Annotated in this window: 97 protein-coding genes, 2 tRNA genes and 1 pseudogene; 64 read left to right on the top strand and 36 right to left on the bottom strand. The window is 65.5% G+C overall.

Translation table 11 applies throughout. From position 1 onward, the window contains the following. The 21 genes and pseudogenes from tuf to BLQ85_RS21775 form a co-directional block, all read left to right on the top strand. Positions 1 to 390 (top strand): annotated as a pseudogene (tuf, locus tag BLQ85_RS21875) (elongation factor Tu); the annotation flags it as partial. A 17-nt stretch (positions 391 to 407) separates the two neighbouring features. Continuing rightward, positions 408 to 483 (top strand) — tRNA-Trp (locus BLQ85_RS21870). A 134-nt stretch (positions 484 to 617) separates the two neighbouring features. After that, entirely contained in the window at positions 618 to 1,001 is a 384-nt protein-coding gene (gene secE, locus BLQ85_RS21865; protein ID WP_074580069.1) for a preprotein translocase subunit SecE, read from the top strand. A gap of 68 nt (positions 1,002 to 1,069) precedes the next feature. After that, positions 1,070 to 1,597, top strand: a complete 528-nt coding sequence (gene nusG / locus BLQ85_RS21860; protein ID WP_369751959.1) for a transcription termination/antitermination protein NusG — start codon at positions 1,070 to 1,072, stop codon at positions 1,595 to 1,597. 143 nt (positions 1,598 to 1,740) lie between these two features. Further along, complete coding sequence (rplK, locus tag BLQ85_RS21855) at positions 1,741 to 2,175, top strand: 50S ribosomal protein L11 (protein WP_007871338.1); 435 nt, start codon at positions 1,741 to 1,743, stop codon at positions 2,173 to 2,175. Then, positions 2,172 to 2,867 (top strand): 50S ribosomal protein L1, encoded by a 696-nt coding sequence (gene rplA / locus BLQ85_RS21850; RefSeq protein WP_074580068.1) that lies wholly within the window; start codon positions 2,172 to 2,174, stop codon positions 2,865 to 2,867. The genes rplK and rplA overlap by 4 nt, the downstream gene beginning before the upstream one ends. A gap of 268 nt (positions 2,868 to 3,135) precedes the next feature. Then, the gene (gene rplJ / locus BLQ85_RS21845) at positions 3,136 to 3,651 is read left to right on the top strand and encodes a 50S ribosomal protein L10 (protein WP_074580067.1); all 516 of its coding nucleotides are present in this window, start codon (positions 3,136 to 3,138) and stop codon (positions 3,649 to 3,651) included. Positions 3,652 to 3,692: 41 nt separating this feature from the next. Continuing rightward, positions 3,693 to 4,073 carry a 50S ribosomal protein L7/L12 gene (gene rplL / locus BLQ85_RS21840; RefSeq protein WP_074580066.1) on the top strand — a complete coding sequence of 127 codons (381 nt, stop codon included), beginning with the start codon at positions 3,693 to 3,695 and terminating at the stop codon, positions 4,071 to 4,073. Positions 4,074 to 4,450: 377 nt separating this feature from the next. Further along, a complete protein-coding gene (gene rpoB, locus BLQ85_RS21835; RefSeq protein WP_074580065.1) occupies positions 4,451 to 8,563 on the top strand; it encodes a DNA-directed RNA polymerase subunit beta in 4,113 nt (1,370 codons plus the stop codon). Between the two features lie 28 nt (positions 8,564 to 8,591). Further along, positions 8,592 to 12,812: a DNA-directed RNA polymerase subunit beta' gene (gene rpoC, locus BLQ85_RS21830; RefSeq protein ID WP_074580064.1), complete on the top strand. Its 4,221-nt coding sequence runs from the start codon at positions 8,592 to 8,594 to the stop codon at positions 12,810 to 12,812. A 221-nt stretch (positions 12,813 to 13,033) separates the two neighbouring features. Further along, entirely contained in the window at positions 13,034 to 13,627 is a 594-nt protein-coding gene (locus BLQ85_RS21825; protein WP_074580063.1) for a LemA family protein, read from the top strand. Positions 13,628 to 13,666: 39 nt separating this feature from the next. Further along, entirely contained in the window at positions 13,667 to 14,668 is a 1,002-nt protein-coding gene (locus tag BLQ85_RS21820) for a M48 family metalloprotease (protein WP_074580062.1), read from the top strand. Between the two features lie 443 nt (positions 14,669 to 15,111). Then, on the top strand, positions 15,112 to 15,426 hold the full coding sequence (locus tag BLQ85_RS21815; RefSeq protein ID WP_074580061.1) for a c-type cytochrome: 315 nt from the start codon (positions 15,112 to 15,114) through the stop codon (positions 15,424 to 15,426). A 10-nt stretch (positions 15,427 to 15,436) separates the two neighbouring features. Continuing rightward, a complete protein-coding gene (locus BLQ85_RS21810; RefSeq protein WP_074580060.1) occupies positions 15,437 to 16,729 on the top strand; it encodes an NAD(P)/FAD-dependent oxidoreductase in 1,293 nt (430 codons plus the stop codon). Positions 16,730 to 16,844: 115 nt separating this feature from the next. Continuing rightward, complete coding sequence (gene rsmB, locus BLQ85_RS21805; RefSeq protein ID WP_074580059.1) at positions 16,845 to 18,182, top strand: 16S rRNA (cytosine(967)-C(5))-methyltransferase RsmB; 1,338 nt, start codon at positions 16,845 to 16,847, stop codon at positions 18,180 to 18,182. After that, the gene (locus BLQ85_RS21800) at positions 18,133 to 18,840 is read left to right on the top strand and encodes a DUF4390 domain-containing protein (RefSeq protein WP_083336951.1); all 708 of its coding nucleotides are present in this window, start codon (positions 18,133 to 18,135) and stop codon (positions 18,838 to 18,840) included. Before rsmB ends, BLQ85_RS21800 begins: the two co-directional genes overlap by 50 nt. Continuing rightward, positions 18,837 to 21,161, top strand: a complete 2,325-nt coding sequence (locus BLQ85_RS21795; RefSeq protein WP_074580058.1) for a sensor histidine kinase — start codon at positions 18,837 to 18,839, stop codon at positions 21,159 to 21,161. Before BLQ85_RS21800 ends, BLQ85_RS21795 begins: the two co-directional genes overlap by 4 nt. Before the next feature lie 72 nt (positions 21,162 to 21,233). After that, a complete protein-coding gene (locus tag BLQ85_RS21790; protein ID WP_074580057.1) occupies positions 21,234 to 21,914 on the top strand; it encodes a response regulator in 681 nt (226 codons plus the stop codon). Between the two features lie 57 nt (positions 21,915 to 21,971). Continuing rightward, positions 21,972 to 22,047, top strand: a tRNA-Phe gene (locus BLQ85_RS21785). Positions 22,048 to 22,373: 326 nt separating this feature from the next. Beyond that, complete coding sequence (locus tag BLQ85_RS21780; protein ID WP_074580056.1) at positions 22,374 to 23,210, top strand: hypothetical protein; 837 nt, start codon at positions 22,374 to 22,376, stop codon at positions 23,208 to 23,210. A 291-nt stretch (positions 23,211 to 23,501) separates the two neighbouring features. Continuing rightward, the gene (locus tag BLQ85_RS21775; RefSeq protein ID WP_074580055.1) at positions 23,502 to 24,374 is read left to right on the top strand and encodes a 2OG-Fe(II) oxygenase; all 873 of its coding nucleotides are present in this window, start codon (positions 23,502 to 23,504) and stop codon (positions 24,372 to 24,374) included. Between the two features lie 241 nt (positions 24,375 to 24,615). Here BLQ85_RS21775 and BLQ85_RS21770 read toward each other — a convergent pair whose 3' ends face one another. Continuing rightward, positions 24,616 to 25,839, bottom strand: coding sequence for a XylR family transcriptional regulator (locus tag BLQ85_RS21770; RefSeq protein ID WP_074580054.1), 1,224 nt, complete (start codon positions 25,837 to 25,839; stop codon positions 24,616 to 24,618). Between the two features lie 255 nt (positions 25,840 to 26,094). Between BLQ85_RS21770 and BLQ85_RS21765 the strand changes: the two genes are divergently transcribed. The 15 genes from BLQ85_RS21765 (at position 26,095) to xylB (ending at position 43,337) form a co-directional block, all read left to right on the top strand. Next, on the top strand, positions 26,095 to 26,862 hold the full coding sequence (locus tag BLQ85_RS21765) for an SDR family NAD(P)-dependent oxidoreductase (protein WP_074580053.1): 768 nt from the start codon (positions 26,095 to 26,097) through the stop codon (positions 26,860 to 26,862). Then, the gene (locus tag BLQ85_RS21760) at positions 26,859 to 27,860 is read left to right on the top strand and encodes an NAD-dependent epimerase/dehydratase family protein (RefSeq protein ID WP_074580052.1); all 1,002 of its coding nucleotides are present in this window, start codon (positions 26,859 to 26,861) and stop codon (positions 27,858 to 27,860) included. Before BLQ85_RS21765 ends, BLQ85_RS21760 begins: the two co-directional genes overlap by 4 nt. An 88-nt stretch (positions 27,861 to 27,948) precedes the next feature. Further along, positions 27,949 to 28,926: an ABC transporter substrate-binding protein gene (locus tag BLQ85_RS21755; RefSeq protein ID WP_074580051.1), complete on the top strand. Its 978-nt coding sequence runs from the start codon at positions 27,949 to 27,951 to the stop codon at positions 28,924 to 28,926. 144 nt (positions 28,927 to 29,070) lie between these two features. Beyond that, entirely contained in the window at positions 29,071 to 30,174 is a 1,104-nt protein-coding gene (locus tag BLQ85_RS21750) for a sugar ABC transporter substrate-binding protein (protein WP_074580050.1), read from the top strand. Between the two features lie 11 nt (positions 30,175 to 30,185). Further along, positions 30,186 to 31,715 carry a sugar ABC transporter ATP-binding protein gene (locus BLQ85_RS21745; RefSeq protein WP_083336950.1) on the top strand — a complete coding sequence of 510 codons (1,530 nt, stop codon included), beginning with the start codon at positions 30,186 to 30,188 and terminating at the stop codon, positions 31,713 to 31,715. Further along, positions 31,712 to 32,698, top strand: a complete 987-nt coding sequence (locus BLQ85_RS21740; protein ID WP_074580049.1) for an ABC transporter permease — start codon at positions 31,712 to 31,714, stop codon at positions 32,696 to 32,698. Before BLQ85_RS21745 ends, BLQ85_RS21740 begins: the two co-directional genes overlap by 4 nt. Before the next feature lie 62 nt (positions 32,699 to 32,760). Further along, on the top strand, positions 32,761 to 33,693 hold the full coding sequence (locus BLQ85_RS21735) for an ABC transporter permease (protein WP_254806498.1): 933 nt from the start codon (positions 32,761 to 32,763) through the stop codon (positions 33,691 to 33,693). A gap of 12 nt (positions 33,694 to 33,705) precedes the next feature. Further along, a complete protein-coding gene (locus BLQ85_RS21730; RefSeq protein WP_074580047.1) occupies positions 33,706 to 34,656 on the top strand; it encodes an SMP-30/gluconolactonase/LRE family protein in 951 nt (316 codons plus the stop codon). A gap of 146 nt (positions 34,657 to 34,802) precedes the next feature. Then, positions 34,803 to 36,119, top strand: a complete 1,317-nt coding sequence (gene xylA, locus BLQ85_RS21725) for a xylose isomerase (protein ID WP_074580046.1) — start codon at positions 34,803 to 34,805, stop codon at positions 36,117 to 36,119. Positions 36,120 to 36,141: 22 nt separating this feature from the next. Then, on the top strand, positions 36,142 to 37,626 hold the full coding sequence (locus BLQ85_RS21720) for a sugar ABC transporter ATP-binding protein (RefSeq protein ID WP_074580045.1): 1,485 nt from the start codon (positions 36,142 to 36,144) through the stop codon (positions 37,624 to 37,626). Continuing rightward, on the top strand, positions 37,607 to 38,620 hold the full coding sequence (locus BLQ85_RS21715) for an ABC transporter permease (RefSeq protein ID WP_139201085.1): 1,014 nt from the start codon (positions 37,607 to 37,609) through the stop codon (positions 38,618 to 38,620). The genes BLQ85_RS21720 and BLQ85_RS21715 overlap by 20 nt, the downstream gene beginning before the upstream one ends. A 67-nt stretch (positions 38,621 to 38,687) precedes the next feature. Further along, positions 38,688 to 39,650 carry an ABC transporter substrate-binding protein gene (locus BLQ85_RS21710; protein ID WP_074580043.1) on the top strand — a complete coding sequence of 321 codons (963 nt, stop codon included), beginning with the start codon at positions 38,688 to 38,690 and terminating at the stop codon, positions 39,648 to 39,650. A gap of 7 nt (positions 39,651 to 39,657) precedes the next feature. Then, positions 39,658 to 40,683, top strand: coding sequence for a sugar phosphate isomerase/epimerase family protein (locus BLQ85_RS21705; protein ID WP_074580042.1), 1,026 nt, complete (start codon positions 39,658 to 39,660; stop codon positions 40,681 to 40,683). Next, on the top strand, positions 40,680 to 41,834 hold the full coding sequence (locus BLQ85_RS21700; RefSeq protein ID WP_074580041.1) for a Gfo/Idh/MocA family protein: 1,155 nt from the start codon (positions 40,680 to 40,682) through the stop codon (positions 41,832 to 41,834). Before BLQ85_RS21705 ends, BLQ85_RS21700 begins: the two co-directional genes overlap by 4 nt. A 3-nt stretch (positions 41,835 to 41,837) precedes the next feature. Continuing rightward, positions 41,838 to 43,337 carry a xylulokinase gene (gene xylB, locus BLQ85_RS21695; RefSeq protein ID WP_074580040.1) on the top strand — a complete coding sequence of 500 codons (1,500 nt, stop codon included), beginning with the start codon at positions 41,838 to 41,840 and terminating at the stop codon, positions 43,335 to 43,337. Positions 43,338 to 43,473: 136 nt separating this feature from the next. Here the strand turns inward: xylB and BLQ85_RS21690 are convergent, their stop codons facing one another. After that, entirely contained in the window at positions 43,474 to 43,791 is a 318-nt protein-coding gene (locus BLQ85_RS21690) for a DUF4148 domain-containing protein (RefSeq protein WP_074580039.1), read from the bottom strand. 380 nt (positions 43,792 to 44,171) lie between these two features. Further along, on the bottom strand, positions 44,172 to 45,098 hold the full coding sequence (locus BLQ85_RS21685) for a LysR family transcriptional regulator (RefSeq protein WP_074580038.1): 927 nt from the start codon (positions 45,096 to 45,098) through the stop codon (positions 44,172 to 44,174). Between the two features lie 207 nt (positions 45,099 to 45,305). Between BLQ85_RS21685 and BLQ85_RS21680 the strand changes: the two genes are divergently transcribed. Both BLQ85_RS21680 and BLQ85_RS21675 read left to right on the top strand, forming a co-directional pair. Then, the gene (locus BLQ85_RS21680; protein ID WP_074580037.1) at positions 45,306 to 45,590 is read left to right on the top strand and encodes a DUF4148 domain-containing protein; all 285 of its coding nucleotides are present in this window, start codon (positions 45,306 to 45,308) and stop codon (positions 45,588 to 45,590) included. Between the two features lie 173 nt (positions 45,591 to 45,763). Beyond that, positions 45,764 to 46,162, top strand: coding sequence for a hypothetical protein (locus tag BLQ85_RS21675; protein WP_074580036.1), 399 nt, complete (start codon positions 45,764 to 45,766; stop codon positions 46,160 to 46,162). 84 nt (positions 46,163 to 46,246) lie between these two features. On the opposite strand, the gene BLQ85_RS21670 is transcribed toward BLQ85_RS21675, so the two are convergent. The 7 genes from BLQ85_RS21670 to BLQ85_RS21640 all read right to left on the bottom strand — a co-directional run bounded on the left by BLQ85_RS21670 (position 46,247) and on the right by BLQ85_RS21640 (position 54,411). Then, positions 46,247 to 47,404, bottom strand: coding sequence for a DUF1513 domain-containing protein (locus tag BLQ85_RS21670; protein WP_074580035.1), 1,158 nt, complete (start codon positions 47,402 to 47,404; stop codon positions 46,247 to 46,249). 9 nt (positions 47,405 to 47,413) lie between these two features. Further along, a complete protein-coding gene (locus tag BLQ85_RS21665; RefSeq protein ID WP_074580034.1) occupies positions 47,414 to 48,493 on the bottom strand; it encodes an imelysin family protein in 1,080 nt (359 codons plus the stop codon). A 5-nt stretch (positions 48,494 to 48,498) separates the two neighbouring features. Beyond that, positions 48,499 to 49,941 (bottom strand): di-heme oxidoreductase family protein, encoded by a 1,443-nt coding sequence (locus BLQ85_RS21660; RefSeq protein ID WP_074580080.1) that lies wholly within the window; start codon positions 49,939 to 49,941, stop codon positions 48,499 to 48,501. Positions 49,942 to 49,965: 24 nt separating this feature from the next. Then, positions 49,966 to 51,162, bottom strand: a complete 1,197-nt coding sequence (locus tag BLQ85_RS21655) for an imelysin family protein (protein WP_074580033.1) — start codon at positions 51,160 to 51,162, stop codon at positions 49,966 to 49,968. 130 nt (positions 51,163 to 51,292) lie between these two features. Beyond that, positions 51,293 to 52,609: a cation:proton antiporter gene (locus BLQ85_RS21650; protein ID WP_074580032.1), complete on the bottom strand. Its 1,317-nt coding sequence runs from the start codon at positions 52,607 to 52,609 to the stop codon at positions 51,293 to 51,295. Between the two features lie 99 nt (positions 52,610 to 52,708). Further along, the gene (locus tag BLQ85_RS21645; RefSeq protein ID WP_074580031.1) at positions 52,709 to 53,902 is read right to left on the bottom strand and encodes a phospholipase A; all 1,194 of its coding nucleotides are present in this window, start codon (positions 53,900 to 53,902) and stop codon (positions 52,709 to 52,711) included. Between the two features lie 41 nt (positions 53,903 to 53,943). After that, positions 53,944 to 54,411 carry a hypothetical protein gene (locus BLQ85_RS21640; protein ID WP_217631839.1) on the bottom strand — a complete coding sequence of 156 codons (468 nt, stop codon included), beginning with the start codon at positions 54,409 to 54,411 and terminating at the stop codon, positions 53,944 to 53,946. A gap of 301 nt (positions 54,412 to 54,712) precedes the next feature. Between BLQ85_RS21640 and BLQ85_RS21635 the strand changes: the two genes are divergently transcribed. Further along, positions 54,713 to 55,531, top strand: a complete 819-nt coding sequence (locus BLQ85_RS21635; RefSeq protein ID WP_074580030.1) for a phosphate/phosphite/phosphonate ABC transporter substrate-binding protein — start codon at positions 54,713 to 54,715, stop codon at positions 55,529 to 55,531. Positions 55,532 to 55,538: 7 nt separating this feature from the next. Here BLQ85_RS21635 and BLQ85_RS21630 read toward each other — a convergent pair whose 3' ends face one another. Continuing rightward, a complete protein-coding gene (locus tag BLQ85_RS21630) occupies positions 55,539 to 57,629 on the bottom strand; it encodes an ATP-dependent helicase (RefSeq protein WP_074580029.1) in 2,091 nt (696 codons plus the stop codon). Positions 57,630 to 57,810: 181 nt separating this feature from the next. Continuing rightward, a complete protein-coding gene (locus BLQ85_RS21625) occupies positions 57,811 to 58,671 on the bottom strand; it encodes an IclR family transcriptional regulator (RefSeq protein ID WP_139201084.1) in 861 nt (286 codons plus the stop codon). Between the two features lie 310 nt (positions 58,672 to 58,981). Between BLQ85_RS21625 and BLQ85_RS24655 the strand changes: the two genes are divergently transcribed. From BLQ85_RS24655 to BLQ85_RS21560, 13 genes are all read left to right on the top strand, one after another. Then, positions 58,982 to 59,146, top strand: coding sequence for a hypothetical protein (locus tag BLQ85_RS24655; protein ID WP_175456171.1), 165 nt, complete (start codon positions 58,982 to 58,984; stop codon positions 59,144 to 59,146). Between the two features lie 26 nt (positions 59,147 to 59,172). Further along, positions 59,173 to 60,711: a sugar ABC transporter ATP-binding protein gene (locus BLQ85_RS21615; protein WP_074580027.1), complete on the top strand. Its 1,539-nt coding sequence runs from the start codon at positions 59,173 to 59,175 to the stop codon at positions 60,709 to 60,711. Between the two features lie 23 nt (positions 60,712 to 60,734). Beyond that, positions 60,735 to 61,733 (top strand): ABC transporter permease, encoded by a 999-nt coding sequence (locus tag BLQ85_RS21610; RefSeq protein ID WP_074580026.1) that lies wholly within the window; start codon positions 60,735 to 60,737, stop codon positions 61,731 to 61,733. 81 nt (positions 61,734 to 61,814) lie between these two features. Beyond that, on the top strand, positions 61,815 to 62,762 hold the full coding sequence (locus BLQ85_RS21605; protein WP_175456170.1) for an ABC transporter substrate-binding protein: 948 nt from the start codon (positions 61,815 to 61,817) through the stop codon (positions 62,760 to 62,762). 69 nt (positions 62,763 to 62,831) lie between these two features. Further along, positions 62,832 to 64,112: an L-fuconate dehydratase gene (locus tag BLQ85_RS21600; RefSeq protein ID WP_074580025.1), complete on the top strand. Its 1,281-nt coding sequence runs from the start codon at positions 62,832 to 62,834 to the stop codon at positions 64,110 to 64,112. A 63-nt stretch (positions 64,113 to 64,175) separates the two neighbouring features. Further along, on the top strand, positions 64,176 to 64,958 hold the full coding sequence (locus BLQ85_RS21595) for an L-fucose dehydrogenase (RefSeq protein WP_074580024.1): 783 nt from the start codon (positions 64,176 to 64,178) through the stop codon (positions 64,956 to 64,958). Between the two features lie 118 nt (positions 64,959 to 65,076). Beyond that, the gene (locus BLQ85_RS21590) at positions 65,077 to 66,135 is read left to right on the top strand and encodes a porin (protein ID WP_074580023.1); all 1,059 of its coding nucleotides are present in this window, start codon (positions 65,077 to 65,079) and stop codon (positions 66,133 to 66,135) included. A 207-nt stretch (positions 66,136 to 66,342) separates the two neighbouring features. Further along, positions 66,343 to 67,296, top strand: a complete 954-nt coding sequence (locus BLQ85_RS21585; RefSeq protein ID WP_074580076.1) for an AEC family transporter — start codon at positions 66,343 to 66,345, stop codon at positions 67,294 to 67,296. A gap of 156 nt (positions 67,297 to 67,452) precedes the next feature. After that, positions 67,453 to 67,878 (top strand): YciI family protein, encoded by a 426-nt coding sequence (locus tag BLQ85_RS21580; RefSeq protein ID WP_074580022.1) that lies wholly within the window; start codon positions 67,453 to 67,455, stop codon positions 67,876 to 67,878. A 77-nt stretch (positions 67,879 to 67,955) separates the two neighbouring features. Next, positions 67,956 to 68,729, top strand: a complete 774-nt coding sequence (locus tag BLQ85_RS21575; protein ID WP_074580021.1) for a YciI family protein — start codon at positions 67,956 to 67,958, stop codon at positions 68,727 to 68,729. A gap of 172 nt (positions 68,730 to 68,901) precedes the next feature. Further along, positions 68,902 to 69,447 carry an SRPBCC family protein gene (locus BLQ85_RS21570; RefSeq protein WP_074580020.1) on the top strand — a complete coding sequence of 182 codons (546 nt, stop codon included), beginning with the start codon at positions 68,902 to 68,904 and terminating at the stop codon, positions 69,445 to 69,447. A 31-nt stretch (positions 69,448 to 69,478) separates the two neighbouring features. Then, positions 69,479 to 69,910 (top strand): YciI family protein, encoded by a 432-nt coding sequence (locus BLQ85_RS21565; protein ID WP_074580019.1) that lies wholly within the window; start codon positions 69,479 to 69,481, stop codon positions 69,908 to 69,910. A gap of 6 nt (positions 69,911 to 69,916) precedes the next feature. After that, positions 69,917 to 71,215 carry an RNA polymerase sigma factor gene (locus tag BLQ85_RS21560; protein WP_074580018.1) on the top strand — a complete coding sequence of 433 codons (1,299 nt, stop codon included), beginning with the start codon at positions 69,917 to 69,919 and terminating at the stop codon, positions 71,213 to 71,215. Positions 71,216 to 71,221: 6 nt separating this feature from the next. On the opposite strand, the gene BLQ85_RS21555 is transcribed toward BLQ85_RS21560, so the two are convergent. Next, positions 71,222 to 72,508 carry an MFS transporter gene (locus tag BLQ85_RS21555; RefSeq protein WP_074580075.1) on the bottom strand — a complete coding sequence of 429 codons (1,287 nt, stop codon included), beginning with the start codon at positions 72,506 to 72,508 and terminating at the stop codon, positions 71,222 to 71,224. A 104-nt stretch (positions 72,509 to 72,612) separates the two neighbouring features. Here BLQ85_RS21555 and BLQ85_RS21550 point away from each other — a divergent pair, with 104 nt between their 5' ends. The 3 genes from BLQ85_RS21550 to BLQ85_RS21535 all read left to right on the top strand — a co-directional run bounded on the left by BLQ85_RS21550 (position 72,613) and on the right by BLQ85_RS21535 (position 75,174). Beyond that, positions 72,613 to 73,377, top strand: coding sequence for an ArsR/SmtB family transcription factor (locus BLQ85_RS21550; RefSeq protein ID WP_074580017.1), 765 nt, complete (start codon positions 72,613 to 72,615; stop codon positions 73,375 to 73,377). Between the two features lie 648 nt (positions 73,378 to 74,025). Beyond that, entirely contained in the window at positions 74,026 to 74,469 is a 444-nt protein-coding gene (locus tag BLQ85_RS21540) for a hypothetical protein (RefSeq protein ID WP_074580015.1), read from the top strand. Positions 74,470 to 74,538: 69 nt separating this feature from the next. Further along, positions 74,539 to 75,174 (top strand): nuclease-related domain-containing protein, encoded by a 636-nt coding sequence (locus BLQ85_RS21535; protein ID WP_217631838.1) that lies wholly within the window; start codon positions 74,539 to 74,541, stop codon positions 75,172 to 75,174. Between the two features lie 35 nt (positions 75,175 to 75,209). On the opposite strand, the gene priA is transcribed toward BLQ85_RS21535, so the two are convergent. Next, the gene (gene priA / locus BLQ85_RS21530; RefSeq protein ID WP_074580013.1) at positions 75,210 to 77,417 is read right to left on the bottom strand and encodes a replication restart helicase PriA; all 2,208 of its coding nucleotides are present in this window, start codon (positions 77,415 to 77,417) and stop codon (positions 75,210 to 75,212) included. A gap of 376 nt (positions 77,418 to 77,793) precedes the next feature. Beyond that, positions 77,794 to 78,903 carry a uroporphyrinogen decarboxylase gene (gene hemE, locus BLQ85_RS21525; RefSeq protein WP_074580012.1) on the bottom strand — a complete coding sequence of 370 codons (1,110 nt, stop codon included), beginning with the start codon at positions 78,901 to 78,903 and terminating at the stop codon, positions 77,794 to 77,796. 91 nt (positions 78,904 to 78,994) lie between these two features. Here hemE and BLQ85_RS21520 point away from each other — a divergent pair, with 91 nt between their 5' ends. Next, on the top strand, positions 78,995 to 79,351 hold the full coding sequence (locus tag BLQ85_RS21520; protein WP_074580011.1) for an aminoacyl-tRNA synthetase: 357 nt from the start codon (positions 78,995 to 78,997) through the stop codon (positions 79,349 to 79,351). Here BLQ85_RS21520 and BLQ85_RS21515 read toward each other — a convergent pair. Continuing rightward, entirely contained in the window at positions 79,332 to 81,836 is a 2,505-nt protein-coding gene (locus BLQ85_RS21515; protein ID WP_074580010.1) for a GGDEF and EAL domain-containing protein, read from the bottom strand. The genes BLQ85_RS21520 and BLQ85_RS21515 overlap by 20 nt on opposite strands. A 528-nt stretch (positions 81,837 to 82,364) precedes the next feature. On the opposite strand from BLQ85_RS21515, the gene BLQ85_RS21510 reads away from it, so the two are divergent. Next, the gene (locus tag BLQ85_RS21510) at positions 82,365 to 82,664 is read left to right on the top strand and encodes an RNA recognition motif domain-containing protein (protein ID WP_074580009.1); all 300 of its coding nucleotides are present in this window, start codon (positions 82,365 to 82,367) and stop codon (positions 82,662 to 82,664) included. A gap of 9 nt (positions 82,665 to 82,673) precedes the next feature. On the opposite strand, the gene BLQ85_RS21505 is transcribed toward BLQ85_RS21510, so the two are convergent. The 5 genes from BLQ85_RS21505 to BLQ85_RS21485 all read right to left on the bottom strand — a co-directional run bounded on the left by BLQ85_RS21505 (position 82,674) and on the right by BLQ85_RS21485 (position 88,308). After that, positions 82,674 to 84,005 carry a class I SAM-dependent methyltransferase gene (locus tag BLQ85_RS21505; RefSeq protein WP_074580008.1) on the bottom strand — a complete coding sequence of 444 codons (1,332 nt, stop codon included), beginning with the start codon at positions 84,003 to 84,005 and terminating at the stop codon, positions 82,674 to 82,676. A 72-nt stretch (positions 84,006 to 84,077) separates the two neighbouring features. Further along, positions 84,078 to 84,860: a hypothetical protein gene (locus BLQ85_RS21500; RefSeq protein WP_083336948.1), complete on the bottom strand. Its 783-nt coding sequence runs from the start codon at positions 84,858 to 84,860 to the stop codon at positions 84,078 to 84,080. Between the two features lie 74 nt (positions 84,861 to 84,934). Then, positions 84,935 to 85,399 carry a CoA-binding protein gene (locus BLQ85_RS21495; RefSeq protein WP_074580007.1) on the bottom strand — a complete coding sequence of 155 codons (465 nt, stop codon included), beginning with the start codon at positions 85,397 to 85,399 and terminating at the stop codon, positions 84,935 to 84,937. Between the two features lie 19 nt (positions 85,400 to 85,418). Then, complete coding sequence (locus BLQ85_RS21490; RefSeq protein ID WP_175456169.1) at positions 85,419 to 86,075, bottom strand: thioredoxin family protein; 657 nt, start codon at positions 86,073 to 86,075, stop codon at positions 85,419 to 85,421. Positions 86,076 to 86,121: 46 nt separating this feature from the next. Beyond that, positions 86,122 to 88,308: a protein-disulfide reductase DsbD family protein gene (locus BLQ85_RS21485; RefSeq protein WP_074580006.1), complete on the bottom strand. Its 2,187-nt coding sequence runs from the start codon at positions 88,306 to 88,308 to the stop codon at positions 86,122 to 86,124. Between the two features lie 103 nt (positions 88,309 to 88,411). Between BLQ85_RS21485 and BLQ85_RS21480 the strand changes: the two genes are divergently transcribed. Together BLQ85_RS21480 and BLQ85_RS21475 are read left to right on the top strand one after the other, a co-directional pair. Further along, positions 88,412 to 89,998: a B12-binding domain-containing radical SAM protein gene (locus BLQ85_RS21480; RefSeq protein WP_074580005.1), complete on the top strand. Its 1,587-nt coding sequence runs from the start codon at positions 88,412 to 88,414 to the stop codon at positions 89,996 to 89,998. A 28-nt stretch (positions 89,999 to 90,026) separates the two neighbouring features. Further along, positions 90,027 to 90,863, top strand: a complete 837-nt coding sequence (locus tag BLQ85_RS21475) for a creatininase family protein (RefSeq protein ID WP_074580004.1) — start codon at positions 90,027 to 90,029, stop codon at positions 90,861 to 90,863. On the opposite strand, the gene BLQ85_RS21470 is transcribed toward BLQ85_RS21475, so the two are convergent. Both BLQ85_RS21470 and BLQ85_RS21465 read right to left on the bottom strand, forming a co-directional pair. Continuing rightward, positions 90,860 to 92,281, bottom strand: a complete 1,422-nt coding sequence (locus tag BLQ85_RS21470) for a hypothetical protein (protein ID WP_074580003.1) — start codon at positions 92,279 to 92,281, stop codon at positions 90,860 to 90,862. The genes BLQ85_RS21475 and BLQ85_RS21470 overlap by 4 nt on opposite strands. Then, entirely contained in the window at positions 92,281 to 93,564 is a 1,284-nt protein-coding gene (locus tag BLQ85_RS21465) for an SPFH domain-containing protein (RefSeq protein WP_074580002.1), read from the bottom strand. Before BLQ85_RS21465 ends, BLQ85_RS21470 begins: the two co-directional genes overlap by 1 nt. 210 nt (positions 93,565 to 93,774) lie before the next feature. On the opposite strand from BLQ85_RS21465, the gene BLQ85_RS21460 reads away from it, so the two are divergent. The 4 genes from BLQ85_RS21460 (at position 93,775) to BLQ85_RS21445 (ending at position 98,735) form a co-directional block, all read left to right on the top strand. Next, positions 93,775 to 94,500 carry a response regulator transcription factor gene (locus tag BLQ85_RS21460; protein WP_074580001.1) on the top strand — a complete coding sequence of 242 codons (726 nt, stop codon included), beginning with the start codon at positions 93,775 to 93,777 and terminating at the stop codon, positions 94,498 to 94,500. Further along, positions 94,497 to 96,638: a sensor histidine kinase gene (locus tag BLQ85_RS21455; RefSeq protein WP_074580000.1), complete on the top strand. Its 2,142-nt coding sequence runs from the start codon at positions 94,497 to 94,499 to the stop codon at positions 96,636 to 96,638. The genes BLQ85_RS21460 and BLQ85_RS21455 overlap by 4 nt, the downstream gene beginning before the upstream one ends. Positions 96,639 to 96,825: 187 nt before the next feature. Beyond that, positions 96,826 to 97,284: an Lrp/AsnC family transcriptional regulator gene (locus tag BLQ85_RS21450; protein WP_007862953.1), complete on the top strand. Its 459-nt coding sequence runs from the start codon at positions 96,826 to 96,828 to the stop codon at positions 97,282 to 97,284. A gap of 113 nt (positions 97,285 to 97,397) precedes the next feature. Continuing rightward, on the top strand, positions 97,398 to 98,735 hold the full coding sequence (locus tag BLQ85_RS21445) for a PQQ-dependent sugar dehydrogenase (RefSeq protein ID WP_074579999.1): 1,338 nt from the start codon (positions 97,398 to 97,400) through the stop codon (positions 98,733 to 98,735). A gap of 7 nt (positions 98,736 to 98,742) precedes the next feature. On the opposite strand, the gene BLQ85_RS21440 is transcribed toward BLQ85_RS21445, so the two are convergent. The 13 genes from BLQ85_RS21440 to BLQ85_RS21380 form a co-directional block, all read right to left on the bottom strand. Further along, positions 98,743 to 99,900 carry a hypothetical protein gene (locus BLQ85_RS21440; RefSeq protein ID WP_074579998.1) on the bottom strand — a complete coding sequence of 386 codons (1,158 nt, stop codon included), beginning with the start codon at positions 99,898 to 99,900 and terminating at the stop codon, positions 98,743 to 98,745. Between the two features lie 101 nt (positions 99,901 to 100,001). Then, positions 100,002 to 100,670, bottom strand: a complete 669-nt coding sequence (locus BLQ85_RS21435; protein WP_074580072.1) for a histidine phosphatase family protein — start codon at positions 100,668 to 100,670, stop codon at positions 100,002 to 100,004. A gap of 51 nt (positions 100,671 to 100,721) precedes the next feature. Beyond that, on the bottom strand, positions 100,722 to 101,723 hold the full coding sequence (locus tag BLQ85_RS21430) for a threonine dehydratase (RefSeq protein WP_074579997.1): 1,002 nt from the start codon (positions 101,721 to 101,723) through the stop codon (positions 100,722 to 100,724). Then, complete coding sequence (locus tag BLQ85_RS21425) at positions 101,720 to 102,358, bottom strand: LysE family translocator (protein WP_074579996.1); 639 nt, start codon at positions 102,356 to 102,358, stop codon at positions 101,720 to 101,722. Before BLQ85_RS21425 ends, BLQ85_RS21430 begins: the two co-directional genes overlap by 4 nt. Then, positions 102,359 to 103,072 (bottom strand): VOC family protein, encoded by a 714-nt coding sequence (locus BLQ85_RS21420; RefSeq protein ID WP_175456168.1) that lies wholly within the window; start codon positions 103,070 to 103,072, stop codon positions 102,359 to 102,361. 3 nt (positions 103,073 to 103,075) lie between these two features. After that, complete coding sequence (locus BLQ85_RS21415) at positions 103,076 to 103,990, bottom strand: PhzF family phenazine biosynthesis protein (protein WP_074579995.1); 915 nt, start codon at positions 103,988 to 103,990, stop codon at positions 103,076 to 103,078. 34 nt (positions 103,991 to 104,024) lie between these two features. Continuing rightward, entirely contained in the window at positions 104,025 to 104,645 is a 621-nt protein-coding gene (locus BLQ85_RS21410) for a glutathione S-transferase (RefSeq protein WP_074579994.1), read from the bottom strand. 1 nt (position 104,646) lies between these two features. Next, positions 104,647 to 105,288 carry a LysE family translocator gene (locus BLQ85_RS21405; protein ID WP_074579993.1) on the bottom strand — a complete coding sequence of 214 codons (642 nt, stop codon included), beginning with the start codon at positions 105,286 to 105,288 and terminating at the stop codon, positions 104,647 to 104,649. Further along, complete coding sequence (locus BLQ85_RS21400) at positions 105,285 to 106,478, bottom strand: aminotransferase-like domain-containing protein (RefSeq protein ID WP_074580070.1); 1,194 nt, start codon at positions 106,476 to 106,478, stop codon at positions 105,285 to 105,287. Before BLQ85_RS21400 ends, BLQ85_RS21405 begins: the two co-directional genes overlap by 4 nt. A 152-nt stretch (positions 106,479 to 106,630) precedes the next feature. Then, positions 106,631 to 106,960, bottom strand: coding sequence for a DHCW motif cupin fold protein (locus BLQ85_RS21395; RefSeq protein ID WP_074579992.1), 330 nt, complete (start codon positions 106,958 to 106,960; stop codon positions 106,631 to 106,633). After that, positions 106,957 to 107,304, bottom strand: a complete 348-nt coding sequence (locus BLQ85_RS21390; protein ID WP_074579991.1) for an antibiotic biosynthesis monooxygenase family protein — start codon at positions 107,302 to 107,304, stop codon at positions 106,957 to 106,959. The genes BLQ85_RS21395 and BLQ85_RS21390 overlap by 4 nt, the downstream gene beginning before the upstream one ends. Continuing rightward, a complete protein-coding gene (locus BLQ85_RS21385) occupies positions 107,304 to 108,242 on the bottom strand; it encodes a DMT family transporter (RefSeq protein ID WP_074579990.1) in 939 nt (312 codons plus the stop codon). Before BLQ85_RS21385 ends, BLQ85_RS21390 begins: the two co-directional genes overlap by 1 nt. Continuing rightward, the gene (locus tag BLQ85_RS21380; protein WP_074579989.1) at positions 108,239 to 108,850 is read right to left on the bottom strand and encodes a LysE family translocator; all 612 of its coding nucleotides are present in this window, start codon (positions 108,848 to 108,850) and stop codon (positions 108,239 to 108,241) included. Before BLQ85_RS21380 ends, BLQ85_RS21385 begins: the two co-directional genes overlap by 4 nt. A 130-nt stretch (positions 108,851 to 108,980) precedes the next feature. On the opposite strand from BLQ85_RS21380, the gene BLQ85_RS21375 reads away from it, so the two are divergent. After that, positions 108,981 to 110,468, top strand: a complete 1,488-nt coding sequence (locus tag BLQ85_RS21375) for an aminotransferase-like domain-containing protein (protein WP_074579988.1) — start codon at positions 108,981 to 108,983, stop codon at positions 110,466 to 110,468. Positions 110,469 to 111,076 lie beyond the last annotated feature (608 nt).

Raw genomic sequence — 111,076 nt, 5'->3', positions numbered from 1 at the left:
CTGGACCAGGGTCAGGCCGGCGACAACGTCGGTATCCTGCTGCGCGGCACCAAGCGTGAAGACGTCGAGCGCGGCCAGGTGCTGTGCAAGCCCGGCTCCATCAAGCCGCACACGCACTTCACCGGCGAGATCTACGTTCTGAGCAAGGACGAGGGTGGCCGCCACACGCCTTTCTTCAACAACTACCGTCCCCAGTTCTACTTCCGCACGACGGACGTGACCGGCGCGATCGAGTTGCCAGAAGGCAAGGAAATGGTCATGCCAGGCGACAACGTGTCGATCACCGTCAAGCTGATCAACCCGATCGCCATGGAAGAAGGCCTGCGCTTCGCCATCCGTGAAGGCGGCAAGACCGTCGGCGCCGGCGTCGTGGCCAAGATCATTGCCTGATTTGTGAGGTTTGATGGAGGGGTATAGCTCAATTGGCAGAGCGTCGGTCTCCAAAACCGAAGGTTGTAGGTTCGATTCCTACTGCCCCTGCCACCTGATGGTTGATGTGTATCAGCGCTGAGGGTGGTTTGAAAAGTTAAAAAAGCAAGCCCGCCGGGAGTCAAAACTCCAGGTGGGCTTAAGCGTCTGAAAAGGCGCCCGAAGATTGAACAGGAAATCCGCCGACCATGGCCACTTCTCAAGTTGAAACCGTCAGTACCAGCGCCGACAAGGCCAAGCTGGGTGCGGCCGTTGCCCTGGTGCTGGTTTCGTTGGCGGGCTTTTACCTGCTGGCCAAGCAAGGCCCGGTGGTTCAGTGGGGTGCCCTGATCCTTGGGCTGGTGGCGGCCGTGGCGGTGTTCATGCTGTCCGAGCCGGGTAAGCAATTCGTGGCTTTCGGCCGCGATTCCTGGCGTGAAGTCAGGAAAGTCGTCTGGCCTGCCCGCAGGGAGGCCATTCAAATGACGGCCTATGTGTTCGGTTTTGTGGTGATCATGGCGCTCTTTTTGTGGTTTACGGACAAGACGCTCGAGTGGGTGTTTTACGACCTGATCCTGGGATGGAAACGATAATGAGCGATCTGAATGGCACGGTAGTCAGCGAAGTGGCGGCGGGTACGTCCCTCACGCCGACGCCAGGCATGCAGTGGTATGTCGTCCATGCCTACTCCGGCATGGAAAAAGCGGTCGAACGCAATATCGTCGAACGCATCAACCGCGCGGGCATGCAGTCCAAGTTCGGCCGTTTCCTGGTGCCCACCGAAGAAGTGGTCGAAATCAAGAACGGCCAGAAAAAGACGACGGAACGCCGCTTTTTCCCGGGTTACGTCCTGGTCGAAATGGTTATGGACGATGAAACCTGGCACCTGGTGAAACACACCAACAAGGTGACCGGTTTTGTCGGCGGCGCCAAGAACCGCCCGGCGCCCATTTCTGAAGAAGACGTCCAGAAGATCGTCAGCCAGATGCAGGTCGGCACCGAGAAGCCTCGCCACAAGGTGGAGTTCGAGGCCGGCGAATATGTGCGCGTCAAGGACGGCCCGTTCACCGACTTCAACGGCACGGTGGAAGAGGTCAACTACGACAAGAACAAGGTGCGTGTGTCGGTCACGATTTTCGGCCGCGCCACACCCGTGGAACTGGAATTCAGCCAGATCGAAAAAACGTAATTTCGGTCGGGCAAGTCATTTCGCGCCTTGCAACTCGGCGCGAAACGGTCCTCAGGGGCTGTTTTTGAGTTGTGTAACCCCCGGGGAGCCCGGGCCTGCCTTCACGGCGGCGCTCAGGCGTTATGACCCGCAAGGAGAAAAGTATGGCGAAAAAAATCGTCGGCTTCATCAAGCTGCAAGTGCCAGCTGGTAAGGCCAACCCGTCCCCCCCGATCGGCCCCGCGCTCGGTCAGCGCGGCCTGAACATCATGGAGTTCTGCAAGGCATTCAATGCGCAGACCCAGGGTGTCGAGCCAGGTCTGCCACTGCCCGTGGTGATCACGGCATTTGCCGACAAGAGCTTCACCTTTGTGATCAAGACGCCTCCTGCAGGCGTGCTGATCAAAAAGGCCATCAAGCTCGACAAGGGTTCGTCCACGCCGCACACGGTGAAGGTTGGCAAGATTTCCCGTGCACAGCTCGAAGAAATCGCCAAGACCAAAATGAAAGACATGACGGCTGCTGACCTCGACGCCGCTGTCCGCACGATTGCTGGAACGGCTCGCTCCATGGGCGTGTCGGTGGAGGGTGTTGTATGAGCAAGCTGACCAAACGTCAAAAAACCATTGGCGACAAAATCGACAGCAATAAGCTGTACGCGCTGCCCGAGGCCCTGGGCCTTGTGAAAGAGTTCGCCGTCGCCAAGTTCGATGAGTCCATCGACGTGGCCGTGCAGCTCGGTATCGACGCCAAGAAATCCGACCAGGTCGTTCGCGGCGCGGTCGTTCTGCCCAACGGCACCGGCAAGACCAAGCGTGTGGCTGTGTTCGCACAAGGCGCCAAGGCTGAAGAAGCCAAGGCTGCCGGCGCCGACATCGTCGGCATGGACGATCTGGCTGCCGAAATCAAGGCCGGCAAGATGGACTTCGACGTGGTGATCGCTTCCCCAGATGCGATGCGCATCGTGGGTACCCTGGGCCAGGTGCTCGGCCCCCGCGGCCTGATGCCCAACCCCAAGGTCGGCACCGTGACGCCTGACGTCGCCACCGCCGTGAAGAACGCGAAAGCCGGCCAGGTCCAGTTCCGCGTCGACAAGGCCGGTATCGTGCACGGCACCATCGGCCGCCGCTCGTTCGACACGGCCAAGCTGCAGGGCAACCTGGCCGCGCTGATCGATGCGCTGCAAAAAGCCAAGCCGGCTTCGAGCAAGGGCGTGTATTTGAAGAAGGTTGCGGTTTCGTCGACGATGGGTGTGGGCGTTCGCGTCGACACGCAAACCATCGCAGCGTAATCGCGAAGATTTGGGCGGCCCCGCAAGGGTTGCCCGATGTGGTGGGCTGCCGGGGTTCGTTCCGGCAGGTCATCCAAGACCGTTGGCGCGGCAGGCTTTTGGGCTCGCCGCTTAATCGAAAGACAGCCAACGCAGATGGCGGTCCCGCTGCTTGAATGGTTTTGCAAAGAATCTGAAAACAGTTGGTCGCTGAACATGAGCGTGTTGAAGGGCTGAAGGCCGGCGCAAGCTGGCCGGAACCCGACGGCACATTTTTAAGGAGTAGACCTTGAGTCTCAACCGCAGTGAGAAACAAGCCGTCATTGATGAAGTGACCGGCCTCGCCGCTAAAGCTCAAACGCTCGTGATGGCGGAATACCGTGGTATCACGGTCGCCGACATGACCCGTCTGCGCAGCCAAGCCCGCGACAAAGGCGTGACCCTGAGTGTTCTGAAGAACACCCTGGCTCGCCGCGCCGTGGCCGGTAGCGCATTCGAAGTCGTGTCCGACCAGATGACCGGTCCGCTGATCTACGGCTTTTCCACAGATGCAGTAGCTGCCGCGAAAGTGGTATCTGACTTCGCCAAGACCAACGACAAGCTGGTCATTCGCGGTGGTGCATTCGGTGGCAAGACCCTGGACGTGAACGGCGTGAAGCAACTGGCCAACATCCCTTCCAAGGAAGTGCTGCTGGCCCAGGTGTGTGGCTTGCTGATGTCGCCCATGTCGCGTACGGCCGTTGTGCTGGGCGCCCTGGCGGCGAAAAAGGGTGGCGGCGCATCCGAAGCCCCCGCAGCAGCCTAAGCACTGGCAGCGTAATTACCCAACTTTTTTAGGAAATCAAAATGGCATTCGATAAAGACGCATTTCTGACCGCGCTGGATAGCATGACGGTCCTCGAACTCAACGACCTGGTGAAAGCCATCGAAGAGAAATTTGGCGTGAGCGCAGCCGCCATGGCTGCTCCCGCTGCCGGCGGTGGCGGTGGCGGCGGTGCAGCTGCTGCTGAAGAGAAGACCGACTTCAACGTCGTGCTGGTTGAAGCAGGCGCGAACAAGGTGTCGGTCATCAAGGCCGTGCGCGAAATCACCGGTCTGGGCCTGAAAGAAGCCAAGGACCTGGTGGACGGCGCTCCGAAGAACGTCAAGGAAGGCGCTCCCAAGGCCGACGCAGAAGCCGCCAAGAAGAAGCTCGAAGAAGCCGGCGCGAAAGTCGAACTCAAGTAATTCTTGGTGTTCGAGAAGGCTGGAAGACCGTAGTCGGGCTTCCAGCCTTTCGTGCTTCAAGGAGCACACTGAAAAGGGGATTCAAACCGTCCCTTTTTCAGTTTTCTTCGAAAACTGGCAGGCCTGCAGCCTGTCAGGATTCTCCGAATCCTGGCAAGCCTACCGCCTGACCAGTGTTTTGTAGAAACACTGGAAAGCAGACTTAAACCGTCTGCTTTCCAGTGTTTTCTGACCCCGACTGCAGAAAACGCCTTGGTTCGGGTGACGTGCAATGCGTCGCCGTCCGCCATGGTTGGTAGTGGCCAACCACCAAGCTGCCTGGATACGTGGTGTATCCGGGCACGAGAGTCGCCAGAGCCCATCAACGCGGAGAACTCATGGCCTATTCCTACACCGAACGTAAACGCATCCGCAAAAGCTTCGGCAACCGCGAAAGCGTGTTGACTGTTCCCTATTTGCTGCAAATGCAGAAAGACGCGTACACAGCGTTCCTGCAAGCCGACCGTGCGCCCCAGAAGCGCACCATCGAAGGCCTGCAGGCAGCGTTTGACAACGCATTCCCCATCGTCTCGCACAATGGTTTTGTCGAGATGAAATTCATCGAGTACAACCTGGCCAAGCCCGCCTTCGACGTGCGCGAGTGCCAGACCCGTGGACTCACCTTCGCCTCGGCCGTGCGTGCCAAGGTGCAGCTGATCATTTACGACCGCGAATCTTCCACGTCGCAGTCCAAGGTGGTCAAGGAAGTGAAAGAGCAGGAAGTCTACATGGGCGAAGTGCCCCTGATGACCGACAAGGGCTCCTTCGTGATCAACGGGACCGAACGCGTGATCGTGTCCCAGTTGCATCGCTCGCCCGGCGTGTTCTTCGAGCATGACAAGGGTAAAACCCACAGCTCGGGCAAACTGCTGTTTTCAGCCCGCATCATCCCTTACCGCGGCTCCTGGCTCGACTTCGAGTTCGACCCGAAGGACGTGCTGTATTTCCGCGTCGACCGCCGCCGCAAGATGCCGGTCACCATCCTGCTCAAGGCCATCGGTCTGAACCCGGAATCCATCCTCGCGAACTTCTTCGTGTTCGACAACTTCCGTCTGATGGACAGCGGCGCGCAGATGGAATTCGTCGCCGAGCGCATGCGCGGCGAAGTGGCGCGTTTCGACATCACCGACAAGAACGGCAAGGTCGTGGTCGCGAAAGACAAGCGCATCACGGTTCGCCACACGCGTGAACTCGAGCAGAGCAACACCACCACCATCAGCGTGCCGGAAGACTTTCTGGTCGGCCGCGTGGTCGCCAAGAATATCGTTGACGCCGAAACCGGTGAAATCATCGCCAAGGCCAACGACGAATTGACCGAAGTGCTGCTCAAGAAGCTGCGCGCGGCCGGCGTGCAGGACCTGCAGGTGCTGTACACCAATGAACTCGACCAGGGCGCGTACATCTCGCAAACCCTGCGCGCCGATGAAACGGCCGACGAATTCGCCGCCCGCGTTGCCATCTACCGCATGATGCGCCCCGGCGAGCCGCCGACGGAAGACGCGGTACAGGCCCTGTTCCAGCGCCTGTTCTACAACCCGGACACTTACGACCTGTCGCGCGTGGGCCGCATGAAGTTCAACGCCCGCGTCGGCCGCGATTCTTCCACCGGCCCCATGGTCATGACCAACGAGGACATCCTCGCCGTGGTCAAGATCCTGGTCGACCTGCGCAACGGCAACGGCGAAGTCGATGACATCGACCACCTCGGCAACCGCCGCGTGCGCTGCGTCGGCGAACTGGCCGAGAACCAGTACCGCACCGGCCTGGCACGTATCGAAAAAGCCGTGAAGGAGCGTCTGGGCCAGGCCGAGCAAGAGCCCTTGATGCCGCACGACCTGATCAACAGCAAGCCGATCTCCGCCGCCCTGAAGGAATTCTTCGGCGCGTCGCAGCTGTCGCAGTTCATGGATCAGACCAACCCTTTGTCCGAGATCACCCACAAGCGCCGTGTTTCGGCCCTTGGCCCGGGCGGTTTGACCCGCGAACGCGCAGGCTTCGAAGTGCGTGACGTGCACGTGACCCATTACGGCCGCGTCTGCCCGATTGAAACGCCCGAAGGCCCGAACATCGGCCTGATCAACTCGCTGGCCCTGTACGCCCGCCTCAACGAGTACGGTTTCATCGAAACCCCGTACCGCCGTGTGGTGGACAGCAAGATCACCGACCAGATCGACTACCTGTCGGCCATCGAAGAAGGCAAGTACGTGATTGCCCAGGCCAATGCCGCGCTGGACGAGTCCGGCAAGCTGACCGGCGACCTGGTGTCGGCCCGTGAAAACGGCGAATCCGTGCTGGTCGGCGCCGAGCGCATCCAGTACATGGACGTGTCGCCCGCGCAGATCGTCTCGGTCGCTGCGTCGCTGGTGCCCTTCCTGGAGCACGATGACGCCAACCGCGCGCTGATGGGCGCCAACATGCAGCGCCAGGCCGTGCCCGTTCTGCGTCCCGAGAAGGCCTTCGTCGGCACCGGCATCGAGCGCGTTTCCGCGGTCGACTCCGGCACCGTGGTGACGGCCAACCGCGGCGGCGTGGTCGACTATGTCGATGCCACCCGCATCGTGGTGCGCGTCAACGATGCGGAAGCCCTGGCCGGCGAAGTCGGCGTGGACATCTACAACCTGATCAAGTACCAGCGTTCCAACCAGAACACCAACATCCACCAGCGCCCCATCGTCAAGATGGGCGATAAGCTGGCCAAGGGTGACGTGATCGCCGACGGCGCATCGACGGACATCGGCGAGCTGGCCCTGGGCCAGAACATGCTGGTGGCTTTCATGCCCTGGAACGGCTACAACTTCGAGGATTCGATCCTGATCTCCGAGCGTGTGGTGGCCGAAGACCGCTACACCTCGATCCACATCGAAGAACTCGTCGTGATGGCCCGCGACACCAAGCTGGGCTCCGAAGAAATCACGCGCGACATTCCGAACCTGTCCGAGCAGCAGCTCAACCGCCTCGACGAGTCCGGCATTATTTATGTCGGCGCCGAAGTCCAGCCGGGCGACACGCTGGTCGGCAAGGTCACGCCCAAGGGCGAGACCACGCTGACGCCGGAAGAAAAACTGCTGCGCGCTATCTTCGGCGAAAAAGCCAGCGACGTGAAAGACACCTCGCTGCGCGTGAGCCAGGGCTCGCAGGGCACCGTGATCGACGTGCAAGTCTTCACCCGTGAAGGCATTGTTCGCGACAAGCGCGCCCAGCAGATCATCGACGACGAACTCAAGCGCTTCCGCCTGGACCTGAACGACCAGCTGCGCATCGTCGAGGCCGACGCGTTCGACCGTATCGAAAAGCTGCTCATCGGCAAGGTCGCCAACGGCGGCCCGAAAAAGCTCGCCAAGGGCAGCAAGATCGACAAGGCCTACCTGGCCGACGTCGAGAAGTACCACTGGTTCGACATCCGCCCGGCGGACGACGAAGTGGCTTCGCAGCTCGAAAGCGTCAAGAACGCCATGGAGCAGACGCGCCACAGCTTCGACCTGGCTTTTGAAGAAAAGCGCAAGAAGCTCACGCAGGGCGACGAACTGCCGGCCGGCGTGCTCAAGATGGTCAAGGTCTACCTGGCCGTCAAGCGCCGCCTGCAACCCGGCGACAAGATGGCCGGCCGCCACGGCAACAAGGGTGTGGTGTCCAAGATCGTTCCGGTTGAAGACATGCCCTACATGGCCGACGGCACGCCGTGCGACATCGTGCTGAACCCGCTGGGCGTGCCTTCGCGCATGAACGTGGGCCAGGTGCTTGAAGTCCACCTGGGCTGGGCCGCCAAGGGCCTGGGCCAGCGTATCGGCGACATGCTGCAGGCCGAAGCCAAAGTGGCCGAGCTGCGCAAGTTCATGGAAACGCTGTACAACAAATCGGGCCGCGGTGAAGACCTGGCCAAACTGTCGGATACCGACGTGCTCGAGATGGCCGGCAACCTGGCCAGCGGCGTGCCTTTCGCGACGCCGGTGTTCGACGGCGCTTCGGAAGAAGACATCATGACCATGCTCAAGCTGGCCTACCCGGACGAGATCGCCAAGGCCAAGGGCCTGACGGCGACGCGCACGCAGGCCCAGCTGTACGACGGCCGCACGGGCGACCAGTTCGAGCGCACCACGACGGTCGGCTACATGCACGTCCTGAAGCTGCACCACCTGGTGGACGACAAGATGCACGCCCGCTCGACCGGCCCCTACAGCCTGGTCACGCAGCAGCCGCTGGGCGGCAAGGCGCAGTTCGGTGGACAGCGTTTCGGCGAGATGGAGGTCTGGGCGCTGGAAGCCTACGGCGCCTCCTACACGCTGCAGGAAATGCTCACCGTCAAGTCCGACGACGTGCAGGGCCGTACCAAGGTGTACGAGAGCATCGTCAAGGGCGAGCACGCGATCACGGCGGGCATGCCCGAGTCGTTCAACGTGCTGGTCAAGGAAATCCGTTCGCTCGGTATCGACATCGAGCTGGAACGCAGCTAATTCAACAGGAAAGAAAAGGATTTAACTCATGAAATCGTTACTCGACCTGTTCAAGCAATTCACGCCGGATGAGCATTTCGATGCCATCAAGATCGGCATGGCCTCGCCCGAGAAGATCCGTTCGTGGTCTTTCGGCGAAGTCAAGAAGCCTGAAACCATCAACTACCGCACCTTCAAGCCCGAGCGCGACGGTCTTTTTTGCGCCAAGATCTTTGGCCCCATCAAGGACTACGAGTGCCTGTGCGGCAAGTACAAGCGCCTGAAGCACCGCGGTGTCATCTGCGAGAAGTGCGGCGTTGAAGTCACGCAGACCAAGGTCCGCCGCGAGCGCATGGGTCACATCGACCTGGCCGCGCCGTGCGCGCACATCTGGTTCCTGAAGTCGCTGCCGTCGCGCCTGGGCCTGGTGCTCGACATGACGCTGCGCGACATCGAACGCGTGCTGTACTTTGAAGCATACGTGGTGACCGACCCCGGCATGACCCCGCTGAAGAAGTTCAGCATCATGTCGGAAGACGACTACGACGCCAAGCGCAAGGAATACGGCGACGAGTACACCGCCAAGATGGGCGCCGAAGGCATCAAGGACCTGCTCGAAGGGCTGGACCTGGACGTCGAAATCGAGAAGCTGCGCAACGACCTGACCGGCTCCGAAATCAAGATCAAGAAAAACGCCAAGCGCTTGAAATTGATGGAAGCGTTCAAGAAGTCCGGCATCAAGCCGGGCTGGATGGTGCTGGACGTGCTGCCCGTGCTGCCGCCGGACCTGCGTCCGCTGGTGCCGCTGGACGGCGGCCGCTTCGCGACCTCCGACCTGAACGACCTGTACCGCCGCGTCATCAACCGCAACAGCCGCCTGCGCCGCCTGCTGGAGTTGAAGGCCCCTGAAATCATCGCGCGCAACGAAAAGCGCATGTTGCAGGAAGCCGTCGACTCGCTGCTGGACAACGGCCGCCGCGGCAAGGCCATGACGGGCGCCAACAAGCGCGCGCTGAAGTCGCTGGCCGACATGATCAAGGGCAAGTCGGGCCGTTTCCGCCAGAACTTGCTGGGCAAACGCGTCGACTACTCCGGCCGTTCCGTGATCACCGTGGGCCCGACGCTCAAGCTGCACCAGTGCGGCCTGCCCAAGCTGATGGCGCTGGAGCTGTTCAAGCCTTTCATCTTCGCGCAGCTCGAGTCGCGCGGCATCGCCACGACCATCAAGGCGGCGAAGAAGGAAGTTGAATCCGGCACGCCGGTGGTGTGGGACATCCTGGAAGAGGTCATCAAGGAACACCCCGTGATGCTCAACCGCGCGCCCACGCTGCACCGCCTCGGCATCCAGGCTTTTGAGCCCATCCTGATCGAAGGCAAGGCCATCCAGCTGCACCCGCTCGTCTGCTCGGCCTTCAACGCCGACTTCGACGGCGACCAGATGGCCGTCCACGTGCCGCTGTCGGTGGAAGCGCAGATGGAAGCCCGCACCCTGATGCTGGCTTCGAACAACATCCTGTTCCCCGCCAACGGCGAGCCTTCCATCGTTCCTTCGCAGGACGTTGTGCTGGGCCTGTACTACACGACCCGCGACCGCACCAACGGCAAGGGCGAAGGCCTGGTGTTCTCGGACACCGGTGAAGTCCGCCGCGCGTTCGACGCGGGCGAGCTCGACCTGAACGCCCGCATCAGCGTGCGCCTGACCGAGTACACCAAGGACAAGGCCACCGGCGAGTTCGTGCCGTCGACCAAGCTGTGGGAAACCACCGGCGGGCGCGCGCTGCTCTCCGAGATCCTGCCCAAGGGCCTGCCCTTCTCCAACATCAACAAGGCGTTGAAGAAGAAGGAAATCTCCAAGCTCATCAACGTGTCTTTCCGCAAGTGCGGCCTGAAAGAGACCGTGGTGTTCGCCGACAAGCTGCTGCAGTCGGGCTTCCGCCTGGCGACCAAGGCCGGCATCTCGATCTGCATCGACGACATGCTGATCCCCAAGGAAAAGCCCGCCATCATTGCGCGCGCCCAGAAGGAAGTCAAAGAGATCGAGCAGCAGTATGTCTCGGGCCTGGTGACCTCCGGCGAGCGTTACAACAAGGTGGTGGACATCTGGGGCAAGTCCGGCGACGAAGTGTCCAAGGTGATGATGTCCCAGCTCTCGAAAGAGAAGGTCATCGACCGCAACGGCAAGGAAGTCGAGCAGGAATCCTTCAACTCCATCTACATGATGGCCGACTCGGGCGCCCGCGGCTCCGCCGCGCAGATTCGCCAGGTGGCCGGTATGCGCGGCCTGATGGCCAAGCCTGACGGCTCCATCATCGAAACGCCGATCACCGCCAACTTCCGCGAAGGCCTGAACGTGCTGGAGTACTTCATCTCCACCCACGGCGCCCGTAAGGGCTTGGCCGACACGGCGCTGAAAACCGCCAACTCCGGCTACCTCACGCGCCGCCTGTGCGACGTGGTGCAGGACCTGGTCGTGACCGAAGAGGACTGCGGCACCCAGGAAGGCTCGCTCATGCGCGCCATCGTCGAAGGCGGTGAAGTCATCGAATCGCTGCGCGACCGTATCCTCGGCCGCACCTCGGTTGAAGACGTGCTGCACCCCGAGAACCGCTCGGTGCTGGTCAAGGCTGGCGTCATGCTGGACGAAGACCTGATCGAGGAGCTCGAAGCGGCCGGCGTGGACGAAGTCAAGGTGCGCACCGCGCTGACCTGCGAAACCCGCTTCGGCCTGTGCGCCAAGTGCTATGGCCGCGATCTGGGCCGCGGCGGCCTGATCAACATCGGCGAGGCGGTCGGTATCATCGCCGCCCAGTCGATCGGCGAGCCCGGCACCCAGCTGACGATGCGGACCTTCCACATCGGCGGCGCCGCGTCGCGCGCGGCCATCGCTTCCAGCGTCGAGGCCAAGTCCAATGGCGTGATCGGTTTCAACGCGCCCATGCGCTATGTGACCAACAGCAAGGGCGAGCTGGTGGTGATCGCCCGCTCCGGCGAGATCGTCATCCACGACGAGCACGGCCGCGAGCGCGAGCGCCACAAGGTGCCTTACGGCGCCACGCTGACCGTCAAGGCCGACCAGACCATCAAGGCCGGCGCCATCCTGGCCAACTGGGATCCGCTGACGCGCCCCATCATTACCGAGTTCGCCGGCAAGGTGGCCTTCGAGAATGTGGAAGAAGGCGTGACGGTTGCCAAGCAGGTTGACGATGTGACGGGCCTGTCCACCCTGGTGGTGATCGACCCGAAACGCCGCGGCGCCACCAAGGTGATCCGTCCGCAGGTCAAGCTGATCGACGCCGCCGGCCACGAAGTGAAGATCCCCGGCACCGACCACTCGGTGACCATCGGCTTCCAGGTGGGCGCGCTGGTCCAGGTGCGCGACGGCCAGGACGTGGGTCCCGGCGAAGTGCTGGCCCGTATCCCTATCGAAGGCCAGAAGACCCGCGACATTACCGGCGGTCTGCCGCGTGTGGCCGAGTTGTTCGAAGCCCGTACGCCGAAAGACAAGGGTACGCTGGCCGAGATGACCGGCACCGTGTCCTTCGGCAAGGAGACCAAGGGTAAGGTTCGCCTGCAGATCACCGATCCCGACGGCAAGGTCTGGGAAGACCTGGTCCCCAAGGAAAAGAATATCCTGGTGCACGAAGGCCAGGTGGTCAACAAGGGCGAATCGATTGTGGACGGCCCGGCCGACCCGCAAGACATCCTGCGCCTGCTGGGCATGGAAGAGCTGGCCCGCTACATCGTCGACGAAGTGCAGGACGTTTACCGCCTGCAGGGCGTGAAGATCAACGACAAGCACATCGAAGTGATTGTTCGCCAGATGCTGCGCCGCGTGGTCGTTGAAAACGTCGGCGATTCCAGCTACATCGCCGGCGAGCAGGTCGAGCGTTCCGCCATGCTGGACACCAATGACGCCCTGCGCGCCGAAGGCAAGGTCCCGGCCACCTACAGCAACCTGCTGCTCGGTATCACCAAGGCTTCGCTGTCGACCGATTCGTTCATCTCCGCGGCTTCCTTCCAGGAAACCACCCGCGTGCTCACCGAGGCTGCCATCATGGGCAAGCGCGACGAGCTGCGCGGCCTCAAGGAGAACGTGATCGTCGGCCGCCTGATCCCTGCCGGCACCGGCATGGCTTACCACGAGGCACGCAAGGCCAAGGACCAGATGGACGACGCCGAGCGCCGCGCCATCGCCGAAGCCGAAGCCGCCGAACTGGAAGCCATGCCCGCCGCAGCTGAAACCGGTGGCGATAGCGCCGCTTCCGAGTAAGCCGGCTGGCAAGAAGCTCCCGGCGCCCTGAAAGGCGCCCGGCCCCACACCCTGCAAAGGTGTGGGGCTTTTTTTTGGGCGCCTGCCGTGCGGCCGCCACACCGGGGGGATGGCCGGCTTGCCGATCCGGCCCAAAAGCAGTTAACCTCGCGGCAGCCTTACGGCCTGTTCGCCTATCCGCCTGTTTCCCGTTTTACGGGATCCCCGCACCAAGGAGCCCCATGTCCCTCAGTACGCTTGTCGCCATCGCCGTGTTTGCCCTGCTGGTTTTCTGGGCCGTGGGCGCCTACAACCGGCTGGTGCGGCACAAAAACATCATTGCCAATGCCTTCGGCCAGATTGACGTGCGGCTCAAGCGGCGTTACGACCTGATTCCCAATCTGGTGGAAGCCGCCAAGAAATACCTGCAGCACGAGCAAAGCACGCTGGAGGCCGTGATGCTGGCGCGCAACCAGGCGCGCAGCGCCAGCGATGCCGTGCGCAGCCGGCCCGCCAACGCCGGCGCCGTCACCGCGCTGGCCGCCGCCGAGCAGTCTCTCGATGGCAGCCTGGGACGCCTCTTCGCGGTGGCCGAGGCTTATCCCGAACTCAAGGCCGACCAGACGATTCGTGAACTCAGCGAAGAACTCACGAGCACCGAAAACAAGGTCGGCTTCGCGCGCCAGGCCTATAACGACGCCGTGCTCGACTACAACAATGCGCAGGGGCAGTTCCCGGCCGTGCTGATTGCGCGCACTTTCGGCTTCGCGCCCTCGGCCATGCTGCGCGCCACCGAGAATGCCGCCGAGCGGCAGGCTGTACGCATTCAGATGTGACGGCCGCCAGGTGGTCCGCTCTTTTCCTGTCCGCCGCTGATGCGTTTTTTTGAACGGCAGGAAACCGCCCGCGCCCAGACCCTGCGGCTGCTGCTGCTCTTTGCCCTGACCCTGGTGGCGCTGCTGCTGGGTGTCAATGGCGCGCTGGCCCTGGCCTGGCGGCTGGTGACGCCGGGCTTTAGCGGCTACCCGGCCTATTTCTTTAGCGTCAACACCTCTGTCACCTTGCTGTTTGTGCTGGGCGGCTGGTGGCTGGAGACTTCCGCGCTCAGCAGCGGCGGCGAAGCGCTGGCGCGCCGCGTGGGCGCGCGTGAGGCCTGGCCCGCCAGCCGGGAGCCCGAACACAAGCTCTGCAACATCGTGGACGAATTGGCCATTGCCGCCAGCATGAAGCCGCCCCTGGCCATGGTGCTGCCGCGCATTGATGCGATCAATGCCTTCGCCGCAGGCTGGGGCGAAGACGACGCCGTCATCGCCGTCACGCAGGGTGCGCTCGACAAGCTCACGCGCGACGAGCTGCAAGGCCTGGTGGCCCACGAACTGAGCCACCTGCGCGAAGGCGACACGCGCCTGAACATGCGGCTGGCGGGCATGGTGTTCGGGCTGGAGATGATTTTCAACCTGGGCCGCAGCATGTGCAGCGCCGACGCGAACGGCCAGCGCTCTTTTCTCGCCTTGCCCGGTTTTCCCATCTTGGTCAGCGGTTCGCTGGGCTGGCTGGCGGGGCGCGCGCTCAAGGCGGCGATTTCGCGCCAGCGCGAGTTTCTGGCCGACGCGCGCGCCGTGCAATTCACGCGCAGCCGCGAAGGCCTGGGCGGTGTGCTGCGCAAGGTGGCCGGCGAGGAAGCGCAGGGCATGGCGCCCGCGCGCAGCCTGCACCCTGCCGTGCAGCACATGCTGCTGGTCGATGCCAGCGACAGGGGGCGCTGGTTTGCCAGCCACCCGCCGCTTGCGGAGCGCATCTTCGAGATCTACGGCAAGCCCATGGCGGCACTGTCCACGCAGGACGGGCCGGCTACGCGGCCCGATGCGATTTTCTGACTGCAAGGCCACTTAGCAATGAACGGGTTCTAAGCACATGAGCAATGCTTGGAACGCCGGCATGGCGGCATGCGGCAAAGTACTGGATACTCCCTATAGGGTGCCGGGGGCGCCGCGTTAAATTGTTAGGGCCTGTTAACGCTATTTATGCAAATGCGAATGGGGTGAAAACGGCGCCAATCAAGGCGCGCGACGACGCCCAGACCGGGCGTCTGGGCTAGGAGCGCAACGCCGAGTGGCGCCGTTTTCACCCCATTCCCTCCGGGTTGCGATCAAAAAGGCCTTGCGCGGCGTTGCAAAGCCTTGACGGGGTTCGCCCCGCCTGCGTTTTGCGCCTTGCTCAAGGCCTTTTTGACTCGCAACGCATCTTGCATAAATAGCGTTAACAGGCCCTGGCTCAACAAGAGATATCACCGCCGGTTTAACCCGCAGGAGAGACCCATATGAGAATCCCACGACTCGCCTTGCCGCTGCTTTGCCTTGCGCTCAGCCCCCTGGCCCAGGCGCAAAACAAGGAAGCGCTTTACACCAAGAGCCTGGCCGCCACCTGCGCCAACTGCCACGGCACCAACGGCAAGGTGGTGGAGGGTTCCACCGTCACCTCGCTGGCGGGCCTGGACAAGGGCTACATCGTCGCGCAAATGAACGCCTTCAAGACCGGCACGCGGCCGGCCACCGTGATGCACCAGATCAGCAAGGGCTTTAACGACGCGCAGATCGAGTCGCTGGCCAGTTATTTTTCGGTTCAACAAAAGTGAGGACACCGAGATGAATCGTCGTGAAACCATAAAAGGATCTGCTACTCTCGCCGCCCTTGCGGCAATAGCCGGGGTTGGGTGGCTGTTGCGTGATAACCAAGTCATTCCTTCCAAAGCCAAGGTCGTGGTGATAGGCGGCGGCTACGGCGGCGCCACCGCCGCCAAATACGTGCGCCTGCTGTCCGACCACCAGATCGACGTGGTGTTGATCGAGCCGCAGGATGCTTTCATTTCCTGCCCGATTTCCAACCTCGTGCTCAGCGGCGGCAAGCAGATTGCCGACCTCACGACTTCCTACGCGGGCCTGTCGCGCGCCCACGGCATTACCGTGGTGAAGGACTACGCCAGCGCCATAGACACCGCGAAGAAAACCGTCACGCTGGCCCGCGGCGCCACCATCGCCTACGACAAGCTGGTGGTCTCGCCCGGCGTGGAGCTGATGTTCGGCAGCATAGAAGGCCTCAAGGAGGCCAATGCCTCAGGCCAGGTACTGCAAGCCTGGAAGGCCGGCGCCGAAACCGTGGCGCTGCGCCGCCAGCTCGAAGCCATGCCCGACGGCGGTGTCTACGCCATCACGATTCCCGAAGCGCCTTACCGCTGCCCGCCCGGCCCCTACGAACGCGCCTCGGTCATCGCCGGCTACTTCAAGGCCGCCAAGCCGCGCAGCAAGGTGCTGATCCTGGACGCGAATCCCGACGTCACCTCCAAAGGCCCGCTGTTCAAAAAAGTGTGGGCCGAGCAGTACAAGGGCATTGTTGAATACCGCGGCCAGCACAAGGCCACGGCGGTCGACACCAAGGCCGGCATCATCAGGTTCGACGTGCAGGACGACGTCAAGGCCCATGTGCTCAATGTGCTGCCCGCGATGCGCGCCGGCACCATCGCCGTGCAGGCGGGCCTGAACAACCAGGCCAACAACCGCTGGTGCGGCGTCAACTACCTGACGTTTGAATCCACCGCCGCCAAGGACGTGCATGTGCTCGGCGACTCCATCCAGGTGGCGCCGGCCATGCCCAAGAGCGGGCACATGGCCAACAACCACGGCAAGGTGGCCGCCGCCGCCATTGTGGCCCAGCTCTCGGGCTGGGACGTGAACCCGGCGCCCATGCTGACCAACACCTGCTACAGCTTTGTCGACAACAAGAACGTGATCCACGTGGCCAGCGTGCATGAATACGTGGCCGCCGAAAAAACCTTCAAGGCCGTTGCCGGCTCGGGTGGCGTCAGCACCGGGCCGACCGAGCTGGAGGGTGTCTACGCGCTGAACTGGGCCAGCAATATTTGGGCAGACACTTTGGCCTGATCGGCCTCGGCTGTTTCGATTGCGAGCAGGGGCCGCAGGCCCTGCGCAGTGGGCAACCTTGGGGGCTGGTCTAATACGGGCTGGCCGTCCGTTCCGGGCGGTAGACGTGAGATAGATGCAAGACTCCCCCACCCAAGTCCCCCTGTGGCGCCAGCTGCAAGGAGCCGCTTCCCTGCTGATGGCCGTGCGCGACGGCCAGTCCATGACCGCTGCGCTGGAAGACATTGACGCCGCGCTGCGGCCCGGCGTGCAGTCGCTGGGCTTTCACACGCTGCGCTGGCTGGGCCGCGCCGAGGCCTTGCGCCAGCAGTTGGCCCGCCGCCCACCTCCACCCGAAGCCGACGCCCTGCTGTGCGTGGCCCTGGCCCTGATCTGGACGGAGGAGGGCGCGCCTTACACCTCCCATACCCTGGTCGACCAGGCCGTGGAAGCCGCCAAGCGCGGCGACGCCACCCGGCACCAGGCCAGCTTTATCAACGGTTGCCTGCGCCGCTTCCTGCGCGAGCGCGACGAACTGGTGGCGCGCACCGAAAAAAGCCCGCAAGCCGTCTGGAACCATCCGCAGTGGTGGATAGACCGTGTGCGCAAGGACCATCCCGGGCAGTGGCAGGCCGTGCTGCAGGCCAACAACAGCCGCGCGCCGCTGATCCTGCGCGTCAATGAGCGCAAAACGACGCAGGCCGGCTACCTGCAGGCGTTGGCGACAGCCGGGATAGACGCCTCGCCGGTGGGCCGGCACGGCGTGGTCCTGGCCGCGGCGCGCCCCGTGCCCAGCTTGCCCGGCTTTGCCGAGGGGCTTTTTTCGGTGCAGGATGCCGCCGCGCAGCTGGCGGCGCCTTTGCTGCTGCAGGAACTGGCCAAACCGGGGGAGGGCGATGCCCGACTCCATATCCTCGACGCCTGCGCCGCCCCGGGCGGCAAAACCGCCCACCTGCTGGAACTGGTCGATTGCGAGGTGACCGCCCTGGACATTGACCCCCGCCGCTGCGAGCGCGTGGGGCAAAACCTGCTTCGCCTGGGCCTGCAGGCCGAGGTCCGCGTGGGCGACGCCGGCCAGCCGGACGGCTGGTGGGACGGCAGGCCCTATGACGGTATCCTGCTGGACGCCCCCTGCACCGCCTCCGGCATCGTGCGGCGCCACCCGGATGTGCGCTGGCTGCGCCGGCCCACCGACATCGCCCAGCTGGCCGCCATCCAGGCCAAGCTGCTCCAGACGCTCTGGCCCTTGCTCAAACCCGGCGGGCGCCTGCTGTACTGCACTTGCTCGGTTTTTCGCGCGGAAGGCGACAAGCAGATACAAACGTTTCTTACGCACCACACCGACGCCCTATTAAGGCCCTCGCCGGGGCATTTGCTCCCGCAAAGTGGCGTGGAAGCGACGGTCTTCCCGGACAATTTGATGCGTGAGCACGACGGTTTTTATTACGCACTCCTTGAAAAAAGCGGCCGCTGACGACTGCCGGCGCCTGGGGTATGCCGCTGCGCGCTGGCTGTTGGGTGCCTGCCTCTGCCTCATGCTGGCCTGGGCGAGCGCTCCAGCCTCGGCCACCGAGATCACCCAACTGCGCGTGGAGCGCGGCGAAGACGGCGTTCACCTGTCCGCCCTGGTCCGTTTCGACCTGCCACCGGTGGTCGAAGACGCCTTGCTCAAGGGCATTCCGCTGTTTTTTGTGGCCGAAGCCGATATCTACCGGGACCGCTGGTACTGGACCGACCCACGCGTGGCCAGCACCGCCCGCACCATACGCCTGGCCTACCAGCCGCTGACCCGCCGCTGGCGCGTCAATATCGCGTCCGGGCTGATCACCAGCTCCTCCGGCCTGCGCGCCACCCTGAACCAGAACTACGAAACCCTGGCCGAGGCCTTGTCGGCCATCCAGCGCGTGGCCCGCTGGAAGATTGCCGAAGCCGGTGACGTGGACCCGGATGCCTCATACAAGCTGGACTTCAACTTCAGGCTGGATTTATCCCAGTTGCCGCGGCCCTTCCAGATCGGCGTGGCCGGCCAGCGAGACTGGAATATTTCGGCGCAGGTCAAGGATAAGCTCAGGCTGGAGCCCGCCGCGCCCCAGGCCGCCCCCGCGGCCCCAGGAACCGAGGCCACCAAGTGAACCTGCAGGTCAGCGGCGGCTCCCTCAAGAGCAGCAAGGCGTTTCGCTGGACGGTCGGCGTTGGCATAGGCACCATCGTGGCGCTGGGCCTGGTGCTGATGTTTTTGCTGACGCAAGCCACCGGCAACCGCGAACTCTACGAGCGCAACTACGCGCTGCTGCTGGTGCTCAACATCGCGGTGGCCGGCCTGCTGCTGCTGGTCATCGGCTGGATCATCGTGCGCCTCTTGCTGCGGCTGCGCCGCGGCCGCTTCGGCAGCCGCCTGCTGGTCAAGCTCGCCGCCATCTTCGCGCTGGTCGGCCTGGTGCCGGGCCTGATGATTTACGTGGTGTCCTACCAGTTCGTCTCGCGCTCCATCGAAAGCTGGTTCGACGTGGAAGTCGAGGGCGCCCTGGCCGCCGGCCTGAACCTGGGCCGCGCCACGTTGGACACGCTGGCCGCCGACCTCGGCAACAAGACGCGGCAGGCCGCCACGCAGATCGCAGAAACGCCCGACGCCATGGCTGGCCTGGCGCTGGAGCGCCTGCGCGACCAGCTGCAGGCCAGCGACGTGGTGCTCTGGAGCCCCTCGGGCCAGGTGATCGCCAGCGCCGGCGACTCGCGTTTCCTGCTCAAGCCCGAGCGACCCTCGGTGCAACAGCTGCGCAGCGCGCGCACGCAGCGCGTGGTCACGCAGATCGAGGGCCTGGACGAAGTGGTGTCCGCCGGCAACGGGGAACTGACGGCGGGCGCCAGCGGCCCGCCGGCCAACGCCGGCAACGCGCCGCGCGTCAAGGCCGTCGCGGTGGTCAACAGCCCGAATGTGAATGTGCTGGGCGATGCACGCTTTTTGCAGGTGACCCAGCTGCTGCCGGAAGGCCTGGTGGCCAATGCCGTGGCCGTCCAGGAAGCCAACCGCGAATACCAGGAGCGCGCGCTGGCGCGTGGCGGCCTGCGCAAGATGTACATAGGCACGCTCACGCTCAGCTTGTTCCTCGCCGTGTTCGGCGCGGTGCTGCTGGCGGTGCTGCTGGGCAACCAGCTGGCCAAGCCGCTGCTGGTGCTGGCCGAAGGCGTGCGCCAGGTGGCCCAGGGCGACCTCACGCCCAAGGCCGCATTGCAAGGCAAGGACGAACTCGGCGGGCTCACGCGCTCCTTCGCCGACATGACGCAGCAGCTCTCCGACGCGCGCACGGCGGTGCAGCACAGCATGAGCCAGGTCGACGCGGCGCGCGCCAACCTGCAGACCATCCTGGACAACCTCACGGCCGGCGTCATCGTGCTGGACGTGCGCGGTCGCATCCAGTCCAGCAACCCGGGCGCCACGCGCATCCTGCGCGCGCCGCTGGCGGCCTACCACGGCCAGTCGCTCGGCGAAGTGCCGGGGCTGGGCGTGTTCGCCAAAGATGTGCTGGCCCAGTTCGCCGACTACCTCAGCGACGCCGCGCCGCACGGGCTGGAGCACTGGCAGCAGTCGTTCGAGCTCAACGCCGCCATGCCTGGCGCGCCCGACAACGCCATCACGCTGATCGCGCGCGGCGCCGAGATGCCCGGCACCGAGGAATTCCTGCTGGTGTTTGACGACATCTCCGAAATGGTCTCGGCCCAGCGCGCCCAGGCCTGGGGCGAGGTGGCGCGCAGGCTGGCTCACGAGATCAAGAACCCGCTCACCCCGATACAGCTGTCGGCCGAGCGCCTGGAAATGAAGCTCACCGGCAAGGTCGGCGAGGCCGAGCAGCAGCTGCTCACCAAATCCGTCAAGACCATCGTGGACCAGGTCGATGCCATGAAGCGGCTGGTCAACGAGTTCCGTGATTACGCCCGGTTGCCCGCCGCCGAACTCAAGCCCGTGGACCTCAATGCCCTGGTTGCCGACGTGATGCAGCTCTACCTGCACGACAACCTCAGCGACGGCCATGGAGGACGGCGCAGCGATGCCGCGGCGGCCGTGCCCGTCGTCACCGAACTTGATCCCAAGGCCCCGCTGATCCAGGGTGATGCCCAGCAGCTGCGCCAGGTCATCCACAACCTGCTGCAAAATGCGCAGGACGCCCAGGAAGGCAAGGAGGGCGCGCTCGTCACCCTCAAGACCGAATATTCGGAGGCCTCAAAGCGCGTGCGCCTGAGCGTGCGCGACAAAGGCACCGGTTTCCCCGAGCACATCCTCAAGCGCGCCTTCGAACCCTATGTCACCACCAAGGTCAAGGGCACGGGGCTGGGGCTGGCGGTGGTCAAAAAAATCGCCGACGAGCACGGCGCGCGCATCGATATTTCCAACCGCTTAGTGGACGGCGCCGTGCAAGGTGCGCAAGTGTCGTTATCATTTGCAGTTGTGGCTTAACAACACATTCAGTAACACTTCGATTTCAAGATCCGCACGGCATCGCAACAACAGGCAGGCAGCAATTCAATCATGGCAAATATTCTGGTGGTCGACGACGAGCTGGGCATACGCGACCTTCTCTCAGAAATTCTCAATGACGAAGGGCATCAGGTCGAGCTCGCAGAAAACGCGGCCCAGGCCCGCGCCGCACGCGGGCGTTCCAGGCCCGACCTGGTGCTGCTGGACATCTGGATGCCCGACACCGACGGCGTGACGCTGCTCAAGGAGTGGTCTTCCAGCGGCCTGCTCAGCATGCCCGTCATCATGATGAGCGGCCATGCCACCATAGACACCGCCGTCGAGGCCACCAAGATTGGCGCCATGGCTTTTCTGGAAAAGCCCATCACGCTGCAAAAACTGCTCAAGGCCGTCGAGCAGGGCCTGAGCAAGGCCTCCCCGCGCAAACCCGCCGCCCTCAACAACAATTCCGCGATGCCCCTGGCCGACCTCACGGTGGAAGCCGTGATGACCGGCGGCAGCTTGCCGGCGCCCGTCGACCTGGGTCCCCAGGCCACGCAGAGCTTTCTGCTGGAAAAGCCGCTGCGCGACGCGCGTGACGAGTTTGAGAAAGCGTACTTCGAATTCCACCTGGCCAAGGAAGGCGGCTCCATGACCCGTGTCGCCGAAAAAACCGGCCTGGAGCGCACCCACCTGTACCGCAAACTGAAGCAGCTGGGCGTGGACCTCACGCGCGGCAAACGCGGCATCTGAGCTTTTGCGGCCGGCCTGCCGGGCACCCCTCGCGGGTGATATATAATCTAAGGCTCAGGCCCGGTAGCTCAGTCGGTAGAGCAGAGGATTGAAAATCCTTGTGTCGGTGGTTCGATTCCGCCCCAGGCCACCAGATGCGCAAGCCCTTGATTCCTAACGGATTCAAGGGCTTTTTTGATTTCTGGCGTGTCGCTTTCCCCTTTGTGCCGGGATACTTGGGGCCCTTAATGCTGCGGCAATATGGAGACTCGCGGGATTGGCGCATTTCCAGGACGCGCCGCCCCCCACTTAGGGTACGGATCGCCTGTAAGATGCCCCGCTGCGGTGCCGTCCCCGCATGTCGGCAAGAAGGCTTGGCCGAGGCTGCATTGCACGGCGGCCTGTCGATAATGACGCTTAACAATGACTTGCAGGCTTGGCCGATGAATTTCAGCTGAGCGGCCAACACCAGGAATTCAATTGAAATACCACGTCAGTCACATCATGTGCGAAGGCCGGGCGTATGGCTTGCACGCCTACCAGGAAGTTATTGAGTCCGTCGTCTGGGGCCTGCGTGAGTTGGGGCACACGGTGGAGTTGGGCGTAGATACCTTCTCTGAATCGGCAACGAACATCATCTTTGGCGCCCAGATGCTGGAGATGGACGTAGTGAGCAAGCTGCCGCCTTCCACCATTGTTTATAACTTCGAGCAGATTCGAGGCGCGACTTTGCTGAAGCCGGCGCTGATGCATGCCGCCGCGAATTTCAAGATATGGGATTACAGCGAAGGGAATGCGGACGTGTGGAGGAAACTCAATGCGGATTGCCGGATCGTGCCAGTGGGTTATGCGGAACCTCTGACGCGAATTCCCAAAGCGCCAGTCCAGGACATTGACGTCCTGATGTACGGAGCACCCGGAACCGACCGTATGGATGCGTTCCATCACCTGTGCCATTCCGGGCTCAAGTCAGTCTTTGTGTGCGGCCTGTATGGGAAGGCGAGGGATGAGCTGATTGCGCGGTCAAAACTCATCGTGAACATCAATCTTTATACGGCCAAAAAAATATTTGAAGTCGTTCGCGTTTCTTATCTGTTGGCCAATCGCAAAGCCGTGGTGGCCGACATTGATCCGGAAACCATTATTGAAGAGGATATTCGCGCCGGAATCTGCGTCGCGTCTCCGTCAATGCTTGTTCAGGAATGCCACAACATTGTCTTCAACGACACTCGGCGCCAAGCGATAGAGGAAGCCGGATTTGAGGCCATTCGAAGCCGGGACATAAGGCCTATTCTCGAAGCCGCCTTGGCAGGCTGAGATCGGCTCGACGGGTAAAAGGCGAGTGCGGCTCGCGCCCGTGTCTGGCTTGAAAATCCATGTGTCGGTGTTTTGATTCCGCCTCAGGCCACCATGCGCCCCAGCGCCCCTTTCGGGTCCTGGGGCGTTTCCATGTGCGGAGCGGGATTACCACGATTTCACCGATATCGGCAGATGAGGTGAGCGCCGTCCCCGCGTCTCGCGCCTTATGGCAGTGGGAGTTTTTGTTAATGGTAGATTACCAACGAAGCGGTCAGGCAATCCGCGCGTAATTTCCAAAGGGGTGGCGACATGCAGGTTAATTTGCCCGTTGGGCTGACGAACGGGATATTTCAGGACGCAAAACTAGCGCGCGCGTTGGGTGAGGAGCTCGCTGGAGAATATTGTTTCGCTGAGCCGTACCCGCATATCGTTCTGGATAATTTTTTACCGGAAGCAATGGCGGAAGATATTCTGGCCAATTTTCCGGCGGAAAAACTGGATAGCGACGTGAATTATGTTGGTGGGTATTTTGAACACAACAAAAGACAAATACTCCCGTACGCCTGCAATCAAGCGGCGTTGAATTACTTTCTGGGTTTTAATTCGGCGCCCTTTTTGCAGTTTTTAGAAGGCCTGACCGCAGTTGATGCGTTGATACCCGATCCATACTTCTCTGGTGGCGGGTTTCATGAGATTACCAAGGGTGGAAAACTGGGTATCCATGCAGATTTTCGAATTCAAAACCAGCTGCATTTGAAGAGAAGATTGAATGTACTGATTTATTTGAATAAAGACTGGAATCGAGCGTACGGCGGGGAGTTCGAAATTTGGGATAGGGAGATGTCCGGAAAAATAAAAGGCATCGAACCTCTCTTTAACAGGTGCGTCATATTTAACACCGATGCCAGCTCGTATCACGGGCATCCTGACCCCTTGAACACCCCGGATGGCGTTACAAGAAAATCGCTCGCACTTTATTACTACACGGCGTCCAGAGCAATTTATGACGAAGTTCCCAATTCGGGTACGGAATTTCAAGCTCGTTCAGAAAATGAGGCTCAAGAGGTATTGTCATTAAAGGGGAGAGGGCCTCTGCTGAAGGAAGTATTGCCGCCAATTCTCTACAGGAATTTGCGCAACTTAAAAAGGAAGTACTTTAATAAAAAGACTGTGAATGGATGAGGCGTAAACCGTAGATTGCCAAGTCGGGCTGGCAATGACGATTTGTGAGATTGCATTCGTCAAAGCGGCTTGACGTTTTTTCCGGAAATTTCTTCTTGCGGTTTTCCGCAAGCCCCGCTCTCCGAGTGGGAAAGTCGGCTCAAGCGTTGAACCCGACCCTATCCCCCCTTCGCGGCAATCCAACGGTGTACCGAGGCTGCCGTTCAAGCGTGGTCCCGTATTGGCCTGCAGCACGGACAGGTCAACGGGATTCAACGGCCTGTCTGGCTTCCCGCCACACCGCAGGTGTCGAGCCCACCTCGCGCCGGAACACGGCGTTCAGGTATTGCACCGAACGAAAGCCCGAGGCCAGCGCAACCTCCGCGATGCCGGTGTCCGTGTGGGCCAACAATTCAAAGCAGTGCTCCAGCTTGCACTGCAGGATCAGGTCGTGCACGGAGCGCTTGAGGTCCCGGCGGAAGTACATCTCCAGCGATGAACGCGACATGCCCATCATTTCGGCCACCTGCTCGGTCTTGATGCCCTGGCAGGCGTACTGGCGTATGTAATAGAGCGCCCGCATCACTTGCGGGCTGTGCTGGACGTCGCGCGCGGTCGACGCCCGGCTGTGCACCTCGGCCGGCGGCACCACCACGCGGGCGCCGCGCACCGGCGAGCCGCTCAGCGCCTGGTGCAGCAGCTGCGCGGCCCGCCGGCCCATCTCGGCCGTGCCCTGGCTCACGGAACTGAGCTCGATGCGGGTGAGGTGCTGTCCCAGCGTATCGTTGTCGATGCCGATGATCGCGACTTCGTCGGGCACCGCGATGTTGGCGACGATGCAGGCCTGCAACAGCTGGCGCGCGCGCGCGTCGGTGACGGCGACGATGCCTGTCGGCTTGGGCAGGCTGTCCAGCCAGTCGATCAGCTTTTTGGTGGCGCTCCCCCAGGTGGGCGCGCTGGTGGCCAGGCCGCGATGGATCTCACCCGAAGCGCCATTGCGCAGCAGCCATGCCGAGAACGCCCTTTCGCGTTCCTGCGCCCAGCGGTTGAGCGGTGATTCCGGAAGGCTGTAGCAGGCGAAGCGCGTCACGCCGGCTTCCACCAGGTGCTCGAGCGCGCGCGCCACCAGCAGCTGGTTGTCGGTGGCCACGTAGGGGACCTGTCCCGGGTAGCAGGCGGGGTCTTCATAGGAGCCGCCGATGGCGATGACCGGCACATGGGCACCCGCGAGCGCCCGCGCGACGGCGGGATCGTCGTAGTCCGCGATGATGCCGTCGCCCTCCCACTCGTGGATGCCGTCGAGGCGAAAGCGGAAGTCCTCCTCCAGGAACAGGTCCCAGGCCACGCGCGTCTGCTTCACATAGTCACCGATGCCGATGAGGATCTCGCGGTCATAGACCTTGCTGGCGTGGAACAGCAGGGCCACGCGCAGGACTGCGGGGCCGCTGGTCCGGTCGGGCCGGCGCGGGGTCGGGCTTTTGGTCATGGAAGGCCGATCTTGGCACATTGCGCCGATTGCTGCGATGCAGAAAGAAATTTCATAAGCCACGCTCGGCAATTTCGCAAGCTGCCGCGCAGGCACGCCCGCTAGCATCGCCACTCTGCTGATCGTGATGCGGGTACCGTCCGGGCCCCGTCGCGTGGCATCGCGAGCCGGATCCGCGGGCGTCAACGCACGAAGACGCCGCTTTGTCGTGTGCGCGAAATGCCAATGCTTCCCGGGCAAGCAACGAGGAACTCGATGACTGAGCAAACCCGCTATCCGAGTCTCAAGGGCAAAAGCGTGTTCATCTCCGGTGGCGCGACGGGGATAGGCGCGTGCCTGGTGGAGCATTTCGCCGCGCAAGGCGCCAAGGTGGGGTTTGTGGATATAGATACCGAAGGCGCCCTGGCTTTGCAGGCCAGGCTGGCGCGTGAAGGCCTGCCCGGCGTCCATTTCGAGGAATGTGATGTTACCGACACGCCCCGCCTGCGCAGCGCCATCGGCACGCTGCGCCAGCGCATAGGCGCCATCCAGGTGCTGGTGAACAACGCGGCGAATGACCAGCGCCATCTCATTGAAGAGACCACGCCGGAGTCCTGGGACAGCGGCGTGGCGGTCAACCTCAAGCACTACTTTTTCGCCGCGCAGGAAGTTTTCAAGGACATGAAAGCCCTGGGCGGGGGCTCGATCATCAATTTCGGCTCCGTGAGCTGGATGGTCAAGACCGGCGGCATGCCCGTGTACACCACCTGCAAGTCCGCGGTCCAGGGGCTCACCAGAAGCCTGGCGCGCGATTTCGGCGCCCATCGCATCCGCGTCAACACGGTTGTGCCGGGATGGGTCATGACCGAAAAGCAGATCCGGCTGTGGGTGACGCCGCAAGCGAAGGCCGAACTGGCCAAAGCGCAATGCCTGCCCGGCGAACTTGCACCCGCGGACCTCGCGCGCGCCGTGCTCTTTCTCGCGTCAGATGACAGCAGCATGATCACCGCGCATGACCTGGTCGTCGACGGTGGCTGGACATGAACGCCCCGGCCGCGCGTGATCTCATCCTGGTGACGGGCGCGACCGGCAAGGTCGGTCGCGCGTTCATGGAACGCCTGCTGGGCGATGCGCGCTACGAGGGGTTCGAAATTCGCGCGCTGTGCCACAACCGGGCCTTGCCGCCGCATCCTCGCGTCGAATCGGTGCACGGCTCCATCCAGCATCGCGCCGACGTCCGCCGCGCGCTGGAAGGCGCCACGCACGTGCTGCACCTTGCCACCAGCAAGGAGACGCCGGACGAGGTGATGGACGTGGCGGTCAAGGGGATGTTCTGGCTGCTCGAGGAGTGCCGCGCCAGCAAGACATTCCGGCAGTTCCTGCTCGTGGGCGGTGATGCCGCGGTAGGGCATTTTTACTATCCGCACAGCGTTCCCGTCGTCGAAAGCCAGCCGCACAGCGCCTACCCGGGGTGTTATGCCCTGTCCAAGGTGCTCGAGGAAGTCATGCTGGAGCAATACCAGATCCAGTACGGACTCAACAGCTGCTGCCTGCGCGCGCCCTGGATCATGGAAAAGGATGACTTCCGCTATTCCCTGTCTTTTGGCGACGACGTCTTCGGAGGCCCGCGCTGGTGTGAGCTGGTGGATGCCGACAAGGCGCGCGAATACAGCGCGTCAGGGGCTGTTCCGGTCATGCTGGACCTGCAAGGCAAACCGGTCAAGCGCAACTTCGTGCATGTGGACGACCTGGTGGAGGCGCTTTTGCTGGCGCTCGATGCGCCGCGGGCCAGGCACCAGCGGATGAACGTCTGCATGGATGAGCCGGTCGATTACGGCGAACTCGGCGACTACCTGGCGCGCACGCGCGGCGTGCCGCTGGTTCCCCTGCGCACGCCTTACCACTCGACATGGCTGGACAACAGCAAGGCGAAATTTCTTCTGGACTGGCGGCCTCGCTACGACATGGCGCGGCTCGTGGAGGCCGCGTGGGCCTACCAGCGCCCCGCCGACGAGCCCCGCGTCGTCTGGTATCCCGGATAGCAACAGCGCTGCTCCCGCCGCCGCACCGGGAGCAGCTGAAAGCAAGGAGTGGCGGCGCGATTCGAAAAACCAACTGAGGAGACAAAACATGAAACAGCTTCAGCGACGCACTTTCACGGCAATTCTGGCCGGCGCCGGCCTGGCGGCGGCGTGGAGCCCGTTTGCCCATGCCCAAGCCGCCGGCAAGAAGCTGGTGATCGGGTTTGCCCAGACGGGCGCCGAAAGCGAATGGCGGACCGCCAACACCGAGTCGGTAAAAGCCGCGGCCAAGGCGGCCGGCCATGAACTGAAGTTTTCCGACGCGCAGCAAAAGCAGGAGAACCAGATCAAGGCGATCCGCTCCTTCATCAGCCAGAAGGTGGACGTCATCATCCTCGCGCCGCTGGTCACCACAGGCTGGGACACGGTGCTCAAGGAAGCCAAGGCCGCGAAGATCCCCGTGATCCTGGAAAGCCGCAACGTGGTGGTGAAAGACCCGTCCACCTGGACCACCTTCATAGGCTCCGATTTCGTCGAGGAAGGCCGCCGCGCGGCGCAGTGGCTTCTGGATAACACGAAGAACGGCACGGGGACGGTGAACATCGTCGAGCTGCAGGGAACGGTCGGCTCGGACCCGGCCATAGACCGCAAGAAGGGATTTGACGAAGTCCTCAAGGGGAATGCGCGCTACAAGGTCATCCGCTCCCAGACCGGCGACTTCACGCGCGCCAAGGGCAAGGAAGTGATGGAAGCCTTCCTCAAGGCCGAGGGCAAAAAAATCAATGTCCTCTACGCGCACAACGACGATATGGCCATAGGCGCTATCCAGGCCATCGAGGAGGCGGGCCTCAAGCCCGGCAAGGACATCCTCGTCATCGGCGTCGACGCCGTCAAGGGTGCCTTCGAAGCCATGATCGCCGGCAAGATGAATGTGAGCGTGGAGTGCAACCCGCTGCTGGGCCCGCAGCTGATGGAGGCCGCGGCCAAGGCCGCCGCGGGCCAGACCCTGCCGCGCTGGATCAAGACGATAGAGGGGGTATTCCCCGCGGAGGTCGCGGCGAAGGAATTTCCCAACCGCAAGTACTGACAAGCACGAGAGAAACGGTTTTGCCATTCGTAGGGTGACAAAGCGATTGGCCTGGGAGTCGCTGCTCACTACGACCAAGCCGCGCGGTTTAGCCATCGCGCCCATGCCGCCGCCAGGCCGGCAAATAACGATCAGGAGACAACCATGCATACGAGAAGAGACATCCTCGCCGCCGGCGCAGGCGCAGCACTGGCTGGTATTGCGGGACCTGCGGCGGCGCAGACCTATGAGCCGGGCTGCTTCAAGCCCTTTTCCTCCAGCACCAAGACCATCCAGTACCCGGCCCGCAAGGGGCCCTACCGCATCGCCCTGGCCAACGGCTATGCGGGAAACAGCTGGCGCATCCAGATGATCAAGTCGCTCAAGGCCTATGCGGCGACACCCGAGATCAAGCCCCACATCAAGGAACTGAAGGTGGTCTCCACCGGCACCGACGTCGCCGCGCAGCTGGGCGCCATCGACAACTTCATCAACGCGGGTTTCGACGCCATCCTCACCATCGCGGTGTCGCCCACCTCCTTCAAGCCGGTGATCAAGCGCGCCAAGGATGCGGGCGTGGTCCTGATCCCCTTTGACAACGTGCTGGACACCGACGAGGTCATCCAGGTCAACGAAGACCAGTTCGAGATGGGCCGCCTCATGGGGCGCTGGCTGGAGAAGAACGGCGTCACCAGCGGCAAGGTGCTGGAAATCCGCGGGCTTCCGGGCAACTCGGTCGATCGCGACCGACACCTGGGCTTTCGCGAGATCATGGAAAAGCACAAGGGCGTGCAGATCGTCGAGGTGGTCGGCAACTGGGACGACGGCACCTCCCAGAAAGTGGCGGCGGACGCCATCGCCGTGCACGGCCGGTTCAACGGCATTTACACCCAGGCCGGCTCCAACGGCACGGTCCGTGCGCTCATCGAGGCCAAACATCCCTTCGTGCCCATAGGTGCCGAGGGCGAGAACGGTTTTCGCAAGATGGTCTACGCGCACCACAAGGACGGGCTCAAGGGTGCTTCGGCCGCGCAGTCCCCCGGCCTGGTCGCCGTGGCGCTGAAGGCGGCCATCGCCGCGCTGCAAGGGCAGAAGCTGCCCCAGTACATCTCGGTGCCCATTCCTTATGTGGAATACGCGCAGATGGCGCCGGGGAAAAACTTCTATCCCGAGCTGCCGGACACGTTCTACGTGGCCAATGAGTTCCCGCCGTGCAACATCAACATCACGGCGCCGGACATCATGAAGCAGAGCGAAGGGAACACCTGAAGGAAGGCGCCGTGCCCCAGACCTTGCTGCAGCTCCAGGACATCTCCAAGCGCTACGCGGGCGTGCGCGCGCTGGACGGCGCGGATCTCACCTGCCATGCCGGCGAGATCCACGCCGTGCTGGGGGAAAACGGCGCGGGCAAGTCCACCCTGATCAAGGTCATCGCCGGGGTGGTGCAGCCCGACGCCGGCCGCATCCTCATGGACGGCGTGGAGCTGCGCCTGGCTTCGCCCAACGTCGCCCGCGACCATGGGATCGCCTGCGTGTTCCAGGAACTGTCCCTGGTGCCGGACCTCTCAGTGGCCGAGAACATCTTCCTGTCGCGGCCGCCGCGCCGGCGCGGGCTGATCGACGCGAAGGCGCAGCAGGCGCAGGCTGCCGCCCTGCTGGCCATGCTGGGGTGCGGCGACATCCACCCCAGGGAGCGCGTGCGGGACCTGCCGCTTTCACGCCGCCAGCTGATCGAGATCGCCAAGGCGCTGAGCCTGAAACCGCGCCTGCTGATCCTGGACGAGGCGACCTCGGCGCTGAGCAGCGAGGACGTGGAGCGGCTTTACACGCTGTTGTTCCAGTTGCGCGTGCGCGGCGTGGGCATCCTGTTCATCTCGCACCGCATGCATGAGGTCAAGGCGCTGGCCGACACCTGCTCGGTGTTTCGCAGCGGCAGGCGCGTGGACAGCTTCGTCGGCGGCAGCCGATCTGATGCGCAGGTGGTGCAGCTGATGATAGGCCGCGACGTCGCCAAGACCTATCCGCCGAAAACCGGCCCCGCGCCCTGGGCCCAGCCCGCCATCAGCGTGCAGGGCCTGGGCTGGCCCCCCGCGCTGCACGACATCTCGCTGGAGATCAAGGCCGGCGAGATCGTCGGGCTGGGAGGGCTGGACGGGCAGGGGCAGCGGGAGCTGCTGCTGGCGCTGTTCGGCGTGCTCAAGGGCGTGCAGGGCAAGGTGCAGGTGTTCGGCCAGTTGCGCCGCGACCTGGCGCCGCATGTCTGCAAGGGCCCGGAGCTGGGCATCGCGCTGATCCCCGAGGACCGCAAGACCGAGGGGCTGATCCTGCCCATGAGCATCCGCGAGAACATGAGCCTGGCCAACCTGCCGGCGCTAACGCGCCTGGGCATGCTCAGCGCGGCGGCGGAGTCCTCCGCCGTGGCGCGCATGGTGGAGCAACTGCGCATCAAGATAGGCGATGCGCAAGACCCGGTGCAGACCTTGTCGGGCGGCAACCAGCAAAAGGTGGTGATCGCCAAATGGCTGATGGCCCAGCCGCGCGTGCTGCTGCTCAACGACCCGACCCGCGGCATCGACGTGGCCACCAAGCAGGAGCTGTATGCGCTGCTGCGCGAGCTGGCCGCCCGGGGTGTGGCCGTGCTGCTGTATTCCACCGACTATGAAGAGCTCATAGGCCTGGCCGACCGCGTGCTCATCATGTACGAGGGCCGGATTGCCCGCACACTGGCCGGCGGCGATATCAGCGAGCACGCCATCGTGGCCTCCTCGCTCAACGTCTCACCCGGCGGCCGGGAGGCCGCCACCGTATGAGCCGGCGCGGCGAATGGCGCATGGCATTGCGGCGCAACGGCGGGCCGCTGGCCGCGCTGGCGGTGTTCATCGTGATGTTCGCGCTGTTCCTGATGGAGCACCCGCGCTCGATTTCCGCGGCCATCGTGACCACCGCGTCCAACAAGGCGGTGCTGCTGGCCATCGTGGCCATGGCGCAGACGCTGCCCGTCATCACCCGGGGGCTGGATCTCTCCGTCGGCATGGTCATGGTGCTGACCGGCTGCCTGGCTTCCACGGTCGTGAACGGGGCGCCCTGGCAGGTGGCGCTGGGCATTGTGCTGGTGCTCGCCTGCGGCGCGGCGGCCGGCGCCCTCAACGGCGCCATCGTGGTGTTCGGGCGCCTGCAGCCCATCATTGTCACGCTCGCCACCGGCGCGGTGTATTTCGGCTTTGCCCTGCTGCTGCGGCCCGCGCCGGGCGGCGAGGTCAGCGAGGGGCTGTCGGACGCGCTGACAGGCCGGCTGTTCGGCGTGATTCCCGCCACCATGGTGCTGTTGGCCGTGCTGGTCGTGCTGGGGTGGATGCCTTTGAAGCGCACGGTGACGGGCCGCGCATGTTATGCCGTCGGGTCGTCGGAGCAGGCGGCCTACCTCTCCGGCGTTCCGTCGGACCGCGCCAAGTTCCTGGCCTATACCGTGGCCGGCCTGCTTTCGGGTGTGGCCGGCCTGCTGCTGTCCCTGATCGCGCTGTCGGGCGAAGCCAGCGGCCCGCAGGCCGGCCTGTACACCCTCAATTCGATCGCGGCGGTCGTGATAGGCGGCACCTCCCTGTATGGCGGCACCGGCGGGATGGTCGGCTCCATCCTGGGCGCCTTCGTGCTGCGCACCATCGGCGACCTGCTGTTCGTCTTCAATGCGCCGGCGCTCTGGCAGCCCCTTTTTGAGGGCCTGATCCTGCTGGCCGCCGTGTGCATGGGCGCGGCGCGCGTGTTGCGCGTCAGAAACCGCCTGGAGCTGTTTTGATGAGCACCGGTGAACTGGTCGCTGCGCAGCCTTCGTCCGCAACCGCTAGGGCGAAGAGCCCTATGCAGCGCCTGCTGCTGAACCCGCCCGCCGTGGTGGGGCTGTGCTGCCTGCTGCTGCTGCTGGCCGGCAGCGCCGTGAACCGCAATTTCCTGATGCCCGCCTACCTGCTGCAGCAGCTGCAGATCGCCGCTTTCCTCGGGCTGGCCGCGGCGGGGCTGATGGCCGTCATCCTGCTGGGCCACATCGACCTGTCGGTGCCCTGGACCATCACCACCGGCGCCATGATGGCCGCCGCCGCGGGGTCGGCTTATGGGGCCGGCTGGGCCATCCCGGCCGGCCTCTTCTGCGGCGCGCTGGTCGGGCTGGCCAACGGCCTGGGTGTGGCGCTGCTGCGCATCCCCTCCATGATTTTCACGCTGGGTGCCAATGCCGTGCTGCAGGGGCTGATGGTGCTGTACACCGGCGGCCATGCGCCCCAGGACGCCGCCACGCCGCTGATGCGCGAGCTGGCCGTGGGCAGGACCCTGGGCCTGCCCAACGCGGTGCTGGCCTGGGCAGCCGTTTCGCTGCTGGTGTACCTGCTGCTGACGCGCACGGCGGCCGGCCGTTATGTCTACGTGATCGGCAACAGCGAGCGCGCCGCCTACCTCAGCGGCGTGCGCACCGCCAGGATGACGGTCGCCTGTTTCGTCGCCTGCGGCATGCTGGCGGCGTTCGCCGGGGTGATGCTGGCCGGGTATTCAGGCAACGCCTACCAGGCCATGGGCGACCCCTACCTGCTGCCGGCGATCGCGGCCGTGGTGCTGGGCGGCACCAACATCCTGGGCGGGCGCGGCAGCTACCTGGGCACGGTCGCCGGCGTCGTGTTCATCGTGCTGTTGCAAAGCATGCTGGCGGTTTTGCAGATGCCCGAAGCGGGCCGCCAGATCATTTACGGAGCGCTGATACTGGCCATGCTGCTGCTGTACGGAAGATCGGCCAAAGTGAGATGAAGGGATGTGAGCATGGGTGAACGCTATGGGATTCGCGGTGATTTCCGCCTGCACGACACCCGCTTTCGCGGCCTGGTGCCTCCCAACGCTTTTGTGGAAAAACTCTACAGCGGTGCGCGTTGGGCCGAAGGGCCGGTGTATTTCCCCGCGGGTGATTTCCTGCTGTTCAGCGACATCCCCAACAACCGCATCCTGCGCTGGGTACCCGACGGTGCCGGGCCCGGGTGCGTGCTGGAGTTCCGCAAGCCTTCCGATTTCGCCAACGGCAACACGCGCGACGGTGAGGGCCGCCTGCTCAGCTGCGAGCACGGAACGCGCTGCGTGAGCCGCACCGGCCACGACGGGCGCCGCACGGTGCTGGCCTCCTCGTTCCAGGGAAAAAAACTCAACTCGCCCAACGACCTGGTGCTGGGGCCCGATGGAGCCTTGTGGTTCTCCGACCCGTCCTACGGCATCCTCTCCGATTACGAGGGTTACGCGGCAGAGCCTGAGTACGGCGGCCGCTACGTGTTCCGCGTCGACACCGTCAGCGGCCGCGTGGAGGCGGTCGTGACCGACTTTGTCCAGCCGAACGGGCTGGCTTTTTCGCCCGACGGGCGGCGGCTGTATATCGCGGATTCGGGCGCCTCGCACGATCCCCAGGGGCCGCGCCACATCCGCTCCTTCCTGGTGAGCGGAGACCGCTTGCTGGGCGGCGAGGTGTTCGCGACGGTGGACAGCGGCATCCCGGACGGGCTGCGCGTGGACGTTCTCGGCAATGTCTGGACCAGCGCCGGCGACGGCGTCCATTGCTTCACGCCGCAAGGCGAGCTGCTGGGCAAGATCCTCATCCCGGAGCCGGTGGCCAACCTCGAGTTCGGCGGCCCGCGCGGCAACAGGCTGTTCATCACGGCAACGACTTCGCTGTATGCCTGCTACCTGGCGACCTCCGGTGCGAGCGTTTCCGCGCCGCGAGCCGGCTGAGGGGTGGCCATGCCGGCGACTATCCCGCCTATCGCACCAATTGCTGCAATGCAGAAAGAAATTTCACAAGCCGCGCTCGCCAAATTCGCAAACTTGCGCGGCGGCACGAGGACTAGCATCGCCATTTTGATTGTTCCGGCGCATCCATGACCTCCTTTGAATCCCTTCCCCAGGTCCGTTACGAGGGCCCGCAGTCGACGAATCCGCTGGCCTACCGCCATTACGACGCCAAGGAGCGCGTGCTGGGCAAGACGATGGAGCAGCACCTGCGGCTGGCCGTCTGTTATTGGCATACCTTTGTGTGGCCCGGCAACGACGTGTTCGGGCAGGCGACCTTCGCGCGGCCCTGGCATGTGCCCGGCGACGAGCTGACGCTGGCGCGCCGCAAGGCCGACGCCGCCTTCGGCCTGATCTCGCGGCTGGGCGTGCCTTTCTACACTTTTCACGACACCGACGTGGCGCCCGAGGGCGCGAGCCTGGCGGACTACCGCAGCAACCTGTCGGCCATGGTGGACGTGCTGGCGCAAAAGCAGCAGGAGACGGGAATCGCGCTGCTGTGGGGCACGGCCAACCTGTTCAGCCATCCACGCTACGCCGCCGGCGCCGCGAGCAATCCCGACCCCGAAGTCTTCGCCTACGCCGCGACGCAGGTCTTCAGCGCGCTCAACGCGACCCATCGCCTGGGTGGCGCGAACTACGTGATGTGGGGCGGGCGCGAAGGCTACGACACGCTGCTCAACACCGACTTGCGCCGTGAGCGGCGCCAGCTCGGCCGCTTCATGCAGATGGTGGTGGAGCACAAACACAAGATAGGTTTCGCGGGCCAGCTGCTGATAGAGCCCAAGCCGCTTGAGCCCACCAAGCACCAGTACGACTACGACAGCGCCACGGTCTATGGCTTCCTCAAGGACTTCGGCCTGGAGCGCGAAATCAAGCTGAACATCGAGGCCAACCACGCCACGCTGGCGGGCCACAGCTTCCAGCACGAGATTGCCACGGCTGCCGCGCTGGGCATCTTCGGCAGCATAGACGCCAACCGCGGTGACCCGCAGAACGGCTGGGACACCGACCAGTTCCCCAACAGCGTGGAAGACCTCACGCTGGCGATGTACGAGATCCTGCGCGCGGGCGGGGTCGGCAGCGGCGGCTTCAACTTCGACGCCAAGGTGCGCCGCCAGAGCATGGACCCGGTGGACATCCTGCACGGGCACGCTGGCGCCATCGACGCGCTGGCCCTGGCGCTCAAGAGCGCCGCGCGGCTGGTGGAAGCCGGTGAGCTCGAGCGTTTTCGCGCCGAGCGCTACGCCCGCTGGGACGGCGACCTGGGCCGCGGCATCCTGGGCGGGGACATGAAGCTCAGCGAGGTGGCGGAATACGCCTTCGTGCAGGACCTGCGGCCCCGGCCGGTGAGCGGGCGGCAGGAGTGGCTGGAAAACCGCGTGAACGCCGCGATCTTTGACTGAGGCACCGGCAGGAGCGCGCACCATGAACCCGGACGTCGGCTTCCAGCAGGTGACAAAGCGCTTCGGGCCCGTGCAGGTGCTGCATGGCGTGAGCTTCGCTTTTGCGCCCGGGCGGGTGTACGGTGTGCTGGGCGAGAACGGTGCCGGCAAGTCCACGCTCATGAAGATACTGGCCGGCTATGAACCGGCCAGCGAGGGCTCGGTGGAGATAGGCGGGCAGGCCGTGAGTTTCAGGGGCCCGCGCGACGCAGAGGCCGAAGGCATCGTGATGATCCACCAGGAGTTCAACCTCGCCGACGACCTGAGCATCGCGCAGAACATTTTCCTTGGGCATGAGCTGACGCGCCACGGCCTGCTGGACGAGCGGGCGATGGCGCGCCGCGCCGAGGCGGCGATGCGCTCGGTGGGGCTGGCCTGCGACCCCGGCCGGCGCGTGCGCGACCTGATCGTGGCCGAGAAGCAGCTGGTGGAGATCGCCAAGGCCCTGAGCCGCAATGCCCGCGTGCTGGTGATGGACGAACCCACCGCCACGCTCACACCCTCCGAAACCGAGCGGCTGTTCGCCCTGATCGCGCAGCTGCGTGGCCAGGGCGCCACGGTGCTCTACATTTCGCACAAGCTGGACGAGGTTGAACGCATCACCGACGAAGTGCTGGTCATGCGCGACGGCCGCCTGGTGGCGCACCGGCCCACGGGCAGCGTGACCCGGCAGCAAATGGCCAGCCTCATGGTGGGCCGCGAGCTCAGCGACCTGTTTCCGCCGCGGCAGCCCGTGCCCGAGGGCGCGCAGGCGCTGCTCAAGGTCCGGGACCTGCAGGTGCCCGGCTGGGCGCAGGACGTGAGCTTCCAGGTGCGCGCCGGCGAGATCCTGGGCTTTGCCGGGCTGGTCGGCGCCGGCCGGACTGAGTTGTTTGAAGGCCTGCTGGGCCTGCGCCCCGCGAGCTGCGCGGCGGTGGACATCGCGGGCCGCCCGTGGACGCGGCGCAGCCCGCGCTCAGCCTCGCGCCTGGGGCTGACCTATCTCAGCGAGGACCGCAAGGGCCGCGGCCTGCACCTGCGCATGGGCGTGCCGGAGAACCTCACGCTGATGGCGCTGGAGCGCTACGCCCAGCCCTGGCTGGACCCCGCGGCGGAGCGCGCGGCCCTGAAGCAGGCGAGCGAAGCCTTCGGCATACGCGCGGCGGCCGGCGTGCCGGCATCGGCACTGTCCGGCGGCAACCAGCAGAAGCTGGCGCTGGCCCGCGTGCTGCAGCCGCAGCCGCAAGTCGTGGTGCTCGACGAGCCGACGCGCGGCGTGGACGTGGGGGCCAAGCGCGACATTTATTTCCTGATCCGGCGCCTGGCCGACGAGGGCCGCGCCGTCGTCATCGTCTCGTCCGAGCTGCTTGAACTCATAGGCCTGTGCCACCGCGTCATCGTCATGCGCCAGGGCCGGATGGCGGCCGAGTTGCCGCAGGACCAGCTCACTGAAGAACTGCTGATCGCCCATGCAACTGGAACCCACTAAACCCATGGCCGGTGTATCGCCGGCGCCCATGGTCGCGCGCCGCTGGGCCGGCCTGCGCGGCGGCGGCCCGCTGGCGGGCCTGGTGCTGGTGTGCCTGCTCGGCGCCATGCTGAACGAAAACTTCGCCAGCCTGGACAACGCCATGAACGTGCTGACCCGAACGGCGTTCATCGGCATCATCGCCGTGGGCATGTGTTTTGTGATCATTTCCGGCGGCATAGACCTGTCGGTGGGGTCCATGGCGGCGCTGATCGCGGGCGCCATGATCCTGCTGATGAACGCCGCCGCGGGCGCCGGCTGGCCGCCGCTGGCCGCCATCCTGGCCGGCATGGCCTGCGCCGTCGGCCTGGGCGCGCTGTTCGGCCTGGCCCACGGCCTGCTGATCAGCAAGGGGCGCATAGAACCCTTTATCGTGACCCTGGGGACGCTGGGCATTTTCCGCGCCTACCTCACCTACTTCTCCAATGGCGGCGCCATCACGCTGGACGGCTCGCTGGCCAGCGCCTACGGCCCGGTGTACTACGGCAGCTGGCTGGGCGTGCCCGTGCCGGTGTGGGTCTTTGTCGTGGTCGCGCTGCTGGGCGGCCTGATCCTGAACCGCACGGCCTACGGCCGCTACGTGCAGGCCATAGGCTCCAACGAGCAGGTGGCCCGCTATGCGGCCGTGGAGGTCGACCGCGTCAAGGTGCTCACCTATGTGCTGCTGGGCGTTTGTGTCGGCATCGCCACCGTGCTCTATGTGCCGCGCCTGGGCTCGGCCTCGCCGTCCACCGGCCTGCTCTGGGAGCTCGAGGCGATCGCGGCCGTGATCGTCGGCGGCACGGCGCTCAAGGGCGGCGCCGGCAGCATCACCGGCACCGTCATAGGCGCGGTGCTGCTTTCGGTGATCAGCAACATCCTGAACCTCACCAGCATCATCAGCGTTTACCTGAACGCCGCGGTGCAGGGCTTTGTGATCATCGCGGTGGCGTTCTTCCAGCGCGGGCGTAAATGATGGAGTTCACCGGCGGCGCTGCCGTTTTTCAGCCAACCTTTCAGCCAACCCAAAGAGGAGACAAACCATGAAACCGATCACCCAATTGCTCGCGGCAGGCGCCGCCGTCCTGGCCTTGCTCGGCGCCGCGCCGGCCGCGCTGGCGCAGAACAAGCCGCACATCGGCGTGTCCATCCCCGCCGCCACCCACGGCTGGACGGGTGGGGTGGTGTACTGGGCCAACCGCACCAAGACGGAGCTGGAAAAGCAGTACCCCGGCCTGAAGGTCACCGTCAAGACGGCCGGCTCGGCCGCCGAACAGGCCAACCAGGTGCAGGACTTGCAGACGGCCAACAAGATCGACACGCTGGTGATCCTCCCGTTTGAGTCCGCGCCGCTCACGCAGCCCGTCGCGCAGGTCAAGGGCAAGGGTGTGTACGTCACCGTGGTGGACCGGGGCCTGACCGATGCCGGCGCGCAGGACGCCTACGTGGCGGGCGACAACCCCGGCTTCGGCAAGGTCTCGGGTGAGTACATGGCCAAGGCCATGGGCGGCAAGGGCAACGTCGTCGTGCTGCGCGGCATCCCGACCGTGATCGACAACCAGCGCGTCGACGCCTTCATGGCGGTGATGAAGAGCCACCCCGACATCAAGGTGCTGGATGCCAAGCACGGCAACTGGAACCGCGACGATGCCTTCAAGGTGATGCAGGACTACCTCACGCGCTTCAAGCAGATCGACGCGGTGTGGGCCTCGGACGACGACATGGCCGTGGGCGTGCAGAAGGCGATAGACCAGGCCAAGCGCGGCGACATCAAGATGGTGCTGGGCGGCGCCGGTTCCAAGGACTACATCAAGAAGGTGATGGACGGCGACAAGATGGTCACGGCCGACGTGACCTATTCGCCCGCCATGATCGCCGACGCGATGAAGCTCACTGCGGCCGCGCGCGTCAAGGGCGAGAAGCTGCCGGCCTCCACCATCATCCCCTCGGTGCTGGTGACCAAGGACAACGCCAAACAGTACTATTTCCCCGACTCCCCGTTCTGAGGCAATCATGGCCAGACCCGTCACACTTTTCACCGGACAGTGGGCCGACCTGCCGCTGGCCGAACTCGCACCCCTGGCGCGCGGCATGGGCTACGACGGGCTCGAGCTCGCTTGCTGGGGCGACCACTTCAACGTGCAGGAAGCGCTGGGCAGCGACCGCTACCTGCAGGACAAGCGCAACCTGCTGGAAAAGCACGGCTTGCGCTGCTTCGCGATCGGCAGCCATCTTGTGGGCCAGGCCGTGTGCGACCTGATCGACGAGCGCCACCAGTCCATCCTGCCCGCGCATGTGTGGGGCGACGGCGACCCCGAGGGCGTGCGCCAGCGCGCCGCGCGCGAGATGCAGGACACGGCGCGCGCGGCGGCCAAGCTGGGCGTGAAAGCGGTCACCGGCTTCACGGGTTCCTCGATCTGGCATTCGCTGTACGCCTTCCCGCCGACACCGCAGGCGTACTGGGACAAGGGTTTCGCGGATTTCGCGCAGCGCTGGAAGCCCATCCTGGACGTCTTCGAATCCTGCGGCGTGAACTTCGCCCTGGAAGTGCACCCTACCGAGATCTCATTCGACACGGCGTCGGCGCAGCGCGCCGTCGAGGCGGTGGCGGGGCACAGGCGCTTCGGTTTTAATTTCGATCCCAGCCACCTGGGCTACCAGGGTGTGGACTACGTCAAGTTCCTGCGCACCTTCAGCGACCGCATCTACAACGTGCACATGAAGGATGTCTGGTGGGGCAAGGGCGACGGGACGGCCGGCGTGTTCGGCGGCCACACCAGCTTCGGCGACGCGCGCCGCTACTGGGACTTCCGCAGCGTGGGCCGCGGCATGATCGACTTCGAGTCCATCATCGTCGCGCTCAACGACATCGCGTATGCCGGGCCGCTCAGCGTGGAGTGGGAGGACAGCCGCATGGACCGCGTGCACGGCGCCACAGAGAGCGCGGCCTATTGCAAGCGGCTGGACTTCAAGCCGGCGGCGGGCGCCTTCGACGCCGTCTTCGACAAGGCCAAACAGGGCGGGATGGCCGGGTCATGACGGGCAAGCTGCGTTACGCCATGGTGGGCGGCGGGCAGGGCGCCTTCATAGGCGCGGTACACCGCAAGGCGATGGCGCTGGACGGCCAGATGGAGCTGGTGGCCGGCGCGCTGTCGTCCGACCCGCATCGTGCGCGCGCTTCGGGCGCCGAGCTGGGGCTGGCCGACGCGCGCAACCACGGGCGCTGGCAGGACCTGCTGGCCGATGAGCTCAAGCGGCCGGCGCACGAACGCATAGACTTCGTGTCCATCGTCACGCCCAACCACGTGCACTTCCCGGTGGCCCAGGCCTTCGCCGAGGCGGGCATCCACGTGGTCTGCGACAAGCCGCTGGTGCACAGCAGCGAAGAAGCCCAGGCGCTGGAGCGCGCCGCGCAGCGCAGTGGCTGCGTGTTCGGAGTGACCTACAACTACACGGGCTACCCCATGGTGCGCGAAGCCCGCGAGTTGGTGGCCAAGGGCCTGATCGGCGAGCTGCGCAAGGTCATCGTCGAATACAACCAGGGCTGGCTCGCCACCAACCTGGAAGCCACGGGCCAGAAGCAGGCTGATTGGCGCACCGACCCCGCGCGCAGTGGCCTGGCCGGCGCCATGGGCGACATCGGCTCGCACGCCGAAAACCTGGTGGCCACGGTGACCGGCCTGGAGCTGGACAGCATTTGCGCGGACCTGACGGCCTTTGTGCCCGGGCGCCGGCTGGACGATGACGGCAATGTGCTGCTGCGTTTTACCAATGGCGCCAGGGGCGTGCTCATCGCCTCGCAGATCGAGGTCGGCTGCGAGAACGACCTGCGCCTGCGGGTGTTCGGCAGCCAGGGCACACTGGTGTGGCACCAGGAGGAGCCGAATCGCCTGGTGCACCAGCCCATCGACGGCCCCGCGCGCGTGCTGACCCGCGGTTCGCCCTGGCTGGGCGAGGCCGCGCGCCGCGCCACGCGGCTGCCCACGGGCCATCCCGAAGCCTTCCTCGAGGCCTTTGCCAATGTGTACCTCGGCGTCGCCGCGCACATCCGGGCGGTGCAGGCGGGACGGGCCCCCGATCCGCTGGAGGCCGACTACCCGCGCCTGGCCGACGGCGCGCGCGGCGTGCGCTTCATCGAGAAGGTGGTGGAGTCCGCCGGCAGCCAGGCCAAGTGGACGCCGATGCGCTGACGCATGTTCCTCGGCATCGATCTCGGCACGTCCGGCGTCAAGGCCGTGGTCCTGGACCGCGGGCACCAGGTCCTGGCCAGCGGCAGCGCGCCGCTGGCGGTCGACCAGCCGCACCCCTTGTGGCGCGAGCAGGACCCGCAGGACTGGTGGCGCGCCTGCGATGACGCCGTCCGGCAGGCGCTGGCCGGACTGGCGGCGGCGGGGCGCAGCCCGGATGAGCTGGCGGGCATAGGCCTGACCGGCCAGATGCACGGCGCGACCCTGCTCGATGCGCAAGGCCATGCCCTGCGGCCCGCCATCCTGTGGAACGACGGGCGCAGCGCCGAGGAGTGCGCCTTGCTCGAGCGCCAGGTGCCGCGTTCGCGCGAGATCACCGGCAACATGATGATGCCCGGCTTCACGGCCCCCAAACTCCTGTGGGTGGCGCGCCATGAGCCGCAAGTGTTCGAGCGCGTGCGGCAGGTGCTGTTGCCCAAGGACTGGCTGCGCTGGCGAATGACCGGCGAGTTCGCCACCGACATGTCGGACGCCGCGGGCACGCTGTGGCTGGACGTGGCCGGGCGCGGCTGGAGCGACGAGCTGCTCGCCGCCTGCAACTTGTCGCGCGCGCACATGCCGGCCCTGCACGAGGGACCGGAGACTACGGGCATGCTGCGCGCGGACCTCGCGCGGCACTGGGGCATGCGCGCCATCCCGGTGGCGGCCGGCGCGAGCGACAACGCCGCCGGTGCGCTGGGCGCCGGCGTCTACCGCCCGGGCGACGCGATGTTGTCGCTGGGCACTTCGGGTGTGGTGTTCGTCGCCACGCGCGAATTTGTCTCCAATCCCGGGCAGGCGGTGCACAGCTTTTGCCATGCCTTGCCGCGCACCTGGCACCTGATGTCGGTCATGCTGTCGGCGGCCTCCTGCCTGGATTTCACCGCCTCGCTGCTCGGCGAGCCCGACATCGGGCGGCTGCTGGCCGAGGCCGAGGCGCGCGGCCTGCGAGCGTCCACGCCGCTGTTCCTGCCTTACCTGAACGGGGAGCGCACGCCGCACAACAACCCCCAGGCCGAGGCCGTGTTTTTTGGCCTGAATGCGGGCACCGTACGCGCCGACCTGGTCAACGCCACGCTGGAAGGCGTGTGCCATGGACTGGCCCAGGGCATCGCCGCCTTGCAGGCCACCGGGGCCGGGCTAGCGCAGGTCAGCCTGATAGGCGGCGGCTCGCGCAGCGCTTACTGGGCCCAGATGCTGGCGGACGCCACGGGGCTGGAGGTGATCCGGCGCGAGGACTCCGCCGTGGGGCCGGCCCTGGGCGCTGCCCGGCTCGCCTGGCTGTGTGTGGACAAGGCGGATGCGCAGGATGTGCTGAAGGCGCCCGCGGCGCTGGACAGCTACACGCCCCGGCCCGCCGAACGGGCACGATGGAAGGAGCGCGGGGCGCGTTTTGCCGCGCTGTACGCCGGCGTCGCCCCGCTGTACGCCGGTGTCGCCCCGCTGTACGGCGCGCGAGGCCTTTGACGGCGCACGCACGGCAAGGCATCCCGTTGCGCCAATGCACAGCGGGATGCCTTGTGTTGCGACTGGTGGCTGCCGGTGACGGCTGCTTTTGCAGCCGTCACCGGTGATCAACAGCGCTCAACAGCGCGGAATGCGCTTATTGGACGACAGGGAAGTCGCGGTCAAGGGCCGAGGCCGACACGGTGGTGCCGATTTCGGCTTTCACTTCCGCGCGCGTCTTGCTGCTGGCGGGTGCCGAATAGACGTCCTGGTAGGTCCGGCCGATGTTCACGGAATAGCCTTCGCGCTGGGCTTGTGCCAGCTCGGCTTTGACTTCGGCGCGGGTCTTGGTGCTGACCGACTTCACCTGGTCTTGCGCAAAAGGATCGCGGCCTTCGGCAAAGCTGCTGGCCGAGCCGAAGAAGGCCAGTGCGGAGACGGCAAGAACGGAGGCGGAGACGAGATTCGATTTCATGATGAATTTCCTTTAGAACAGTTTTTGAAATATCCGGTCGGACGGGCTGTGTGCCCGAGGGGCCTTCCTCGCTGAGTCGCGTTATCAATGTGGCTCACCGATGCATCCAACCTTGTTCCGCAAGGGCGATAGACAAGTGCGTGTTTGCAGAACATTCCATTGCCGAAATCGGAACAATGAAGGCGCGAATTCACGGAACTTTTCGGGCGAAAGTTTTTTGAAAGCTTTGCGTCAAGAAGCGCATGCATCCCGTGTTGCTCCTTCCCCCGCTGGGGGGAGGTGGGGATGGGGGCCGACGACGGTGATGTGTCGTGGTGCAAGTTGAAGGCCGCTGGCCCTCACCCTAACCCTCTCCCAGGGGGAGAGGGGACAAGAAACTCTCACTCCTGCCGCGTGTCCATTCTCTTGATCACCCTGCGCGTGTACTCGGTCATGAATTCGAGGAACACGCTGGTGCGCACCGGGATGAATTTGCGGCTGGGCAGCGCCGCGTACAAGGTGTTGGTGCCGGTGATCCAGGGCGCGAGGATGCGCTGCAGCGCGCCGCTGTTGAGGTGGTTGGCCACCAGGTCTATGGACTGGCTCATGATGCCGGCGCCGTCCACGCAGGCGCGTATCAGCGTGTCGCTGTGGTTGACCAGCATGCTGGGCTCTATCTGCACTTCGATGACGCGCTTGCCTTCGTCGGGATTGGTCAGGCGCCAGGTGCGGTGGCGGTTGGCGGCTTGCTTGACGCGCAGGTTGTGGTACTGCGGCAGGTCCTCGGGCCGCGCCGGCGTGCCGTTGCGGCGCAGGTAGTCGGGTGAGGCGCAGAGCACACCGTCCGATGAGGCAATCGGCCGCGCGATGATGTTGGCGTCAAAGGCGTCGCCGGCGCCCAGCAGCGTGAGGTCGTAGTCCTCGACCGGCGGCACCAGCGGCGAGTCCACATGGATGTCGAGCACTACCTTGGGGTAGCGCCGGCCGAATTCGGCCACCAGCGGCGCCAGCACGTGCACGGCGAACACCGGCGGCGTCATGATGCGTATGGTGCCGGACATCTCCTGCGCATGGGCCTGGGCGGCGGCATGGGCTTCGTCGATATCGCTCAGGATGTGCCGCACGCGGGCCAGGTAGGTTTCACCGGCATCGGTCAGCGCCAGGCGGCGCGTGGTGCGCTGCAGCAGGCGCACGCCCAGGTGGTCTTCCAGGTCGCCGACCAGGCGGGTCACGACGGCGGACGAGATATCAAATTTGCGCGCCGCAGCGGCAAAACTGCCGTCATCCACGACTTGCTGGAACACCCGCATTGATTGGAGCCGATCCATGGTAAACCCTTATATATCACCTTTATTGTTGCTAATTTAACAGCAATGTATTGTTGGAATTGGTATTTTTTGTTTAATTTAACAGGAATACAGTTCATACATCGATGAGCCGAAGCCACTTACAAGGCGACTCACCGAGGCTGGACAGACGGGGAGATGAGCCCGCCATGCCCGGAACGTCACTTAACTTTTGAGAGGATATTCATCATGAAATCGAACTTTGTTGCCGCCGCTGTTGTTGCTGTTGCCGCCCTGACTTCCGTCGCTGCTTCCGCCCAGCCCCTGAACGCCTTCCTGCTGGACCAGATGCAGGCACCCGCCACCAAGACCCGCGCTGAAGTCAAGAGCGAAGTGCTGCAGGCCCAGAAGGCCGACGCCACTTCCAGCTTCAATGGCGCGACCGCCCAGCAAAACCTGGCCGCTCCCCGTGCTGAAAAAGCCGGTGCAGCCCCCCAGGCGGCTTCCGAGCTCGTGAAGACCAACGCCCAGTAAGCTTGCGCAGGCCGGCCTAAGCCGGTTTGAACGCAATCGCCCCGGCAGCTCGAAAGAGTTGCCGGGGCGATTGCTTTGGCGCTTGCCCATAATGTCAGTCGCGCGGTTCCAGCGTGTTCGCAACGCTTGAAACAGGCCCGGTCCCTTATGTGATTTTTGTTGCGAGAGGCAATATGTCAATCCCCTTGATCCCCCCGGGCTGCCTTCTGGTGCTGGCTGCCCTGCTGGCGGGCTGCGGCAAGCCGGAGCCGGCCGTGCCGCCCGCCAAGCCGGACCCCATGGCGGAGGTACCGCCGGAGCGGGTATTCAAGGGCTCGCTCGGTGGAAAGCCCGTGCACCTGGCGGTGTCTGACTGCAAGGTCTACCGCGCCCTGCCCGGCGATGGCGGCTGGCAGATGGTGCTCGAACCCGAACCCTATCCCTTTTTCTCCTCGTGCGATCGGCAGACGCTGCGTGCGGAAAACGGCGCGGTCACCGTCACACTCGGGCGTATGGCTTTTGGTGCGGGAGGCTGTTGCGCCACCGGCGGCACCTACCGCTCCACCGATGGCGAGCGATGGAAGAAGCTGTGAAGTTCACCGGGCAAGGCACGTTTGAATTCACGGTGCCTTGCTTGCGATAAATGGGCCGTGATCCGGTCAATCACCGGCCACCCTCTAGCCCGCCAGCGGGGCCCAGTGGTTGTCCAGCCGCACATTTGCAAGCGTCGGCGAAGCCGTACGGCCTGCGCCATCGCGCGCCAGCGCGGCGAACCGCCCGCCGGCCCAGAGTGTGGTGTCGGCCCGGCCGGCTACTGGGGCCGAGGTGACGGCACAGGCCTCCTGCAGCGGGAAAAAACCTGTCCAGCGCCCATCGGCCTGCCACACGGCGACGCCATTGGCGCGCGGACAGCCCACGGCAAAAGCGCCCGCGGCCCAGGCGATGTCGCCGCCGTAGCCGGCCAGCACATGCCCGGCCCCGGCGTCGCAGGTCCGCAGCGTCCGGCCGTCAAAAAGCGCCAGCACGGGCGCGCCGGTTTTGGCTGCGCTGTCCTCATGCTCGGCCTGCAGCGCGATGCCCAATACACGCGGGCCGCCCGCCGCCGGTGCGCGGCCCCAGGCCATGTGCCGCAGGCTCAGGCGCTTGTCGGCCAGGCGCCATTGGCCCAGCAGCGCGCCGCTGCGCGTGTCCAGCCGCACCAGCGAGGCATCCATGCGCTCCATGTGAATCTTCAGGCGGCCGGTTTCAGGCAAGGCGGGAATGCCGCCGTTCGCCACGACCAGGCTGCCATCGTCGTCGAGCAAGAGCTCGTGCGGGTCCATGCCGTGGCTTGGCCATTCGCCGGATTTTTCCAGCGTGGCGGCATCGCGCACGCCCACCAGGCCTTCACCGGTTTCGAGGTTCGTTTCGGTGGTGTAGAGCGTTTTGCCGTCGGCGCTCGCGATCACGTGGCCGTTGAAGGCGCGGTCCGGTTCGGCCCAGGCCCAGGCGATGGCCTTGCCCTGGCTTTCGCCCTCGCTGACGGGCCGCCAGCGCAGCAGCCAGTCCCCCGGGCGGCGTGCCACCGCCAGCAGCGAGCCGCCGCGCTCGGCCCACACCCCGTGGGCTCGCGTCGGCACGTCGAGGGCCGCGCTGACCTGGAGCGCGGTGCCGTGATACGCCAGCACGCCGACCTGGTAGCCCTGCGCTGCCTCCCAGGCGGCGGCCAGCTGTTGCGGCGGGGCCGTCGCGGTAGCTGCCGCCAGCGCGGGTTTGAGCCAGGTACTTGCGCCGGCCGCTGCCAGCGCCAGCCATTGCCGGCGCTGCAGCTTCGTCAGGGCATCAAGCTTCCTCATGGCGGGTTCCTAGTCGCCGTCGGCGTCTGAAAATCCAATGCTCACCTCCAGCGCGGGCGCGATCTCGGCCTCGGTGAGTTTTTTCAGCTCGGCCAGTGAGCGACCGGCGGCCGTCATGCCGGCCTTGTTCGCGGGCGAAATGTTTTGCAGTGCCTTGTCGGTCCTGCCCACGCTTTGCGCCAGCAGCTCGGCCGGCTCGTTGCGGCCCAGGCCGCGCAAATAGGTTTCAATCGGCGCCAGGCCGGCGCCGGGACGCGGCGCTTCGGTGGCTTGCGAGGCGCCCAGCGTGCGCAGCGCCTGCCATTGCGCGGCCCAGCGCGCGGCGGTCTGGCCGCTGGCGCCGCGCGCATAGGCCGCGGCATTGCGGCCGCCTTGCGCGCTGCCGGCAAGGCGGGGCTTTTCCATTTCGGCCCAACGCAATCGCTCCAGCGCGCCGGTCCACTGGTTGATGAGTTCGCTCATCGCGGGGCCCTGGCTTTCCTCGGCCTGGCCGGGCGGGCGCTCGGCCAGTTCGCCAAAGGCTTTGGCCAGCGTGTCGGCTTCGCGCTGGATATCGGCCGCCACCTGCAGCGCATAGCGGCAGGCCGGCGTGGCCGGCGCGATGGGCTGGCTCCACAGCAGCCACTCGAGTGCGGGCAGGCCCTTGGCCGGCGTGCCTATGCTTTCCATGGCGGTCGCGTCCTGCGGCGCGGCCTGGATCGCGCGCTTGATGAGCTCGGGCCGTGTCGGCGTGAAGTCAATCTGGCGCGCCGAGCGCCGCTGCACCAGCGGGCCTATCTGCACGCCGCTTAAACGGTCCCAGGCAAGCGCGCTGCTTTTCCAGCGTTCGCGCGCCTGCTCCAGTTTCGCCGTGGCCGCGCCGGCGTCCGCATCGCAGACCGCGGAAATCGCCGTGGGAAGGCCGCCGGCCTGCTCGGCAAACGCGGCGGCTTGCGGCGCATACCAGAAGCGATACACGCCGCGCATGAAATCACCGGCGGTGTAGAAGGGCACGGCGACATTCGGTGCGACGTTTTGCGCGCATGCGGCGCCGCAAGCCAGCAAGGCGATGCCGGCAATGGCCTTCCAGGGAGCGCGCGAAGTTTTCATGGCACTTACAGCGATTCGAGGAATTTGACCAGCGCGGCGCGCTCCTGCCCCGTCATCTGCAAAACCTTGTCCTTGCTGGCCTTGGCTTCGCCGTCATGCCAGAGCACGGCTTCCAGCGCGCCGCGCGCGCGGCCGTCGTGCAGCAGCCGGTTGTGGCCGTTGACGTCGGGCACCAGGCCCAGGCCCCACAGCGGCGGCGTGCGCCACTGGCGGCCGTTGGCGAGAAAGTCGGGACGGCCGTCGGCCAGGCCTTCGCCCATGTCGTGCAGCAGCAGGTCGGTATAGGGCCAGATGGTCTGGCCCTGCGCGGCCTTGCTGCCCAGGCGCGGGAAGGGGATGTCGCCGGTGACATAGCTGGGCCGGTGGCAGGCCGCGCATTGCGCCTGGGCAAACAGCTTCTGGCCTTGCATCACCTGGGCGTCCTTCGGGTTGCGCCGCGCGGCAGGCGCCAGCGTGCTTTCGTAGAACACTACGTCGTTGAAAGTCTTCTCGTCGATCTCGGGCGCCTTGCCCTGCGCGCCGTGCGGTGCGGCCAGGCAATCCTTTTGCGCGCCGGTGCAGGTTTCCTTGGGGAACAGCGGCGAGGTGATGCCCATGTCGCCGAGGAAAGCGCCGCCGGTCTGGTGCGCGAGCGTGGCGACATTGGCCTTCCAACCGAAACGCCCCACGCGCATTTGCTGCGAAGGCGCGTCCCACACCTGGTTGACCGCGCCGCGCACCGGCCCGCCCAGGGCCGCCTGCTCGCGTGCATTGCGCAGGATTTCCGCTTCGGGGATCGCCTCGAGCAGGCCCACGCCGGCCATCTGCGGCGCGATGCGCGGGCTCAGCATCACGTCTTTGGCCATGGGGCCGTAGTTGAGCTTGCTGAAACCGTAACGCGGCTTTTGCAGCTGGTAAGGCGTGCCGTCGGCGAACTTGCCGCGCACGGTCTCGTAGCGCAGCGAGATCTGCCCTTCGGGCATCACGCCCTGGACCGCGAAGTTGGAAAACTGGTCGCCGTACACCGGGTCGGACAGGGGACCGCCATGCGCGTCCTTGCCCGGAATCGAGAGGCGCAGCAAGAGGCCTACCGGCTGCTCGGACAGCCCGCGCGTGAAATCGGGCGGCGCGCCGCGGCCGTCCTGCACATGGCAGCCGCCGCAGGAGCGCGCGATGAAGTGCGGGCCCAGGCCGTCGCGCGCGGTGGTCGAGGACGGCGCCTGCACCCAGTTGCGCCTGAAAAAGGAATTGCCGATGACAAAGCGCGTGCGCTCCTCATCGGGCAGATTGGCCAGCGGGAAGGAAAACGCGTTCTGGCCGGTGGCGAACACGGTGGTCTCGCCGCCGGTTTTTTCGTCATCGGGCGTAGCGCTGTCTTGCGCGACTCCCGCATGGGTCCAGAGGGCCAGGCCCGCGAGGCCCGCCACGGCCAGCCAGGCGAGACCCGCGCGCAGGCGGCGCGTGGCCAAGTGGGGGGAAGCGCCGCGCAACACTTAAGGTTTGACCAAAGTCAGCTTGGTGATGCCGGCCGCGTTGGCCGCCTCGACCAGGTCCTTGCTTTGCTGCACCAGGCTGTCGATGGTTTTTTGCACGCGCAGGCGGCCGGGCGCGTCCTTGGCGCCGACGATCTCGCGGTCAAACGGCGCCTGTATGCCTTCGGCCGCTGCGACCGAGGCGGCGATCTGCTGTGTGGTGCGGTCCGCCAGCGCCGGGTTTTTGGCAGCCACCAGCTCGCGCAGCGAGGCGCCGCTGAGCGTGCTGCCGTCGGCGCGTTTGTACTGGCCCAGCCACACGTTTTGTATGCCCTTGGCGTTGGCCACCACGTCGCGGTGCGTGTTGTCGGAGAAGCACGAATGCTCGTCTTCCTGGTCCTGGCTGGCCAGCGCGACCTCCAGGCGCTCGCCCGCAAGTTCGCCGCGCGAGAGCGAGCCCAGGCCGACAAACATCTTGCGCACCGACTCCATGCCGCCGCGCTCGAACTTCGCGCGGTAGGACGTCGCCGTGGGCGCCCAGGCCTTGGTGAGGCCGCGCAAGTCGTCGACCAGCAGCTCGGTCACCACCTGCAGGTACTGGCGGCGGCGGTCGGCATTGGGTTTTTTGCCGTCCACGAAGTCTTCAAACGAGCGGTTGCCCGGGCCCGTGGTGCTCAGGTCCTGGCCCCACAGCAAAAATTCGATGGCATGCCAGCCGGTGGCGATGTTCTCCTCGCCGTTGCGCTCGTTGAGGCTGGCCAGCTGCTTTTTGCCGATGGCGGTCTTGCGCTTGTTGATGATGCCGGCGTTGGGCGCGTCTTTCACGTAGTCGACATAGGACTCGTCCATGGGCCAGGCGTTGATGCGGCCCTCGGGGCCGTTTTTGTCGTCGATCGGGCCGCCGTAAAAGCGGAAAGCCTCGGTCTGGCCGTAAAACTCGCGCGCGTCCAGCCAGGCCTTGCGCGCGGCCTTGAGGCCCTCGTCGGAAGGTGCGGCGGTGAAAGACTGCACGGCTTTTTGCAGCGTGAGCGCGCCGGCCAGGGTGTCTTCATAGCTGGCCAGCACCAGCTGGGCATAGTGCTTGGCCACGGCGGGAGCCGTCGCGGCCGGCGACGCCGCCACGGTGCTGTTCGCGGGGGCTGCGGGCTGGGCCATGGCGGGCGCCGCCAGCAGGGCGAGCAGGGTGGCAAGAACAACGGGTTTCAGCACGGATGTCATGGCGGCTCCTGGGATTTTGTGAAGGGCAAAACCAGGATTATACAAATGAGAATGGTTATCAATATCATCGACATACGGAATGCCGGGTCTTTTCTCCGCGGCCCGAGGCCGTCAAGCCTGTGGGAGGCTCTCAGCGCCGCCGGCTTGCCTTGCGCGCCTCATAGCGCTTCATCAGCGGCGTGACCGAAACGCCGTGCGCGACCACCGAGGCCACGATGACGGCCAGCGTGATGGACAGCAGTTGCTGGGCCAGCGTGCGCTCGATGTCGTGGTTGATGGCGTAGAGCAGGTAATACAGCGAGCCTATGCCGCGTATGCCGAACCAGCCCATGAGCCGGCGCTGCGCGCCCTTGACCGGCGTGCCCAGCAGGCCGATGTAAACCGCTGCGGGCCGCACCACCAGGAACAGCAGCGGGATGAACCACAACACCTCGGCGCGAAAGCGTGTCGTTGCCACCAGCACGCCCACCGCCAGCACGATGGCGACTTCGGCAAAGCTTTCCAGCTGGCTGTTGAAGCGCTCCACCGCGCGCATCATGTGGGCCGGCGCCTCGGCGCCCGAGGCTTCCTGTTCCGCGGGGCTCAGGGCCTCGCCGGGATCGGCCGCCTGCACCTGCGGGCGCACATGGGGCTCGTCGATGCGGCGCAGCGCCAGCCCGGCCGCGAACACCGCGAGAAATCCGTAGGTGTGGCTCAGCAGCGCCAGGCCGTAGGTCAGCCCTATCAGCCCCAGCGCGATGAACTCGTCCGAGCCCAGCGCCTCGCGGTGCCGCATGCGCAGGTAAAGAATGAGGCGGCCCACCAGCGTGCCCAGCAGCCAGCCCAGCGCCAGGCCGCCGGCCACCGCCCACAGCACGTCGACGGCCCACCAGCGCCAGCCGCCTTCGCCGAGTTCGTGCAGGCCCAGCAAGCCCAGTCCGAGCATGACCAAGGGAAAGGCCGTGCCGTCGTTGAGCCCGCCTTCACCCGTGAGGCCGAAGCGCAGGCGGTCGCGGTCGCCAGGGTTGGCCACTTGCACGTCGGAGGCCAGCACCGGATCGGTGGGCGCGAGGATGGCGCCCAGCAGCACGGCCGCGCCCAGCGGCAGGTCCAGGGCATAGACGCCCAGCGCGGCGACCGCCGCCACCGTGAGCAGCATGGAGACCGTCGCCAGTTGCACCGGCACGCGCCAGCGGCGGTCCTTGAAGCGGAACTCCAGCTTCATGCCGCAGGTGAACAGCGAGACCAGCACGGCCACCTCCGTGAGGCGCTCCAGCAGCACGGTGTTCTTCATCGCGTCGAGCTTGAGCAGCCCCAGCCCCACAGGGCTGACGGCCACGCCCACGCCGAGGTAGAGCATGGCGGCGCTCAGCGGCAGGCGCGCGATGAAGGAGCCGCCCAGCGTCATCGCGATCAGCAGCGCGCCGGCCACGATGCAGGCCAGGGTAAAGGTGGTGGGCTCGGTCATGGGCCCAGCTTGGGGCCGGCCCGCGCTTCTGTGTATCAGCCGGCACGCCGTCCGCGTGCTGGCAAAACCGCCACCCAAGCGCCGACAAAAGCGCCGCGGCTACCAGTCGACCAGGCTCAGGCCCACGCTCAGGACGGTGCGCTTACGGTTGTAGTCGACCAGGCTGTCGCCATAGCCGCTGAAGAGCTGCACGTGGTAGCGCAGGCCGGTGTAGTTGGGCGAGGAGGCGGGCGCCATCATCCAGTCAAGGCGCGCCGAACCGCGGGCTTCCTTGCGCAGCGAATGCCGCAGCGTGATACCCAGGGTGTTGGCCTTGTTGACCTGCCAGCTGCCGGTGACTTCGGCGCGGCCTATGTAGTTTTCGATGCCGGGGTTGTCGTCGTTGCCGGAGGACTCCTTGAGCCGGTCCCAGATGCGTCCCTGCAGGGTCAGGCCCGAGTCCTGGCCCAGCGTTTTTTCGGCCGCGCCCATCAGGTAGACGCGGTTCCAGCTGCGCGACAGCGGCAGCGACTGGCCGTTGGACTGGTGCACCAGCCCCAGGCCCGAGAGCCGGTAGGTCCAGCCGCCGGCCAGCGGGATCTGGTGCGGGTAGATGTAAAGGACCTCGGGCTCATGGTCGGTGGTGCGGAAGGGCCGCGAAATGCTGCCGTTGAACAGCTGCCAGTAACTTTGCTGCGTGTAGCCGAACCACAGCGAGTCGTGGTCGTCGTCGTCCTCGGGGCCGTTCTTGAACAAGCCCTTGGCGATCTTGGTGCGCACCGAGAGCTGGATCTTGTTCTCGGTCCGCATATAGGGCTGCGCGGTCAGCGCGGTATGGCCCAGCGAAGGCGAGGAGGGCTGCATGTTCACGCTGTCGGAGGTCGACACCGCCAGCGTGATCGGCCGGTAGCCGCGCAGCGAGAAGGTGTCGCAGTCGGTGCCGCGCTGCAGCTCCCAGAAGCGAGAGAGTTCGGAGTACTTGGTGTTCTTGCAGCCTATGGGCTTGCCGTCGGGCGCCTCGGTGTTCAACGAAGGCAGCAGCAGCACCGGCGTGGCCGGCTGGCCGGTCGCCGGATTGGCCGGCGCCGTGGTGAGGCTGGGCGCGGGCATGTTGGCGGGTGTCTGCGCGTCGGCCCACTGCTGGAAGCAGGCCAGTTGCGCGGCGGGGTCGGCTTTCAGGGCCTGGCAGGCCTGCCAGCCCAGGGGGGAGCGCGCGGCGGAGGGTGTTTGCGCCTGCGCGATGCTGGTGCTCGTGAGCGCCAGGAGGCCGGCCCAAAGCAGGGGGGCGGCGAATGCGGAAAGTTTCTGTCGCATGAGGGGCTGTAGGTCCGGTGGTGTTCTAAAGGATACCGGGCTCAGGGCAGCCGGGTCAGCGTGAAGGGCACATCCGGCGCGTTGTCGGGCGCGCTGCTGCTGGTGTCTTTCCAGCTGCCCTTGAAGGCCTTGCCGCAGGAACCCTCGACCATCTCGCCGTTCCAGGTGCCGGTGATGCTGATGTTGTCGGAGGACTCGTCAAGCAGCAGCATGCCGCCCTCGAGGTCGCCCGCCAGCGCGGCCTTGGCGGCATGGCCGGCAATGGCCTTGGTGCCGGCGGCCGCGCCCAGGTCACGGCTCACGATGCCGGCCAGGCTTTCGGCGAATTCCGCGTGCCGCTCCAGCAGCATGGTGGCGCGGGCCGGCAGGCCGGCGGGCGGGTTGTCAAAGCGCACGGCCCACAGGCCGTAAAGCTGCGCGGCCTTCATGTCTGCCGCCGCGGGACACGCGGTATCGGTCTTGGTTTGGGCGATAAGGCCGGTGGATGTGGCGCAGGACGCGATCAGCAAAAGGGCAATTCGGAAGGTCTTCGAAATCATGGACAGGCGAACGCCGGCTCGGGCGTTCAGAACGGGGCTGCAGGAAACGCGGCACAGGCCCAGGTCGGGCGGCCGGGGTTGCGGTGCAGCGGTGGGAGGGAAAACTCGGGGCGGCAAGTTGCGGGGTTTAAGCAACGCACCAACCCTGGGGCCTGCGAACTATCTCACGAATACATCTTCTATGACGCGCAACGCAGGTTAACCCGTGAGTTGAAACCATTTGTAACTGTAATACTACATTTGTTTCCATTTATCCAAAGAGGTGACCACCATGAAAATCCGTCAATATATAAGTGCGCTGATGCTGGCTTTGCTGGCCGGTCAAGCCTGCGCTCAGGGGGCGCCGCTGGTGTTCGCAGTGAACGAAGGCGTGACTTACGGGGTCAACCCGGGCGCTACCGTCGACCGTTTTCGCGAGCTGTCCGACGATCTGGGCAAGCTGCTCAAGCGGCCCGTCAAGATACAGCCAGTAACAGACTACAAGGAGCTCGCGGCCGGCCTGGCCGAGCAGCGTTACGACATCGCCTATGTGCACCCGGCCCACCATTCCATCCGGGCGATGTCCAAAAACGGCTACCGCCTCATCGCGGTGACCAAGGGCTTCACCGAATACAGCGCCTCTTTCATGGTGCGCAGCGATTCCCCGCTCAAGTCCATCAGCGACCTGAAGGGCCTCAAGATAGGCGCGCCCGGTGAAGACTCCATCACCTCGGTGATCATGCGCGCCGCCTTGCGTGACGCGTTCGGGCCGCAACCGCTGGAAACCGTGTACGTGAAACTGCAGGACGCCGTGCCCTTTATGGTGGAGCACGGCATGGTGGCTTCGGGAGTTACCGCCTCGCGCGCGGTGGTCAAAGACTGGCAGGCCAAGGGCGGCAAGGTGCTGGCCACCAGCAAACCCGTGCCCATCAAGCACCTGATCGCCAGCGGCAAGCTGACTGAAGCGGAACGCGCCCAGCTGAGCGCCTACTTTGTGGGACTGGATCAGTCCGCCGACGGCAGGAAGCGACTGGACGCACTCACCGTGCAGGGGTTCACCGAGTATGACCAGGCGAAGCTGATGGACCTGGGCAAATGGCTGGGGCTATAAGCCCGCGCTAGCGGCTTTCTGCCGCCGCCGCCGCGGCAATCCCCTCGGCGGACTTTTTCGCGAATTCCGCGCGCAGGGCCTTGAGCTTTTCGCGCGGGTCTTCCCTCACGGTGGCCTTGTCCAGCGCCATCTCGGCGATGAAGCGGCTGGGCGCGCCGGGAATCATGTCGCGGCCCTTCTTGCGCTTGCGCAGCCAGTTCACGGCCAGCGTGCGCTGCGCGCGCGTGATGCCCACATACATCAGGCGGCGCTCTTCCTGCAGGCGCAGGGCGATGTCGTCGGTGTTGCTGCCGTCGTCCTCTTCGAGCTTGAAGGGCAGCAGGCCCTCGTTCACCCCGGCCAGCACCACATGCGGCCACTCCAGGCCCTTGGCGGCATGCAGAGTGGACAGCGTCACCACGTTCTGGTCGCCCTCGCGTTCGCTGATGGTGGAGAGCAGCGCAATCGTCTGCACCACCTCCAGCATGGTCTTGGTCTCGGCGGCCACCACCGCGCCCGAGGCGTCCTCGATCTGCCCGCCGCAGCGCTGGGCCACCCAGTCGCAGAAATCCATCACATTGGTCCAGCGCGCGGCCGCGAGCTTTTCGCTGTCCTCGCCGTCGTAGAGGTGCTTCTCGTAATCGATTTCCTTGAGCCAGTCGTTCAGGAAGGCGCGCGCGTCCTCGGCGCCGACGGTGCGCTTGGCGCGGTACTCGAGGTCGTTGAGGTAGCGGCCGAACTCGTGCAGCGAGCCCACCGCCTTGGCCGGCAGCACCGAGCCCAGCGAGTTGCTGAACAGCGCCTCGAACAGGCTTTGTTTGGTCTGGCTCGCGAAAGTGCCCAGCGCGCCCAGCGTGGTGTGGCCGATTCCGCGCTTGGGCGTGGTCACCGCGCGCATGAATGCCGGGTCGTCGTTGTTGTTGACCAGAAGCCGCATCCAGCAGCACAGGTCCTTGATCTCCGCGCGGTCGAAAAAGCTTTGCCCGCCTGAAACTTTGTAGGGAATGTTGGCGCGGCGAAAGGCTTTTTCAAAAGGCTTGGCGAGGTGGTTGGCGCGGTACAGCACGCAAAAATCCTTCCACTCCTTGTACTGCCCGCCCTCGGCCTGCAGGCTGCCTTCGGCGCGCAGGCTCTGGATGCGCGCCACCACGCGCTCGGCCTCGTGCTCCTCGCTGTCGCAGTCGACCACGCGCACCGGCTCGCCCTCGCCGAGCTCGCTGAACAGCGTCTTCGGGAAGAGCTTGGGGTTGGGGCCGATCACATTGTTGGCCGCGCGCAGGATGGCGCTGGTCGAGCGGTAGTTCTGCTCGAGCTTGACCACCCTGAGGTTGGGGTAGTCCTGCGGCAGCTTGCGCAGGTTGTCCAGCGTGGCGCCGCGCCAGCCGTAGATCGACTGGTCGTCGTCGCCCACGGCCGTGAAGCGGCCGCGCGCGCCTACCAGCAGCTTGAGCATCTCGTACTGCGTGGCGTTGGTGTCCTGGTATTCGTCGACCAGCACATGGCCCAGGGATTCCTGCCATTTGCTGCGCACGCTGTCATGCTCGCGCAGCAGCTTGAGCGGCAGGCCCACCAGGTCGTCGAAGTCCACGCTCTGGTAGGCGGTCAGGCGCTCTTCATAGTGCGCCATCACGCGCGCGATGGCGCGCTCCTCGTCGCCATTGGCCTGCGCCATGGCCTGGGCCGCATTCAGGCCCATGTTCTTCCAGAGGCTGATGGTCCACTGCCATTGCCGCGCGGTGGCCGCGTCAGTGCTGCCGCCGGCATCCTTCAGGATGCTGGTCACGTCGTCGCTGTCGAGGATGGAGAACTGGGGCTTCAGGCCCAGCGCCTCGCCGTCCTGGCGCAGCATGCGCACGCCCAGCGCGTGGAAGGTGCAGATCAGCACGCCCTTGGCGCTTTTGCCGATCAGCGCCTTGGCCCGCTCGCGCATCTCGGCGGCGGCCTTGTTGGTGAAGGTGATCGCGGCGACCTGCTCGGGCTTGAGCCCCGACTGGATCAGCTGGCCTATCTTGTGCGTGATCACCCGTGTCTTGCCCGAGCCGGCTCCCGCCAGCACCAGGCAAGGGCCATGCAGGTAGTTGACGGCTTCTTGCTGGGCGGGGTTCAGGCCATGGGTCATGAAAAAGAATCGATTCCAAGGGAAAAAAATGCGCGGGGCCGGCGCTTTGGGGGGCTGCCGGCGGACGGCAAATCATAGCGGCTGCCCTGCGGGGTCCGCGGCACGGCCTGGCCGGCGCCGCCTGTTGCGCGCCTAGCGCCTTGGCCGGGTGAAAAAAAAGCGTGTCGCGCGCGGCTTTGCTTTAGGTGTGCCGGCTTGCCGGGGCAAAGCCGCCCTGCGTCAGGGACAGCGCCTGCGCCGCCTGCTGCAGCAGCAGGCGCACGGTTTTCTGGTCCGGCCCGACGTGGCGGTCTATGCGCCGCACATAAGGGCAGGTCAGCGCGGCCAGCGCGCTGTGGTCGGGACCGAAGATGGGGCAGGAAATATCGGCCACGCCGAAAGATTGCAGGCTGTCGCGCTCGAAATAGCCTTGCTGCCGGATGATGCCGAGGGCGGCGGCCAAGGCATCGGACTCGATAGGCACCTCGCCTTCGAGCGCGGTGTGCTGGGCCAGCATTTGCTGGGCCCGGCTGGCATCCGCGAAAGCCAGCAAGACCCGGCCCGAGGCGGTATCGACCAGCCCGACGTGCACGCCCACGCGTATCGTCATGCTCCAGGTGCCGGGGCCGTTGACCTGCGCGGTGATCAGCACATTGCCCTGGTCATAAACGCCCATGTGGCAGGCCTGTTCCGCCTTTTGCGCGAACGCTTCCATGATGGGAATGGCCTGGGTCACCAGCCGGTTCAGCGGCGGGTGCATATGCGCCAGCGTGAACAGCTTCAGGCTCAGCGAATAGCGGTCGCCCGAGAGCGAACGCAGCACGTATTGCCGCGCGACCAGTCGCTCCAGCATGCGGTAGATCTCGCTGGCGTTGCGGTCCATTTCCTTGACGATCTCCGCGCGCGTCAGGCCCTGCGGCTGGCGGGCCAGCAACTCCAGGATGTCCAGGCCTTTGTCAAGCGCCGGTGCGCGGTAGCGGTCTTCCGCAGGAGGCGGGGACGCGATGCCGTCAGCGTCATCCGGGTTCTGGTCGATCGTGGGAAATGAGTATTTTGGTTTCATGGCGGCAGGGTGGGTGAAGCCGAAGCTATTGCAATTTTGATATGTAACGCAGTGCTCTTGATATGGCAGAGGGCCCTGGTGACGATTTTCGTCGTCATTGGCCTGAATTTATTCACTTTTGCATCTAATGTTCATCAATAAATAAATTTCTGACCTAGGGAAAGTCCGAGGCTCGAAAAGACCGCCGATTTCTATGATCAAGTCCATAAGTGAATAGTTTGTTCATCAATGAATGATTTGTAACAACAAGTTTTTTGTTTTTGGCGGTTCGCTTCACTGAATGGTTTGTCAGCTCAAAAAGGTCTTTGCCATGTGCCCACGACGGTTGGAGGAAAAAACAGTGCTGCCCAATGCCACCCAGGGCATGAGTCCGGCCTGTGCTGGGGTTCGCGCCGGGCAGGGGACCCGGGTGATCGCGGCTTACACCCATCCGGCCGGCGGCGAGTCGCGTTTTGCCGGCGGCCAGACCTCCTGAGCGATACCCAAGCGCCTGCACCGCCCATGACCCCTCTTGTGGCCATCACCCATCTGTGCAAATCCTTCCCGGGAGTGCGGGCGCTGCACAATGCCCGGCTTGAGATCGTTGCCGGCGAAGTGCATGCCCTGATGGGCGAGAACGGCGCCGGCAAATCGACCCTCATGAAGATACTGGCCGGGGTCTACCAGAAAGATTCGGGCGAAATCTGCATCGACGGCCAGCCGGTCGAGATCGCCAGCCCGCGCGCCGCCCAGGCGCTGGGCATAGGCATCATCCACCAGGAGCTCAACCTGATGGGCCACCTGAGCGTGGCGCAGAACATCTTCATCGGCCGCGAGCCGCTCGGGCGGATGGGCCTGTTCATCGACACCGACAAGATGGCCCGCGACACGGCGGCGATCTTCGAGCGCCTGCACCTGAGCCTGGAGCCGCACACGCTGGTCAGCGACCTGACGGTGGCGCGCCAGCAGATGGTCGAGATCGCCAAGGCGCTGTCCTTCGATTCACGCGTGCTGATCATGGACGAGCCCACCGCCGCGCTGAACAACGCCGAGATCGACGACCTGTTCCGCATCATCGGCCAGCTCAAGCGCCACGGCGTCGGCATCGTGTACATCTCGCACAAGATGGATGAGCTCAAGCGCATCTCGGACCGCGTGACGGTGATGCGCGACGGCCAGTACATCGGCACCGTGCCGACGGCCACCACCAGCATGGACACCATCATCGGCATGATGGTCGGGCGCGCCCTGCTGGAGGACGAGAGGCCGCCGCAAGCCGGCCAGGGCGGGGAGGCCCTGCTGGAGGTGCGCGGCCTCAACCGCGGCCGCAGCATCAAGAACGTCAGCTTCACCGTGCGCAGGGGCGAGATCCTGGGGTTCGCCGGCCTGATGGGCGCCGGCCGGACCGAAGTGGCGCGCGCCGTGTTCGGCGCCGACAAAAAGGATTCGGGCGAGATATGGGTCAAGGGCCGCCGGGTTGAAGTGGGCAGCCCGGCCGACGCGGTCGAGCACGGCATTGGCTACCTGTCGGAAGACCGCAAGCACTTCGGCCTGGCCACCGGCATGGACGTGCAGACCAACATCGTGATGACCAGCCTGCGGCGTTTTCTGAGTTTCGGATTCCTTCTCAAGCCCGCGGCCATACAGGGCGCGGCGGCAAAGCTGATCGCGCAACTGGGCATCAGGACACCGAGCGCGCTGCAGAAGGTGGCGCTGCTGTCGGGCGGCAACCAGCAAAAAATCGTGATCGCCAAATGGCTGGTGCGCGACTGCGACATCCTGTTCTTCGACGAGCCCACGCGCGGCATCGACGTGGGCGCCAAGAGCGAAATCTACAAGCTGCTCAATGCGCTGGCGGCACAGGGGCGCGCGATCGTGATGATCTCCTCGGAACTGCCCGAAGTGCTGCGCCTGAGCCACCGCATCGTGGTGATGTGCGAGGGCCGCGTCACCGGCGAGCTGTCGGCCCGCGATGCCACGCAGGAAAAAATCATGCAACTGGCCACCCGGCGCGAAGCCCCGGCGGCCGCTTCCGGTGCGGTTGCCGCCGCCGCTTTTTAAAAACCACACCGAAACAACCCCACATGACCGTCTCCAAGTTGCTGCAGGGTATTAAAACTGCGGCTTTCAGTAGCAACACCCGTCAAAAGCTGCTGGCGTTTGCCAGCTTGCTGGGGTTGCTCATTTTCTTCAGCATGGCCTCGCCGAGTTTCATGCAGACCGACAACATGGTCGGCATCTTGCAGGCCACCGCGGTCAATGGCGTCCTGGCCATCGCCTGCACCTTTGTCATCATCACCTCGGGCATAGACCTTTCGGTGGGCACCCTGATGACCTTCTGCGCGGTCATGGCCGGTGTGGTGCTGACCTATTGGGGCCTGCCCTTCTACCTGGGGGTGGTGGCGGCGATTTTTTTTGGCGCGCTTTCGGGCTTCATCTCGGGTGTGCTGATCGCCAAGCTGAAGATCCCGCCGTTTATCGCCACGCTGGGCATGATGCTCATGCTCAAGGGCCTGTCGCTGGTCATCACCCATTCCAAGCCGATCTACTTCAACGACACGCCCGAGTTCCCGCTGATTGCCCAGGACTCGCTGATCGGCTACTTCCTGCCCGAGTTGCCCATTCCCAACGCGGTGCTGATCCTCTTCGTGGTGGCGGTGGTGTCCAGCCTGGTCCTGAACAAGACGGTGCTGGGCACCTACACCTTCGCGCTGGGCAGCAACGAAGAGGCGGTGCGTCTGTCGGGCGTGAACGTGGACCGCTGGAAGATCATCGTCTACACCCTGAGCGGCGCGATCTGCGGCATCGCCGGCCTGCTCATCGCCTCGCGCCTGAATTCCGCGCAGCCGGCGCTGGGCCAGGGCTATGAGCTCGATGCGATTGCCGCCGTCGTGATCGGCGGCACCTCGCTCAGTGGAGGGGCCGGCACCATCCTGGGCACCATCATCGGCGCTTTCATCATGAGCGTGCTGACCAACGGGCTTCGCATCATGTCGGTGGCGCAGGAGTGGCAGACCGTGGTGACCGGCCTGATCATCATCGCGGCGGTGTATGCCGACATCCTGCGAAAGCGCAAGTCTTAGCAAGGAGAACCCAAACCTCGCCCCTGTCCACGTTTGATTTTGATATTCATTGCAACACCCCATAACGATACGGAGACAAACATGATTCTGAAACGCACATTCCTGAGCCTCGCGCTGGGCCTCGGCCTGGCCTCCACCCTCAGCACCACGGCGCTGGCCGCCGATGAGATCTACATCCCGATGGTCTCCAAGGGTTTTCAGCACCAGTTCTGGCAGGCCGTCAAATCCGGCGCGGAGCAGGCCGGCAAGGACTACAAGGTCAAGGTGACCTTCGAAGGCCCCGAGAGCGAGAGCATGGTGGACAAGCAGATCGACATGTTCGCGGCGGCGCTGGCCAAAAAGCCGTCGGCCATCGGCTTTGCCGCGCTGGACAGCAAGGCGTCCATCCCGCTGCTGAAAAAAGCCCAGGCCGCCAAGATCCCGGTCATCGCCTTTGACTCGGGGGTGGACAGCGACATCCCGGTGACCACGACCACCACCAACAACGTGGCCGCCGCAGCCCTGGCCGCCGACAAGATGGCCGAGCTGATCGGCAAAAGCGGCGACGTGGCCCTGGTGGTGCACGACCAGACCAGCCGGACCGGCATTGACCGCACCGAAGGCTTTGTCAACCGCATCAAGTCGACCTACCCGAACATCAAGATCGTCAGCGTGCAGTACGGCGGCGGCGACCAGCTCAAATCCACCGAGATCACCAAGTCCATCCTGCAGGCCAACCCCAACCTCAAGGGGATTTTCGGCGCCAACGAAGGCTCGGCCATAGGCGCGCTGAACGGCGCCAGGGAGATGAAGCGCAAGGTGGTGATCATCGGCTACGACTCCGGCAAGCAGCAAAAAGCCGCCATCCTCGACGGCTCCATGGCCGGCGCCATCACCCAGAACCCGGTCGGCATCGGCTACAAGACCGTGGAAGCGGCGGTCAAGGCCCTCAAGGGCGAGAAGCTGCCCAAGGTCATAGACACCGGCTTTTACTACTACGACAAGTCGACCATCAACGATCCCAAGATCGCGGCGGTCCTGTACGACTGATGGTTTGAGCGGCCCCGAGGCGGGCCGCGCACTCCCCGGGCCGCACTTCCTCCAACAGGCAATCTCCCTATGAGCGTTATCCAATCCATGCGTGTCATCGACGTGCGTTTTCCCACGTCGCGGCATCTCGACGGCTCGGATGCGATGAATCCGGACCCGGATTATTCGGCCGCCTATGTGGTGCTCGAGACCGGGCAGCCTGGGCTCGAAGGCCATGGCCTGACCTTCACCATAGGCCGCGGCAATGAAATCTGCTGCGCCGCCATCGAAGCCATGCGCCACCTTGTGGTCGGGCTGGACATGGACTGGGTGACCGAGGACATGGGCCGCTTCTGGCGCCACATCACCTCGGACAGCCAGCTGCGCTGGATAGGCCCGGACAAGGGCGCCATCCACCTGGCGACGGCCGCCGTGGTCAATGCCGTGTGGGACCTGTGGGCCAAGCAGGAGGGCCTGCCCGTGTGGAAGCTGGTGGCCCGCATGAGCCCTGAAGAGATTGTTCGCTTGATCGACTTTCGCTACATCACCGACTGCATCACGCCGGCCGAGGCGCTGGCGCTCTTGAAGCGGCAAGCCGCCGGCAAGGACGAGCGGCTGCGAACGCTGGAGCGCGAAGGCTATGCCTGCTACACCACCTCCGCCGGCTGGCTGGGCTATGACGACGAAAAGCTGCGGCGCCTGGCCCAGGAGGCGGTGGACGCGGGCTTCTCGCATATCAAGCTCAAGGTGGGCCGCGACCTGCAGGACGATATCCGGCGGCTGCGCGTGGCCCGCGAGGTGCTGGGCCCCGACCGCGCGCTGATGATCGACGCGAACCAGGTATGGGACGTGGACCAGGCGATTGAGTGGCTGGGCCAGCTGGGCTTTGCCAAGCCCTGGTTCATCGAGGAGCCGACCAGCCCCGACGACATCGAGGGCCACCGCCGCATCCGCGAGGCGGTCAAGGGCGACATGCAGGTTGCCACCGGCGAGATGTGCCAGAACCGCGTCATGTTTAAGCAGCTCATCATGCGCGGCGCGATTGACGTGGTGCAGATCGACGCCTGCCGGCTGGGCGGGGTCAACGAGGTGCTGGCCGTGATGCTGATGGCCGCCAAACACGGGCTCAAGGTGTGCCCGCATGCCGGCGGCGTCGGCCTGTGTGAGTACGTGCAGCACCTGTCGATGATCGACTACCTCTGCATTGCCGGCACCAAGGAAGGCCGGGTCATCGAATACGTGGATCACCTGCACGAGCATTTTGTGGACCCCTGCGTGATTCGCAACGCCGCCTACATGCCGCCGCAGCGGCCGGGTTATTCGATCGAGATGAAACCCGAATCGCTGGCCCGCTACACCTTCAGGGGCTGATGCCCGCCGCCCCCTTCATTCATTGATCAACCCCCAAGCAACACCCAGGACCGGAGCCCGTTGATGGATTTGCACCTTCAAAACAAGATTGTCATTGTCACCGGCGGGGGCGCCGGAATCGGCGGGGCCATCAGCCTGCAGCTGGCGCGGGAGGGCGCCGTGCCGGTGATCCTCGGCCGCAGCCCCCTGCTGCCGGCGTTTTCCGCGGCCTTGCGCGAGATCGGCGGCCGCCACGGATTTTTCCAGCTGAACCTTGAAGACGAAGCCGCCTGCCGGGCCGCGGTGCAGGCCACCGTGGCCGAATTCGGCGGCATTGACGCGCTGGTCAACAACGCCGGCGTCAACGACAGCGTCGGCCTGGAGGCCGGCCGTGAGGCCTTTGTGAAGTCGCTGGAGTCCAACCTGACGCATTGCTACCTGATGGCCCACCTGTGCCTGGACCAGCTCAAGGCCAGGCGCGGCGCCATCGTCAATATTTCCTCCAAGACGGCGCTCACCGGCCAGGGCAACACCAGCGGCTACGTCGCGGCCAAGGCGGCGCAGCTGGGCCTGACGCGCGAATGGGCCGCCGCGCTGGCGCCGCACGGCGTGCGCGTCAACGCGGTGCTGCCGGCCGAAGTCATGACACCGCTCTATGAAAGCTGGCTCAAGACCTTTGCCGACCCGGCGGCGGCGCTCGCCGACATCACGGCCCGGATTCCCCTGGGCCAGCGCATGACGACCGATCGCGAAATTGCCGACACGGTGGTGTTCCTGCTGTCCGACCGTGCCTCACACACCACCGGCCAGTGGATCCATCCCGATGGCGGTTATGTGCACCTGGACCGCGCTTTGCCCGCGCGCTGACCGCAATGACCCTAGTTTCCCCGCCCGAACCGGGTTCGCTCTGGGCAGCCATGCCGGCGAATGGGCATATCCGGACTTCTTCAACTGACTCAATCCAACCATAGAAAAGAGACAAATCATGAAAACTGCTATCCGTAGTATGTACCTGGGTGTTGCCTGCGCGGCCGTGCTGGCCCCGCAGATGGCCTCGGCCCAATCTACAGTGACCCTGTACGGACGTGTCGTATCAGGCCTGGCCTATATCGACAATGTGTTTACCCCGGGGGCCAATGCCAGCTTCTCCAAAACCATGGTGGCCAGCAACCAGTGGGGCACCAGCATGTGGGGCATGAAGGGCAAGGAAGACCTGGGCGGCGGCCTGGCGGCCAACTTCCTTGTCGAAAGCGGTTTTGAACTTAAAAACGGCTCGACCGGCGGGGCGCTGTTCAATCGCCGCGCCTATGTCGGTCTGTCCAACGACAGCTGGGGCAGCTTCCGCTTCGGCAAGAACCTGTTCATCAGCAACGATGTGTGGGACCTGGACCCGACCGGCCAGCAGTGGGTGGGCAGCGCGACCTTGGTCAGGGGCCGCAACTGGCCCGGGGCCAATAACGTGGTCGAATATTCAACGCCGAATATGGGCGGCTTCAGTGCCACCGCGCAGATCTCCCTGGGCGAACAGGCGGGCAACAGCAAGGCCAACCGCGGCGAAGGCTTTTCTGTGACCTATGCGAACCAGGACCTGATGCTGCGCGGCATCTATTCCCAGCGCCATGATGCCACCGGCCTCTACACCGATGTTTTCAGCACCTCCAAGGAAACCATCATCGGCGGCACCTACAAGTTCGGCGCGGCCAAACTGTATGCGGCCTATGACTACATCACCGCGCCCAATGCCACCCTCGCCGCCGCGTCCAAGCTCAAGCATGCCTGGGTCGGCGTTCGCTACGATCTGACGCCGGCGATGACGCTGATCGGTTCGGTCTTTCACGTCAAGTCCGACCGTGTGGCCGGCAAGGCCACCCTGGGCATGGTGGGCGTGGACTACAGCATGTCCAAGCGCACGCTGCTGTACGCGTCGTTCGGCAATGTCAGCAACTCCAATGGCGCCAACTTCGGGGTGGACGGGGTCTCGGGCAATCCGGCGGTCAACCAGTCGCAAAGAACCGTTTACGCGGGCATTGCGCATAGCTTTTAAAACGACCTGCGGCTGATTGGCTGGCTGGCGTGTGCCAGCCGCCCAGCCGTCTTGCTCAATTCAATCGCTAGAGCGGCTTGCGCAGGCGCCACCTGCGCAAGCCGTTGTTTTTTGCGCCCTTTTTTTCTCCAGGCTGCGCGAGCGATTCGGTTGCCGGGCCTGCCGCGCTGCCGGCATCCTGCGCAGCCCTGGGCGACAATCAGCGCCGTGCTCAGTATTCTTTTTGTCACTTTCCCCTTTTTCGCCCTGGTGCTGTGCGGCTATCTTGCCGCGCGCCGCGGCCTGCTTCCGCAGCTGGCCATTCCCGGCCTCAACACCTTTGTGCTGTATTTCGCGCTGCCCTGCATGCTTTACCGCTTCGGCGCCGGCACGCCGGTGGCGCAACTGCTGGACGCCAGCCTGGTGGCGGTCTACCTGCTGTGCGCGCTGCTGATCGTGGCTTTCACCGTGATGTTCACGCGCAAGGGGCGCATCGCCTGGAACGACGCCTCCTTCGGCGCGCTGGTCGCGGCCTTTCCCAACACCGGTTTCATGGGCGTGCCGCTGCTGGTGGCGCTGCTGGGCGCGCAGGCCGCCGGCCCGGCCATCGTCACCATCCTGGTCGACCTGCTGGTCACGAGTTCGCTGTGCATCGCGCTGTCGCGGCTGGATTCGGCCGACATCCACGGCGCCGAGGTCGCCGCGCAGAACGCACTCAAGGGCGTGGCCCTCAACCCCATGCCCTGGGCCATCGTGCTGGGTGCGCTGTCGTCCGGCCTGGGCCTGGCCCTGCCTGGGCCGGTGATGCAGACCGTGGGACTGCTGGCCGACGCGGCCTCGCCGGTGGCGCTGTTCACCATAGGCGCGGTGCTGGCCCGCTCGCAGATGAACAGCACGCAGGCCACGCCGCTCAGGGACTATGTGCCGGTGGCCCTGGTCAAGCTGGTGTTGCACCCGCTGCTGGTGGGCGCGGTGGGGCTGGGCGCCATCGCGCTGGGCGTGCCGCTGCAGCGCTCCGCGCTCATCGTGATCGTGCTGGTGGCGGCCCTGCCCAGCGCCAGCAATGTCGCGCTGCTGGCCGAGCGCTTCGGCGCCGACAACGGCCGCATCGCGCGCATCATCCTGCTGTCCACCGTGCTGGCCTTTTTCAGCTTCTCCGCGGCCGTGGCCCTGCTGACCTGAGCGCCGCACGTCGGTGTCCCGGCGCTGTTACAAAAAAGCCGAAAAAAAAGACGTCGCCATATTGTCGATTTGCCCACCGGCCGTTCGTCGTACCGGTAGAGCGGCATTTTTGCCGGGGCTGTCCCGGCAAGCGCTCCCAACCCAAAGGAGTCCGATATGAAATTCATGGTCCTCGTCAAAGCCGACAAACACAGCGAAGCCGGCGAAATGCCCAGCGAACAACTGCTGGCCGACATGGGCAAGTTCAACGAATCGCTGGTCAAGGCCGGCGTCATGCTGGCGGGTGAGGGCCTGCACCCCAGTTCCAAGGGCGCGCGCGTCAAGTTTTCCGGCGGCAAGCGCACCGTGGTCGATGGGCCTTTCCCCGAAACCAAGGAGCTGGTGGCCGGTTTCTGGATGCTGCAGGTCTCGTCGAAAGAAGAGGCGATTGAGTGGGTCAAGCGCGCCCCCTTTCCGCCGGAGAGCGAAGCCGAAATCGAGGTCCGCCAGGTGTTCTCGGCCGAAGACTTCGGCGCCGAGTTCACGCCCGAGTTGCGCGAGGCCGAGGAGCGCCTGCGCCGCCAGGTCGAGGCGCAGCGCTGAAACGCGCGGGTCTTGCGTTTGAGGTAAAAACCGGGGGGACGGCAGCAAGGTGCAGCCACCCCGAGGAGACCCTGAGCATGCAATTCATGATCCTGCGCAAAGCCGATGCCGAGACCGAAGCCGGCGAACTGCCCAGCCCCGCGCTGCTGGTCGCCATGGGCGCCTACAACGAAGAACTGGCCAAAGCCGGCATGCTGCTGGGCGGCGAAGGGCTGCAGCCCAGTTCCAAGGGCGCGCGCATCCGCTTTTCGGGTGGCAAACCCACGGTGACCGACGGCCCCTTCACCGAGTCCAAGGAGTTGATCGCCGGCTTCACCATGGTGGAAGCCGCCTCGCGCGAGGAAGTCATCGAATGGCTCAAACGCTGGCCGCAGGAAGACGCCGACGGCAACAGCTCGCTGGAAATCCGCGAGGGCGGCTGCCCCGGCGGCCTGCGTGGTGTCAGCGGCGAAGGCGCGCCGGCCCTGCCCGAAGGCTTTCGCCGCTTCATGATCTTGCTCAAGGCCAACGACAGGGCCGAAGCCGGCACCGTGCCCGACAGCCAGTGGCTGGGGCGCATGGCCCAACACAATGACGATGCGGTCAAGGCCGGCGTGCTGCTCATGGGCGAGGGCCTCAAGCCCAGCGCCAGCGCCTCCCGCCTTAAATTCACCCGGGGTAAACCAAGCGTGATGGACGGGCCTTTTGCCGAAGCCAAGGAATTGCTGGCCGGCTTCTGGATCATCCAGGCTCGCTCGCTGCAAGCCGCGGTGGACTGGGCCCTGGGCTACCCGTTTCCGTTCAGCGACACCGAAGAGGTCGAGGTCGAAATCCGGCTGCTCTATGAAGCCGCCGACTTCGGCATGGCCTGAGCTTCAGGGCCGCGGCCAAAAATTTTTGAAATTTTTTTGGTCGGGCGTGTCGATTTCGCGTTTTCCGTTCGTCGTAGCGGTGAGCAGACGTTTTTTTGCGGGCCGAACCGGCCCCTTGAACCCGGCGCTCGCCTATTCATGAAGTGAACGAACACCAAAAAAGGGGATTTTTATGTTCAAGACCATTGCCATCATTGCCGCCGTCCTGGTGCTGCTTTTTGTCGTGACCGTGCTGGTGCTGGCCTCCGGCAAGCCCGACACCTTCCGCGTCCAGCGCCAGGCAAGCATCCAGGCGCCGCCTGAAAAAATCTTTCCGCTGATCAACGACTACAAAAACTGGGGCGCCTGGTCGCCCTGGGAGAAGAAAGACCCGGCCATGAAGCGCAGCTTCAGCGGCCCGGCGGCCGGCAAGGGCGCGGCCTACGCCTGGGACAGCAAGGAGGTCGGCGTCGGCGACATGCTGATCACCGAGTCCCAGCCGTCCTCCCTCGTCAAGATAGACCTCAACTTCAGCAAGCCCTTCGAGGCCCACAACAAGGTGGTGTTCAGCATCCAGCCGCAGGCCGGTGGCAGCAGCACCGTGAGCTGGGAGATGGCCGGCCCCGCGCCCCTGATGGCCCGGGTCATGCATGTCTTCTTCGACATGGACAAGATGGTGGGCAAGGACTTTGAAGCCGGCCTGGCCGCCATGAAGGCCGCCGCGGAAAAGCAAGGCTGACCCACCCACCCCATACCCAAGGAGTCTTCATATGCGATTCATGATGCTGATGATCCCCAAAGGCTACGAAAGCGCCGCCGCCGGCACCCTGCCCAGCGCCGACGCCGTGGCCGCGATGATGAAATACAACGAGGAGTTGCAAAAAGCCGGCGTGCTGCTTTCGCTCGAAGGCCTGCACCCGCCCTCCATGGGCGCGCGCGTGAGCTTTCCCGGCGGCAAGCCGCACGTGGTCGACGGCCCCTTTGCCGAGGCCCGCGAGGTGCTGGGCGGCTTCTGGATAATCAATGTGGCTTCGCGCGCCGAAGCCATCGCGTGGGCTTCGCGCTGCCCAGGCGGTGAAAACGAGGTCATCGAAGTGCGCCAGGTGCAGGAGATGAGCGACTTCCCGCCCGACGTGCAGGAGGCCGCTGCCGGCTTCACCGAGATGCAGCAGGCGCCGAGCGGAAAAAACAAGGGCGCCTGAGGCTGCATGGCATCCCATGAAACCCACCGCGCCATCGACGCCGTCTGGCGCATCGAGTCGGCCAAGGTCATCGCCAAGGTCGCGCGCATGGTGCAGGAGGTGGGCCTGGCCGAAGAGATCGCGCAGGACGCGCTGGTCACGGCGCTGGAGCGCTGGCCCCAGACGGGCGTGCCGGACAACCCGGGCGCCTGGCTCATGGCCGTCGCCAAGCACCGCGCGATCGATTACCTGCGGCGGCGCAAGCTGCTCGCGCTCAAGCATGAAGAGCTGGGCCGCGAACTCGAGATGGAGCAGGACATGGCTTTTGCCGACGTAGACGAGCCCGGCTCCGGCGACGACGGCGCGGACGACTACGGCGACGACCTGCTGCGGCTGATCTTCACGGCCTGCCACCCGGTGCTGTCCACCGAGGCGCGCATCGCGCTCACGCTGCGGCTGCTGGGCGGCCTGAGCACCGACGAGATCGCGCGCGCCTTCCTGGTGCCCGAGCCCACCGTGGCCCAGCGCATCGTGCGCGCCAAGCGCACCCTGGCCGAGGCGCGCGTGCCTTTTGAGGTGCCCGGCCCCGAAGAGCGCAACGCGCGGCTGGCCTCGGTGCTGGAGGTCATCTACCTGATCTTCAACGAAGGCTACTCGGCCACCTCGGGCGGCGACTGGATGCGGCCCGCGCTGTGCGACGAGGCCTTGCGGCTGGGGCGCGTGCTGGCCGAACTCGCCACGCAGGAACCCGAAGTGCACGGCCTGGTCGCCCTCATGGAAATCCAGGCCTCGCGTGCCAAGGCGCGCACCGGGCCTTCGGGCGAACCGATTCTGTTGCTGGACCAGAACCGCGCGCGCTGGGACCACATCCTGATACGCCGCGGCCTGGCCGCGCTGGCGCGCGCCGAGGCCCTGGGCGGCGCGCTGGGGCCGTATGCGCTGCAGGCCGCGATCGCCGCCTGCCACGCGCGCGCGCCCACCGGCGCCGACACCGACTGGCAACGCATCGCCGCACTCTACGACGCGCTGGCGCAGCTCGCGCCCTCGCCGGTGGTGGAACTGAATCGCGCCGTGGCGCTGGCCATGGCCTTCGGCCCGGCCACGGGGCTGGAGGTGGCCGATGCGCTGCTGGCCGAGCCCTTGATGAAAAACTACCACCTGCTGCCCAGCGTGCGCGGCGACTTTTTGTTCAAGCTGGGCCGCTTTGACGAAGCCCATGCCGAGTTCGAACGCGCCGCCTCGCTGACACGCAACCTGCGTGAACGCGAGTTGCTGCTGGCGCGCGCCGCGGCCTGCGAGCCGGGCGCCAGGCCACGCCTGTCCTGAAACGCCTCAGCCCGCGGGCTTGCGCCCGCCCAGCATGCAGGCAATCGCCGCCAGCTGCAGCAACACCGTCGCGCCGAAGTACAGGCCTGTGCCCGCGCCCAGGTGCGCCGGGGCTCCGCTGCCGCTGACCAGCAGCAAGGCAAACGTCGCCGGCGCCAGTGCCCACAGACCCTGCGACATGGCGACAATGAGCGCCACCACACGCGCCACGTCCTCTTTGACGAACTCCACCTGCGCCACCAGCGGCGGCAGCGAGGTCGCGTTGCCTATGCCGACACCAAACAGCACCACGCCCAGCAGGATCAGCGCGCTTTGCTGTTCCGCCGCGCAGGCCAAGGCCAGCGAGCCGGCAATCTGCACCGCATAACTCACGCTCGCGACCAGCCGTCGCTCGGCGCCGGCCGGCATGCATTTGGCGACCACCGTGCGCCCGCCTATGGCGCAGGCCGTCGCCAGCGCCATCGCCAGGCCCGCACCCTGGGCGCCCAGCGCAAAGACCAGCAGCGAATACAGATGTGTGATCAGGCCGGCCTGCGCGAACAGGCTCAGCGCCATGGCTGCGGCCAGCGTGCGAAAGCCGCGGTCGCGCCACAGCAGCCAGCCCGGCAGCGGCCTGGCCTGCGCCGAGGTCAGGCTGGGCGAAGGCGCACCCGGCGCATCGCCGTCGGGCCGCTGGCCCAGGTGCTCGGGTGTCTGCGCCACCACAAAAAAGCTGAGGCCCAGCACCACGGTCAGCATGGTGGCACCCACCAGCACGCTGGCGGCGGTAAAGCCCATCGCTCCAATCAGCGCTCCCCACAGCGGCGAAAAAATCACCCCGCCCAGGCTGGCGCCGTTATAGGCCTTGGCCAGCGCCATGGGCCGGCCGCGCGCAAACCACGGCGAGATGATGGCGTTGATACCGGCCGCGCCCATGGTGACCCAGCCGCCGCCCGTCAGCAGCGCGGCCGCGAACAACTGCCAGGGCTGCGTGGCCAAAGCCCAGCCCATCAGTCCCAGCGCCAGCGCGGCGGCGCCCATAGCTGTGCTGGCGGCCACACCGAGGCGCGCATGGATGCGCGGCAGGCAGGCCACCACGCCCGCGCCGAACAAAAAGTGAAAAGTCACAGCGCTGGATACCAGTGGCAGCGCCCAGCCGGTGCGCGCGATCACCGCATGCAAAAAAATCGCCGGGCTGTAAAAACCCAGGCCCCAGCCGAAGATCGCGAGCACAAAGGCGGCGCGCACCACGGTCGCGCCAAAAAAGGGGCGCGGTGCGGGTGGCTGCAGGGTGGGGGTGAGGGGCAGTTCCATGGGTTTTTCCTTGAAGGGCATGGCTCCATGGTGCGGTGAAGAGGGCCTGCAATGCTTCGCCCTGGAGCGAAGCATGGCCTTCTTGATACTGCTAAGGTTGCAGCATGAACACCAACCAGATAGCCCATATCGCCTCCCTGGTCGGCGAACCGGCCCGCACCGCCATGCTGATGGAGCTGCTGGACGGCCGTTCGCTCACCGCCCATGAACTGGCCGGCGCCGGCAATGTCTCGCCGCAGACTGCCAGCCGCCACCTCGCGCTGCTGGTCGAAGGCGGCCTGCTGCGCGTGGAGCAGCGCGGCCGGCACCGCTACCACCGGCTGGCCTCGCCCGAGGTGGCCCGCGTGCTCGAAGGCATCACGCAACTCGCGGCGCAGAACGCGCCAGCCGTGCGCCGCGCGGTGGTGCCCGGCCCCAAGGACGCCGCCATGCGTTTGGCACGCAGCTGCTACGACCACATCGCCGGGCGCCTCGGCGTGGCCATTGCCCAGCACCTTCTGGCCGACGGCGCGATGGTTTTTGACGGCGAAGCCGGCCATTTGACCGACAAGGCCGGCGCCGTGCTGGCGCGCCTGGGCATTGAGCTCTCAGCCTCGCCGGTGGCCACCAACACCCGACGGCCTTATTGCCGGCCCTGCCTGGACTGGAGTGAGCGGCGTTTTCATGTCGCCGGGCAGCTAGGCACGCTGATCTGTGTGCACTGCCTGGACAGCGGCTGGCTGATGCGCCGCCAGGGCATGCGCGCGCTGGAGATCACGCCCAGGGGCGTGATGGCGTTGCGTGGCTGGATGGGGCAGGAAAGCTGGCGGCAGGTGACGGAGGGGGATGCGCTTCCTGCGCGGGCAGGGACCGCGTTACGCGCCGCCTGAACCCTTCGCATTGGGCCTTCCTCAGATGAGGGGATGCTCAAACCAAGGCATTTGGTCGAGAATCGCTGAGAATCTGGAGCGCATCATTGATGCAAGTGTTGGGTCTTTCGCTATTTTTAACGGGGAAAACTGAGACAAGTCTCAATGCCAGTTTTTGTGGGTGAACTCGCCAAGTTATGCTGCGGCACCTTGCCGTATACATTATGTTAGGCACCTCAACAATGGCAAAGTGGAGTGGCGTTCCAGAGAAAAGTCGAGCCCAATGGCAGCAAGTTTTTGCGGACTCGACTGAGGGCCTCAAGTTGTCTGCCGCCTGCCCCTGCTGCGGACACAGCGGCCTCCATAGGTACTATGGCAAAGCTTCACCCAAGCTCTCTCGTCCCGGCTATTCCGGCGTTGGGGCGTGCTGGGAGTGGTGTACCTTCTGCAAAGCATATGAGCACTCTTCTTCACTCGTTCCGACTTGGTGGCAGCCAATTTCAGGGGTCATGGAGCATCAACTCACCGCCGAGCCGGAGCAGCTTGAAATTCAGCTCAGACAGTTGGGAGCGTCAGGTGCCTAACCCGTCCGTCAAGGGGACGTCCACGAGCGGGCTTCGCCCACTTGTGGCTGCTCTTTACGTGGAACGTTGTACGTCGTAGGGTGCGATGGCTCATCTTTACCGCGGCGTGTGTGACGCCGACGACGAGCGGAACGGGGGCGCGCTTCGGCCGAAGGGGTCAAGCAACGCTGTCACGATGCACCGCGATGGAACGGTTCGCGAGCGCAAGGGGCAGTTCGAGCGGGTAGCTTCCGAGAACAATGCGGTGAGGGCGCACCATATCGAGAGTGGTCTATACGGCGGTTGTTGGGTTTCCTTCACCAGAGTGGAAAAGGTTGCATGTCATTTCGCGACCAGCGGCGGCATGGAAGACGGGTATGTCTTCGTCGTCGACGAAGGCGAGCTCACCGCTCACGGGGTAGTGATGAAGGAGTTCGATGATCCTGAAAACCCAGGGGAGGTCGAGGTGTCTCTGCGCGCATCGGACAACGGCGACTTGCCCGCTGACATAGTTGTCGAAAAACGGCGAGTCTTTGCGAATGACGTGTAACAGGTCGTTTGACGCGGACATACAACGGCATTGCACAGGGCAACTCCGACGCTAGGTCGCACAAGAAGCGTGGATATCCTCATCTGCATTCTGATCGGACTCGCCATCGGCTTTTTAATGGGCTATAGCAGCCGGCCGTCTGTATTCTCATTCCAGAACGACGGAGAGACTCGCCTTTCGCGCGAGATTCGGGCGCACTTCATTGGACCCGACTATCACCTGATGAATCACATCACCTTGCAGTTGCAGGACGGAACGACCCAGGTTGACCACATCCTTGTCTCGTGCTTCGGGATCTTTGTCATAGAAACCAAGAACTACAACGGCTGGATCTTCGCCAATAGCAAGCAGGCAAACTGGACGCAGGTCTTATTTAATCGAAAGTCCCAGTTTCAGAATCCGATTTTTCAGAACTTCCGGCACGTCAGGGCAGTGCAAGAGTTGCTCGACTTTCTTCCTGCCGATTGCGTCAAATCGGTCGTGGTTTTCACCGGAGACGCTGAATTCAAGACGGAGGTTCCTCCTGGAGTAGTCAGTCTTCCGGAATTCGTGGACTACATCCGCGAGCAAAGCACCGCGGTCATGTCTCAGAATCGAATGCAGTTCTGTGTGGGGCGGCTAGAGACTGCACGCCTTGCCATCACCAATGAAACGGATGTTGAGCACATTGAGAATCTCAGGAGGAGGCATGGCGGTTCGGTCTGACCCTTGACGTCCAACAAGCTTCGCCCATCACCCCATCAAATCGCAATCGGATCCACATCAATCGCCCAGCGAATCAGGCTTTTAAATTCAGCCTGCTGGCGCGTCTCAAACAGCACCGGCTGCCAGGCCGCCAGAAAGCGCTGCAGCGCCGCACGCGAGGGGCTTTCGACCAGCATTTGCGCGCGCTCGATGTTCGCCACGCGCTGGATTGTCATGGGCACGGCCGGGTAGGCGGTGACCTGGCCGTTGCCGGTGAGTTCTAACGCCTCGGCTTGGGCTGCGGCCGCGTTGAGGAAACCTTGCGCCACTTCCTGCGTGCGCGCCTCGGCGCGCACCAGCGCCGAAAAACCGAAGGGCGACATGCCGGCGGCTTCGCGTTCGGCCAGCTGCTGTGTGGCAAAACCCGCGTAGTCGTGCTGTTTGAGCGCCGCGAACAGCGGGTGCTCGGGGTGGAAGGTCTGTACCCACATTTCGCTGGCGCCGCTGTGGCGCGCGTCGCGGCCGGCCCGGCCGCCGGCCTGCATCAAGAGGCTGAACAGGCGCTCGGGCGCGCGGAAATCGCTGGAAAACAGCGCGCCGTCGGGGTTGATGGCGGCGACCAGCGTGATGTGGCGGAAGTCGTGGCCCTTGGCGATCATCTGCGTGCCGACCAGCACGTCGACCTCGCCGGCATGCACGCTGGCCAGCTGGGATTCGAGCGCGCCCTTGAGCCGCGTGCTGTCGGCGTCTATGCGGGCGATGCGCACCGGCTCGCCGTCGGGCCGCTTCACGCCGGCCAGCAGTTCGGCCAGGTGTTCTTCGAGGCGCTCGGTGCCGCGTCCCACGGGCGCGATGTCGATGTTGCCGCAGCTGGGGCAGGCGCGCGGCACGCGCTCGGTGAAACCGCAGTGGTGGCAGCGCAAGGTGCGGTCTATCTTGTGGAAGACGCGAAACGCGCTGCAATGCGGGCATTCGCTTTTCCAGCCGCAGTCATGGCAGGCCAGCACGGGCGCATAACCGCGCCGGTTCAAAAAGATCAGCGACTGCTCGCCGCGCGCCACGCGCTGCGCAATCGCGTCCAGCAGCGGCGGCGCGATGATGCAGTGCTTGGGCTGGTGGTTCATGTCCACGCGCCGTACCGTGGGCAGGCTGCCGGCGTCGCCCGAAGGGGCGGGTTCGCCGGTTTTGGGCGGTATGTAGGGCTCGGCTTGCGGCCCGGCGGAGTAGGGGGCGACCTCTTCGCCGGTGGAGGGTGTTGTCCCTGTGCCAATGCGCTCATCCATCACCAGGCGCTGGTAGCGGCCGGCCAGCGTGGCCTGCCAGCTTTCCAGCGAGGGCGTGGCAGAGCCCAGCAGCACGCGGCAGGGGCCGTGCTCGTGCGTGGCGTCTTCGGTTTCGATCTTGGCGCGGTAAATCGCCAGGTCGCGCGCCGAATAACGCGCGCCTTCCTGCTGCTTGTAGCTGGGGTCGTGTTCCTCGTCGACCACGATCAGGCGCAAATTGGGCATGGAGGCGAACACCGCCATGCGCGTGCCCAGCACCAGGCGCGCATGGCCGGCATGGGCCGCCAGCCAGCTTTTCAGGCGCTGGGCCGGCGTCAGGCCGCTGTGCAGGGCCACCACGCGCTCCTTGCCCAGGTGGGCAAAACGCGCTTCAAAGCGCGACTGGAGCTGCGGCGTGAGGTTGATCTCGGGCACCATCACCAGCACCTGGGCGGCCGGGTCCAGCGCCAGCACGCGGGCCGCGGCGCGCAGGTAGACCTCGGTCTTGCCGCTGCCGGTGGCACCGAACAGCAGCGCGGGCCGGGTATCGGCGTCAAATTCGGCCAGCACCGCGGCCTGCTGCGCGCTCAGCACCAGCGACCGGCCGCCGGCCTGCTCGCCGCGGGTGTCGGCCATGGGGCGTTTGAGCCGCCGCGCCAGCTGCACATTGCTAAGGTCGCGCAGCTGGGGCGGCAGCGCCGCCAGCGCCACCTCGCCCAGCGAGCGCTGGTAATAAGCGGCGGTGAACTGCACCAGCTTGCGCCAGGTCGCTGACAGCGGCGGCAGGCCTTCCAGCACGCCGGCCACGTGGCGCGTCTGCATTTCCAGCAGCGTGCCGCTGTCGGCCAGCAGCTCCCAGACCACGCCCAGCACCTCGCGCCGGCCCAGCGGCACGCGCACCAGCGAGCCCACGGCGAGTGGCGACTCACTCTGGTAAGTCAGCGGCCCGGCGATGGAACTGTGCGCGGGCGCCGCGACGACGACTTGCAGCCAATAGCTCATTCAGAGTAACTAAATGTGTTTAATTCTTGAGGAATACATCCAGACAATGCGCTAAGTCCTTGATTTGGCGCCACTTTACAGATTTCCAGATTTTCTGTGGATAACTTTGTTGACAGCTTGTCGGCGAGGGGCGCGAAGCCTTGTAAATCAAGGCTTTTCTTAAATTGCCCGCAAAAAAAGCAATTTAAAGTCTCTATATAAATCAACAACTTACGCACGCTATTGCTTTGATAGCGCGAGGTGGACCGGGGTGCTTGCATTGCGGCGGCGCAACAAGATTTTTGTGCATAAGTCCAGCCGGCGGGGGCCCGGTTTTGTGCTAGCCATGGTGGAAATACGCCCCGGGCCGGCTGGAATAAGGGGCAGGCGAAAGGATTCAGCTACGCGCGGTGCGCATGCTGCGAGAGTGAGCGTGCACTGCGTTTACCAGCACTTCCACACTCTCGGGCGGCGTGTGCTGGCTGATGCCATGGCCCAGGTTAAAAATATGGGTGGGTCCAGGCCGGCTGGTATCGGTATGGGGGGCGCCAAAGCTGTCCAGCACCGCGGCCACCTCGGCCTCGATCTGGGCCGGGTTGGCGAACAGCACGTTCGGGTCCAGGTTGCCCTGCAGTGCCTTGGCCTGGGGCCCTTGCTCGCCGACCAGCGCGCGCGCCTTGGCCAGGTTGACCGTCCAGTCCAGGCCCAGCACCTCGCAATCGAGCTGCGCCATGGCTTCCAGCCACTGGCCGCCGCCCTTGGTGAAGACCAGGCGCGGGATTTTCACGCCCTCGTGCTCGCGCTTGAGCTGGGCCAGCACCCGGGCCGTGTAGGCCAGGCTGAAAGTCTTGAAGGCCGCGTCGGCCAGCACGCCGCCCCAGCTGTCGAAAATCATCACGGCCTGGGCGCCGGCCTCGATTTGCGCGTTCAGGTAGGCGGCCACCGCGTCGGCGTTGACGGCCAGCATCTTGTGCATCAGGTCGGGGCGCTGGTACAGCATGGTCTTGACCAGGCGGTAGTCGTCGGAACCCGCGCCTTCGACCATATAGCAGGCCAGGGTCCAGGGGCTGCCCGAAAAGCCGATCAGCGGCACGCGGCCGTTCAGGGCCTTGCGGATCGAGGTGACGGCGTCGAAGACATAGCGCAGCTTGGCCAGGTCCGGCACCTGCAGCTTGGCCACGGCGGCCTCGTCGCGCACCGGGGTGGCAAAGCGCGGGCCCTCGCCCAGCGCAAAAGACAGGCCCAGGCCCATGGCGTCGGGCACGGTCAGGATGTCGCTGAACAGGATGGCGGCATCCAGCGGGTAGCGCTCCAGCGGCTGCAGCGTGACCTCGGTGGCGTAGTCGGTGTTGGTGGCCAGGCCCATGAAGCTGCCGGCCTGGGCCCGCGTGGCGCGGTATTCGGGCAAATAGCGGCCGGCCTGGCGCATCAGCCAGACGGGGGTGTGGGGGGTGGCCTGGCGCAGGCAGGCGCGCAGAAAGGTGTCGTTTTGAAGGGGTGCGAACATGCACCAATTGTCTCAGGTGTGGGGCGGCTCCCGCTGGTCTCCCGGCCGGTTCGGATTTACCATGGCCGCAAGGGCTTTCCAGGAGCATTCCATGCGCATGAACGACCAGGAGTATTTCCGCAGCTGCATCGCCAAGGAGCGGCACCTGGCGCAATTGCTGGGCCACACGCACATCGAGGAATGTTATGAAAGCGCGGGCACGCTCTGGGACAGCGCCCAGGCGCTGCCGCAGTGGACGCGCGACTGGGCGGCCTGCGGGCCGCTGCTGGCGGCCCACGGCATCAGCGTGGGGTTTGACGGCGAAGGCGCGACCCTGGGTGCCACCCATGTGCAGTTTTCCGACCACCCGAGTCGCGACCGGGCCCTGATGTACGGCATCGTCAAGGAAGTGATCTTCCGACTGGAACACCACAAAGCCGCGCCCGCCGTCACATGCGCAGCGTCTTGATAAAGGCTTCCAGCTCGTCTATCGGCAGCGGCTTGCAGAACAGGTAGCCCTGGTAGCAGTCGCAGCCGTGGCGCGACAAAAAGTCGCGCTGCGCCTCGGTTTCCACGCCCTCGGCCACCACGCCCAGCCCCAGGCTTTGCGCCAGGCCGATGATGGTGCGCGCGATGGCCGCGTCGTTGGGGTCGCGCAGTATGTCCTCGACGAAGGACTTGTCGATCTTGAGTTGGTCCAGCGGCAGGCGCTTGAGGCAGGAGAGCGACGAATAACCCATGCCGAAATCGTCGAGTGACAGGGTTACGCCCATCTTCTTGAGCCTGGCCATCTTGGTGATGGTGATTTCCATGTCCTCGGCCAGCAGGCTTTCGGTCAGCTCCAGCTTGAGCTTGTGCGGGCTGACCTGGGTTTCTTTCAGCGCGGCCATCACCAGGTCGACGAATTCCGGGTGGCGGAACTGCCGCACGCTGACGTTGACCGCGATGCTCAGCGCCGCGGTTTCGGGGCGCTGGGCCCAGGCCGCGAGCTGGCGGCAGGCGGTCTCCAGCGCCCACTGGCCCAGCGGCAAAATGAGCCCAGCCTCCTCGGCCGCCGGGATGAACTCGGCGGGCTGCACCAGCCCGCGATCGCCGTGGTGCCAGCGCAGCAGGGCCTCCACGCCGGTCATGCGGCCGTCGCGGCCGACCTGCGGCTGGTAGTACAGCAGGAACTGCTTTTCGCGCAGGCCGCGCCGCAGGTCCGACTGCAGCGCGGCGCTGGCGGTCACCGCGGCCTGCATGGCCGGGTTGAAGAAGCAGACCGTGTTGCGCCCGGCCATCTTGGCCTGGTACATGGCCAGGTCGGCCTGCTTGAGCAGGTCACCGATGTTGTTGAGCGTCTGGTTGAAGGCGGTCACGCCTATGCTGCAGGTGCTGTAGTGCTGGTAGCCCGCCAGGCTGTAGGGCTCGCTGAGCGCGGCCAGGATCTGCCCGCTCACGGTCTCGGCTTTCACGGTCGCCTCGCGCGGGTCCTGGCCCAGGTCTTCCAGCATCACCACAAACTCGTCGCCGCCCAGGCGCGCCACCGTGTCGGTCTGGCGCACGCAGGCCGCCAGGCGCTTGGCCACCTGCTGCAGCAGCAGGTCGCCCTTTTGGTGGCCCATGGTGTCGTTGAGTGTCTTGAAGTTGTCCAGGTCTATGAACATCAGCGCGCCTTCGCGCGGATGGCGGCGGTTGTGGACCAGCGCCTTGTCCAGCCTGTCCATCAGCAGCTGGCGGTTGGGCAGCTGGGTCAGCGGGTCGTAAAAAGCCAGGTGCTTGATCTCGCTTTCCGCCACCTTGCGCCGCGTGATGTCGCGCCCCACCGCCACCCAGTGGGTGAAAAAAACGCCGGCATCGTCGGCCACCGGCACGATGTCGACCTCCATCCAGAAATGCCGGCCGTTCTTTTTGTAGGTGATGAGTTCGGCCTGCACCGGCTCGCCCTTCTGGAAGGCGTTGCGTATGCGCTCGAGCTCGCCGTGCTGCGTCAGCGGCCCGCACAGCAGGCGCGGCGAATGGCCCAGCGCCTCGGCCAGGCTGTAACCCGTGTGCTGCTCGAAGGCGTTGTTGGCGAAGATGATGCGCAGCCCGGGCCGGCCCGAGGGAACGGCCTCGGCGATCAGCACGATGTCGTTGAGCCGCGAGATGCTGGTCTCCAGCAGCATGAGCTGCTCGCGCGCCTTGCGCCGCTCGCTGACGTCGCGAAAGTAGATCGCCAGCCCGTCGGGAAAGGGGTAGGCGCGTATCTCGAACCATTTGTCCAGCGGCGCATACAGGGCCTCGAACTCCACCTGGTAGTTGCCCGCCACCGCCGCGCGCACCTTTTCGGAGAACAGGGTGTTGATGGCGCCCGGAAACTCCTTCCAGATGCTTTTGCCCAGCAATTCCGTGGGCGGCCGGCCCAGCAGGCGCGCGCCCTCGCGGTTCAGGTAGCTGAAGCGCCACTGCGGGTCCAGCGTGTAAAAACCCTCGGTGATGCTCTCCAGCGTGATGCCCAGGCGCGTGGCCAGGCGCTGGGCGTCTTCCCCGGTCTGCCGCAGTGCCTGGGTGTGTGGCGCATCGAGCTGGGCAACGGCCAGGCCGGCCAGGGTCTCCAGGTCTTCCTCCTGGTCGGGGCTGAGTGTGCGTGCCGCCTTGTCCATGACCACCAGCACGCCCAGCAGGGTGCCGTCTTCCCGGCTCAGCGGCAGGCTGCGGTAAAAGGCGATCTCGGGCGCGCAGCGCGCCGGCAGCAGCGGCTGGCGCGGCGGCGTTTCGAGGCTGGCGCCGCACAGCGCGAGCAGGCCCTCGCGCTCCTGCGCGGAAAAACCGGTGCCCGCGATGAAGCTGGCTTCACCGTTTTCAAGGGCGGCGACGAGGGCAATCGGTGCGCCGCAGGCGCGGGCCGCCAGCCGGGCGAGCCGGTCGGCGCCGGAATGCGGCAGCACATGCAGCGCGAAGGCGGGCGCCAGGTTGGGAGCGGAAACGGACACGGGCGAGCACCTGCTTTCTAGAACCTGTTCACGGCCTAAACGGGGCCGCGTTGGGGTGCAATCGGGATGAGTGGGCCGACCGGGCACGCCGCATGGGCTGATGCCCATGCAAGGGCCTGGGTGGCTCAATCGCCCGATTTCACCCCAACCCGGAGGGCAAGCGCCTTCTCGGGCGGTCTGCGGCGTTGCGGCGCTAACCCATAGCTGTGCTATGGGCGTCGCACCGCGCCTTGCACCCCATCCCGAGAAGGGGCTTGCGCGGCTCCGTTTAGGCCGTGAACAGGTTCTTGGATTCAATAGAACATGCTGAGGCATGGCGCCGTGGTTTTCACCGCGAGATTTGCAAGTGTTGGCGATAAAGCGTTGCAAAACGTTCCGTCACTTACCTGCACACGGTTTTGTCCTACGCTGTGGATCGCAGGCTCCCCACGAGGGGTGCCCGCATCCCCCTTCATGCTGCACCACCTCCCGGCGCTATCGACGCCGTCTTCCCGTTGTTCCCGTATTTTTTATTCCAGGCAAGGACCCATGAGCCCCCCAGAACTCGAGCAGTTGCAGCAATGCCCCGACATCGCCACCCTGGAAACCGCCTTGAGGAGCCTGTGCGCCCGCTTCGGTTCGGTCAGGCAGGTCAACGTCCTGCCGGCCGCCCATGCCGGCAAGCAGCAGGCCCTGTGTTTTGTGCGCATGGCCTCAGAGGAAGAGGAGCAAAAGCTCATGAGCGGCCTGGGCATAGGCCGCTTCGGCGGTGAGCTGGTGGTGGTCGTGGATTTGCTGGCTGAGCAGCCTCCCTCCGCGAGCGCGGACCTGTGGAGCTCCGCCGCTTAGGGCCTTTGTTTATGTCGCGGCCGCGGCGACCGAAACATGCCTGAGCAGCAGGCGCTCCAGCGCGTTGAGCGTCTCATAGGATTCGGCGAAGTCGGCGAACAGCGCGGCATTGTCGGGCGCCGCCGCCTTGCCCTGCCAGGCCGCGCGGAACTGCTCGAAGATCTCGCCGAAGCTGCGGCGGCCGTCTATCAGCGCGAGGATTTTCGCGCCGTACTTGCCGGGATTGACCGTTACGGACACGCCCGAGTGCTGGTGCCTGAGCATGAAGGGCTGGCCGCGGCTGTTGCCGAAAACCTGGGAGGCGATTTCGCCGGTCAAAGGCTCGTGGTAGAAAAAAGGCACGTAGTCGGTGTCGCCATAGGGCGCGCTGCAGGCCGCGTTGCGCGTCAGGTACAGCGAATGTGTGATGATGCTGCCGCCCATCAGCTCGGCCATTTCATACTGCCGGCGCAGCGGCAGCTTGCGCAGCGCCGCGGCCATGGCCGGCGGCTTGCTGCCCAGCACCATGTGCGGCAGGTAGGGTGAGCGGCCGCGCTGCACGTCGCTGAAGGCCAGGTGCAGGCCGTGGCCTTGTTTCCCGCCCGCCGCGCCCTCGCCCAGCCAGTCGAAGAGTTCGCCCACGCTGTACGAACGGTCCTGCGAATGCAGCAGCAAGTCGTAAATACCGGCGTCGCCGGCCTTGTGGTCGTGGTGCAGGTCTTCGCTGCGCTTGAACCAGTTGCCGGGCGGCAGGCTGGCCAGGATGTCGCGGGTGTTGGCGATCTTGCGCTGCGCGTCCGTCTCGCCGCCGTTGACCAGGCGCATCAGCGCCTGCATCTGGTAGACGCCGATGCGGCCCGTGGTGGCATAGACCATGAGCCCGATGGCGCCGTCCGGCTTGAGCACGCTTTGCAGCGCCTTGAATCCCAGGTCGGGGTCGGCCAAGTGGTGCAGCACGCCGCTGCAGTTGATGTAGTCGAAGCTGCCCAGCTGCGCGGCCAATGCCGGCAGGTTCAGCAGCGAATCGTGCACCCAGCGGATGTTGCTGAGCCCACGAATCTGCGCGCGCTCTTTGGCCAGCGCAATGCTGGCCTGGCTCATGTCCAGGTGCACGATTTGCGCGTCGGTGTGGCGCAGCTGCTCGGCCAGGAAAATCGTCGCGTCACCCGTGCCGCCGCCGGCCACCAGCGCGCGGAAGCCCTTCTGGAAAGACTGCTTTCCGGCAAAGCAGTAGTGGTTGACCATGGGCAGGTCTTCCAGCCAGGTCAGCACCAGGCGCTTGTGCTCGTCCTGCGGATTGCAGGCCGGATAAGGCAGGGCTTCGTACTGGTTTCTGACCTCGGACAGGTAGTTATCGGGCATGGAATTTCCGGAAATGGACGGCAAACCGCTATTGTCTACGGTGGCACGAGATGCGCCGAGACGGGCGTGAGCCTACCTCACGGGTAGGAATTGCAGGAAGGTACCGCCTAGCAAGTTCTGTACGTAGGTAATCACCGCACGCCGGTATTTCTCGGTCAGCACCGACGACAGCAAATCCAGCCGGCCTATGACCTTGCCGAACTCGCGTTCAAAACTCAGGTTGCGTTCACGCTCGGTGATCTCGTCGGCCAGCAGCAGGGGCTGGCCGGCGGCATTGCGGCGGTTGGACAGCATCCACACGGCGATCTCGATGTTGCGCGCGGCGTTGTAGATGTACTGCGCGTCCAGGCTGTCGGTCAGGTAGAAGGACGTCTTGCCGCCGTGGGCCGTGACCACCATGTCGGCGCTGGCATAAATAAAGGCGGCCACGCGGTCGCCCTTGAAGTCCGGGCCCAGGGCCAGCGACAGCGCGGCGATGTCGCGCTTGCCCTGCAGCTCCGGCCAGGGCGTGCGCGTGTCGACCGCCACGCGCAGCTGGGCCAGGGCCGCATCGCGGCTGACGGCGCTGGTCTTGCGCCATTCGGCCGGGTTGCGCCGGTAGAGCTTGTCGGCCAGGCGCAGCAGGCTTTCAATGTTGTCGCGCATGCCCAGCGTGGCCATGCGGTTCGCGTCCGACTGGCCGACCTCGGCGGCGGCCATGGGCGCGGCCTGGGCTTCGCCTTTGTGGGTGGGCGCATCGCTGGCGCAGCCGGCCAGCGCCGCGGCGGCCAGCAGCAGGGAAGGGCGCAAGAAGGGGGAAAACGAAGGCGGAACGGCGAAAGTGGAAGTGAGGATGGGGGCCGTGCGCAGGGACATGGCGCATTTTCAGCGGCGATGCGCGGCCGCGCAAGCCTGGCTTTCCCGGGCCTTGACCGAAGGCAAGCGCAAGCTCAGGCCGAAGCCGCGCCCGTGCGGGCCGCCGTATCCAGCAGGCCGCGCGACTGCAGCACCCGGTGGTCTATCTTGATGCAGTGGTCCTGCACCACCAGCAGGCCGGCGGCCTCGGCCTTGGCCGCCGCGGCCGGGTTGCTGATGCCCAGCTGCATCCAGACGGCCTTGGCGCCTATGGCGATGGCCTCGTCGACCACGGGCGGAATGTCCTCGCTGTTGCGAAAGCAGTTCACCAGCTCGATGTTTTCGTGGCGCGCGGCTTCGCGCAGCGAAGGGTAGGCTTTTTCACCCAGCACCTCGGTGGCGTTCGGGTTCACCGGGATGATGCGGTAGCCGTTGGCCTGCATGTAGCGCGCCACGTCAAAACTCGCGCGGTGCGGCTGCGGTGACAAGCCCACCACCGCGATGTTGCGGTAGTGCTTGAGGATGTGCGGCATGCGCTCGGCGGGGGGGAGTGTGGTCATAAAGATGCCCGGCGGCGGTTTAGGCCGCGTCCTTGTACTTGACGGAGCAGCCGTAGGCGCGGCTGCTCGCCACGCTCAGTGGCTTGCCGCCCAGCGCTTCCGTGAGGCCCTGGCGCACGTAGTTGGTGGCGGTCTTGATGTCGTCCACGCGGGCCGAAGGGATGCTGTCTATGCCGCCCGCATACAGCAGCTGGCCTTGCGGGCTGATGATGTACATATGCGGCGTGGTCTTGGCGCCGTAGAGCTGGCCCACCTGGCCCGATTCATCCATCAGCGTGGCGCTGGGCTGGCCTTGTTTTTCGGCCATCCAGCCGGCGAGTTTGGCCGGTGCCAGGTAGTCGCCGCTGCCGGCTTCGGTGGAATTGACCGCCAGCCAGACCACGCCCTTGGCCGTGAACTCTTTTTGCAGGCTTTGCATATTGCCGCTGTAGTGCTTGCGCACAAAGGGGCAGCCCGGGTTGGTCCATTCCAGCACCACCAGCTTGCCCTTGTAGTCACTGAGGCGGTGGGTTTTGCCGGCGGTGTCCACGGCGGAGAAATCGGGTGCCGCCTGGCCCACGGCGGCCGTCGCGGCCTGCGCAGAAAACGCGGCCGAGGCCAGCCAGGGCGCGGCGGCCAGGGCGCCGGAAAACTGCCGGCGGGTCAACGGTGAAACAGCGGGGGTGCGATTCGACATGCTTGAACTCCTTGGCGAAGAAATCAATGGCGGGAACAGCAAGATCTCACAGTTTGGCCAGCTCGGCCCTCACATCATCGACCGACAAAATCTCCGACAGCACGACGGGCGCGCGGCCGGGCTTGTAGATCACATACACCGGCACACCGTTGCGGCCCAGCTGGGCCAGCGCCGCCGTCACGGCCGGGTCGCGCCGCGTCCAGTCGGCGCGCAGCAGCGCCACGTTTTTGGCCTGGATGTCGGCCAGCACCGCGGCATTGGCCAGCGTGGTCTTTTTGTTGTACTGGCAGGTCACGCACCAGGCGGCGGTGAAGTCGACGAACACACTTTGCCCTTGCGCGGCAAGCTGGTCAACCCGGCCCGGCTCCCAGGCCTGCCAGCCGCCGGCAAGCGGCGCGGCCGAAGCCACGGCCACAGGCCGCGTGATATTCGGGCCCACGGCCCACAGGCCCAGCGCGCCCAGCGCGATGGAAAAAGCCGCCAGCAGCGTGCGCGCCGTGCCGCGCAAGGTGAAAGCCCAGATCACCAGCGCCATCAACACCAGCAGGGCCAGCAGCGCGCCCGCGCCGTCCACCCCGCTTTGCTGGCCCAGCACCCAGACCAGCCAGGCCACGGTGGCGAACATCGGAAAGGCCATCAACTGCTTGAAGGTCAGCATCCAGGGGCCGGGGCGCGGCAGCACGCGCGCGACGGCCGGGATGGCGCTGGCCGCCAGGTAGGGAATGGCCATGCCCACGCCTATGGCCGCGAACACCGACAGCGCCTGCAGGGCCGGCAGGCCCACCGCATAACCCAGCGAGGCGCCCATGAAAGGCGCGGTGCAGGGCGAGGCGATCGCCGTGGCCAGCACGCCCGACAAAAACGCATTGACCGTGGGATTTTTCGCCTGCCAGCCTGCGAGCCGGCCCGGCAGCACATTGCCGAATTCAAACAGGCCCGCGAGGTTCAGGCCCAGCAGCGTGAACAGCGCCGCCATCAGCGCGACCACCGCCGGGTTCTGCAGCTGGAAGCCCCAGCCCAGCTGCTCGCCCGCGGCGCGCAGGCCCAGCAGCAGCGCGCCCAGCGCCAGGAAGGACAGCACCACGCCCACGGTATAGGCCAGGCCGGTTGTCAGCCGTGTGGCGGCGTCTTTCACCTGCACAAAACCCACGACCTTGATGGCCAGCACCGGGAACACGCAGGGCATGAGGTTGAGCACCAGCCCGCCCAGCAGGGCGCCCAGCAGCGCGGCGAACAGGCCCACGGGCGGCGTGCCGCCGGCCTGCACCGGCGCGGCGCCGGTCGCGGCATTGGCGCGCAGGGCCGCCTCGAGGGCGGGCGGCACCACGGCGGCGGCCGCCGGCGCGGGCCAGTTGCCTTTGACCGGCGCGTCTATGCGGTAGGCCACGTTTTCCAGGGCCACCACCAGCGGCATGCTGGCCGGGCTTTCGCTGCGCTGGGTCGACAAAGGCACCTCGGCCGTCCAGACCGCGCCCTGCCAGGCCTGCTGCCAGGCGGCCGCGGGTTCGATCACGCTGCCGGTTTCGGGATACAGCGCCAGTGTCTTGCCCTGCAATGCAGCGGGCAGGCCGGCCAGGGAAATCCTGATGGACTTGCCGCCGCCGACCTCCACCTGGCTGGCGCCGGCCGCCAGCGGCTTGGGCGTGGCGGCAAAAGTGTCCTGGAACAGCTGGCTGCTGGCGGCCGTCGAGCTGCGCACCGGGATGCTCAGTGCGAACTCGCCCTCTTGCGGAATGCATTCCTTGCGGCACACCAGCCAGGCCGCCTTGAGTTTGACCTCAAGCTGGTTGCCGGCAAAGCTGGGCGCCACCGTCAGCGGCACCGGCAGCAGTACGGTTTTTTCATAGCCGTAGTTGGCCAGCGTGCCGATCGGGATTTTTTTTGGTGTCGGCCAGGCGATCTCGCCCGCGTCAATGCCGGCCGGTAGCTGCCAGTCAAGCTGCGTGGGCAGGCCCGAATCGCCTGAGTTCTTCCAATAAGTGTGCCACTCGGGCTGGTGCGTGAGCTGCAGGCCCACCCAGACCGGCTTGCCCGGCTCCACGCCCTGAGGCGCCCAGGCCAGCAGTTCGGCCCGCACCTGCTCGGTCGTGACCACGCTGGCGGCCGCGCCGCGGCTGCTTTTGCCCGGCAGGTTCAAAGGTGTGTTCTGGGCGCTGGCCGCTGTGGACATGGCGCTGAACGCTATCAAAAGCGTAGCGGTCAGAGCGGCGAACAGGGGACGCTTGGAATGCATGGTGCGGGTGTGAGCGGGCCTTGGGGGCATTAGTTCCTGAGGGGCGGCCAGCGCCGGCCACCCGATTACAGCTGTTTTCAGAGCCAACTCCGATAATAGGGTCATGCCCCGTATTGTCCTCGCCACCCTGAATGCGAAGTACATCCACGCCTCCCTGGGCCTGCGCTACCTGCTGGCGAATATGGACAGGCATGGCGGGCCCGGCCTGCGCGAAGCCACGCAGCTGCGCGAATTCGTGATCCAGCAGCGGCCCACGCAGATCGTCGAGGAGCTGCTGGCGCTGCAGCCCGAGGTCATAGGCCTGGGCATCTATATATGGAATGTGGTCGAAACCACCCAGGTGGTGCGCCTGCTCAAGGCCTTGCGGCCGGATATCAAGATCGTGCTGGGCGGGCCCGAGATCAGTTACGAGACTGAACAGCAGGAAATCTGCCGCCTGGCCGACCATGTGGTCACCGGCTGGGGCGATGTGAGTTTTCCCAAGCTGTGCCGCGCGCTGCTCGACGGCCCGCAGCCGCTGATGAAGGTGATTGCCGGCGAACAGCCGCCGCTGGAGGCGCTGGCCCTGCCTTACGGCGACTACAGCGCTGAAGACCTGGCCAAACGCCTGCTGTATGTCGAGGCCTCGCGCGGCTGCCCCTTCAAATGCGAGTTCTGCCTGAGCTCGCTCGACAAAACCGCCTGGGCTTTTGACCTGGACGTCTTCATGGCGGAAATGGATGCGCTGTACCAGCGTGGCGCGCGCAATTTCAAGTTTGTCGACCGCACCTTCAACTTGAAAGTCGAGAACTCGGTGCGCATCCTGCAGTTCTTCCTCGACCGCATGGCGCCCGATTTGTTTGTGCATTTTGAAGTGGTGCCCGACAGCCTGCCCGAGCGCCTCAAGGCCTTGATCGCGCAGTTCCCGGCCGGCTCGCTGCAGTTTGAGGTCGGCATCCAGAGCTTTAATCCCGAGGTGCAGCAGCGCATCTCGCGCAAGCAGGACAATGCCAAAACCGCCGACAACCTGCGCTGGCTGGTGAAGGAAAGCCGGGCCCATGTGCACGCTGACCTGATCTTCGGCCTGCCCGGCGAAACTTTGGAAAGTTTTGCCGACGGTTTTGACCGTCTCTACGAACTGGCGCCGCACGAGATCCAGTTCGGCATCCTCAAGCGCCTGCGCGGCACCCCCATCACCAGGCACACGGCGGAATTCGCCATGGCCTACGACCCGCAGACGCCGTACACGATCCTGCAAAACTCCACCATCGACTTTGCCACCATGCAGCGCATCAACCGTTTTGCGCGCTACTGGGAGATGGTTGCGAATTCCGGCCGCTTCGCGCGTGGGCTGGAGCTGCTGCTGGCGCCTGGCTCGGCGTTTGGCAACTTTTTGCGCTTCAGCGACTGGCTTTGGTTGACCACGGGCAAGACCCATGAGTTTGCGCTCGAGAAACTGGTGGACCTGCTGTTTGAGCACCTGACGGCCGTGCGCGGGCTGGCTGCGGAAGATGTACGTGGCGCGCTGCTGGCCGACTACCTGGCCGGCGGCGCGCGCGGAAGGCCCTTTTGCCTGGCCGAGACCTTGGGCGCGTTGCGCATGGCGTCGCCACCGCGGGCCGGCCGGCACGGTGCCGAGCGGCAGGGACGACATCTGGGGCAGCAGGCCGGGCACAAGGAAGAGATCCAGAAGGCTGCCGCGGCGGCTTGATCTCTCGTAAATAGCTCAAAATACCCCCATGTCCATCTCAACTCCTCCCCGCTTCTGGTCCAGCCTCAAAAGCCCCGATTTCGCAGGGGTGGACCTGGCCCGCTGCATCGCGGTACTGCCGGTGGCCGCGACAGAGCAGCACGGCCCGCACCTGCCGCTGAACGTGGATGCGACGCTGGTCGAGGGTGTGATTGAAGCCGCCTTGCCGCACCTGCCGGCCGCGCAGCCCATCCTGTTTTTGCCCACCCAGGCCGTGGGCTTCAGCCCCGAGCACACGCGTTTTGCGGGCACACTGACACTCAAGGCCGAAACGGTGATACGGCTCTGGACCGAACTGGCGGAGTCGGTCGCGCAGACAGGTGTCAAAAAGCTGGTGCTGCTCAATTCGCATGGCGGCCAGATCGGCTTGCTCGATGTAGTGGCGCGCGACCTGCGGGCCCGGCTGGGCATGCTGGTCTACAGCGTGAACTGGTTCAACCTGCCGCTGCTGGCTGAAGACGGCAAATCGGTCAACGATTTGTTCAGCGCCGAGGAGCATCGCTTCGGCATCCATGCCGGCGAGATTGAAACCTCCATGATGCTGGCGCTCAAGCCGGAGCAGGTCGACATGGCCAAGGCGCAAGACTTTCATTCGAGCTCACAGGACCGCGCCCAAAAATTCAAGCTCCTGGGTGACGGCCGCAGTGCCAAGCTGGCCTGGCAGATGCAGGACTACAACCCGAACGGCGCGGTGGGCAATGCGGCCGCCGCCACCGCTGAAAAAGGCCGCGCCCTGCTGGGCGCGGCGGGCCGCAGCCTGGCGCAACTGCTGGTGGAGATGGACCAGCTGCCGGCTGATACCCTGAGCAGCAAGACCGCGTTTTAACGCAGGATCACTGTCTGCCGCTTCCATGCGGCATCCTGCCAGCGGAAGGCGGCCAGTGTGCCCAGGTCGCCGGCCTGCTTCTCGGTCGTCAAGGTGTCCAGGCGCGCCACCTCAAAATTGCGGCGCAGGCGACCGGCGATGCGGGTCTCGCGGGCCAGCAGCATGTGCGGCGCGCCGCGCACCCAGCCGGCGAATTCCACATAACCCAATTCGGGGCCGTTGCTGGCCGGTGGCAGCACTTCAACCGTCCACTTGCCGGCGCTTTTGCGAAACACCCACAGCTCGCGCCAGGCGTCCAGCGGCTGTACCGCGAGCGCCAGGGCCTGGCCGTCGGGATGGGCGCTCGCCGATGCGGCCCACACAATGCCGTAGGTGCAGCGCCTGGCCACGGCCTCCTTGCCGGGTTTGCCGTCAGCCTTGTTTTCATACAGCGCCACGCAGGTTTCGCCGGCCTGGCCGGCTTCGGTGGCCAGCGTCAGTTTCGCAAAACGGGGCAAGGCGGTTTCGGCGGCCCAGCGCGATGCGCCCACACGGATCGCCGCGTCGTTGTAGTCCTGCCTGTCGTTGTCAGTCAGTTCCAGCTTGTTCACCGCCGCGAGTTCCGCGAGCGCGCGCTGGGCCGCGGCCGTGGGCGCTTCGCCGCGGCGCGCCTGCTCAAAGGCCAGGCTGGCCAACACGCCGGCGCGGCGCAGGCGCAAACGGTTTTTGCTGACTTCGGGCAGGCTCGCAAACTGCGCGGCGCTGAGCTTGTCCAGCACCTCGGCGCGCCACTGGTCCTGCGCCAGGCGTTCCTGCGGGTGCAGGTCGGGGCTCATGCAGTCGGGGCGAGTCAGGGCCAGGGCGGCGCGGGCGCGCTGCCCGGCGTCGGAGGGCAGGGCCAGCACACGGCGAAAGGCCTCGCCGTTGTAGCAAAGCTGCATGCTGCCGCCCTGCTCATAACCCTTGAAGCCTACGCCGTAAAAAGAGGCCACTTCCATGTGGGCGGAAATCACGTCGCTGGTCGCCTTGCCGTGTTTCATGGAGGCGCGGCGCGCCAGGCGCTCAGCCATGGTGCCCAGTGCGTCGAAGGTTTCCGCGCCTATGGCCTCGGCCGGCGCGGCCTTGAGGTAGGCGGCAGTGTAGGCAATGCCCAAAGCCTCGGCGCCCGGGCTTTCGCGCAGAAAGCGCACCACCGAGAGCAGCTGCGGCGCTTCCTCGGGCTGCAGCGAGACGGTGCGCACCTGGCTCACGTGGATAAAACCCGCGCGCTCGCGCCTGTGGTCGTAAACCTGCAGGTAGTCCATGCGCTGGCCGCGTATCTCGAGCGCGTCGCCCTGCCACAGCGCCGCCTGCTGCGCGGCCGAGTCGCGCGGCGCGGCGCGCAGGCTGGCCTGGTCCTGCGTCACGATGGCCAGGGTCAGGAGTGCGGTGGTGATCATTATTCGGCCTCTTCCTTGTTGTCGTTGTCTTGCGTGCCGGCATCGCGCGGCGCTTGCGCCACGTTGCGGCCGGACTTGGGCGTGCCGCCCAGCAGGCCCGCACCCACAAAGCCGCCGCTGGTGGAGGGCGGGGCGATGATCACGGTGATCTTGTCGCTGAGTTTGTCGGCCATGGTTTTCTGGATCAGCAGCGGGTGCCGTGTGACCAGCACGCCCTCACGCGCCATCTGCTCGCTGTTGATCTTGCCCACGCGGTCCAGCCGGTAGGCTTCGGCGTCCGCCAGTTTCTGCCGCGAATCGGCCTCGCCCGCGGCCTCGATGCGCCGCGCCTGGGCGCTGCCTTCAGCCGTGCGTATGCGCGACTGTTTCTCCGCTTCGGCTTCGAGCTGGCGCTGCTCTATCTGTTTCTGCTTGAAGGGCAGCACATGTTTCATGGCTTCCTCTTGCGCCCTGGCCGCGATCACCTGTTCGTTGGCGGCGGCCTGCGCATTGGTCTCGCGGCGCACTTTTTCGGCCATCGCGTCCAGCTCGGTTTCCTTGACGCGCTTTTCCTTCAAGGCCAGGGTGTAGCGCATTTTTTCGGTTGCAAGCTCCTCGGCCAGCAGCTTGTCCATGCCCTGGCGGTAGTCGGCGGGCAGGTCCACCTTGCCCATCTGCACGCTGCGCAACAGGATGCCGTCGGCCGCGAGCTTGGGTTTGAGTTCGGCTTCGATGAGTTGCTGGATTTCGGCGCGCTTGCTCGAGAAAATTTCCCGCACGGTGTAGCGGGTGAAGGTCTTGTAGATCACGCCCTGCACGGCGGGCTGCACGATCTGGCCGGCGATGTCGTCGGGCAGGTTTTTCGAGAGGGCGTTGACCCGGGCCGGGTCCAGCGCATAACGCACCGTGAGGTCCACGCCCAGCGACATGCCTTCCACCGACTGGAAGGGTGAGGGGCCGTCGGCGCGGCTGCTGCCTTCGGGGCGATACACCTGGTCGCGCAGCGAGAAGGTGCGCAGCTCGTGCAGGCCGGGCAGCAGCAGCAGCGAGCCTTCGCGGAATTCGTCGACCCCGCCGGTCAGCTGGTTGGTGCGTATGGCCACGTCGCCGCGCGCCACGGATTCCAGCGGTGGGTGCACCCACAGCAGGTAGCCGGCTGCGCCTGCCGCGGCGGTGGCGATCATCAGGCCGCTGGCACTGGCGGCGCGGCGCAGGCCCGTGGCGGCGATACGGCGGGTGCCGTGCACCCCCCTGGAAAAGATGGCGCGTATGCGCAGGGCGATGCGGCTAAAACGTGGGTTCATGACGGGCTCCTCCGGTCTGGTTTGGCGAGAGGCGCGGGTTGCGTTCTCTCTGGCCTCCATTGTTCGAAGCGGGCCCGGAGCATTCAATGCGCCTGCGCGGTGTCTTTGCGCGCTTGGGCGGCGGCATTCATCCGCCAACGGAAGAAACACTCACACGGCTGGGGCCGGCCCGCACCCATAATCAGGCCACCGCTTTACTTCGCACTCCCCATGACCAAAATCGCCGTCATCGAAGACGACTTGCCTATGAGCAACCAGCTCAGGGGCTGGATTGAATCGGCCCGGCCTGGCATACAGGTCGACCAGTGGTTTAGCCGCGACGACGCCGAAGCCGCCGTCGCCCGCGAGGGCTACGACGCGGTGGTGCTGGACATCGAACTGGGGCGCGAACGCCATGCCGGCGTGGCCATCATCAACGCCATCAACAAGCAGCGGCAGGGCACGCCGGTGCTGGTGGTCTCGGCCATGCCGGCCGCCATCTACCGCAGCATCATGAAAGCCCTGGACGCCTGGGACTACCTGCAAAAAACCACGTTTGAGGAAGCCGACTTCATCGAAACCTTCCTGGACATCCTGCGCAGTGCCAAGGCAAACCCCGCGGGCAAGGCGCCTGCGGCGGACGGCCAGGAGCTGCAACTGGACCCGCTGCGCCAGAACACCGCCATCTGGCGCGGCCAGCGCGTGAACCTGCCGCTGACGGCGCAGCGCATCCTGGCGGCCCTGCATGCGCGCCGCGGCGAGGTGGTCAGCTACGAAGACCTCTACCAGGTGGTCAAAAGCGGCCGCAACCGCGACAACATCCGCAAGCACGTGAGCACCATACGCGACGCCTTCAAGGAAATCGACGCGGCCTTCGAGGGCATTGAAAATGTACCCATGCGCGGCTTTCGCTGGGCCGAGGCCGACACCGCCCCGCGCGGCAAGGGCCGGGCGTGAAGCTGCCGGCCGGGCTGGACGTCGAGCGCCTGTTGCCGGCGCGCGTGCCCTTCGGCCTGCGGGTTTTCTTTCGCGGCGCTTTTTTGCTGCTGGGGCTGGCCACCGTCGCGCTGGCCATCGCCGTGCTGCAGGACGAAAAAGAGCGTAGCTACCGCAACTACCAGGACGGCTTTCGCAAGAACCAGGCGCAGATCGCGGCCAAGCTGCGCCATCCCACGGGCCAGCTGGTGCTGCTCAACCCCACGGCCTACGACCATGAGGTCACGCCGCTGCGCCCACTGGTGCTGCCGTTTTCGGCCCTTGACTTTGACGACCGCAACAAGGCCCAGCAGGCGGTGGAAATGGCCGGCTGCCTGGTGCAATACCCCGATGCGGCCTCGATGTGCGTGGCCGTGGGCAACAACCCTTTTGCCGGCGGTTTCCTCTACGCCGTCGGCAGCTTCAACAGCGGGCCGCTGGTGTCGCACAGCTCGGGCACGCTGGATCTGAGCCTGGCGCATCGCGCGCGCATCACGGTCGACATGCGCGGCCAGCGCTACCGCTGGATCGCGCCTTTCCAGGCCATGCAGGCCGTCGATGAGGGCCGCAACGCCTCGCCCTTTGCCAACACCCGGGGGCGGCTCGTGGGTTTTGCCGACGACGGCCCGATCACGCCGGCCAGCCGGCCGGTGCGCGATTTCCGCGGCTGGCTCTGGCAGGACGGCCGCTGCGTGGACGGCGCGCCGGCGGCCGGCCCGGATTGCGCGCGGCGCGCCTTTGTCAGCGTGCGCCTGCCGGTGGAGCTGTTTCGTGAGGCACTGTTTGCCAAGGGCCCGGCCGGCATCGTCTGGCCGCCGGCCGACCTGGACCAGATCAAGGTGCAGGTGGAAATGCTGGCCCCCGGCGAGGGCAAGCCGCTGTTCGACAGCAATGCCGCGGGCGCCACCGCGCCTTTTTCCTGGGCCGAGCTGAGCCCCTTGCTGCTGCCCGGCGAAAAGCTGCGCATACGCAAGCTGGGCGCGGGCGGCGCCGGCAAAGACATCGTGGCGCTGTCCGGCGCCGAGGCCGCCGAGCGCGCCTCGCCGCTGATCGCCTGGCTGATCCGCCGGCTGCAGGTCGAGGGCTACGACGCGCCCGTCACCAGCACCGACATCATCAGCACGCCGCTGGGGCGCTATGAACTCACGCTGACCGGTGACATCCGCACGGTCAACAAAGCCCTCACGGCCGTGGCCACCCGCGTGTCCTGGTTTGTGGGCGGCATGCTGCTGGCCATCTTCGCGACCTGGCTGGCGATCGAGCTGCGCATCATCCACCGCATCACCGAGCTGACCCGCCGTGCCGCCACCGTTTCCAAGGGCGTTCGCGCCAGCGACGGCCTGGCGGCGGTGGACCTGGCCGACCTGCGCGGCGGCGACGAGCTGGGCGTGCTGGCCGGTGGCCTGCAGGACCTGCTGCAGCGCGTGAACGAAGACGTGCGGCGCGAGCAGATACGCGTGGCCCAGGAAAAAGACACCTGGCATGCGGTGGGCCATGAAATCATGTCGCCGCTGCAGTCGCTGATGGTGCTGCACGGCAGCGCCGACGACCCGGCGCACCGCTACATCAGCCGCATGCAGCAGGCGGTGCGTGTGCTCTACGGCAGCGCCTCGCCCAGCGAGGCGTTTGAATCCACCGCGCTCAATGTGCAGACCCTGGACGCCAATGAGTTCCTGCGCCACGTAGCGCGCAACGCCGCGGCGGCCGGCATTCCCGGCGTGGCTTTTGAGCCCCTGGCCCAGCCGGTCACGGTGCGCGCCGACGAATATTCGCTGGAAGACGTGGTCTCGCATGTGCTGCGCAATGCCGAGCGTTACCGCCGGCCCGGCAGCCTGATCCGCATCACGCTGTCCCTGCAGGCGCGGGAAGGCGCCACGGCGCCCGAAGCGCTGATCGCCATCAGCAACCTGGGCCCGCGGATAGACGCCGGCATGCTGGACAAGATTTTTGAGTACGGCGTGTCCGACCTGCCCGACACCGATGCCGGCGCGCCGGGCCAGCGCGGCCAGGGCCTGTTTGTCGCCAAGACCTATATGGCCAAGATGGGCGGCACCATCACCGCGCGCAACCTGGACGATGGTGTGTGCCTGGAACTGCGCCTGCAGTGTGCAGTGGCCTGAAAGTCAAAAGCCTCCAGCGGGCGGTAACTCGCTGGAGGCCTTGTCTTGCCAAACGGACCGGTAAGCCCGCTGCCATGGAAGAAAGTATCGCCCGGCCAGGGTCGAATAATTTGCTTGATTTGCTGCCAAATTTACCAGATACAGATAAAAAATCTGCAAATTTCCAAAAATCAGATAAATTAGCTGAATGGATACTTTGGACCGGAAAATCCTTCAGGTTTTGCAGGCCGATGCGCGCGCCAGCCTGCAAGACATTGGCCAGGCCGTGGGCCTGAGCCCCTCGCCCTGCTGGGGCCGCATCAAGAAAATGGAAGAAGCCGGCGTGATCGAGGGCTACACGGTGCGCCTCAATGCGCAGGCCCTGGGCCTGGGCGACACGGTCATGGTGCAAGTCACGCTGGACAGCCATTCCGACAACACACTCGAAAAATTCGGCGAAACCCTGGCCGCGATTCCCGAGGTGGTCGAGGCTTACTTGGTGTCCGGCGAATACGACTACCTGCTGCGCATCGCGGTGCACGACACCAAGGACTATGAGCGCCTGCTGCGCGAGCGGCTTTACAAGATCAAGGGCATACGCCACAGCAAGTCCAGCTTTGTGCTGCGCACGCTTAAAAAAGCCGATCTTCCCCTGCTGCCGGGCTGAGGCCCGGGACCGACGCTGACAGGGCGCTGGGCCGCCGGCTGACAGCTCCGGCATTCCCGGCGGCGCACAGTGGACGGGTGCGCCGCTGTGGCGCGGCACCCAAGGGAGAATGTATGCACGCCCCCAGTTTTTCCGCCAAGGCCTGGCTTGCGGCCTCGGCTTGCGCTGCCATTGTGGGCGGCCTGGTGGCCTGCGGCGACACCGCCCTGCTGCCGCCCGAAGCCGGCATGGGCGCCAACCCCGCGCTGCCGCAGCCCAGAAAAAGCCTGATCCCCACCGTGAACATCGCGCCGGCCAAGGGCTGGCCTGAAGGCGCCATGCCCACGCCCATGGCCGGCCTGGCCGTGACGGCCCTGGCCACCGGGCTGGACCACCCGCGCTGGGTCTATGCGCTGCCTAATGGCGACGTGCTGGTGGCCGAGACCAATGCACCGCCCAAACCCGAGGATGGCAAGGGCCTGCGCGGCTGGTTCATGAAAAAGGTCATGGGCCGGGCCGGGGCCGGCGCGCCCACGGCCAACCGCATCACCTTGCTACGCGATGCCGACGGCGACGGCAAGGCCGAGAGCCGCAGCGTGTTCCTGGAAAACCTCAACTCGCCCTTTGGCATGGTGCTGGTGGGCAATGATTTTTACGTGGCCAATACCGATGCCGTTGTGCGCTTTCCCTACCAGGCCGGCCAGACCACCATCACCGCGGCGCCCGTCAAGTTGGTGGACCTGCCGGCCGGCCCCATCAACCACCACTGGACCAAAAACATCGTCGCCAGCCCGGACGGCCGCAAGCTCTATGTGACGGTAGGCTCCAACAGCAATGTGGGCGAGCGCGGCATGGAGGCCGAGGCCGGCCGCGCCGCCATCTGGGAGGTGGACGCCAAGACCGGGGAACACCGCGTGTTCGCCTCCGGCCTGCGCAACCCCAATGGCATGGGCTGGGCGCCCGGCACCGGCGCGCTCTGGACGGTGGTCAACGAGCGCGACGAGATCGGCAGCGACCTGGTGCCCGATTACCTGACCTTGGTGCGCGACGGCGTGTTCTACGGCTGGCCCTACAGCTACTACGGCAGCCACGTGGACGAGCGCGTGCGGCCGCCGCGGCCCGATCTGGTCGCCAAGGCCGTGCCGCCCGACTATGCGCTGGGCTCGCACGTGGCGCCGCTGGGCATGGCGTTCTCGGAAGGCAAGGCGCTGCCGCCTCTGCTGGCCTCCGGCGTGTTCGTCGGCGAACACGGCTCCTGGAACCGCGTGCCGCACAGCGGCTACAAGGTGGTGTTTGTGCCCTTCGAGAACGGCTTGCCTTCGGGTTTGCCCCTTGATGTGCTGAGCGGCTTCCTGAGCTCCGAGGGCCATGCTTACGGCAGGCCTGTGGGCGTGGCGATCGACAAGCGCGGTGCGCTGCTGGTGGCCGATGACGTTGGTAATGCCGTCTGGCGCGTCAGCGCTTCTAGATAGCAGGCCTTCAAACGGGCGGCAGCACCATGTCCGCCGTGCCCGGCCGCATCCAGCGCGGGTACTCGCGCGAGGTGTCTATGCAGCCGCCCGACTGGTAGACGCCCTTGGGCTCGCGCATGCGCAGCATCAGCTCCAGGATGCGCGCGGTCTCGGCCGGGTCGGCGCTGGAGGCCTTGACGCCGGCTTCGACAATGCTTTCGTTGATGCGCAGCTCGCCGGCTTCGTCGGTATAGGTCGCGTGCCGCCAGTGGAACAGCTCCAGGCATTTGGCCGTCAGGGTGTAGGGCTGTTCGCGCTTCCAGAAGTTGGTGAACAGGCCGTTGCCGATGTAAAACACCCAGGAGCCTTCGTAACCTGAAACGTCCGAGGAGTGTTCATCGGGGTTGCGGAACCACAGGCGGTCGCCCGGTACGTAATATTTAGGCGGCAGCGGCTGCTCCATGGAGCCGTATTCGCGCAGGAACACGTCGTGGAATTTGCCCGACATGATGGCGCGCCGCTCCCAGCGCTGCTGCAGGCCGGCCAGCAGGGGTGGGTTGCAGTTTTCGAGCTCCTGCGCGATGGCCAGCAGGATCACATACTCGGTCGCGCGGTAGCACGAGAAGGAATACAGCTTGCCCGAAGCTTCGGGCTGGGTGGCTTTTTGCAAAGCGGGAATCAGCGCGTGGCCGGGCCGCACGGTAAAGCCGTCGTCCTCGGAGTAGGTCCAGCAGTCCTCGGGCCGGTTGACCTCGGTGGTGTGGAATTCCAGCGCCGTCTTGCGCGCGGCGACCACGATGTTGCGGCGCACGCGCAGCGCCGAGGCCAGCTCTTCATGGCTGGGAAATTCGAAGGCAATCGGGCTCAGCAGCATGGCCAGCAGGATTTCGCGTTCCAGGTCCTCGCTGCTGCCCGTCGTGTCCAGTTGCAGTTTTTCGGCCAGGCCCAGGGTGTCCAGGCCCGGCGCCCATTTGTCGGCCAGTCCGGCCCTGAGGCGAAAACGCCGGCCCGCGGCGGCGCCCTCGCGCGCCGGCAGTTCCGCGGTTTCCACGGCGTCCTGCAGGCCCAGCTGCTCGAGCTGCACCAGGAAGCGGTAGCTGGACGCCGCCAGCGCATCGGCCGTGCCGGCGTGAAGGTGTATGCCCGCAATGGCGAGGCTGGGAGTGGGGCTGAGGGCTGCGCTCATGTGCCAAAGAGTATCTTTGCTTGGCGCGATCCCGGCAATGGTAAAAACACCACGGGGGCAAATGCAAGGTTTGCGTCAGCGTTTAGACCGGCAACAGGTTCTCAGGCGTAGGTGATCCAGCTCGCGTGCTCGGGCGCGTCCAGGTGCGGCAAGGTGTTGTAAGTCACCAGCATGTGGCGCTTGGGCGTGAAGGCGAACTCGGTGAGTGAGCAGTTGCGTATGCGCAGGTTGAGCTCTATGGTGGTTTCCGGGCTGGTGCCCAGCACGTGGCCCACGGCCGTCGAGATCGGCCCGCCGCTGGAGACCAGCAGCACATTGCCGCTGTGCGTGCTGCGAATCTGGTCCAGCACGTCGGTGACGCCGGCGACAAACTCCGTGTAGCTGGGCATGCCCTTGGGGCTGACGACGCCGGCCATCCATTGCGTCAGGCCGTCGCGCAGCAGGCGGAAATGGCCGCGGTATTGCTCGGGCGTGGTCGGTTTTTCCAGCTTGTGCGGGTGTATCGCGCCTATCACCGCATGGCTGTCGTATTCATTGAGCCCGGGCCGCTGCTCGGCCTGCATGTCAATCCCCATGCCCTCACAGATGCCGGCAAAGGTGTTGACCTGGCGCTGCAGCGTGCCGGTGAAGGCCGCGTCAAAGCTGATGCCCTTGTACTTGAAGTATTCCCCCAGGCGGACACTTTGCTGGCGCCCCATGGGGCTGAGCACGTCGTAGTCGTCTTCGCCAAACGAGGCCTGGCCGTGGCGCACGAGGTAGAGGGTTCCCATGGGCGGATTGTGGCGGCGGCGGGCCATGGCCCCAGTCCCGCGTGCGACGGCTTAGACGGCAGCTAGCACTTTGGCGACAGTCGTCGTGTCCACATTGCCGCCGGTAAGCGCGATGCCCACGGCCTGGCCCTTGAGTCGATCACGCTCCTGCATCGCGGCAGCAAAACTCGCCGCGCCCGCACCTTCGGCCACATTGTGGGTGTCGGCGTACAGCGCGCGCATGGCCTGGGCTACTTCGTCGTCCGTCACCTTCACGACGTGGTCCAGCTGCGGCAGCAGGATGGCCAGCGCCTCGGCATCGGCAACGCGGCAGGCCATGCCGTCGGCCAGCTGCGTGGTCACAGGCGCTTCCACCACGCGGCCGGCGGCCAGCGAGTCGGCATAGGTGGTGGCATGCGTGCTCACCACGCCGACGATGCGCAGCTTGCGGCCCAGCGCCAGCTTGGCGGCAATCGCCGAACACGCGCCGGATCCCTGGCCGATGGGCACATAGACCACGTCCAGCTGCGGCACGGCCAGCATGAATTCCCACCAGTAGGTGCTGACGCCGTGCAGCAGGTCGGCATGGAAGCTGGGCACCATGTGGGCGCCGCGTTCGGCGGCCAGCGCCATGGCGAATTCGCGGCTGGCCTGGAAGTCGTCGCCGTGTTCGATCAGCGTCACGCCCAGCGCGCGCATGGCGGCATTCTTTTCGGTCGAGTTGCCGTGCGGAACCACGATGGTGCAGGCCACGCCGTGGGCGCGCGCCGCCCAGCCTATGCTCTGGCCGTGGTTGCCGCGCGTGGCACTGACGACTTGCGCGGGCAGCTCGCCGCGCCGCAGCAGCGCCTCGAAGTAGGTGAGCCCGCCGCGCAGCTTGAAGGCGCCGACCGGCGTGTGGTTCTCGTGCTTGATCCAGCAGTCGGCGCCCAGGCGCTGGCTGGACAGGCCCCAGCGGTATTGCGGTGTGGCCTGGAATTCGCGGTACACCACGCGGGCCGCGTCTTCGATCTCGCGCAGCGAGGGCAGCATGCTGTTCTCCAGCGCCGGCGCCTGGTCGAGGACGGCACTCATGCGGCCGCCCGTTTTTCGGTCAGCAGGCGCAGCGCCAGCAGGCCCAGCACCGTGCCCATCACATAGCGCTGCACGCGCATCCAGCTGATGTTGCGGTTCAGGAAGCCGGCAATCGCCGCGGCGAAGCAGATCAGTACCGTGTTCACGCTGGTGCTCACGCTGATCTGCACCGCGCCCAGCGTCAGGCTTTGCAGCAGCAGGTCGCCGCGCTCCGGGTGCAGGAACTGCGGGAAGAAGGAGAGGTAAAACATCGCCACCTTGGGATTGAGCAGGTTGGTCATAAAACCCATGAGGAACAGCGTGCGTGGCGGGTCGTGCGGCAGCTCGCGTGTCTCAAAAGGTGCGAGGCCGCCGGGCTTGACGGCCTGCCACGCCATCCACAGCAGATAGGCCGCGCCCGCGACCTTGATCGCGTCAAAGGCCACCGGCACGGCCAGCAGCAGCGCCGTGAGGCCAAAGGACGCGGCCAGCAGGTGCACCACAAACCCCAGGGCCACGCCGCTCAGCGACACCAGGCCGGCGCGAGGGCCCTGGCACAGCGTGCGCGAGATGCAATAAATCATGTTGGGCCCGGGCGTGATCACCAGCACAAAGGCGGCGAGGGCAAACCAGGCGAGTTCGGTGGAGCTGAACATCTAAATCCCCTTTGATTCAAGCGTGACAAGGCCGCGCGGCGTCTGCAGCGTGGCGATCAGGTTGGGCGGGCCTTGTGACAGGCCTACACCGGCCAGGCCTATGGCCTCGTAGCCGGCGCGCAGCGCGTCGGGCCGCGGGTGGCTGGCGTGCAGCGACTGCAGCGTGACGCCCGAGGGCGCCATGCTTTGGCTGGGATGGGTCTCGCCCCACTGGATCAGTGTGGGCAGCGCGCCGTAGAACAGGCGCTGCCCGTCCTCGCGCACCGTGATTTTCCAGGACAGCAGGCCTTGCGGCGTCATGCGCGAAGCCTCCAACAGCTCGCCGCGGTCCAGCCCCAGGCGCGCCAGCGCGCGCACGCCGCCTTGTGCGCGGGGCGTGGAGGCCGCGAAGTGGGCGAGCTGCGGCCCGCCTTTGCTGAGCTGCAGTTGCAGTTCCAGGTCGTCCAGGTCAAACCAGCGCCTGGCCGGGGCCGGTCGCGTGCAAGGCTTGCCCGGCTGGATCGCGATGATTTCAAAATAAGCCGTGGGAAAGGCCGGCGAGGCGATGCTGAAGAGCCGGTTGTGCGTGCCCATCAGCGCATGCTCGCCGCCCGGCCCGGGCGTGATGCCCAGTACGCGCTCGCACCACTGCACACCCTGCTCCAGGCTGGCCGCCACCACCACCAGGTGGTCGACCTGCGAGGCCAGCGGAGTGGATGCGGTGGTGTTCTCCATGGCTTAAAGCGTGACGCTTCCATCGATGCAGCTCACCGACTCGCCGCCGACCCAGACCTGGCCGGCCGCGTCGCGTTCAAGATGCACCTGGCCCGCGCGGCCCAGGCACACGCCTTGCGAGGCGGTGTAGCGCTCGGGTGCATGGCCCTCGGCGATCAGCCATTGCGCCAGGCTGGCGTTGAGGCTGCCGGTGACCGGGTCTTCGTCGACGCCCAGGGGCGCGGCAAAGGCCCGCACCTCAAAGTCGGGCGCGAAGGAGGGCTGGGACGCCGCAAAAGCCCTGGCTTCGCGGTTGGCGCGTGCGATCAGCGGCGCGGCTTCTTCGTGCGGGTAGCGCGCGACGACGCCTATCTTGGTGCCCAGCTTGGCCAGCGCCTTGTGGTCGGGCGCCAGGCTCAGCACGGTTTCGGGGCTGTCCAGCAGCAGGCCCAGCCAGAGCGGGCCGTTGTCCAGGCATTGCGCGGCCAGCACCTGGCTGGCCTTGAGGCCCAGCGCCGTGGCCACCTGGGCCAGTACCGTGGGGCTGGGCGCCGAGCGCTTGAGCGCCGGTGCGGCGAAGGCCAGGCGTTGGGTGCCGGGCTCGCGGCGGATCTTGACCAGGCCGACCTTGCATTCCTGCACGATGAAGTCCTTGGAACGCGGCTGCCCGCCGGCTTCCAGCCAGCTGTGGCAGCTGCCCAGCGTGGGGTGGCCGGCAAAGGGCAGCTCGCCGCCCGGCGTGAAGATGCGCACGCGGTAGTCGGCCGCGGCGTCCGTGGGCGGCAGCAAAAAGGTGGTTTCCGACAGGTTGGTCCATTTGGCAAAACGCTGCATGGCGGCATCGTCCAGGCCGCTGCCGTCCAGCACCACGGCCAGGGGATTGCCGTAGTAAGGACTGGGGGTGAATACGTCGACTTGCTTGAATGCGCGCTGCTTCATGGGGGCTCTCGGTTTTCCAGGTGGTTTTAAAGATTTATGACAGGGGAAGGTCCAGCACGCCGCGCGAGGCGGGACGCGCCAGCAGGTTCTGGTACCAGCGGTCCAGGTGGGGCCGCGCGGGCCGCGGCTGCGGCAGGCCGAACCAGCGGTGCATTTCGCAGCCCAACGGGATGTCGGCCATGCCGAATTGCTCGCCGCCTATATAGGCATGCTCGGCCAGGTGCGCATCGAGCAAAGCCAGCAGCGGCTCGGTGGCGGCCACCGATTGCGCGATCAGTCCAGCATTGCGCTGCTCGGCCGGCGTGCGTATCAGCTGCACAAACGCCGCGCGGCCGGCCGGGTTGAAGGTGGTCTGCTGCCAGTCCATCCATTGCTCGGCGGCAAAACGCTGCGGCAGCGCCGTGGGATAGAAGTTGCCCGATGAGTATTTGGCGCACAGGTAGCGCACGATGACGTTGGACTCCCAGACGAGGACCTCGCCGTCTTCCATCAGTGGCACCAGCGCATTCGGGTTCTTGCGGCGGTAGTCGGCATCCTTGACGATGCCGAACTGGCCGCCGGCATCGGTGCGCTGCAGGGTCAGGCCCAGTTCCTGGGCGGCCCAGACGACTTTGCGCACATTGATGGAGCTGATGCGCCCCCAGAGATGAAGCATGTCAGATTCCTTTGGAAGGTCGGTCGAGGAACACCAGCCTGAGCGCGAGCCCGGCCATGGTCAAAGCCAGCAGGCCGCGCTGGAATGTCGCGGCGCCGGGCCGCGCCTGCAGGCGGCGGCCTATCTGGCCGCTGAAGGCGCCCAGCACGGTGTTGAAAACCAGCGCCAGCGCCGACAGCAGCACGCCCAGCACCAGCAGCTGCAAGGTCACGTGGCCGCGCGCCGGGTTGACGAACTGCGGCAGGAAGACCATGAAAAACAGCAGCGCTTTCGGGTTCACCAGGTTGTTGAGCCAGGCCATGCGCACAATGCGCGCGAAACCGGCGGGCGGGGCCGGCGCCTTGTCGCCGCGCGCGCCGGCCGGCCGCAAGGCCTGCCAGGCCAGCCACAGCAGGTAGAGGGCGCCGGCGTAGCGCAGCACGTCGAAGGAGGGCGGCCAGGCCGCGACCAGCGCGGTCACACCCGTCGCGGCGCACAGGGTGTGCACCAGGTCTGCCGCCGAGATGCCGATGGCCGCCGCGAAGCCGCCGCGCACGCCGTGCGCCAGCCCGTGCGAGAGCACAAACGCCATGTTGGGACCGGGCGAAATGAAAAGCGCCAGCACCGCCAGCACGAACAGCGACAGCGTGCCCGTGTCCATCATGCGGCCGCGCGCAGTTCAGGCAGGCCCGTGGGCAGTTGCTCGCGGATGGCCGCGGCCAGCGCGGCGATGCCGATGTTGATCTGCTCGACGCTGGAGGTCACAAAGGACAGGCGCAGGGTGCGGGCGTCGGCATGGTCGGCGTAAAAGGCCCAGCCGGGCACAAAGGCCACGTTGCGCTCCACCGCCTTGGGCAGCAGGTCGATGGCGTTCATGCCCTCGGGCAGGCGCACCCACAAAAACATGCCGCCGGCCGGCGTGTTCCAGCTCACGCCCTCGGGCATGTCGCGCTGCATGGCGGCCAGCATGGCGTCGCGCTGCGATTTGTAGAGCGCGCGTATGGTCGGCACGTGGCGCTCCAGGAAGTTGTTCTTCATGGTCTCGACCACCATGCGCTGGTTAAAGCCCGGCGTGTGCAGGTCGGCGGCCTGCTTGGCCTGCAGCAGCTTGGGGTAGAGCGACTTGGGCGCAACCAGGAAACCCAGGCGCAGGCCGGGCGCCAGGATCTTGGAGAAGGAGCCCATGTAGACGCAGCCTTCGGGGTTGCGCGCCGTCAGCGGCAGCGGCGGCGGCGTGTCGAACCACAGGTCGCCGTAGGGGTTGTCCTCGACGATGGGCAGGCCCAGGCGCGCGGCTTCGGCGCTCAACGCGGCGCGGCGCGCCTCGCTCATGGTGCGGCCGGTCGGGTTCTGGAAGTTGGGCAGCACATAAAAGAAACGCGCGCCGGCGGCCTTGCTGGCGAGATCGGCGATGTCCACGCCTTCCTCGTCGCTGGCCACGCCCACGACCTCGGGTTCCATGGGCGTGAAGGCCTGCAGCGCACCCAGGTAAGTGGGTGTTTCCACCAGCACGCGGCTGCCGGCGTCTATCAGTATCTTGGCGACAAGGTCCAGGCCCTGCTGCGAGCCGGTGGTGATCAGCACCTGCGCCGGGTCGACCTCCCAGGGCAGCATGGCGGCGACCATCTCGCGCAGCGGCGCATAGCCTTCGCTGGCCGCGTACTGCAGCGCCGCATGGCCATCTTCGCGCAGCACCTTGTCGCAGGCCTCGCGGAAGGCGGCGACGGGGAAGGTCTTGGGCGAGGGCAGGCCGCCGGCGAAGCTGATGATGCCGGGTTTTTCGGTGACCTTGAGGATCTCGCGGATCACCGAAGGGTTCATCTTGTGGGCGCGTTGCGCCTGGGTCCATGTCATGTCGCTCATCTCACTCTCCTCCTTGAGGGCCGCCTCGGGCGGCCCGGCTCACACAATGGTTAAAAAATTCAGGGTGCCGCGGCGTACGGCTGCCGGATATGGCAACCATGATCGCAGCCTGGCGGTTTTGCGCAAGACTTTCATGCGGCTGCTCAATCCACCACAAACAGGGTGGCGCCCAGCGGCGAGGTCGAGCGGTGCGCCTCGGCCTGGTCGGCGACCTGGTAGCTCATGCCGGGCTCCAGCGTGAAGCGGCGGCCGTCCTCGAGTTCGGTGTGCAACTGGCCCTGCAGGCACAGCAGGATGTGGCCTTTTTTGCACCAATGGTCGGACACATAACCCGGCGTGTACTCGACCATGCGCACGCGCACGTCACCGAAGGTCTGCGTGCGCCAGAAGGCCTTGCCTTCCAGGGCCGAATGTTCGGTGCGGTCCACGGTGGACCAGTCGGTGGTACCGAAAGGGATGTTGGCGATGTTCATGCGGCAACTCCCTGGCCGCGGTCGCGCTGGTTGGGCGTGATGTGTTCGATCTTGCCGTCGCCATAGGAGCGCAGCACCTGCGAGATGACGATGTGAAAGCCTTTGTACCACTGGGTGTACTGGCGTTTGGCTTCCAGGTGCTTGGGGTGGGCCGAGAAAGCGCGCAGCGCCTCCTGGTTGTCCCAGAAATAGGTCGCGTTGCTGCGCGTGCCGTCGGGCGAGCGCCAGGTTTCCGCGCCCAGGTAGCCCGGGGTGGCATGGGCGGCTTCCTCGATCAGCGCATCCAGTGCGTGGAAGCGCTCGTCATAGGTGCCCGGTTCAAAAATAAAGGCGGCGCAGTACATCAGGTCTTCCCAGGGTGTAGCAATGAAGGGGGCATGGCGGCCGGCTGGTGCACCGGCATTTTTTTGCCGATGAACACGGTGGCGATCACCGCCAGGCCGAAGCCCACGGTCACCGCGTCCAGGCTTTCGCCCAGCAGCGGCACCGCGAACAGCATGGACATAAACGGCTGCAGCAGCTGCACCTGGCTCACGCGCACCGTGCCGCCCAGCGCCAGGCCGCGGTACCAGGCGAAAAAACCCAGCCACATCGAAAACACCGCGACATAGCCAAAGCCCCACCAGGCCGACGCCTTGATGGCACCGGCCGGCCAGCTGAAGGCGGCCAGCGGCAAGGTCAGCGGCAGTGACAGCAGCAGCGCCCAGCAGATCACATGTTCAGCCTGCATGCGCTGCGACAGCCGGGCGCCATAGCCGTAACCCACGGCGGCGCACAGCACGGCGGCCAGCAGCAGCAAGTCCGCGGGGCTGATGGACAGGCCGCCGCTGCCCGATCGCAAGAGGGCAAAAGCCACCACCAGCGCGCTGCCCAGGGCGGCGCACAACCAGAAGCCGGCGGACGGCCGCTGGCGGTGCAGCAAGGCGCCCACGGCCGCGGTGGCCAGCGGCAGGGCGCCGATGATCACGGCGGCATGCACGGCCTCCACATAACGCATGGCAATCGAGGTGAACAGCGGAAAGCCGAAGACCACACCGCCCGCCGTGGCGGCCAGCGGCCACCAGTCCTCGCGTTTGGGCAAGGGCGCGCGCGTGGCCAGCAGGAACGCGGCCGAGAGGCCCGCGGCCACCACGGCGCGGCCTAGCGCGATGAAGATGCCCGACAGCTGCGGCGCGTCCGGCGTGCCCACGGCCAGCCGCGTCATCGGCAGCGTGACGGAAAAGATCACGGTGCCCAGCAGGCCCAGCCACAGGCCTTTCGTGATGTGCGCGTGGGGGCTCATATAAAGAGCATCCAGATCGCGGTGGCCACCAGCACGGCCGCCATGGCGTAGTTGAACCAGCGCAGCCGCAGGCCGCTGCCGGCAGGGCCGGACAGCCAGTCGCGCAGCAGCGAGCCGGCCAGCGCATACACCATGTTGCTCACAAAGGCATAGGCCAGCATCACCGGCAGTACGATGGCCAAGCGCAGGGCGGGCGCCTCGCGGCCGGCGATCCAGCCGCTGACGATGGCCAGCGCCAGCATCCAGGCCTTGATGTTGACGAATTGCAGCGCCGCGCCCTGCCAGAAGGTGACGCTCAGCCGTGATGCGTCGGCCTGGCTGAGCTGGCGCGACTGGGAGACCTTGTAGGCCAGCCAAAGCAGGTAGGCCACGCCGCCGATCTTGACGGCCCAGCTCAGCAGTGGCACCGCCAGCACCAGCGCGCCCAGGCCCAGCGCGCAGACCAGCAGCAGCGCGCCCCAGCCCACGGGCACGGCGCAGACAAACGGCAGCGCGCGGCGGAAACCGTGGTTGGCGCCCAGCGCGGTCGACAGCGTGGTGTTGGGCCCGGGCGAAAAACTCATCGCCGTGGCCAGCACCAGTAAAGCCGTAAATTCTTGCCAGTTCATGTTTCCCACTTTATAGTTGAAAGCAGTACACCACCAATACAGTTAGCGGTACAAATTCCAAAACTGTATTGGTCAAATAATCAGCACACCATGCCCTACCGGGGGCGATGAACAGGAAAAAGGCCGCGCCATGTTGATGAAAGCCGCTTCACAATCCCTGACCGAACAGCTCTCGGCGCGTTTTGCCGAGCGCATACGCAGCCGCCTGCTGGCGCCCGGCGCGCGCCTGCCTTCGGTGCGGCTGTGCGCCGAGCAGCAGGGTGTGAGCGTCTCGACCGTGGTGGCCGCATATGACCAGTTGCTGGCGCAAGGCCTGGTGGTGGCGCGCAAGAACCGCGGTTTTTTTGTGCGCGATGCTTCGCTCAATGCGGCTTCGGCGCCCGCCGCCAAAGCGCCTGCGGCGGCGCACCCCGGAAAGCACGGGCCGGTGCAAGCGGCCGACCTGGCGCCGCTGGGCGCCTGGAGCACCGCCAGCTGGATGGCCACGCGCCAGGCGCCGGTCGACGCCACCGCGCTGATACGTGGCATGTTCCACAAGGTCAGCAACAAACCCCAGCCCGGCATGGGCGTGTTTCCGCCCGACTGGCTGGAAACCACCTTCATGCCCGCGGCCGTGCGCAAGGTCACCAGCGTCAGCGCGCTGCGGGATTTTTCGCTGCAGTACGGCGAGCCCATGGGCGACAGCGGCCTGCGCCGCGCGCTGTCGCAGAAACTCAGCGCGCTCAATGTGCATGCCGTGCCCGAGCAAATCATCACCACCGTGGGGGCCACGCATGCGCTGGACATCGTGAGCCGCACGCTGCTGCGCGCCGGCGACTGCGTGATGGTGGAGGAGCCCGGCTGGGCCGTGGAATTCGCCCGGCTGGACGCCTTGGGCATGCGTATCCTGCCGGTGCCACGCCGCGCCGACGGCCCCGACCTGGAGGTGATGGCGCAGTACTGCGAGATCCACCAGCCCAAGCTGTTTGTCAGCGTCAGCGTGTTCCACAACCCCACCGGCTACTGCCTCACGCCGGGCAGCGCGCACCGCGTGCTGCAGCTGGCGATGCAGCACAACTTCCACATTGTTGAAGACGACACCTACAGCCACCTGGCGCCCGAACACGCGACCCGGCTGTGCTCGCTGGACGGCCTGCAGCGCACGATTTACGTCAGCGGTTTCGCCAAAATCCTCGCGCCGGGCTGGCGCGTCGGCTTCATGGCCGCACCGCCCGATCTGGTCGAGCGCCTGCTGGACACCAAGCTGCTGGCCACGCTGACCACGCCGGCCCTGCTGGAAAAGGCGCTGGCCTGGTGTATAGACCAGGGCCAGCTGCGCCGCCATGCCGAGCGCATACGCACCCGGCTCGATGCTGCGCGCGCCCGCAGCGTCAAGCTGGCAATCGCCCACGGCTGCAGCTTCGCGACCGAGCCCGCCGGCCTGTTCGGCTGGGTGGACACCGGCGTCGACACCGACGCGCTGGCCCAGCGCATGCTCGACGAGGGCTATCTGATCGCCCCGGGGGCGCTGTTCCACGCGGTGCGGGCGCCCAGCACGCTGATGCGGATCAATTTTGCGACCACGCAGGAGGCGGCGTTCTGGAAGGTGTTTGCTCGGTTGAGAGATGCGGTGAAGTAGCCGGGTCTTGCTCCGGCGGGCGCGCCTCTCCTCCCCCTCCTCCTCTTGTTCTTCCTTCATCTCTCTCTGCCGAGGGCGGTTGGCCGGGGGTTGCCCGGCGGCAACTCACTTTTAGCGAAACCCGCATAGCGGGTTTTCTTTGTTCGCCAAAGGCGCGCTGCGCGCGCGGGGTTTGCTCACTTCGCGTAGCGAAGTTACGCAAACACCAAAAGTAAGCAAAAGAAAGGCGACCCTGGTGTCTGCGTCCCTCCGCTTCGCTACGGGCAACCTGCGGTGCTCGGTTCAGGCGGGGTCTCGCTAAACTCGCTACGTTTCACTTCGCTCAAACAACGCGATCCCTTATCCGCCTGAACCTGCGCTCCTCGGCGCATACACAAGGGGTGGGAGAAGGAATACCAATACCCAATACCGAAAACCACAAGGACACGCCATGGCGTGCCCTTGTTGGTATTTGTCTTCTTGGTTTTCTGTCCCCGATCCCGATTGCCCCGTCCTGGCTGGGCCGAGGAGCGCAGAGACAAGCGGATCAGGGCTGGCGTTGTTTGAGCGAAGCGCAGCGTAGCGAGTTTAGCCAGACCCCGCTTGGCTCGAGCACCGCAGGTTGCCCG

Origin of the sequence: Polaromonas sp. JS666, from assembly GCF_900103405.1 — a bacterium.
GTDB lineage: Bacteria > Pseudomonadota > Gammaproteobacteria > Burkholderiales > Burkholderiaceae_C > Polaromonas.
Note: the sequence above shows the minus strand (reverse complement) of the source record. Positions and strands in the feature narration are given on the sequence as shown.

What these genes read in the sequence shown, in the direction of transcription:
- BLQ85_RS21505 (WP_074580008.1), bottom strand. Translation starts at nt 84,005, where the DNA reads ATGCCCGATAACTACCTGTCCGAGGTCAGAAACCAGTACGAAGCCCTG.
- hemE (WP_074580012.1), bottom strand. Translation starts at nt 78,903, where the DNA reads ATGTTCGCACCCCTTCAAAACGACACCTTTCTGCGCGCCTGCCTGCGC.
- BLQ85_RS21550 (WP_074580017.1), top strand. Translation starts at nt 72,613, where the DNA reads ATGAACACCAACCAGATAGCCCATATCGCCTCCCTGGTCGGCGAACCG.
- rpoB (WP_074580065.1), top strand. Translation starts at nt 4,451, where the DNA reads ATGGCCTATTCCTACACCGAACGTAAACGCATCCGCAAAAGCTTCGGC.
- BLQ85_RS21730 (WP_074580047.1), top strand. Translation starts at nt 33,706, where the DNA reads ATGGGTGAACGCTATGGGATTCGCGGTGATTTCCGCCTGCACGACACC.
- BLQ85_RS21650 (WP_074580032.1), bottom strand. Translation starts at nt 52,609, where the DNA reads ATGACCGAGCCCACCACCTTTACCCTGGCCTGCATCGTGGCCGGCGCG.
- BLQ85_RS21590 (WP_074580023.1), top strand. Translation starts at nt 65,077, where the DNA reads ATGAAAACTGCTATCCGTAGTATGTACCTGGGTGTTGCCTGCGCGGCC.
- BLQ85_RS21580 (WP_074580022.1), top strand. Translation starts at nt 67,453, where the DNA reads ATGAAATTCATGGTCCTCGTCAAAGCCGACAAACACAGCGAAGCCGGC.
- BLQ85_RS21630 (WP_074580029.1), bottom strand. Translation starts at nt 57,629, where the DNA reads ATGACCCATGGCCTGAACCCCGCCCAGCAAGAAGCCGTCAACTACCTG.
- BLQ85_RS21570 (WP_074580020.1), top strand. Translation starts at nt 68,902, where the DNA reads ATGTTCAAGACCATTGCCATCATTGCCGCCGTCCTGGTGCTGCTTTTT.
- BLQ85_RS21470 (WP_074580003.1), bottom strand. Translation starts at nt 92,281, where the DNA reads ATGATCACCACCGCACTCCTGACCCTGGCCATCGTGACGCAGGACCAG.
- BLQ85_RS21400 (WP_074580070.1), bottom strand. Translation starts at nt 106,478, where the DNA reads ATGACATGGACCCAGGCGCAACGCGCCCACAAGATGAACCCTTCGGTG.
- nusG (WP_369751959.1), top strand. Translation starts at nt 1,070, where the DNA reads ATGCAGTGGTATGTCGTCCATGCCTACTCCGGCATGGAAAAAGCGGTC.
- BLQ85_RS21405 (WP_074579993.1), bottom strand. Translation starts at nt 105,288, where the DNA reads ATGATGGACACGGGCACGCTGTCGCTGTTCGTGCTGGCGGTGCTGGCG.
- BLQ85_RS21665 (WP_074580034.1), bottom strand. Translation starts at nt 48,493, where the DNA reads ATGAAAACTTCGCGCGCTCCCTGGAAGGCCATTGCCGGCATCGCCTTG.
- BLQ85_RS21740 (WP_074580049.1), top strand. Translation starts at nt 31,712, where the DNA reads ATGAGCCGGCGCGGCGAATGGCGCATGGCATTGCGGCGCAACGGCGGG.
- priA (WP_074580013.1), bottom strand. Translation starts at nt 77,417, where the DNA reads ATGAGCTATTGGCTGCAAGTCGTCGTCGCGGCGCCCGCGCACAGTTCC.
- BLQ85_RS21440 (WP_074579998.1), bottom strand. Translation starts at nt 99,900, where the DNA reads ATGAGCGCAGCCCTCAGCCCCACTCCCAGCCTCGCCATTGCGGGCATA.
- rplA (WP_074580068.1), top strand. Translation starts at nt 2,172, where the DNA reads ATGAGCAAGCTGACCAAACGTCAAAAAACCATTGGCGACAAAATCGAC.
- BLQ85_RS21705 (WP_074580042.1), top strand. Translation starts at nt 39,658, where the DNA reads ATGGCCAGACCCGTCACACTTTTCACCGGACAGTGGGCCGACCTGCCG.
- BLQ85_RS21445 (WP_074579999.1), top strand. Translation starts at nt 97,398, where the DNA reads ATGCACGCCCCCAGTTTTTCCGCCAAGGCCTGGCTTGCGGCCTCGGCT.
- BLQ85_RS21595 (WP_074580024.1), top strand. Translation starts at nt 64,176, where the DNA reads ATGGATTTGCACCTTCAAAACAAGATTGTCATTGTCACCGGCGGGGGC.
- xylA (WP_074580046.1), top strand. Translation starts at nt 34,803, where the DNA reads ATGACCTCCTTTGAATCCCTTCCCCAGGTCCGTTACGAGGGCCCGCAG.
- BLQ85_RS21385 (WP_074579990.1), bottom strand. Translation starts at nt 108,242, where the DNA reads ATGAGCCCCCACGCGCACATCACGAAAGGCCTGTGGCTGGGCCTGCTG.
- BLQ85_RS21710 (WP_074580043.1), top strand. Translation starts at nt 38,688, where the DNA reads ATGAAACCGATCACCCAATTGCTCGCGGCAGGCGCCGCCGTCCTGGCC.
- BLQ85_RS21435 (WP_074580072.1), bottom strand. Translation starts at nt 100,670, where the DNA reads ATGGGAACCCTCTACCTCGTGCGCCACGGCCAGGCCTCGTTTGGCGAA.
- BLQ85_RS21460 (WP_074580001.1), top strand. Translation starts at nt 93,775, where the DNA reads ATGACCAAAATCGCCGTCATCGAAGACGACTTGCCTATGAGCAACCAG.
- BLQ85_RS21495 (WP_074580007.1), bottom strand. Translation starts at nt 85,399, where the DNA reads ATGACCACACTCCCCCCCGCCGAGCGCATGCCGCACATCCTCAAGCAC.
- BLQ85_RS21635 (WP_074580030.1), top strand. Translation starts at nt 54,713, where the DNA reads ATGAAAATCCGTCAATATATAAGTGCGCTGATGCTGGCTTTGCTGGCC.
- BLQ85_RS21790 (WP_074580057.1), top strand. Translation starts at nt 21,234, where the DNA reads ATGGCAAATATTCTGGTGGTCGACGACGAGCTGGGCATACGCGACCTT.
- BLQ85_RS21490 (WP_175456169.1), bottom strand. Translation starts at nt 86,075, where the DNA reads ATGTCGAATCGCACCCCCGCTGTTTCACCGTTGACCCGCCGGCAGTTT.
- BLQ85_RS21575 (WP_074580021.1), top strand. Translation starts at nt 67,956, where the DNA reads ATGCAATTCATGATCCTGCGCAAAGCCGATGCCGAGACCGAAGCCGGC.
- BLQ85_RS21765 (WP_074580053.1), top strand. Translation starts at nt 26,095, where the DNA reads ATGACTGAGCAAACCCGCTATCCGAGTCTCAAGGGCAAAAGCGTGTTC.
- BLQ85_RS21770 (WP_074580054.1), bottom strand. Translation starts at nt 25,839, where the DNA reads ATGACCAAAAGCCCGACCCCGCGCCGGCCCGACCGGACCAGCGGCCCC.
- BLQ85_RS21430 (WP_074579997.1), bottom strand. Translation starts at nt 101,723, where the DNA reads ATGAGTGCCGTCCTCGACCAGGCGCCGGCGCTGGAGAACAGCATGCTG.
- BLQ85_RS21815 (WP_074580061.1), top strand. Translation starts at nt 15,112, where the DNA reads ATGAGAATCCCACGACTCGCCTTGCCGCTGCTTTGCCTTGCGCTCAGC.
- BLQ85_RS21690 (WP_074580039.1), bottom strand. Translation starts at nt 43,791, where the DNA reads ATGAAATCGAATCTCGTCTCCGCCTCCGTTCTTGCCGTCTCCGCACTG.
- BLQ85_RS21750 (WP_074580050.1), top strand. Translation starts at nt 29,071, where the DNA reads ATGCATACGAGAAGAGACATCCTCGCCGCCGGCGCAGGCGCAGCACTG.
- xylB (WP_074580040.1), top strand. Translation starts at nt 41,838, where the DNA reads ATGTTCCTCGGCATCGATCTCGGCACGTCCGGCGTCAAGGCCGTGGTC.
- BLQ85_RS21735 (WP_254806498.1), top strand. Translation starts at nt 32,761, where the DNA reads ATGCAGCGCCTGCTGCTGAACCCGCCCGCCGTGGTGGGGCTGTGCTGC.
- BLQ85_RS21610 (WP_074580026.1), top strand. Translation starts at nt 60,735, where the DNA reads ATGACCGTCTCCAAGTTGCTGCAGGGTATTAAAACTGCGGCTTTCAGT.
- BLQ85_RS21675 (WP_074580036.1), top strand. Translation starts at nt 45,764, where the DNA reads ATGTCAATCCCCTTGATCCCCCCGGGCTGCCTTCTGGTGCTGGCTGCC.
- BLQ85_RS21475 (WP_074580004.1), top strand. Translation starts at nt 90,027, where the DNA reads ATGTCCATCTCAACTCCTCCCCGCTTCTGGTCCAGCCTCAAAAGCCCC.
- BLQ85_RS21825 (WP_074580063.1), top strand. Translation starts at nt 13,034, where the DNA reads ATGTCCCTCAGTACGCTTGTCGCCATCGCCGTGTTTGCCCTGCTGGTT.
- BLQ85_RS21615 (WP_074580027.1), top strand. Translation starts at nt 59,173, where the DNA reads ATGACCCCTCTTGTGGCCATCACCCATCTGTGCAAATCCTTCCCGGGA.
- rplL (WP_074580066.1), top strand. Translation starts at nt 3,693, where the DNA reads ATGGCATTCGATAAAGACGCATTTCTGACCGCGCTGGATAGCATGACG.
- BLQ85_RS21500 (WP_083336948.1), bottom strand. Translation starts at nt 84,860, where the DNA reads ATGTCCCTGCGCACGGCCCCCATCCTCACTTCCACTTTCGCCGTTCCG.
- secE (WP_074580069.1), top strand. Translation starts at nt 618, where the DNA reads ATGGCCACTTCTCAAGTTGAAACCGTCAGTACCAGCGCCGACAAGGCC.
- BLQ85_RS21720 (WP_074580045.1), top strand. Translation starts at nt 36,142, where the DNA reads ATGAACCCGGACGTCGGCTTCCAGCAGGTGACAAAGCGCTTCGGGCCC.
- rsmB (WP_074580059.1), top strand. Translation starts at nt 16,845, where the DNA reads ATGCAAGACTCCCCCACCCAAGTCCCCCTGTGGCGCCAGCTGCAAGGA.
- BLQ85_RS21600 (WP_074580025.1), top strand. Translation starts at nt 62,832, where the DNA reads ATGAGCGTTATCCAATCCATGCGTGTCATCGACGTGCGTTTTCCCACG.
- BLQ85_RS21390 (WP_074579991.1), bottom strand. Translation starts at nt 107,304, where the DNA reads ATGTACTGCGCCGCCTTTATTTTTGAACCGGGCACCTATGACGAGCGC.
- BLQ85_RS21700 (WP_074580041.1), top strand. Translation starts at nt 40,680, where the DNA reads ATGACGGGCAAGCTGCGTTACGCCATGGTGGGCGGCGGGCAGGGCGCC.
- BLQ85_RS21810 (WP_074580060.1), top strand. Translation starts at nt 15,437, where the DNA reads ATGAATCGTCGTGAAACCATAAAAGGATCTGCTACTCTCGCCGCCCTT.
- BLQ85_RS21565 (WP_074580019.1), top strand. Translation starts at nt 69,479, where the DNA reads ATGCGATTCATGATGCTGATGATCCCCAAAGGCTACGAAAGCGCCGCC.
- BLQ85_RS21375 (WP_074579988.1), top strand. Translation starts at nt 108,981, where the DNA reads ATGTTGATGAAAGCCGCTTCACAATCCCTGACCGAACAGCTCTCGGCG.
- BLQ85_RS21560 (WP_074580018.1), top strand. Translation starts at nt 69,917, where the DNA reads ATGGCATCCCATGAAACCCACCGCGCCATCGACGCCGTCTGGCGCATC.
- BLQ85_RS21775 (WP_074580055.1), top strand. Translation starts at nt 23,502, where the DNA reads ATGCAGGTTAATTTGCCCGTTGGGCTGACGAACGGGATATTTCAGGAC.
- BLQ85_RS21680 (WP_074580037.1), top strand. Translation starts at nt 45,306, where the DNA reads ATGAAATCGAACTTTGTTGCCGCCGCTGTTGTTGCTGTTGCCGCCCTG.
- BLQ85_RS21415 (WP_074579995.1), bottom strand. Translation starts at nt 103,990, where the DNA reads ATGAAGCAGCGCGCATTCAAGCAAGTCGACGTATTCACCCCCAGTCCT.
- BLQ85_RS21480 (WP_074580005.1), top strand. Translation starts at nt 88,412, where the DNA reads ATGCCCCGTATTGTCCTCGCCACCCTGAATGCGAAGTACATCCACGCC.
- BLQ85_RS21395 (WP_074579992.1), bottom strand. Translation starts at nt 106,960, where the DNA reads ATGAACATCGCCAACATCCCTTTCGGTACCACCGACTGGTCCACCGTG.
- BLQ85_RS21760 (WP_074580052.1), top strand. Translation starts at nt 26,859, where the DNA reads ATGAACGCCCCGGCCGCGCGTGATCTCATCCTGGTGACGGGCGCGACC.
- BLQ85_RS21520 (WP_074580011.1), top strand. Translation starts at nt 78,995, where the DNA reads ATGCGCATGAACGACCAGGAGTATTTCCGCAGCTGCATCGCCAAGGAG.
- BLQ85_RS21450 (WP_007862953.1), top strand. Translation starts at nt 96,826, where the DNA reads ATGGATACTTTGGACCGGAAAATCCTTCAGGTTTTGCAGGCCGATGCG.
- BLQ85_RS21645 (WP_074580031.1), bottom strand. Translation starts at nt 53,902, where the DNA reads ATGCGACAGAAACTTTCCGCATTCGCCGCCCCCCTGCTTTGGGCCGGC.
- BLQ85_RS21605 (WP_175456170.1), top strand. Translation starts at nt 61,815, where the DNA reads ATGATTCTGAAACGCACATTCCTGAGCCTCGCGCTGGGCCTCGGCCTG.
- BLQ85_RS21380 (WP_074579989.1), bottom strand. Translation starts at nt 108,850, where the DNA reads ATGAACTGGCAAGAATTTACGGCTTTACTGGTGCTGGCCACGGCGATG.
- BLQ85_RS21510 (WP_074580009.1), top strand. Translation starts at nt 82,365, where the DNA reads ATGAGCCCCCCAGAACTCGAGCAGTTGCAGCAATGCCCCGACATCGCC.
- BLQ85_RS21670 (WP_074580035.1), bottom strand. Translation starts at nt 47,404, where the DNA reads ATGAGGAAGCTTGATGCCCTGACGAAGCTGCAGCGCCGGCAATGGCTG.
- BLQ85_RS24655 (WP_175456171.1), top strand. Translation starts at nt 58,982, where the DNA reads ATGTGCCCACGACGGTTGGAGGAAAAAACAGTGCTGCCCAATGCCACC.
- BLQ85_RS21425 (WP_074579996.1), bottom strand. Translation starts at nt 102,358, where the DNA reads ATGTTCAGCTCCACCGAACTCGCCTGGTTTGCCCTCGCCGCCTTTGTG.
- BLQ85_RS21685 (WP_074580038.1), bottom strand. Translation starts at nt 45,098, where the DNA reads ATGGATCGGCTCCAATCAATGCGGGTGTTCCAGCAAGTCGTGGATGAC.
- rplK (WP_007871338.1), top strand. Translation starts at nt 1,741, where the DNA reads ATGGCGAAAAAAATCGTCGGCTTCATCAAGCTGCAAGTGCCAGCTGGT.
- BLQ85_RS21755 (WP_074580051.1), top strand. Translation starts at nt 27,949, where the DNA reads ATGAAACAGCTTCAGCGACGCACTTTCACGGCAATTCTGGCCGGCGCC.
- BLQ85_RS21655 (WP_074580033.1), bottom strand. Translation starts at nt 51,162, where the DNA reads ATGACATCCGTGCTGAAACCCGTTGTTCTTGCCACCCTGCTCGCCCTG.
- BLQ85_RS21540 (WP_074580015.1), top strand. Translation starts at nt 74,026, where the DNA reads ATGGCTCATCTTTACCGCGGCGTGTGTGACGCCGACGACGAGCGGAAC.
- BLQ85_RS21820 (WP_074580062.1), top strand. Translation starts at nt 13,667, where the DNA reads ATGCGTTTTTTTGAACGGCAGGAAACCGCCCGCGCCCAGACCCTGCGG.
- BLQ85_RS21420 (WP_175456168.1), bottom strand. Translation starts at nt 103,072, where the DNA reads ATGGAGAACACCACCGCATCCACTCCGCTGGCCTCGCAGGTCGACCAC.
- BLQ85_RS21410 (WP_074579994.1), bottom strand. Translation starts at nt 104,645, where the DNA reads ATGCTTCATCTCTGGGGGCGCATCAGCTCCATCAATGTGCGCAAAGTC.
- BLQ85_RS21555 (WP_074580075.1), bottom strand. Translation starts at nt 72,508, where the DNA reads ATGGAACTGCCCCTCACCCCCACCCTGCAGCCACCCGCACCGCGCCCC.
- BLQ85_RS21465 (WP_074580002.1), bottom strand. Translation starts at nt 93,564, where the DNA reads ATGAACCCACGTTTTAGCCGCATCGCCCTGCGCATACGCGCCATCTTT.
- rpoC (WP_074580064.1), top strand. Translation starts at nt 8,592, where the DNA reads ATGAAATCGTTACTCGACCTGTTCAAGCAATTCACGCCGGATGAGCAT.
- BLQ85_RS21485 (WP_074580006.1), bottom strand. Translation starts at nt 88,308, where the DNA reads ATGCATTCCAAGCGTCCCCTGTTCGCCGCTCTGACCGCTACGCTTTTG.
- BLQ85_RS21715 (WP_139201085.1), top strand. Translation starts at nt 37,607, where the DNA reads ATGCAACTGGAACCCACTAAACCCATGGCCGGTGTATCGCCGGCGCCC.
- BLQ85_RS21625 (WP_139201084.1), bottom strand. Translation starts at nt 58,671, where the DNA reads ATGAAACCAAAATACTCATTTCCCACGATCGACCAGAACCCGGATGAC.